The sequence below is a fragment of the Mesorhizobium sp. ORM8.1 genome, from assembly GCF_053005525.2.
This window is the reverse complement of the sequence record NZ_CM132600.1, coordinates 2,349,371-2,464,713: the sequence shown is the minus strand read 5'-3', so window position 1 is coordinate 2,464,713 and position 115,343 is coordinate 2,349,371. Positions and strand designations below refer to the sequence as shown.

The window sequence follows — 115,343 nt, the reverse complement described above, 5'->3', positions numbered from 1 at the left end:
GGAACGATCCCTTGGAATGCAATCACGAAGGCCATCGACGCCCGCACCAGAATCGTCACCTTATCCACGGTGACAATGGTCCCGGGATTCAAGACCGTAATGGAGCCCATCGCTGAGGCTTGTAAGCGGGTTGGTGCCTTTTTTCTGGCCGATGCGTCGCAATCTGTGGGTATTCTCGACACTAATGTCACTCGGCTTGGCGTAGACGGCTTGGTGGCATCAACATACAAGGGCTTGATGGGACTCTACGGGGCAGGATTTCTGTACTGCCGCCGAGAATGGGCGGATCGCCTAAGCCCTGCCTACCTCGCCCGCTACAGCGTCGATTTGGGGAACGCACCAGAATCGGCCCCTATATTCGATACGGTGAAGTTGTGTGCTGGCGCGCCCCGCTTCGAGATTGGACATTATAATTTTCCAGGCATACTAGCCGCCCACGCATCCATGGGCCAACTAATGGAAATCGGAACGCCAACAATTGAGCGATGCGTTACGTCCGTTACAAAGCGACTGGCCTCAGGCCTCCTCGAACTAGGACTGCCGGTTTGCGGCGGACCGCCAGGAGACCACACGGGCAGCATTGTTGCCCTTGAGGTCCTCCTGCGCCTAGTGGCTCTCCCCCATTGACAGCCGCATGAAGTCGCTTCATGAGCACCTGGTGAATAATCAAGTGATCGTCTCAGTGCGTAGGGGTATCCTGCGGTTGTCGCTCCATCTGTACAACACCGTAGATGAGGCCGATCAGGTCATCGACTTGACGAACAAGTGGCTCATAAAAAGCAAATAGTATCGAGACGACATTCATGTCGCCTCGAGCGTAACTGTCCGGGGTCTCGTGCGATAAGCTTCGCGCAGCGCCTGGGAACGTGTCTTAGGAATTCGGCCCCACAAGGCAAGTCCCGATCACCGGCCACCACATGGCATCTTCCGGTTCCAAACCAATCGCAGGCTCGTTTGCGTAGCAGCAAAATATATGCCGCATTACTGCACTGCGGCTGGGACTATCCGCGTAAGGCGTACGCGCCTCTACAGTGTTTCCTGATGTCGCGGTCCGGTCCCGTGTGCGGTACTGACGGGGTTTTCCCGATGATCAAGTTAGGATGTTGCAATGAGCGAGTGCCTCGCCCCCCAAGGGAGCACTCGCCCGCTCTGCTCAGGAGGTTTCGGAAATGGATATGACAACGAAACTCATCAGGCATGTTCTCGATTCTCGCTTAGAGACGATACCTGACGGCGCGCTTGAACGCGCTAAACTTTCCATCCTCGACACCATTGCGTGCGCGATTGGTGGATCGAACGATCCGATCGCGCGCAACGCCCGCCGACTGGGTGGGCTTTTCGGTGGCGAGCCAGAATGCACAGTGTGGATTTCCGGAGAGAAGGCTCCATCTGCCTTAGCGGCTCTTATCAACGCCACGACAGCCCGGGCCCTGGATTTTGACGAGACCTACGAGCTCTGCATCAATGGATGTCATGCCAGCGCCTATGACGTGCCACCGGCGTTGGCCCTTGCCGAACGTGACCCTTCTATAAGCGGAAGCGAACTACTGTCAGCCATCGCGACCGCTATGGATTTGCATATACGCCTAACTCTTAGCCTCACAAGCCAATCGATAGATACAGGTCGGGACAATATGGTCGCCGTATGGGGCACCACTGCGGTTAGCACCAAGTTGCTGCGGCTCGATGAAGAAAAAACTCGGAATGCGTTCGGGATTGCTTATGCGCATGCTGCCGGTGAAGCCCAAATGTACGCAGAATCTGCGCACAGTGTGTCGCTTCAGCAGGGACTTCGAGCTCGCTCCGGGATTGAGTCGGCTCTTGCGGCCATGGTCGGATTTACCGGTCCTCAGGATCCGTTCTTGGGGAAGTATGGGTTCTACAAGGCGTTCGAACCTGAACACGATTTCCATATGCTCACGGATGCCCTCGGATCCGAGTATGTAAACGCTTCGATTAGCTTTAAGCCTTGGCCGTCTTGCAGGGCTACACATCATGGGATTGACGGGCTGCTGGAACTGCGCCAGAAGCACAATTTTGCCGGGGACGACATTGTTTCTATTGAGCTTGGATTAAATCACCTGGCTGACCAATGTGTCGCCCAACCGCGAAACAAAAAGTGGGATCCAAAGGACCCTGTCGTGGCGCGCTTCAGTTTGCCTTACGTCGTTGCTGTCGCTGCACAATACGGAAGAGTCGGGATCGGGGACATGCTTCCAGAAGCATTTAGTGACACGGCGGTGCGTAGAGTCATGGCTGCCACAACGGTCAAAGTTGATCCGGAGATCGACCGCACTAACGGTCGGCATGGGAACTCGCCGACAATAGTAAAGGTGAAGCTAAGTGGCGGGAGAGAGCATGTCCTTCGTGTCGACAAACCCTTCGGACATCCGGAAAAACCCGCATCGCTTGTCGACGGAATGCGAAAGCTCAAGGACTGCGCAGAGATGTCAGCATATTCGTTTTCCGACAAGAAGCTGGAATTAATCGGGGAGTTCATCGACGAGCTTCATAAGCAGCCTACGTTGGCACCGCTATTCAAGCTGCTGGTTGGCGATAATTAGCACTCGGCGCGAGTGAACCGCAACGGTCTAGTTTTACAAATTAAGGGGGCGGTTTCATGTGCTCAGCTCAGTCAAAGCCCGCCGTCGGGTCGACTTCACACGACTTTGGGCTCTTCGTCAGCGAGCTCGACTTTGGAGCCTTGTCGTCCGCAGACGTCAGCACTCTCAAGTTGGCAGTAATGGATTGTCTCGGTGGCGCCATTGCGGGTGCGCGGGAGCCTGTAACGAAGATCGTTGTCGAGAAGCTCCTATCTCAGTACAGCGGCAACAAAGCGACAGTTCTCGGCCATTCGGTTCAAAGTTCAGCGCTGGGTGCAGCGCTCGCCAACGGCGTCATGGCGCACGCTTGCGATTTTGACGACTTCAGCGAACCGATGTGTGGCCACCCTTCAGCGCCCGCGCTTCCTGCGATTTTAGCAGCCGGCGAACTTGTACGAAGTTCAGGCCAAGATATCCTTCTCGCATACGCCGCCGCTATCGAAGTGATGGCAAAACTGGGCCGCGCTTCGGGCTATGAACTTTACCTGGCAGGTTGGCACGCAACCTCTGCTCTCGGGGTTTTTGGCGCTGCTGCCGGCGCCTCGAAGATTCTGGGCCTTGACCCCGAACGCACAGCTGCCGCTATTGGAATCGCCGCTTCCCGTGCTGCTGGTATACGCGTGAATATTGGGACCATGGTAAAGCCGATGCACTGTGGTTTCGCAGCAAGGGATGGGTTAGAGGCTTCGCTTTTAGCTGCCGCAGGAGCCACCGCAAGCCCGGACGCGCTTGCCGGCACAACAGGGTTTTTTAACACCTTCGTGTCAAAGCTGTTGCATTCGAAAGACTTGGCTTCACTTCTAGGCAACCCGCTTGATGTCCGACAGCCGGGTATTATCTTCAAGAAGTATCCTTCGTGCTTGGATACTCATTCGGCCATTGATGCCATTCTCGACCTGCGCGCCAACTACGAAATCCGACCCGAACACATTCACCAAGTTCGTTGTGTGCTCGCTCCAGGCGTCGGTGGCGACCTAAGCTACAGTGCTCCCAAGGCCCCTTTGGAGGGCAAGTTCAGCATGGAATTTTGTGCTGCGGTCGCTTTGGTGCACGGGCGCGTTTCTTTAGCTGAATTCGCGCAAGAAGTGGTCAGGGATCCGGTCATCCAGCGGCTGATCAGCATCTCAAGGCTTGACTACGATCCTGCCCTAACCAATCAAGATCCGAGAAGCGCCTGTGCCGCCGCACGCGTTGAGATCACTCTCCAAGATGGACGCGTCGTGCAGAAAACCGTACATCACATGCGAGGTCATCCAGATAATCCCATGGCGAAATCTGAGTTTGTGTCCAAATTCGAGGACTGTGCGAAAGGAGTGCTCAGCCCCGACCGCACAACTCGAGCGCTTGCGATGATCCAGCAGTTGGACCAATTGCCAGATGTGTCCCTCCTCATGTCGGAACTAGTCGCTGAGTGAGTAGGATGGGCAAGCCGAATGAGCTCGTTTTGGAGGAATACAATGATTGCGGAAGGAAATGTATCGGTTGGTGGTAGCCGAACGTCGTACTACGAGAGTGGGCTCGGTACCCCGCTTGTGTTGATACACGGTGCCGCTCCCTTTGTGGAGGCAAGGACGTCTTTCATGCCACAGTTAAATGGTCTATCGGACCGTTTTCGCGTTATTGCGTTGGATCAGCTTCATTTTGGTGGGACAGATTATCCCTCGGATCGTAAATATATAAATCGGATCGGTCGTGTGGATCACGTGATTGGTTTCATCGAGGCGCTTGGACTGAAAGAAGTTACCTTGGTCGGTCATTCCGAAGGGTCATTCGTCGCCGCGAGGATTGCGATCGTTCGACCCGATCTTGCTTCCAAGCTTGTATTAATGACCGCCAGCGCCTTATCACCGGCGTTAGGAGATGATCGCGATGAGGCTTGGATGCAGGCTTGCCGCCAGCAGTATGACGTCTCCCGGCCAATGCCGAGCGAAGAGGAATATATCACCGGCTGGCGCAAAGGCTACAGCGGCTGCCTGCAGGATATGGAAGACTTGGAGCGAGCGGCTTATCGCAGAGCTGCGATGCGTGGCCAGTACGAGATGTTCCAAAATGCGCCGGAGGGGGAAACCGCCCCCCACCTCTATGTCCAACTCCAGGAGAAATACATTTTTCCATATCTGGAGCGGATTCGGGCGCAGACAATGATTATCTGGTCGAAAGACGATCCGACAGTGCCGCCGGAACGCGGTTTGATGTTGGCAAAGCTGATCAAGAGCGCAGATTTTCACTTGTTGAGCAACGCTAGTCATGATGTCCATATCGACAGAAGCGATGCTGTCAACGGGTTAATCAAGCAGTGGCATGGACAGCATAGCAAATGCGGGTGATGTCGCGCAAAAACTAATTCGAGAGATGGGTGCTCCCCTCGGACCGGACAGGACGAACAAACTTATCGCACGCACAGCGTTTAACGTCAGGTAGTGCAGGAGTTCCGTAATGTCCGCTTCTGCCGGCGAGATGGCTCGCTCTACACTACGCGTCAGAGGGTTGCTCGGGCGGGCCGAGCCGATCCTCATCACAAGAGGACGAGCCGTGTCAGGAAGCATTTGTCGGAATCGATGTCGCAAAGCTTAGGAAGGGCATCGCGATTGCGAATGCCGAGCGGGAGAAAGAAGTTCGCTTCTTCGGCGAGGTCGACGCCTCGGATGAGAGCATGCGCCGAGTTATCCAGCGGATCGCCAACAGGTTCGATGGAGTCCATTTCTGCTACGAGACCAGCCCGATCGGCCATGGTCTTTATCGGCTGATCCGTTCGCTGCGTCACGAATGCACCGTAGTCGCTCCGTCGCTGACTCCGAGGAAGCCCAGTGATCGCGTGAAGACAAACCGCCGAGATGCCCTCGGACTGGCCAGGTTGCTGCGCGCTGGCGAACTGGCGGCGGTATGGGTTCCCGATGACCAGGAAGCCATGCAGGATCTCGTCCGCGCCCGGGCGGCCGCAGTTGAGACACTTCGGGTCCATCGGCCAGCATGTGAGCGCCTTCAGCTCAAGCATGGACGTATCTTTCAACGCAAAAAGGGCTGGACGATGGACGATGTGACGATGCGCTATCTCTGCTGGCTAGGCGCAGCAGCTCGATCATCCCGCACATCAGATCGCGATCCAGGAGATGGTCGAGGCGGTTAGCTCAAAGAGCAGGCCAAGCGGCTCTCGGCCCGGATCTCGCTCTCGATCTTGTAGAGCTCGCCGATGCGCTGGAGCGCCTCTGTCGCGATCGGCGCGGGTCCGGACTGAGCCAGTTCGTAGAAGCGGCGACGGACATGGGCCCAGCAGAAGGCCAGACTGACGGCATTACGCTCGGCCAGCGCCCGGTATCGTAAGCGCCTCGCCGATTGCCTATGGATTTGGGCTTGACGTTTTCCGGAATCGCCAGGGCATGAGTTCCTCGATCTGGCTCTGCGGATGGCCGTTGATGATGGCGTCGAGAGTTTCGGCGATGTAGGCGACGGGATTGACGTCGTTGAGCCTGCAGGTGGCCACGACGGATGAGAGCAGTGCCCAGTTTTCGGCCCCGACTTCATGGCCAGCAAACAGAGCATTTTTTCTGGTCAAGCATACTGGACGGATGGCGTTTTCGACTGGGTTGGTGTCGAGCTCGAGCCGGCCGTCGTCGAGGAAGCGGGTGAGCCCCTCCCAGTGAGCGAGCCCATAGCGGATGTCTTCGGCCAACCTGGAGCCGGAGGAGATCATCGACAGTTGCTTTTCGAACCATGGTTTCAGGGCGGCGATGATCGGCCTGGAATAATCTTGTCGAGCGGCAAGCCGGACTTGAGGCGATGCGCCGCGCACTGTTGCCTCGATGGCGTAGAGCGCTGCGATCTGGCGTATCGCCGCTTCGGCGATCGGGGACTTGGTGTTGCGCGCCAGCTTCACAAACCGTCGGCGCAGGTGGCTCCAGCAATGGACGAGCAGCCACGGTCCTTGCGGCCGTTCCAGGCGTGTCAGCCGGTCATAGCCCTCATAGGCGTCAACTTGCAGGAACTGTCCGCCGAAGCCTTGAAGGAAGCGTTCGGCATGCTCGCCGCCGCGCCCGGGCGCATAGTGGAACAGCACGATGGGTGGGCCTTGGCCACCATGGCCGCGGTCATCGGAGGCGATTGCCCAGAAGAAGCCCTTCTTGACCTTGCCGCGTCCGGGATCGAGCACCGGCGCGGTGGTCTCGTCCATGAACAGGCGATCCGCGCCGGCCAGATGCCTGCGCATGTGCTCGGCTATCGGCTTGAGATGGAAGCAGGCCCGGCCTGCCCAATTGCCCAGTGTGGCGCGATCCAGTTGGATGCCCTGGCGGGCGTAGATCTCGGCCTGCCGGTAGAACGGCAAATGATCACCGAACTTGGCGACGATGACCTGGGCGATCAGCGCCTCGGTCGGCAGGCCGCCGGGCACGATATGCTCGGGCGCATGCGCCTGCACGACCGCGCTCGAGCAGCGCCGGCAAGCGTATTTCGGGCGGCGCGTGACCAGCACGCGCAACTGCGCCGGGATCACGTCCAGCCGTTCGCTGACGTCCTCGCCGATCCTGGCCATCTCGCCGCAGCCGCACGGGCACAGCGTGCTCTTGGGCTCGATGATCCGTTCCACTCGCGGCAGATGAGCCGGCAAGTGACCACGGTTGCGCAGGCGTGAACCGGACGCGCCGTCCGAACGACCCTGGATGACCCGCTGCGCCTTTTCCTGCGCGGCATCGAGCACGCCCTGCGCGATCTCCACGTCTTCGAGCGGCAGGTGGTATTGATTGGGATGCAGCTTCTCGGACCTGGCGCCGAACTTCTCGTGATTGAGTTGACCGACGATGGTCTCCAGGCGACGCCGCGCCTCTTCGGCCTCAGCCAAGGCAGCCTGGTGCTCGGCCAGGGCCGCTTGCGTCTGGGCCAGGAGCGCCTTCAAACGCTCGTTCTCTTCCTGGAGAACCGTCAGATTCATGCGCTAAATCAAGCACATGAACACCGAGAACGCCATCGAAGACAACGCAGCTGAGTCACTGTGCCACACTCATCCGCCAAGCTGCGGACGCCGTGCCCGCTCGGGGCGAACCAGTCTCCAATCCAGCCCTTCGAACAAGGCCGCGAACATCGCCGGCGACATGCGCATCGGCGAACCTGCGGCCAAACGAACTTCGAACCCTCGAGCCGCTTGTGCACCAGCACCAGTCCGGTGCGATCCCAGACTAAAATCTTGATCCTGTCAGCCCTTTTGGCCCGAAAGGGGTCAGGGCGGCTCCGCCACATAATCTCACCCGACACATAAGAACGGATCGGCGCCCATTGTGTCGCGCACCAGCGCCGCCAAGCCCTCGGTCCCCTTGCGGAAGTCCACCGGCTTCGTCGCGACCATCACCTTGACCACACCCGTCGGCCCGATCACGACGGCGCCTTCAGCGCACGGATCACCGCCGCCACCGTCCCGGCGTCGGCGCCACGACCGACCCGCATGGCGACACCGTCAATCTCCAGTTCGATCACGCCGGCTTCTCGCGCGGCCTTCCGCTTCCGCGCCGATCTCGCGCGCTTCCCCGCCGGTTCGGGCTCCGGTGCCGCGACCACTGCTGGAACAAACAACGGCTCCGGTGCCGGCGCATTCTCAAACGGCACCCGCGCGGACCGGCGCCAGGCGAACAACTGCTGCGGGGACAATGCATATCGCCGGGCCACCGCGCTCACGGTCTCGCCAGCATCGTAGCTTTCCGCCACGATCCGCGCCTTCTCCTCCGGCAACCATCCGCGCCGCCGGCCGGCACCCGTGAACACCTCGAAACGTCGCGCCGGCTCAGAATCCTTGGACTTAAGCATAAGCTCTGAAATCGTCATGTGTCGAAGCCCTCAAAGGCTCCGAACATCGCTGCTCACGACCACGCGCGAAAGGTGGTGCCGGAACAGCGCTCACGCTTGAGCGTGGATCGAGGAGTTCGTTCCAGCCTGGTCGCTGGCGGGTCGGCGAGGGCTCGACGTCGTTCAGCTTGCATGTTTATGCCGGCCGCCGAACTATGCCGAGCGCCTCTTCTGATCGTGGCGGTATGAAGCGCTTTGCCCGCCATTTCGACCAAGAACCGGTCGTTGACACTCGGCATAGTTCCCATGTTCAAAGGGCGTTCAAGAACTCAAGAAGCCGGTCGTTTGGTCGAAATCGTTCGGCCTTTGCGCGTTCGTATGGCTTCAGCTTGGCAAGTGCGGGTCAGGATCAATGCGGTATGGGGCGATCTTGCCGAATTGGGCTCATAGCGCCGCGCCACTAGTCGTTGAGACCTCTCCAAGCATGGTTGCCCGCGAATTGGCCCGGCTCATCACCGAGTGCGGCCGGCCGAGGATGCTCGTCAGGCGACAACCTCCGAACGAGGAACGAGATGGAGGCCTGCAGTCAAGGTCACTCAGTTCGTCAGCATGCTCTCGGTGCGTGACGTTGGTCAAGATGTCGAAACGGCGACTTCCACCGGCAAGGGAAAAGGTCTCGTCCATAGCAAACAAAGGTACGCACGGTGGCGGCCCTCACCCTCCTCAACACGAGCCTCTGATCCAGGTGGAGGCCCGCACGGAATCTACAGGTCGTCGAACCAATGCCGGCATAGCGACAGATCGGACTCGCGTGAGGAGGTTTGGTGCAGGAGCCGTAAACCAGACGAAATTCAGGCACCCCGCGGTGCGTTGCAGCGTAACATGCGCGAAAAACGTTGTTTGCCGGCGTTATTAGGGGAGTATTTGCTCAAAGGCGACCGGCCGGCCGAATTACAATTCACGTTGTACATAGGGAACGAAAATTGAATCAGGCCGCAATGTCGGTGCTAAGATCGTGGAGGACTTGATGTCGCAGGAGTTGGAGTACCTCAGCCGCTGCGCTGCTGCGGGATGGTTGAGCCGACGTGAATTTCTCGGCCGTGCGACGGCGCTCGGCGTCTCAGCGGCGTTCGCGAGTTCGCTCCTGGCGAGCGCCGCGCGGGCCCAGGGGCCGATTCGGGGGCGCGCTCAAAGCCGGCCTCGGTGGCGGCCAAGCGACCGACAGTCTGGATCCGGCGGCCATTGGCAGCAACATCCCTATCGTGTTCAGCAAATGTTGGGGCGAGATGCTGCTCGAGATGACTCCCGACGGAGCCATTGAGTACCGGATCGCCGAGGAAATCGGCGCGTCAAAAGATGCGAAGACCTGGACGATGAAGATCCGCAGAGGCATCCAGTTCCACAATGGCAAGGAAGTGACTGCGCAGGATGTCGTCGCTACCCTCGGGCGGCATGCGGACAAGAAGTCGAAATCCGGCGCGCTCGGCGTCTTGAAAGGGCTTGAATCGTTCAAGGCTGATGGCGGCGAGGTCGTGATCACGCTCAAAGAGCCCAACGTCGATCTGCCCTACCTGTTGACAGACTATCACCTGATCATCCAGCCCAATGGCGGCAAGGATGATCCTGCCGCTGGCATCAGCGCCGGCCCTTACAAGGTCACCGTCAACGAGCCGGGTGTGCGGCACGGCGGCGAAAAATTCAAAGACTACTGGCAAGGCGACAAGCTCGGCCATGCCGATCAGGTCGAGATCATCGTCATCAATGACGCTACCGCGCGTATGGCTGCCCTGCAAGCCAACCAGGTCCACATGATCGATCAGGTCTCCCCGAAGGTCGTCGACCTTGTGAAGCGGGTGCCCGGTGTGACCATCCAGAACGTTTCGGGGCGTGGCTACAGTAACCTCAACATGTTCTGCGACACCGCGCCCTTCGACAACAACGATCTCAGAATGGCCCTCAAGCTCGCCATGAACCGCGAGGAAATGGTCGACAAGATTCTGCGAGGCTACGGGACAGTCGGCAACGACTTCCCGATCAATGCCTCCTACCAGCTCTTCCCCGAGGACATCGAGCAGCGCGCCTTCGACCCGGATAAGGCCAAGTTCCACTATCAGAAATCGGGCCACAGCGGGCCGATCCTGCTCAGGACGTCCGAGGCGGCGTTCCCTGGCGCCGTCGATGCTGCCCAACTGTTTCAGCAGAGCTGTGCCTTGGCGGGCATCACCATCGAGGTGAAGCGGGAGCCGAGCGACGGCTACGTCGCGAATGTCTGGAACAAGCAGCCCTTCGTGATGGGTAGTTGGAACGGTCGACCGACGCAGGACCAGATATACTCGACCGTCTATTCGTCGACAGCGCCCTGGAACGACACGCACTTTTTCAACGATAAGTTTGACAAGCTGCTCATCGAGGCGCGCGCCGAATTCGACCAGAGCAAGCGCAAGGATCTGTATCGCGAGATGGCCCTCATCGTTCGCGACGAGGGAGGCGTGATCGTGCCGATGTTCAGCCAATCGATCGACGTGACGGCGCCGGGGGTGAAGGGGTTCGTCAAGGACCCTGTGTTTGGCAGTATGGCTAAAGCATTAGAGCAATGCTGGCTCGAGGCGTGAGCGGAGTGCTTGTGGGCTCGCCTGTGCTGAGGTTGGTTGCGCAGCGTATTGCGCTGGGCATTCTCCTTCTCTTCGCGGTATCCGTTATGATCTTCGCGGGCACCCAGATCCTTCCAGGGGATGTAGCGCAGTCTATTCTTGGTCAGGCGGCAACGCCGGAGGCGCTCGCTAATCTGCGTCATGAGCTCGGCCTCAATGATCCGGCGATTCTGCGCTATTTCGAGTGGTTGGGTGGGATTTTGACCGGCGATCTCGGCAGGGCTCTAACGACGCGACAGGAGATCGCCGCGACACTGATTCCGCGGCTGTGGAACACGCTATTTCTCGCCTTCTGGGCGGCCGTGGTGTCGGTTCCGCTCGCCATCATGCTGGGGCTGCTGGCGGTGAGCCATCGCAATGGTCCAATCGACAAGCTGATTTCGGCGACCACGCTTGCCACGATATCGCTGCCTGAATTCTTCATCGGTTATATATTTATCCTATTCTTTTCCGTGAAGCTGCAGTGGTTCCCGTCGATCTCGACCGTCTATGGCGGTATGCCCTTTCTGGAAAAGCTAAAGGTGATCGTGCTGCCGGTCACCACTCTAGCTCTTGGGGTACTGGCGCATATGATGCGGATGACACGTGCCGCGATCCTGAACGTGATGCAGTCGGCCTATATAGAGACTGCCGAGCTCAAAGGCATTTCTGCCTTTAATGTTATCCGCAAACATGCTCTCCCGAACGCGGTTGCGCCCATCATCAATGTGGTCATGCTCAATTTAGCGTACCTGGTGGTCGGCGTCGTGGTGGTTGAGGTAGTTTTCGTCTATCCGGGCATGGGGCAATATTTGGTCGACCATGTTGCCAAGCGGGACGTGCCAGTGGTGCAGGCGGTCGGCCTGATCTTCGCTGCCGTCTACATCGGGCTTAACATCGTCGCGGACGTTGGCGCGATAATCGCCAACCCGCGACTTCGTCATCCGAAATAAGGAGGGGCTGGTGCTCGACCTCAAGCGCGTCCCGATCTCAGCCTGGATCGGGTTAGTTCTGACTAGCCTCTTTGTCTCCTGTGCGCTGTTTGCGCATTGGCTCGCCCCCTACGGCAATGGAGAGATCGCCGGCGACGTCTGGGAACCTATGTCATCTGCGCACTGGATGGGAACCGACAATCTCGGACGAGACCTGCTCTCACGCATGATTTATGGCGCACGCACAACTATCTTTATCGCCGGAATGGCTACCGCCCTGTCCTTCTCGCTCGGCGCTGTCCTCGGCTTTGCGGCGGCTGTCCTGGGCGGTTTGGTGGATATGATGGTGTCAGGCATTGTCGAGCTCCTAATGTCGATACCGACGCTAATATTCGGTCTAGTCGTTCTAGCAGTGCTGCCCGCGAACAACATGACCCTCATTCTGGTCATGGGGGTTCTGAGTTCGACCCGCGTCTACCGCCTCGCGCGGGCGGTAGCGGTCGATATCAACGCTATGGATTTCGTGGAGGCAGCTAAGCTGCGCGGTGAGGGTCTCGGCTGGATCATCTTTCGCGAGATTCTGCCCAACGCGCTGTCGCCGCTGGTGGCGGAACTCGGTTTAAGATTCGTCTTTTCCGTGCTGTTTCTATCTGCGCTGTCGTATCTAGGACTCGGTGTGCAGCCCCCAGAGGCTGATTGGGGTGGCATGGTGCAGGAGAACACCGACGGCATTGTCTTCGGAGTTCCTGCCGCCCTCGTCCCGGCTGCCATGATCGCGGCCCTGGCGATCTCCGTCAACCTTATCGCCGACTGGATGCTTACGCGCACCAGCAGCCTCAAGGGAGGGCGCGACTGATGGTCAAGTCTGAAACAAAGCCGCAGCGCGAAAGCGGGTTCCTGCTCGAAATCCGCAACCTCAAGCTTGAAGCGACGGTCTGTTCGCCGGGCGAGAAGGCACACAACGTGACCATCGTCAATGGCGTGTCGCTGGCCCTGAAGCGAGGCAAGGTGCTGGGACTTATCGGCGAATCCGGCGCCGGCAAGTCGACCATCGGCCTTTCCGCCATGGGTTACGGCCGTGGTGGCGTCCGGATCACCGGCGGCGAGGTCTTCCTCAACGGCCGCGACATTCTAAAGGCGGGCGTCCAGGATTTGCGCAGGGTACGCGGCAGAGCCGTCTGCTATGTCGCGCAGTCAGCTGCCGCTGCGTTCAACCCCGCGCACCGGCTCATGGACCAGGTTGTCGAAGCAGCGCTTCTGCATGGCGTTGCGAGCAAAGCCGAGGCGGAAAAGCGAGCGCTCGCTCTGTTCACGAAACTCGGTTTGCCCGATCCCAAAAACATCGGTTGCCGTTACCCACATCAAGTCTCTGGCGGTCAGTTGCAACGTGTCATGACGGCGATGGCCCTCTGCTCCGAACCCGATCTGATCGTATTCGACGAGCCGACCACGGCTCTCGACGTGACGACGCAGATCGACGTTCTAGCAGCCATCAAGGACGCGATCCGGGACACGAGGGTTGCAGCGCTCTATATCACGCACGATCTTGCCGTGGTGGCTCAAGTCTCCGACGAGATCATGGTGCTGCGTGATGGTAAGACGGTTGAGCACGGAGAAACACGACAGATTGTCGAAATGCCGCGCACGGACTACGCCAAAGCGCTGGTTTCGGTGCGCTCCATCGACCACAAGGAAAAAGGCCGACCGACAAATCGCTCCTCTCGGTGGAGCACGTCACGGCTGCCTACGGGGGTGGTACTGTGAAGATTTTGCAGGACGTCTCGGTCGAGGTATATCCCGGTCAGACGCTCGCTGTCGTAGGTGAGTCAGGCTCAGGAAAATCAACTCTTGCTCGCGTCATCACGGGTCTGCTGCCGCCGATCGCCGGAAGCATCACCTTCGCCTGCCGCACGCTCAAGCCCAAGCTTGCCGACCGATCCAAGGATGATCTTCGCGAACTGCAGATGATTTACCAGATGGCCGATGTGGCGATGAACCCGCGCCAGACGGTCGGAACTATAATCGGCCGGCCGCTCGAACTCTATTTTGGGATCCGTGGACGGGAGCGCGACGCCAGGGTCACCGAACTACTGGACGAGATTGAAATGGGTAAAGGCTTTATCGACCGGTATCCTGCGGAGCTTTCGGGCGGGCAGAAGCAGAGAGTCTGCATCGCGCGCGCGCTGGCAGCCAAGCCAAGGCTCATCATCTGCGACGAGGTGACGAGCGCCCTCGACCCGCTCGTGGCCGATGGTATGCTGAAGCTCTTGCTTCGCCTACAGAAGATCGAGGACGTGGCCTACTTGTTCATCACGCATGACCTCGCGACGGTGAAGGCTATTGCCGATTCGATCGCGGTGATGTATCGGGGCGGAGTCGTCCGCTACGGTCCCAAGACGCAAGTGCTGACGCCGCCATTCGATGCGTATACCGACCTCCTGCTATCGTCCGTGCCACAAATGGAGATCGGCTGGTTGGAGCACGCGATTAGCGGTCGCCGCATGGAAAGCGCCGGGCGCTAAGGGTTTGCTTGGGTGCCGGCATGAAATCTTCGATATTAATCACGTGCTGTGCAGTCGGTGCAGGCTGCTAACTCATTGGTGCCGACATTCCGCACGTGGCTCTTAATCGCCGTCGTCGCCGGCGCGATGCCGCCGCGGGTCAAGTAGCGCAGCGAACTCCTGGACGAAGTGGGGTCACGCACCCGATTTCGTCCCTCAGCTGGAGACTCTCGGGTCGCCTCCGATGACCTCGGAACCATGACGGCATATGTTCTCGGGCGGCACACAGGAAGTGATGGGCCGGCGACCGGGCTGTCCGTAGCCGCTGTTCTCAGGCCACGGCCTTGAGTGGCGCGGGGGCATAGGCCCAGGGCAGCAGGTCGTCGAGCTGGCTTTGCGGATGGCCTGCGACGATGCGGGTGATGACGTCGGCGAGGTAGGCGTATCGACGCCGTTGAGTTTCGCGGTTTCTACGAGCGAGGCGATGGTCGCCCAGTGCTCGCCACCGCCGTCGTCGGCACACCATTAAGGACCTGGTCCGCCGGGCGTCGGCAGCCGCATGACGATGAAGCTGTTCGCAAGACATTCATGCCTAGCCTCGTGCTACAAGGCCTCCTTTCGAAGTAAGCGACGCGGTCCGGCGCATCACCGACGCCGCTACGCCGGCCTCCGGAAGTGTTGCCGGGACTTGATAATGCTCTTCGCCGTGATAGCAACGTGGGGGACACGGCGAGCACAGCGGGCATACCCATGATCGATGTTACTCGTCGCCTTGGGGCAGGTGACCTCAGTAGCCAGCTCGGACTGTTCCTCCTTCAAACGCGAGCGGGTCGCGGCGGTACGTCGTCACGAACCACGCCTTCCACCCATTGAGAGCCTTGATCAGCCGTTCGGGCTCTTCTGTTAAGTGAAAACCACTAGTACACCTCGGTGGAAGTTTTGACGCATTGGTTAGGCGGTCAAGGGTTTGCCGGCCCAGGTCCATTTGAATGGCTTTGCCATGGTCTTGCTGAAGTAGTCGATGAAGCGCTCGATGCGGTCTTTGAGATCGGCGGTGGAGGTGAAGCTGGCGCGGCGCAGCAGCTTGCGCACCAGGATGGAGAACCAGATTTCGATCTGGTTGAGCCAGGAGGCGTGCCTGGGGGTGAAGTGGAAGGTGATGCGATGGCTCTGATCGCTGAGGAACGCCGCGCGGCTGGCCTTTCTTGCAAGGACGCCGTCGTGCCCTTTGCGGCCGAGCGTTGCTTCATCGATGCCGCACTGGCGCGCCACCAGCCGCACGACGCCTTCCGACCTGTGGGTGTCGAGATTGTCGCATACGATGCGCCAGCGCATGGCCGGGGCTTCCGTGCGCAACAGGCCATCGAGGAAGCTGACGAAGTCGGCTTCGGTGCGCGTGTTTGCGATCGAGCCGCCGACCATGCCGGTGACAACATCGAAGTGGGCGATCAGCGTTTGCGTGCCGTGGCGGACATATTCGAACTCGCATCGCTCGACCTTGCCCGGCTTGATCGGCAAGGAAGGGGCGATCCGTTCGAGCGCCTGGATGCCGGTCATCTCGTCGACCGACACCGTTTTCGTCGTCTTTTGGGCTGCGATGGCGCGGCGATAGACGCTGCACACATCGATGCATCTGGTTTCAAAGTCCGGATCGGGCTTGGCCGTGAGCCAAGGGCGAACCAGATGCGGCTTGAGGTCAGATTCTTTTTAAAAAGCGCCCCACCGACCGAGGCGAGATGGATGTGACGATGCCGCGTCGTACCGCCTCGCGCGCCAGATCGCTCGCGCTCCAGTGGCTGATCGGAACCGCGCCGTCCTCCGGCCTGTAGCGCGACAATCTGGGAGAGAAGCTCTACGTTGATTGTCGCGCCGCATCCGGCCGCTCGCACGCCAATGCGACAATGGCACAAGTCTGTTCCGCCGTAATGGTCGCCGGCGCTCCCGAGCGTGGCGCGTCTTGCAACCGTTCCGCGACCGCCTCGCCCGCGCCATGCGCAAGCCAGCGCGCTCGCCACAAGCTCACCCCTTTGCGCCACACGCCCAGCCGCTGTGCGGTCTCACAAACGCCGACGCCATCGGCTGCCAGCACGATCATCCGCGCCCGAAGCGCCAGTTGCTGGGGTGTCGAATGGCTGCGGATCAAGCGGTCCAGCTCGCTGCGCTCCTCGGCGCTGAGCGTGAGTGGGGCAGAATGGCGCGACATGGCGTGCTCCTCAGGCTGCGAATCACCCAAAGTGAATCACCAAATGCGCGCCGCCGGAACCCCAACGAGTCGTAACTTCAGCCGAGGTGTACTAGCTGATAGGGAGTTTCCATCGCATTAGGTCCATGATGGGGACTGCGCCGAGTGAGTGATAAAAGGCACTTCCAATCTCGTTTGACAGGAGTGTTTGCCACTGGATCTCTTGGCATCCGCTTCGACGGGCAAATTGCTCCAAAACTGTAAACATTGCTCTCCCAATGCCTGAACGCCGCAGTTCGGGTTGCAGGTAAATGCAGTCGAGATAAATGTGGGGTTTTACAGATCTTGTCCTGGCTCTGATCGAGGCGGTCATGTATCCTCTGAGCGTGTCATGACAACTACCTCCTTCGTCGCAAACCCAACCGAATAACTGGGCAGGTTCTCCAAAAAATACCGAATGCCAATGTGCACTCAAATCACATTCCGTGATCAACGCCCCTTCTAGAGCGGCGTGTTCATCACAAAGCCTGCGCATTTGAGAAAAGTCGTTTGGACCTACAGCTCTGATTTCCACAGGGTTCACCTTAAAGTAGGGAAATGTCCTTAGATATTATTCGAGAAGGCTTCCATTCTCCACGCCTATCCCGATCTCAACGGCCAGGGGCGTGGAATGAGATGACGTTGGACTTATAAAAGAAGATGGGCGCCCGAGGCCAAAATGTTTGGGAGGTCATCGCCGAACACAGCTTGCAAAAGCATGACTTTGATGAACCGGCGGGTTGTCACGTTTTACCTCGTCCGGGTGGCTCCGCTTACCGTTCCATTCCATCTTTGCCCACTGGCAGGCCTTAGTCCACAACGATCAACCGGCGATCAACATCGGCCAGCCGTTCACCGCCGCTTTCGGTGACAACGAATGACTCTGAGATCGCCGCGCCGAACTCAGCTAGCCTGACTCCTGACTGAAAATGGAAGCACATTCCGCCCTGTAAAACAGTCTTGTCGCCTGTGCGAATGCTAACCGTTCGTTCGCCCCATTCCGGAGGATAGTTGAGCCCGATCGAGTAGCCGGAGCGGCCTATTTTGCTATACCCATGGCGCGTAAGGATACGTTGCCATACGGCATTGAGCTCTTCGACTACTATTCCGGGCTTTGCCATTTCGAGTACAGCATTTCCACCTTCGACTATCACATCGGCGAGGCGCGAGACCCCTTCGGGTGGTTTCCCGATGTGAACCGTTCGACACAGCGGCGCACAATACCGGCGTCGCGTCGCGCCAAACTCCATGAGTACCAGGCCAGAAGTTGGCAAGGGCTCGTCCGTCCAACCAAGGTGCGGAGCGTTGGTCTGTTCGTTGGTCTGAATAAGAGGGGGAGCGCTAGCGTCTCCGTACTTCCCGTCTACACCGCGTGTCTGACAACTGTAAACCTCTGCTACAATGTCATGTTGAGGTACTCCAGGCTTTAAGGCTGCGATTGCGCTCTGCATTGTATGAGTTGCGAGTCGACCTGCCTCTCTCATATAAACGAGTTCAGCGTCAGACTTTATTAGTCTTGACCAATTCACCAATTCTCGGCTGTCGGAGAACTTTGCATTCGGGAGGCCTTTAACGAGATGTTGATGGGCGCGAGCTGTATAGTAGTGTGCGTTAAGCTCAACGCCAATGCGATCCGACCCCCACCCGCGCAAATTGATTAGCTCGCACAGATCATCGAACGGATGCAGTTCAGAATGTTGAAGACGGTGGTCGGAAAATGACTTTATATTTTCAGCGGGTAAGTCCGTGGTAATATGGGCAGAATTCACATCAATGAACCGCCCGAACCAGATTGGTGTGTCCCATTGAAGGTGCACTAAGACCGCTTGAGGCACGTAGAACGAGTATCCATCGTAGCCAGTAAGCCAGTACATATTCGCAGGATCTTGGCAGATTAGCAGATCCAATCCTGCTGTCTCCATGCGTTGCTTGACGTCTTGCACACGACGACGAAACTCAACGGGAGGGAAAGGTTTCTCGAATTTCATTTCGTGGTCGTCCTTCGCTAAGTTTTGATACGACCAGGCAACTTTCGCTGTCTGTTGTGCCTTCGTAGCACGCATCAAGCGGTCGTCCCCCACGAAAGCTGCCTGAGTGCCGCGGAAAACCTGCGTTTTTGCTCCTTTTGTGCACCGCATCCTCACACCCTCGCGCAAGTCTCCTTCACTCGGGATTGCGCCAGTCGTGTGCAGGGTTGTTCGCCAACATGCTCGACCACTGGAAGACTGGAGCGTGCCCCTTCGTTGCTGGTCGGAGGTGTCTCTTCAGGTGCGACAGCGGGACGATAGTTCCGCAGGTTCGGCATTGCAGTTAGCGTCAATTGGCTTGCGCAGGCGTGCGTTCTGGCCCGCTGCATCACCAAATTCAACCGCCGAAAGGCGACATTGAAAGCACTCTAACAGGTGCCGATGCGTACTTCGACATCATCAAGGACAGCCCGAATATCACCCTTACAACGCGCCTAGGCGATCAGCCCTTTGCCGAAGAATAAAGTGGACTGAAGGCGATGGTCTCGGGGCATTCGGAAATATCGCTGCGAATCTGTGCCAACCAGGGGCTTTTTGCCGGCAACCTGCGGACATCCGAGAAATACGCATCAAATCTGCGGCCGGCTCCTTTTAAATTAGCGGGCCAAGGGACGCTAGCGCTTCCGTCGATGAAGGTTTGTTCTGGTCACCATGTGCGCGTTCAGGCTCAAATTTAGCGTTAACGACAGGTCGACTTTTGCGTACCCATGGTATGTCGAATTTAACAGGTAGGCTTCGGTTCGCTGCATTGTGAATAAAGGGCGCCAATCAGACAAAATTTACAATTACTGCTTTGCATATCGGGAGATGACTAATGTCGAAAAAGTTACTGGGTCAAGCTTCCAACGTGTCGGATGAAACCGTAACGCTCCTACAGGAGCTCATAAAAATTGAGAGCATCAACCCGTTGTTGTCGCCTCAGGGAAGCGGAGAAAAAAGGGTTGCAGAGTTTCTTATGGCTTTTTGCAGCGAGCGAAATCTTCCATTTCAAATCCAGGAAGTCGTGGATGGCCGGGCAAATATTCTGACTTGGGTTCCGGGCAAGGATCCCTACAAGCGCATCCTTTTCCTCGCCCACATGGACACCGTTCCCGTGACCAAGTGGGATGGAGACCCATTCTCGGGAGAGCAAAGAGATGGGCGAATCTATGGTAGAGGTAGTTGCGACACTAAGGGGTCGCTTGCGGCTATGTTGATCGCGCTAAGCACGCTCGGCGATCGAAAACCCAACGCCACTATCGTCGTATCGGGGGGCATTGATGAAGAGGGGCGCAAAATTGGCGCTCGCGCTATTGCTCAGTCAGGTGTTTCTTATGACGCCGCGGTGTGTGGTGAACCAACCAAGTTAGAAGTTGTTGTGGCTCATACCGGTTCCGTGCGATGGCAAATCGAGGTTGAGGGCGTGGCGGCACATACCGCTAGGCCCCATCTCGGTGTCAATGCCATCACCAGTATGGCTAAGATAGTACTGGCTCTGGATGATTATCATCGGACCCTGGCGGCTCGTAGGCATCCATTGGTTGGTCCTCCACTGCTGACCGTCGGTCTTATCGAAGGAGGCATAGAATTAACTACTGTGCCGCCGTCATGCCGCATTTGGGTTGATCGACGCCTCGTACCTGGAGAGCAGCCGCAAGACGCGATACAAGAGGTAGAAGACATATTGGAAACTTTCCGCCAGGGTAAAGACAAGATAAAGGTGCGGTCGTTGCTGCCCGCCTTGGAGGATCCAGCTCCGCCCAGTTCCGAGTCGAGCAAAATCGCAGCGGTAGCAGCAGCGGCTTGTGCTGACGTGGCCGGGACTGGGGACCTCATTGGAGTTCCCGGCGGCACAGATGCAAGCCAACTATCGTTGGTCGGGATTCCGTGCATTGTCCTTGGACCCGGGAGCACCGACCAGGCACATACGGAAGGGGAGTTCGTTGAAATAGATCAGCTCATCAAGGCAGTCGAAATATATCGGAAGATTATGCTCAGCTACTGACGGTCTTGCGATCATGGTAGAAAGTAAAACTTACTATTTGTCCACATCACGGCAGATCAGTTGCGTTATGATATGATGTCGAGGCAGAATTGAAACGACTTGACGTGCTTGTGGAACGGACCATCGTCACAGAGCTGGTGGGAGAGAATCAAGAATTTTAGGACGCGGTAACTGCGACATCACACCGATGATGCTCAAATATAGCGACAACGAGCGGGAGCTTGCCAGTGCGCCATCTCGCAGGCCGCCGGTTGGCGTCCCGGCGGCAGAGCACTTTCCGACCGCAACGCCTATTTCATGGCGGTGATGGTTGTCGCCGACTTTCATGGAGCATAGTTTGTCCAGATAAAAGTATTCGCTGTCTGTCGCTACGAGCGATAGTCAAGCAATGGGCGTTACAACGACACGATTCAAGGCTTGGCAGGGGGCATCTTTCCCGACGCTCAGCTTCGAGCAGAACACGGCCGACCGTCTGCCCGGTTCGACGCAAACACCGACCTGATACGCGCAGGTGCGAGACGGTCGAGCTTCTTTGGGCTTATCAAAGGCGAAGGATTCACTTTCGAATTAAGCGTCTGCCGGATGTCGCTTCGGAGATTTTTCGCCTCTACATCCGGACGATGGACGTCACCGGCAGGCCAGGCTTGATTTCGCTATTCAATGCCGCGCGACCTCTCTATTCGGGCAGGCCACCCACTAGGAACTAACTGTCTAGTCCCGGGATTTGATGGAGAGGGTTGAGCCTGAACCTTTGTGGCTCGATCATCCATTGTTTGCAGATGGACTCGACGGGTGAGAGGCCTTTGAGGGTCCTTGAGGCGGCGACCGAAGTTGTAGGCTGCAATGAAGTCGGCGAGGTGGCCTCGGAGCTGATCGTGACTATCGTAGTGGAGCGTCTGACGGTGGCTTCCTTGATGGTGCGGTTCATCCATTCGACCTGTCCGTTGTCCGGTATGTGATCTGTGGTGCCCTTTGGAAACAACCGATCCGCAAACGTCTCAACCGCCCTGGTCCGGACAACGGCACGGATGAGACCGAATTTGAATCTTGATCACCGCCGATCAAGCGTATATTCAACCCAAGACGCAGGTTTTCTGCGCAGATGGCGGATTTGGAGTTGTCATCTATGGATTTGGATAAAGTTGATCGCAAACTTCTCAACGCCGTGCAGCGCAACAATCGCCTCACGACAGAAGAACTGGGCGAAATTGCCGGCCTGTCTGCCACCGCGTGTCAGCGGCGATTGAAGCGACTGCGTGAGTCCGGTGTAATCGAGGCTGATGTGGCCATAGTCTCGCCGAAAGCTGTTGGTCGGCCTTTGATCATGCTGACTTCAATTAGCCTTGAGCGCGATCGCGCGGACATAATTGACCGCTTCAAGCAGGCGGTCCGGCGCACGCCGGAAATCATGAGCGCATATTATGTGACGGGTGAAGCCGACTTCGTTCTTACAATTTCCGTTCGTGATATGGCCGAGTATGAAGAGTTTACTCGCCGTTTTTTTCACGAACATTCCGATATAAAGGGCTCCAAGACAATGGTGGTAATGGACCGAATTAAATCGTCCTTCGCTCTACCGATTGAAGACTAGATCACGATCGCCTGCGCAGGACAAAATTCTAAAACAACGAGTAGATGGCCTAAAATCGCCTACCTTCCCGAGCGTTAAGCAAAATACTGGTGGCGTCCGGCTGTTTGGCATTCCGGCGGGCGCTGGGCGGTCGACAGAGACGCGTCATGCTGAGTTCACCGTAGCGGCGGAAGATATCCGCCACTTCCGGCCCCGAGCGGGCCATCGGCGCGCTCAGAAGTATTGCGGCTTGGCGGGCGGCGGTAAGGTGGCCGCCGGACGAGGCAAGAGCTCGAAGGGGCTCGACGTGGCGCAGACCTTGTTGGTGGCAATCCGCAGGTAATGGGCGGTGGGCGCGAAGCTCCTGTGACCGAGCAGTCGTGAGTCATAATATGCATCCTCTTATCTCATTGAAACTCAAAGGCCTGCTGCGCGGGATTTGGTGTGACCGAAGCTGACGATCGTCTCCTGGCTGCAAACGCGGCCACGTCCTCGGCCATGATCACCCAGGGTGAACCCGTGCACACCTTGTCGGCCCTTGATGTCGCCGCGACGGATCATGCGCAGCGCCGTCATCTTGCAGGCGCCAATGATCTCGGCCGCGGCGTCGAGCGTGATCTCGCCGCGCTCGGCCCGTTCGCCGTCGCGGTAGACTGCGATGCCGTGGTGAAAGCGGAAACCGCGCACGCGCTGTTGCGTCCATCCGTCGCTGTAGCCGGTTGGCTTGCCGCATGAACTGGCCCCCATTTCGAAATTTCACTGGCAACTCGATGGCCTCGGCGGGCAGCCAGATATGCACCTGACGCACGCTTTGGAACTCGGCAAACTTCGAGAAGACGAGTTGCAGTGCATCCTGCACTCGCTGATCCGGGTTCTTCTCAATCCGGTTGCGCCCAACTTTTACATAGCCTGCTGCAACACCGAGGATCAGCGCGCCGCGCCGCGCTTTCTGCTTCAGCGCCTCCTGCGAGCGCTGGCGGAACAGCGAAAGCTCGAGCTCGCTCATCGTGCCTTTCATCCCCAGCAACAGCCGATCATTGGGATGGCGAGGATCGTAGATTCCGTCCCCGTCGACGATGATAGTCCCGACTAATCCACAGAACTCGATCAACGTGTGCCAGTCACGGCCGTTGCGCGCCAGACGCGACGCCTCGATCGCGAGCACGGCGCCCGCGCGCGCTTCGCAGATCGCCGCCAGCAGGCGCTCGAAGCGCGGGCGCGTGATTCCGCCGCCGGAGCGGCCGAAATCATCGTCGATGACCTCGACATCGGTCCAGCCGAGCTGATTGGCGCGATTGACGAGCCCATGTTGCCGGCGTTGGCTCTCGTGATTGTGCGTCAGCTGATCGGCCGTCGACTGTCGGATGTAGACGTACGCGCTGCGCGCAAGATGCTCAGTCATGACTTTGCTCATCGCCGGTCTCCGCGTTTGCCAGTGCCGTCGCGATCTCGCGCAGCAGGGCTTTCACCAGAGCCGCCAGATCGACCATCTGTGCGGCCGCCAACTCGACGGGGGACTCGTCCTCGTCGAACAGACTTGCCTGGAGTTCTTCGGATTGGCGGATCATTATCGGCCTCCTCCGTCTTTGATTCGGACTGGAGAAAGTTTAAAAGCGCATCAATCTCGGCGCGCAGGGACCGGAGGATATCGACAGAAAAACGGGGCTTCTCACCGAGCGCGTATTGGCCCGCAGCTTCGTGTGTCATCCACGCCGGGATGCAGGCGAGTGAGCTGTCGGGTTGCACGATGACCACCAGCTCAACGCCGCGGTACTCGAGCTGCCGCTTGATCAGCACGGTCTCGCCGCATCGGGGATGAAACCGGTAGTAGATCAGCCCTCCAAGCAGGTGTTCGTGGGCAATATGTCGCCGTTCCGAGCAGCAGTTGAATGGTGCGCACGTCGGCACCGGCCTCCAACAAATGGACGGCAAAGGCGTGTCGTAGGCTGTGCGGCGTGACCGGCTTGGACAAGCCGGAGAGGTCGTGCGCTTTCGCACACGCATGTCGCACCGCATCCCTGGTGATCGGCTCGCCGGCGCGGTCGCCGGGGAAGAGTCAGCGCGACAATCAAGTTGAGAGCGGCTTCTTATCCAGATCGTCGCGCTACAGAAGAGCCAGGCTACTGGCCGGCGTACCTTCCAGTAGCTGCGCAGGATCTCCAGGAGCTTGGGCGACAGCATCACGTAGCGGTCCTTCTGGCCTTTGCCCTGCTCGACACGGACGACCATTCTCTGGCTGTCGATGTCCGTGGGCTTCAGCTGATTCGCCTCCGAGATGGGCAACCCGGCAGCATAGCACGTGGTCAGGATCGAGTGATGTTTGATGTCGAGCACACAGCCGAGGAGTTGTTGAACTTCCTCGGGACCGAGGACGATCGGCAGCTTTTGCGGGTTTTTCGGAAGCGGCAGAACCTCTTCAGGTGCCCAGTCCCTTTCGAGCGTCACGCTGTAGAAAAAGCGCAGCGCCGCGATGGCGGTGTGGATCGAACCGGGCGCGAGCTTCTTCTCGTTGGTCAGATAGACCTGGTAGGTCCGAATGTCCTCGCGCCCGAGCAGGTCCGGCGACTTGCCGAAACAGCGAGCGAACAGCGATACCTGTTGCAGATACGAGAGCTGGGTGTTGAGCGCGAGGTTGCGCACCTGCATGTCCTCGCTCATGCGCTGGCGAAGTTGGGTCATGACGAGCTCCATTGTCCGATGGAATGGGCTGCAAGCAGCCACCCCATGCTCGCGCAGTTGGAGCTCCTTTTGCATGCATGACCGCCGCTACCGACGACGCAAGACCGCGCCCGTTGGTGCATCGCTTCCTTGCCGCTCCGCGACGCGGAGCGGGTTAGTCCAACGTGCATTATGCCGATGTCCGGATTAGGGACTGTCAGGAGTTCTGTGCGCGAGGCCATGATGATGAAAAGGAGAGAATCATCACATGGCTATCGAGAAGGAACTTCTTGACCAACTGCTTGCGGGTCGCGATCCGAATGAGGGTTTTCGCCAGAGACGGACTGCTCGACGATCTGAAGAAGGCGCTTTCTGAGCGGATTCTGAACGCTGAACTGGACGAGCACCTTGACGATGAAGGCGACGCCGGCAACGCCAATCGCCGCAACGGCCATTCGAAGAAGTCGGTTCTGACGGGCACGTCGAAGATGACGCTTTCGATCCCGCGCGATCGGGCCGGAACGTTCGATCCGAAGTTGATTGCCAAATACCAGCGCCGATTTCCGGACTTCGACGACAAGATCATCTCCATGTACGCGCGCGGCATGACGGTTCGCGAAATCCGCGGTCATCTCGAGGAGCTCTATGGCATCGAGGTGTCGCCGGACCTGATCTCGGCCATCACCGACGCCGTCCTGGACGAAGTGGCCGAATGGCAGAACAGGCCGCTCGACATCTGCTATCCACTGGTCTTCTTCGATGCCATCCGGGTCAAGATCAGGGACGAAGGCTTCGTTCGCAACAAAGCCATCTACATCGCGCTCGGCATCCTGCCCGATGGCACCAAGGACATACTCGGCATCTGGATCGAGCAGACCGAGGGCGCCAAGTTCTGGCTGCGCGTCATGAACGAACTGAAGAACCGTGGCGCCGGCGACATCCTGATCGCCGTCGTCGACGGGCTGAAGGGCTTCCCCGAGGCGATTAACGCCGTCTTCCCGCAGACCGTGGTCCAGACCTGTATCGTGCATCTGATCCGTCATTCGCTCGAGTTCGTGTCGTGGAAGGACCGCAAGCCCGTCGTACCGGCGCTGCGCGCGATCTACCGGGCCAAGGACGCGGAAGCCGGCCTGGCCGCGCTCGATTACGTTCCACGCCGGCTATTGGGGCCAGACATATCCGGCGATCACGCAGAACTGGCGGCGCAACTGGCAGCACGTTGTGCCGTTCTTCGCCTTCCCTGAAAGCGTGCGCCGCATCATCTACACCACGGATGAGACCGACAAGCGTGATTTCGGCTCTCCTGTGCGTTTCTTTGTTCGGCTTCAGGTGAGCTGTTTTTTCGCCCCCGCCTACAGGATTTCCCGTGCGAGCGTGTCGAGACGCAGTCAAGGCTGGCCGGTGCGATTGGCGCCACGGCCGGCTGCGAGGTTTCCAGGCCACGCCTTGATGGCGTCGAGCACGGCGCGATTCTGGAGCGGACCGAGGCGTCGGTCGTGCCGCCACATTTCCTTGTGCTATATTTGTCCGGCACGGACGACCACATGGCAAAGAGTGGTGCGAGAGGATGAGAGTGCCGCCACGCAGCCGTTATAGTCGTTCCTCGTTTGTGGCGTCCGTGCGCCGCTTCGGCCCTCGTGACCGCCAATGCCGAACCATCAGCTCGTAGGCACGTTCGGCATTCTCGGCCGCGGCTTTCTCGCTGTTTCGCAACTCCTTCACGTTGTAGGCGTAAGCCGAACCGCGGCGACCGACACCGCGCTCGCCTGGCGCACCAGCCTTGAGAGCGAGCTGCCTCTGCTTTGCCGCCACCAGCGCCGGGCGAGCCCAGAAGTAGTCCTGCTCCTTTGTCAGCAGATGCCAAATCAACACGGCGAGCTTGCGGGCGAGCGCCACGGCTGCGACCTGATAGCCGCGCTTGTTGCGGATGCGCAGGAAGAAAGCCCTGAGCGGTCCGGGCGCCTTCGCCGCCGCCCAGGTGGCCTCGACCAGCATGGCGCGGGCATGGGAGCGCCCATGTTTGCTGATCCGGCCATATTGCGCCAAGCCAAGACCGGATTGACGCACACGAGGATTGAGGCCGAAGTAGCTCACCAGCTTCTGCGGTTCGCGGAACCGCCGGATGTCGCCGACGGCGGCGATGATATACCACTCGCGACGATGGCGTTCACGCCGGTGATCGTCTGAAGCCGCCGGACTTGCACATCATCAACCGCTTCCCGGGCGATCTCCCGATCGAGGTCAGCCAGATCCTCGGCCAGGCGGTCGATCTCGCGGATGTGGCGAGCGATAGCGGCCCGCTCGTCGTCGGGAAGCACCTGCCGCTCGAGCCAGGCGCGACCCCGACGGTTGAACAGATCGGCATGCGGGCACTTCGGCACGAGATGCGCCTGCAGGATGCCATGCACCTCGTTCTTCACGCGCGTGCGTTGCCGCACGATCTGGTTGCGCCGCGCGACGAGGCGGCGAAGCCGCTCAGTCCGCTCATCGGGAACCCAGACCTCCGGCAGAAAGCCGCTGGCATGGAGCTGCGCCAGAACCCCGGCATCGATCTTGTCGGTCTTGATCCTGGCATGGGCGATCGCCTTCACCTGCATCGGGTTGGCGACAATCACCCGGCCGACATAGGGCGACAGAACCCGCACCACCGCCATGGCGTTGCCCGTAGCCTCGACGACAATCTCATCCGTCCTTCGCAAACTGCGGCCGAACCCTTCCAGTCCCGACCGGGTCATGTCGACCCTCCGTGATGGCGCAGTTGGCCATCTTCCCAAACCACCACCTCCGCAAAGGTGCGGTGGATGTCCATTCCAATCACGCGTCTCATCGGCTCCTCCTCAAACAGTCGGGAGCCGGCGGGCGACGCGACACCTACGGATCCGCGCTCTCGGCGCAACCGGGCAGGTCGCAGGGGCGGCCAGCTACTAACGCGAGCTCGCAGCTCATCGAATACATCGGCCTGCCCGCACTTGGCGTGCTCCCGGTGCCCCTGTCCCGGATGGTCGCACCATACGCCGAAAATCGATCATCTCCAGCGGGGATCGGATGGCACAGTCATGATCATACCGGTTACCAACGCCATCGAGGCGCTGAACTCGAAGCTGCGCCGCGCCGTTCGCACCAGGGGACACTTCCCCAGTGACGATGCGGCCATGAAGCTGCTATATCTTGTTTTGATCCACGCGACCGAGGACTGGAAACGACCGCCGCGCGAATGGTTCGAGGCCAGGACCCAGTTCGCCGTCGTGTTCGGCGAAAGGTTCGTCAGCCAATGACGAAACCGGCCTCGCGCACAGAATTCCTGACAGTCCCCCGGATTATGCCGGCCCCATCGCAGCGATCACCGCCTGCGAATCCGACATCCACCCCCAAGGTCGGCATAATCCGGACATCGGCATAATGCACATAGCAGCGCTGCCAGACGGCCTCCGGCAGCACTTCCTGGATCGCTGCCCTGAGCCCCGGATGATCATCGGAGACGACGAACTCGACGCCGGCGAGCCGCGCTGCTTGAGGCCGGCCACGAATTCGCGCCAGCTCGAATGGCTTTCCCTGTTGGCCAGCTCCACGCCCAGAACCTGGCGCCGGCCCTCCCAGTCCAGCCCGATCGCCACCAGCACCGCCTGGCTGGCGATCACGCCGGCCTCGCGAGCCCGCTCGTAGCGCGCGTCCAAAATGAGATAGGGGTAAGGTTCGGCAAGCCGCGCTCATAGAACGCCTTCAGCGCCTCATCCAGCCGCGCTGTTGCCTGGCTCACCGTCGAGGCCGAGAAGGAATCGCCGCACAACTCCTCGCTGCTCGCCTTGACCTTCCGGGTCGACGGCGCCGATACCCGTGCCCTCTCCGAGCGCGGATTCCATCGGGAACCGGCAGGCCCGATCCTGTGGAACGCCAGGACCGCGACCCGCGTCACAAAGCTTGCGCTCATAATAGCCGGACCGGTAACCAACCCGCTCCGCCGTCCGCTCGCCCTTCTCGGCCCCCCGATCGCCTCGATCATGTCGGCTTCCGAAGCCTCCTGCACGATAATCTGCAAAACTCTGCGGAAGCCGTCCTCATCCGACAACAGCAACGCTTTCAACTCGCTTCTGCTCCGTCTAACTTCTCGTTCGGTCATGGCACTTCCCCTTCCACGGGATGTGTAACCAGCGTGCCATAGCCGCCCCAAACCTCAGAGCAACGACCGCTATCTCTTCAGAACTTTTGCAGAACATTCAGGACACTATCTCTCCTTAGTTCGGGTTCGAATGGGCAACCTCCCGAAAGCTCATGGCCAAGCAGTCCAGATTGTGCTGGGTCATCAAGGCATCAAGAATGCCCTAGGAAGTTTCTCTGAGGCAAAGAGTCACCTCAGCCTGGATGCCGGGAAACGAGATCTTGAGCGTCTTTGCAGATCCGTTGTCAGCGCGCACGACAACCAGCCGCTCCAGCGAGAACAACACCCCGCTGCTGCAACCCGCTCCGGCACTCGGTAAGGGCACATCGCGCCGATTTTACATAAAAGTCTTGTTTTTAGTGATCTCATAACAACAACTTAACAACAAAGAACGGTTTTCCCGGTTAATAAGTGCTACGAATACTCCACGGCGTTTTACATGTTCCGAACAGAAAGCGGTCGCAAAATGATTTAGTTGCAAGAACTAACATCCAGATATTGCGGCAATCGTCTAACGATTTAAATTGAGGTATTTTGCGACCTTCAACGGCTGTCGTCTATTGATTGAAACGAATGCGAGATCCCAGCGTAATGTATAGTGCAGAAGTGGTCAGGAATTACATCGATGGTGAATGGCGGGATTGTTTTTCCCGAAGACGGATCGAGGTAGATGACCCATCAAATGCCGAAATTATCGCCGTCATAGCAGAAGCAGGCGCCAAAGAGGTCCAGCTCGCCGTTGCTGCAGCTCACCGCGTTTTTCGCGATCGCGTTCTAATCGACATGCATCCCTATGATCGTGGGTGCCTGTTGTTTCGCGTTGCCAATGCCATCGAGGAGCGCAGTGATCAGATCGCGGCCATTAACTGCACCGAAACGGGAAAAGCATTAGAGCTCGCCCAAGGCGAAGTTCATACCGCGGTCAAATACCTCAGGTACTACGGTGGACTGGCCGACAAGCTTGAGGGGCGTTCGATCCCCCGGGGGCCAACCTCCTCGATTTCACTGTCAAAAGTCCGTTCGGCGTATCTGCGCAGATCGTTCCTTGGAATGGTCCACTGGAATTGACGGCCCGGTCGCTCGCCTGCGCTATTGCAACCGGCAACTCGGTGGTAGTCAAGTCATCAGAGTTGGCGCCCCTGTGCGGAATTGAGATCGCACGTGCCTGCGAGGCCGCGGGCATGCCTGCCGGAGCGGTCAACGTGCTCGCTGGTTACGGCCAAACGGCAGGGCAAATGCTGATCGGTCATCCCGATGTTCGCCACATTGTCTTCACGGGCTCTATTATGACGGGGCGAAGGATCCTCAAGACGGCGGCGGAGCGGATCGTGCCCTGCATTATGGAACTCGGCGGCAAGTCGGCTGCGATTGTGTATTCCGATGCTGATCTCGATGCGGTTGTGGAAGCTGTGCGGATAGGAACCTTCACTAATGCCGGCCAGAACTGCAACGGCCTTACACGTCTGATTGTGGAGTATTCGGTTGCATCTGAACTGGAAGAAAGACTGAAGGCTCTCATCGAAGGGCTGTCTGTCGGTCCAGGGCGCGAGAACTGCGATATCACCCCGTTAATCTCCCACATGCAGCGACAGGGAGTCGAGCGAGCCTGCCGGATAGCCCACTCGCAGGGCGCACGACTTGTGATAGGCGGAACTGCACTTTCCCAGCGGAGCGGCTATTTCATGGCGGCCACGGTATTTGCTGATGTTGCTCGGGACAGCAGTCTCTTCCAGAAAGAGGTATTCGGTCCCGTTCTCGCTGTCACCACTTTCGATGATCCGTTTATGGCGACTGAACTTGCGAACGACACTGATCAAGGCCTGGCAGCCGGCGTGTTCACGCGGGATCTCGACCGCAGCCTTTGGACCGCGGATCGCCTTTGGGCGGGCCAAGTGTACGTTAACGGATGGTACGTCGGCGGAGTAGAAACTCCATTCGGTGGAGTAAAGCAATCCGGATACGGCAGAGAGAAAGGTCAAGAAGCACTTGACGGCTACACTCAAACAAGAAACTTCGGTATTCAGGTTTCGCCCCCGTTCTCCGGAAGGGCAGAAAGCAGAGGCCGGTAGAGTCGAACTTGTCCATTCCGACCAGCTCGAGGAGACTGGAGTTAACTTTCCGCAGGTCTGGTCTTTCGGATTGGCCTTGGCCGCCTCGTCTCGTTCAGCTTCGACCTCCCGAATCAACTCCAAGGCCAAGACGAGCCGGCGACGCAGACGGTCCAGCTCAGCCCGAAGATGGTGCGCCAATTCCTGGCGGTCGCCGGTCCGGACGGCTGCAAGATCACGATCCCATGAGTGCCGAGAAGGGCAGAGAAGGTCTCTTGTGTATCCCCGCGCGAACAGCAATGGTTAGATGCGGTTCTCCATGCGCAGCCTCTCCTGCACTAGCAGGCGGTTGAAGAAGTCTGACGTATTGCCTTGAGGATGGCCTCGTCGCCGTCGTGGTAGGCGAATGTGATCTCGATCAAGCCGTCGTCGAGCAATTCGGCATGGCCATCGCCTGTGACTTCATACATCTCATCACACCCTGCCCATGTGAAGTCAACGTCGAGGGGCTGTAGCTCAGATCGAGGCCGCGGCTTGCAGGGCGCCAAAGGCGATCTCACCGTGGTTGTCGGGTCCGATGGCGATGGTTGCGGATCCACCGAGGTTCAGGTAACCGCGATCCCACAGATCGGCTTCGATGATCCGCCAGCGGCCGATCAGTTGGCAGCCCGCGGGCGCGGTCATTTCGGCGCCGCCAAGAGCTTGGGCAGCCGCACCAGATTGTACGCGGCGGCCGCGAAGGTGAAGGCCCACCCAACGCGACGACGCGGCCTGGGACCATTCGGTGTTCTCCAAAAACCGTGACCGGCTGCTGGAGGGCGATATCGCGGCGAAGTTCCTGGCGGCCGTGCTGGTGCAGCCGAAAGTCAAGAAGCTCCTGTCCACGGATCACTTCTCGGTCGATGGCACGCTGATCGAGGCCTGGGCTTCGACGAAGTGGGTCAAGCCAAAGGGCGGGGCAAGGAGGTCAGGTTGTGCTTCATGGGACATGGGCTGATGGAGAACCGCCACGGCCTGCTGGTCAAGCCTGTCTGACGACGGACATGCCGAGCGGGTGGCGGCCATGCACATGATCGAACTTCGCGCCGACCGGCCACGGGCGATCACCCTCGGCGCCGACAAGGCCTATGACGCAGAGGACTTCGTCAACGAGTTCCGCTCGATGAAGGTGACAGTGTCCGGGTTCGGCGCAATCATCCATTGCGGGCGATCCTGGCGATAGTGACTGAAGCCCTGTCGACGCATCAAGATCCACCTAGCTGAACAGTTCGCCAGTTCGATCGTCGCCGCCGCGCACTCCTCACCTCCGAATCCCTTCGGAGCCAGTGAATCATCGCTGCGGTCCGGTGGCGAGAGCCTTTACAGCCTGCTAGGTGCTCGCGCTCGCAGTGAATGCGTTTGGCGTCCTCCTCATCTGGTGTGGGCACCCGCACCATGCTGCAGGCCTAACGGTCCCCTTGAAGGTAGGCTGCAAGCACGCGCAGCATGCCTCGCGCAATCGATGCTCGACAATCTAGGAGAGACGCGCTCTCACGTTGATTGCCGCGCCGCAGTTCTTGGCCCGAGGGGCACGCCGATTGACGAGACTGCTGGTTGGCTCGATCACATGAGGGGCGATGCTGTGCGTGGTCAAGAAATTGATGGAGCCAGAAGCCGTAACGCCCGGCCTCGAAGCAGCAAGAAAGTGCCGGTTCCGGGCAAGACACGGGTTTGCAATGATGAGAGAGACGACAGGAGAGCGGCCGTCTCGCGGCGCCGATCTTGTGAAACCACGGCGTATCCACTCCTGGCAAGCCGGCGGTAACAAGCCATGTCGATCGGCTGAGTTCCATCGCGATGAAGATGACGTTCTCGTGGTCAATTGTATCGAGGACATGTGGCTTCCTTCACAGGAGGTCGGATATCCGCCACTCTCGACGATCTCCGCCCTCATAGCCAAACCACACCTCGACGGGCTTGCCCTTCGGCAGATCGGCGAGGTGGGCGTCTAGCGTGGGCGGAAATTCTTTTGAACTCTTCCACGATCCAGGCATCCTGCGCCGGATGGCGCGGCCGCACGCTCATGTGCGAGAAGCCGAGTTCCTTCGGCAGCTTGCCCACGTAGCGCTCGCGATATGCGACGCCGAAAGGATCCGCGATAACGCGCTGCATATCGATGCGCCGCCAGCGTCCCTCGCCGTCAACCGCCAGGCCCGGTCCCGTCTCGACGATTTTGCGCCAGTTCGGCCTTCTCTTCCGGCGACAGGCGCGGCATGCGGCCGCCATACCAGGCATCCTTCAGTCCGTCAGGGCCATCCTCGTTGAAGCGATGCACCCAGTCCCGCAGCATCTGGCGGGCCATGCCGCCGATCCGTGCAGCATCTTCCCGGCTCTTCCGTCCATGAGCCCAGCCGGCGACAACAAGCTCCTGCTCTGGTTGGCGTCCTTCGCCGCCTTCGCCGGTCGCCGAAGCGCCACAGCCGAATAGTCCATCCGCATCTTCACCCCTGATCCCATCGTCCGAATCCTCCTCGCGACAAAGAATCACGGATCAGTCGAGGCGGGAACCCTAGAGAGTCAGCCCTCAGAGCCTTTGGTATAAAAGGCTCTCGATGAGATCCGGCGGAATGTAAGATGTCAGGCGGAATGGTTCTATGGCTGTGATCTTTCAACCGGGTGGTGCATCGGACCCCGACTGAGAAGATTGACGTTGTGGAGGGACCATGATTGCCACAGGAGGATGTCCACAAGAATGCCCGCATTAGACGGCACCGAGAGCGAATTGCAAGGCAGGTTGAGAGTGGCCAAACCCAGAAGGGCCTTTGCCGGAGCCGCAGGGCTTTCGCAAGCGAATCAATCGATATCATCTCCGAAGGCGTGAGCGGAACTTAGATGTCCACTCGGTCGGTCCGCTCGAGCGATAGTAGATTTGTGAGTGCGGCGATATCACTTCGCCCTGCTCTTTTCGATTAGAGCGATCGTAAACTGTCGAAGGACAATAGAACCGCCCGATTAGAAATGATTGTGAAATGAGTCGCCTTTCTGGTGAACTATGCAACAACCCAGCGTTCGGCCGGTGGCAGTTAGCTCATTAGGCTTGGCCGAGCGCCTGCCCAAGAACTAACCAGGCTAAGTGTTCTCAGGGAATTTCTTCCGCAGGAAAAATCGCCGGAATCCTTGTGGATAATTCGGTAATTGACCAAACGTCTCGTAACCGAGAGACCGATAGAATGCCGGAGCTTGAAACTCAAATGTGTTTAGCCACACTCCGACACATCTTCTACTAAGAGCCCAATCTTCTGCGGACCTTACTAATTGAGTGCCAATTTTCCGCCCCCGCAGTTCCTTGGGTACAAATAGGAATTCGATGTACAGCCAGTCATAGTAGCAGATTGCCCAGAGCCCACCTGTGGTTCGACCGCTCGCCGGGTCCTTGGTGAGCACTGCAAACGACCTAAGGTCGTAAACAGCGCCCATGCTTTCATTGTAATTGTCTAATGCATTCAAAATAGCTTGGCGATCGCAATCGTCAGGCTGCTCTCTTGTCTGAATAAGGCTATTCACAGTGAACCTCTGCTTCAAGATCTGCGTTGTAGTTTGGCTTTAGCTGTGTCGAAAGACGAGTGGATGTGCGGGATCGTTCCGAATGGAGCGGCGCTCCCGGTGACACTACTTGCGAGACAGAGATCCGACGCGAAAGCCCTTGAGCGGGTCGGCTGACTGAAAGGTCAGTAGACGCGCTCCGATGGGATGGCGATGACAAGCATTGCTGGCACCTCGGTCTCCCGCGGAAGTCGCGAGAATACTGGAACCACTCATCTATTCCCTTAGCAGGTGAAGGAATGTTCACGAGAGTCCCTTCTGAATCCGATTTGGATTCAGGGCGAATAGTATTCGGTTGCGTGAGCATTCACAGCTGCCGCCCGGACGCTACCGGCTGTCGACCCTGAGTCGATGCTTACACGTTCCCGCCAGGGGAACCGTTGCGAACCGCGAAGGTCTTCGTTCCATCTTGGCTGATCCCGACATCATAGAACATGCGGTCACGCACTGAATTGTTCTGATCGAACGTCAGCACACGCGGCTTGATCTCTGCGAGCTGATGCTCCCCAATGTATGCGGAGGAGCAAACGATGATCTTATCACCAATCTGGCAGGTGCGAGCAGCGGCTCCGTTCAGCACACAGCAACGAGACCCCCTTTCGCCGTAAATGACATACGTGCTGATCCGCGCGCCAGTGGCCGTATTCCATATATCAACGAACTCTAACGGGAGGATACCTGCCTCGCTGCAATGATCCGGATCGAGAGTTATCGAGCCATGATAATTCAGATCTGCTCCGGTAACAGTGATGCCGTGCAACTTAGAGCCCACGATTCTTATCATTCAGAGGTTTCCTTTTCCAATCAACGGCCGCGACGGAGACGATTGACCGCGCCGCGTGCTAAACGGCATTGCGCCTTCAACACAACAGTTGCAAACCTCGTGCCGATTTCAGCCAGTCGGGTGAGGTCAGAAAATTATATTCCAATTCAAACGCTTGGCCTCAGACGAGACAAGCTTAGTTTTGGAAGGCTGTCTGGAACCAGACAAGCGACACGGATATGGGATCTTCGTCACACGACGTCGTAGGCCAGAAGCAGACGTGAGCCATGGGGAGCGGTGTCGCTAACGCGGCCTCTTTGTCGCTTCACCTTCGCGGCCGCCGCGTACAATCTGGTGCGGCTGCCCAAGCTCTTGGCGGCGCCGAAATGACCGCGCCCGCAGGCTGCCAACTGATCGGCCGCTGGCGGATCATCGAAGCCGATCTGTGGGATCGCGGTTACCTGAACCTCGGTGGATCCGCAACCATCGCCATCGGACCCGACAACCACGGTGAGATCGCCTTTGGCGCCCTGCAAGCCGCGGCCTCGATCTGAGCTACAGCCCCTCGACGTTGACTTCACATGGGCAGGGTGTGATGAGATGTATGAAGTCACAGGCGATGGCCATGCCGAATTGCTCGACGACGGCTTGATCGAGATCACATTCGCCTACCACGACGGCGACGAGCGTCAGACTTCTTCAACCGCCTGCTAGGAGTAGTTCTATGACAACGCAGCGCGTTGAGGCGATCACGTCAGTCGAGCGACGTCGGCGCTGGTCTCGGGCGGAGAAGGAACGGCTGGTCGCTGCAACGCTGGACCCCGGGCCAGTGTTTCAGAGATCGCTCGGTCGGCCGGCATTCACGTGAGCCAGCTTTTCCGATGGCGCAAGGAGCTCTGCCGGATGCTCGCGCGCCATCCATCGCGCAATTCGTAGGTCGCTCGAGGCGTAGTATACTGCCGCCGGTGGTGCATGCCCACTGAAGGGCCGATCGTCCCGCACGTAAGTCCAGATGCGCCCGATCGTGCACTTGCTCTTCGCCAGGATGCGGATGGTGGTGTCGTCGCCATGGAGGCGCTCGGCCGCGAGCACATGGCGCTCGATCAGATGGAAGAGCGGCATGACGGCGAAGGTTCCGTGGCCGACCTGATCGGCCGGCGTCGACAGCGGCAGGTCGATCCCCTCGGCCTTGAAGCGCGTGCTCTGACGGTTGAGCGGAGTGTGCATGCCGAACTTGTCGAACAGGATCATCGCCAGCAGCTGCGGACCGATGAAGCCGCGTGGCGTGGCATGGAACGGCGCCGGCGGCTGGCTGATCTTCTCGCAATCGCAGCAGGTGAACTTTTCGCGAACCGTCTCGATCAGCTTGAAGCGGCGCGGGATCTCTTCCAGCGTCTCGGTCACGTCCTCGCCCAGCTTCGACAGCCGAGGCCCGCCGCAGCAGGCGCAGGTGGTGGGAGGCTCGATGACGACGCGCTCGCGCTCGATATTGTCTGGCCAGGTTTTACGCACTGGCCGCTTGCGCGTGAAGGAACGCACGCTCTGGGTCCTTGCCGCCGCAGCGGCCGCGGTAAGCTCGTCCTCGCTCGCCGCGGTCACGAGGTCTTCGAGTTGCAATTCCAACTGCTCGATCAGCCGCGCCGTGCGCCCGGAGCGCTGCTCGTACAGTTCGCGTTTCAGCTTTTCGATGCGCAGCTCGAGATGCGCAATCCGCATCTCGGTGTCGGACAGCATGGCTTGCGCCTTGGCCGCTTCGGCCTGCCAGTCGGAGGCCTCCGTCTGCGCCACGTCGCGCAGCCGTGCTTCGCGTTCAACCCGCAGCGCCGCCAGGGCACTCGCGAGGTCCGAAGGAAGATCATCCGGCGTCAACGTCATGAGGCCAGTGAATCAGATTTTGCCTGCAATCTCAAAATGTAAATGCTAGCCGACCCGCGTCGGCCGCCATGTCTCCTGAGGGTGATGGTAATCGATCCCGGACAGGAGATAGAGTTACTGCGCCGTCGGAATTGTAACGCTTCCATCTGCCAGAGATGGCAAGAGGTAGAGCCGCGCTCAACACGCTTGGTAACAGGAACGATTCTTGTCCATCATGCCGAATGATCGTCAGGAAAGCGCCTCTTTTACAGCGAAAGCAGAGAAATATGATCGCTCAGCGGATCCATCTCCAAGATCTCCTGCACGCGTAGAGCAAGGCTCGGAAAGCCGCAGCTCGTCACTGACGCCCTGATCATGGCGATCTGGCGCAGGGGCAAGCCTGACAGCCTGCTGCATCACTCAGACCAGGGATCGCAATACACGAGCGAGCAGTTCCAGCGGCTCATGGCCGATCACGGCATCACCTGCTCAATGAGCAGGTCGGGCAATGTCTGGGATAATGCTGCGATGGAGAGCTTCTTCTCGTCGCTTAAGACCGAGCGCACGGCGCGCAAGGTCTACAGGACGAGGGATGACGCCAGGGCGGATGTGTTCGATTACATCGAGCGCTTCTATAACCCTCGGCGAAGGCACTCGACCCTCGGCTATCTGAGCCCCGTCGAGTTCGAGGAACAAGCTATGCTAGCTTAACCTCGTGTCCGAAAAACCGGCAGCAGGCCAACCTTCGCCAAGCGACCCTCGCGATGCGCCTTGCGCCAGGCAAACAGCAGCGGATGGAAATCCCGTGAGGCCGCCCTGCCGCGGAGCCTGCCGCGGAGCCGAATAGCTCTCCTCGGCGATCCGCAGCTTCTCCTCCTCCGACAAGCGGCGCCGGCGGGCCAGTGCCAACAATCTCGAGCCGAGTGACTTGGCGGCAGTCAGTAGCGATATCCATACCTGCAGTCAGCTATACAATCCGTTCCGGCAAGGCGGCCGTCCTCGGACGCGTACGGAGAACGAACAGGCTGCCTCCATGGAACTCCTGGCAGAGGCTGCCACACGCCGGGTTAACCGTGGTTCGATCCCGGCGCATCTTCCTCGCGTGGAGATGGTGGTCGAAATCGATGACCATGTCTGGCCTTGCCGCCGCAACGGGCTGCACCGGATCGGCGAAGACGTAAGCGAGCGGCTCGACATCGTTCCGGCGCAGCTTCGCATGATCACTGCCGCCGGATAAACTCACATGAAGCGCTAATGCTCTAAGCTACTCGGGAGAAAACAGAAATGATACGCTTTTCCTCTCAGTCGCTTATTCGTCAGCGACGCTCGTTGGTCACGACTTCGCGCCCTTGGGCCGGGACAGCGCGGCAAAAGGCGTGTGATTTTGCCGTTCGCCAAGCATCGGTGTAATTGACCAGGAAATTAAATCGGCGGCACGCTTAAGTATCGCTTCTGTCTGGTCAAGCCTGGGCGAAACCGCGAGGATATGTCCGATGCAGTCTCGATAGTCGCCGTTTCTGACGATAGGAGATTTGGGTTGAACGTACAACTTCGCCCCAACGACACCCGAGACAGCGGCAGCCCGATCGACGCCGCCGATCCAATCGAGCGTGCCATCATTGTCGGCGATCAGAAATCGCGCGGCGGCAGTCTGTGACTGGCTTGGGCGTAAATCGCATTGCTTCCCGATCACAAGCTTGAGATGCTCCGTGATGAGATCAATACCGCAGGCCAGATGGATCAGCTGCGGCTCGAGCGCACCAGCAAGGCGGGGATTGACCTCGATGACGACGGGACCATGCTTTGCCCATCGGAGTTCTATGTTCGCCGGCCCCCAGCTAAGGCCCAACGCTTGCAAACACCTCAGGGAAACATCGGAAATACGTTCTTGCTGGTCAGCACTTATAGGAGCCGGACATTTCATATGGCGGAAAACGAAATGCGGTGGCGCGCCGAAGTCAGCGGCGACAATCCCAATTACCTGGTTTTCCAAGACCTCCACGCTAAAGAATGGGCCTTCTGCGAACTCTTCCATCAGGATCTTCGGCGAAGATCGCCATGCGTGTTGGCCGCTCAACAGATAGGTGAGATGTTGGTGTAGCTCATCGCGGTCGCGGCACAATCGGACGCCAATGCTGCCGCTGCCAACGGCTGGCTTGACTATAACCGGAAGCCCAATCTGCGCAGCCCAGCCTTCCGCCTCCGCTGCGTCCGCTACTAAGCGATAAGCAGGCACTGGAACGCCGAAGCGGGCGAGGAGCTGACGTTGAGTCAACTTATCGCACGATCGTTCGATAGACACGGGGTCCGGTCCCGGCAAATCGAAGTACCGGCAGAGTTTTGCGACCGTTGCAGAGACCGACTCGTCAAAATCCGCAAATCCAGAAATGCCGGCAATGTCATAGGTCGCACGTAGCTTCGAACATTGGCGGATTAGCGAATCGAGGTCATTTATATCGACACGGACGGAATCAACGTGTGCCGCCGCAACATACTCGTAGCAGCTTGGGTCTCCCGCCAAGACAATTGTATGAATGCCAAGGCGGTGAGCCGCTTGCACGTATGGCAGACCACTAGTCTTGTGACCTCCAAGCAGGATAAGTGCTCGTTTTACCATTAGCATTTCCTCCGTAGATGGCCTCGGACCAACTCGATCTCGTCTCTTACCGACCCCCATTTCCGCAGTTGATCGTACCAGCGCCAGCGATGTGCAGTTGCGAAGAATTCACGAATTTTTAGGACGTCCGTTTTACATTCTGTCCGTCTGTTTAGCGGCCCCTCGAGGTGATGTTCGTTAGCCATCGCGCGTACATTGGATTAAACTGGAAAGAGCCGGGCCAACGACAGTCGGAGGGGCTGCCTGCGGCTAGCGAGAACACACTGCTTCGGATGATCCGCCCCAATCGCGTTCGCGCTCCAGCTCGATCACCGCTGGGTGGCGGCCGGCACAGAAACGGCAACGGGGTTATCGGGAGCCACGACATAATCCGGCAAAGCCCGTTTCATGGGGGCTCAACCGGCGGCGCCCTTATAAACTAGGCTGGTCGCGACAGCGTACTGAAGCGCCATCGCCGCCACTGTGCCCCGGCGCGAATGCCGTGGCCAAGACCGGCACTGATCCTCTTCGCTCGGGCGACGACGCCGCTCGGCCATGTCAGATGGCTCACACTGTGCTGCAAACAACGTTCGTAGAACGACCATAAGAGCGCAGCTTCGCTACCCTGCCATGCTCGCGCATGGCGGGCCTTAGCCGCAGCCGCACCTTGCAGAGCGCGGCTAGCGCGAGCCTCGGCGGCCGCTCGCGCTCTCCTTTCATGTCTGGAACTGCGCTCGCAGGACGGCGAGGGCAACAGGCCGCACTTGTGATTGGAAACGAAGGGCCGCGGCTTTGAAGGTAACAAGGAAAACATTAAGAGATGGGCCGCCGGCGCAACAAGCGGCATCAACCCTCGGCCAAAATTCGCGGTGGGCGCGATCACGCGAACCTGTACATGGCTCCTGCGCGAAGGCCCAGCCTCTCTCCAGCAGAACAGCGGTTCCTTAAAGCTAGGGATCGGGAGCAAACCCGCTCCTGTTTTGCCGCAGTGAGACGCGGCAACGACGATGCCGACCGCAACCAAAGGATCGCTGATGTTGCGAAGAGGGAACAGCCTCATCTAGGTGCCACAGCAGCGCTCTGCGGCCTATTCTATCTCGATCATAGTAGCTTTCCTGCGGGGCTGGATGACGTCAAATCACATCAAGCCACGGCCGCCCTACTAAACGAATTTGCCGAACCAGTACGCTACCTGATGTTTTCCACCTCCGTCTATAGTACCGGGCGATCAAGAGTGCCGTGTGCGAATGGATGTTTGCACCCGCACGGAGAAGTCTTACCATGTCGTGGCGTCCCTCGAAGAGATGGTCTAGAGCGGCCGAAGGACGGGCGTTCCTCGTCCGTAATTGCTCTCAAAAAATGTGCGACCCTACGGTTCGATGATTCCTAGGTCGATCGCCCTAATAGCGGCGACTGTTCTATTTGTGCAATCCAGCTTGCGCATCGCATTCTTTATATGGAAATTAACGGTGTTTAGGGATACATTGAGAATAACTCCTGTTTCCCAGGAGGACTTACCGCGAGCAGCCCACTGTAGGCATTCCATTTCCCTTGGGGAAAGACCAGGAGCGTTCTTTGTATTCCCCATTTTACCCCACCTTTCCAAAAAATGTAAGGCAGCAAATTGCAAGTAGATAATTGTTATATTTTTAATTCTGTGGTGTGACTTCTGAGCAAAGCTCATCAGTGCAAAATCGGTATTGGGACCGTGCAATGGAATGGTAATGCCTGACTTCAGGCCGAACTTAGCCGCCTCATCCAGAACGCGCCGTTCGGCTTCAGTCGTGCCTGCATCGTTGTATATCTCGCTCCAGCGAAAGGCGCTTGCCCGCTTTCTACCGTTTTTGATAACGGGATCGATTTGATCATAGCCCATTTTAAAATAGCGCTCTTGCCATTCATGCGGATAATTGAGCATGATGGCCGGATCGCACCCGACGCGGTCTGAGGAACTGTTCCTAAATTCAGGAGCGCCGTAGGAGATCCAAGGGCAATCAAAACTCGACGAAAAGTCAGATAACAGGTCGAATAGCCGCTTGGGTTGAACAACGCCATCAGTTCGGTCGAGAAATCGGCCAAATTCGATCGCCAACCTCTCCATGCGGGACATGCGAAGTCGCGTCGATGAACCAGAAGAGAACTGGTCTGATCCTGGCGTCTTTCGGATTCGAGAGGCCGTAGCCATTTGGGGACGTTCCATGGTCTCTCTCCGCGACTATCTGCGCGAGGTCTTGCGATCTCTTCTTGCGAACCGGCCGGCGGATTCCTGCACTGTACGACTGCCGCACGGTGTATTGCCAAAGCTCTATCATACGAACTGCAACGGCCGGGTAATTTCGGGTTAAGTTCAAAGTTCACACACCCGCGGAAAATTTACAGCGGTGACAAAAATCTGTCGGCGGTAATTGGCCATGGACGGTTGGAATGTGTAGAGGATGAGGCTACTGAGGCGACTGACGCAGGAACAGCTTGCCGAGATTCCGGGTTTGCCGGTAGTACATCAGTGGCTTAGAGAAGGTGGACGAAACTCCAACGATCGTGACCTTGCTCTCTCCAATTTAATCCCATTTGAAGTTCGTTCTGGGCCATAGAGAGGACTAGCACATGAAACCCCTGCGCTGGAGAGCAGATCATCGGATTTAAAGGAACAAGGCCCCGGGGGTCGGTTGCCGATGGTGCCACTACCTGTCATTCAGCTTAGAGCCTTGGCCGTTTCTGTTACGCCGTAGCGCGCGGGTTGAGCGACGGTGGAGACGCGAGCCCTCGTTGAGGGCAAAGGGCTTCGGTCCGCTCGGGGAAGCTCAGTGTACGTGTCGGCGACCGCAGGTTCGGTGAAGGTGATCATGGATGAGTTCTGTCTCCCAGTTCGCGGCGCGGCAATGGCTTTGCGCTAGGGACTGCACGTGTTGTGCCAACTGGAAAAATTGTTTCAGAGCAATGCGATTGTCTTCTCGCGGCGTATCTCATGTCCGACATTGTCGACGATCCGACAATGACCGCTGCTTAGACGCATCGTCGGTGTGGTGTGCGAGCACGCACCTAGACCGGGATACTCAAGTAGTGAACGCACAGCGAACTTGGTTGGGACACAACACCTTCACTCCAAACAGCTTCACGTGCCCGGCTTTCATCCGCAGCCACCCAATGAGCTGGCACACCATCTGAGTGACGAAGGCGGCCGCGCGGCTTAATCGTCAGGCTCCGCCAGCGGAAAGACTCGGAAAACCGGGGAAAAGGGGATGGTGGACAGGTTCGTCACATTGCGGAGCGTCTGCCCGGGAAATCGGATAGTGTCCTGAACGTTCGAACGTTCTGCAAAAAGTTCTGAAGAAAGAGAAGCGCCGGCGAGCCCGCGCTGCTTGAGCCCGGCCACGAATGCGCGCCAGCTCGAATGGCTTTCCCGGTTGGCCAGCTCCACGTCCAGAACCTGGCGCCGGCCCTCCCAGTCCACCCCGATCGCCACCAGCACCGCCTGGCTGGCGATCACGCCGGCCTCGCGAGCCCGCTCGTAGCGCGCATCCAAAATGAGATACATAGCTTTCCTTGAGCGGCTGCTCAAAGAACGCCTTCAGCGCTTCCATCCAGCCGCACCGTCGCCGCGCTCACCGTCGCGGCCGAGAAGGCGTGACCGCACAGCTCCTCGGTGATCGCCTTCACCTTGCGCGTCGACACCCCCTTGCACATACATCTCGACCAGCGCCACAGCCCAGTCGGCTGAGTGGACGGTCATGGCACGTGGTGACGTTGCGATCCGCCGGTCCCGTGGGAAAAGGAAGTGCCATGACCAAGGGAGACAATAGTTTGCGTGGTTCGGAGTTGAAAGCTGTCAATACCGGGTGAAATTTCCCCAAAAGTGCCAAAGTAAAATTCCCCAATTACGCCGATCGCATCGAACGCCGCGGCGTGGCATCGCAGCACCGTCGGCAGATCCTGATGCATAGCAAAGCGCGCCCAGATGAGACGGCTATAGCCCAGCACCATAGAAAACAGCCAGACGATCCTGGGGGTTGCCGGCTCGTCGGTGAAGACGACATGGAATTGGGCGAAATCCACCTGGGCCTGTTCGCCGGGAGCTGTTTCGAACCGAACTTCAAAGCCGGGTTCTGAGGTCGGACGAACGTCTCTGAGAAAGTCCGTGACGGTAGTGTAGTCACCGGCGTACCCACGATCCTTCAGTTCTCGCAGGAGCCGCCGACCGCTAAGGCCGGGATAGGCAGCAACCCGTTCACGCAGATAGGCGGTGAATGGATCAATCACCGTCGCCCGCGGCTTTCTTGGTCCGTAGGCAGGGGCCTCAAGGCCACGCTCGATGTATCTGCGGATTGTCTTTCGATCGACGCCGGTCTGCCTGGCGATCGCTGACACCGACAGCCCCTGCCGGTGCATATCCAAGATCATGACTATCTCCCCGAGTTTGATCACCGCCATTCCCCTCTCGACCATCGAGAGCAGTATCGGTGATGACGTGCCGCCGGTCCTCCGGGGCGCGCCCCGGAGGACCGGCGGCAACGCTAAACTGGGGAAGATTCAAACGGCACTTCTGGGGAGTATTGATCCGGTATCGACAAAAGCACTGCTGCTGTCGGACGAGGACGGCTTTCGGCGGGTTTTGCAGAGTGTGGTGCGGGAGTTTCTGGAAGCCGAGATGACGGAGGCGCTGGGGGCTGAGAAAGGCGAGCGGACCGCGGAGCGGGTCGGCTACGGGTCCGGCTACTACGAACGCCGGCTTGTGACGCGGGTTGGCGTGCTGGAGCTGCGCGTCCCGCAGGATCGGGCGGGCCGGTTCTCGACGGAGCTGTTTGAGCTATATCAGCGCTCGGAGAAGGCATTGGTGGTCGAGTTCGTCGTCTCCGATGATCATCCGAGGCTCAGGGCAGCGATCCAGGAAGCGCTGCCCGGGCCGTCTGGCAGCGCTGCTATGTGCATTTACGACCGGCGCGATCTTGCCGAGGTCAAGCGTGATCTGGCGTAATGGATCGCCAAATTGCGGGCCACGTACCCAAGGCTGGTGATCTGGGTGGAAGACAACATCGAGGAGACGCTGAGCTTCTATCGGCTGCCGCTTGCCATCACAAGCACATGAAGTCGACGGATGACATCGACAAGCGTGATTTCGGCTCTCCTGTGCGTTTCTTTGTTCGGCTTCAGGTGAGCTGTTTTTTCGCCCCCGCCTACAGGATTTCCCGTGCGGGCGTGTCGAGACGCAGTCAAGGCTGGCCGGTGCGATGGCGCCACGGCCGGCTGCGAGGTTTCCAGGCCACGCCTTGATGGCGTCGAGCACGGCGCGATTCTGGAGCGGACCGAGGCGTCGGTCGTGCCGCCACATTTCCTTGTGCTATATTTGTCCGGCACGGACGACCACATGGCAAAGAGTGGTGCGAGAGGATGAGAGTGCCGCCACGCAGCCGTTATAGTCGTTCCTCGTTTGTGGCGTCCGTGCGCCGCTTCGGCCCTCGTGACCGCCAATGCCGAACCATCAGCTCGTAGGCACGTTCGGCATTCTCGGCCGCGGCTTTCTCGCTGTTTCGCAACTCCTTCACGTTGTAGGCGTAAGCCGAACCGCGGCGACCGACACCGCGCTCGCCTGGCGCACCAGCCTTGAGAGCGAGCTGCCTCTGCTTTGCCGCCACCAGCGCCGGGCGAGCCCAGAAGTAGTCCTGCTCCTTTGTCAGCAGATGCCAAATCAACACGGCGAGCTTGCGGGCGAGCGCCACGGCTGCGACCTGATAGCCGCGCTTGTTGCGGATGCGCAGGAAGAAAGCCCTGAGCGGTCCGGGCGCCTTCGCCGCCGCCCAGGTGGCCTCGACCAGCATGGCGCGGGCATGGGAGCGCCCATGTTTGCTGATCCGGCCATATTGCGCCAAGCCAAGACCGGATTGACGCACACGAGGATTGAGGCCGAAGTAGCTCACCAGCTTCTGCGGTTCGCGGAACCGCCGGATGTCGCCGACGGCGGCGATGATACCACTCGCGACGATGGCGTTCACGCCGGTGATCGTCTGAAGCCGCCGGACTTGCACATCATCAACCGCTTCCCGGGCGATCTCCCGATCGAGGTCAGCCAGATCCTCGGCCAGGCGGTCGATCTCGCGGATGTGGCGAGCGATAGCGGCCCGCTCGTCGTCGGGAAGCACCTGCCGCTCGAGCCAGGCGCGACCCCGACGGTTGAACAGATCGGCATGCGGGCACTTCGGCACGAGATGCGCCTGCAGGATGCCATGCACCTCGTTCTTCACGCGCGTGCGTTGCCGCACGATCTGGTTGCGCCGCGCGACGAGGCGGCGAAGCCGCTCAGTCCGCTCATCGGGAACCCAGACCTCCGGCAGAAAGCCGCTGGCATGGAGCTGCGCCAGAACCCCGGCATCGATCTTGTCGGTCTTGATCCTGGCATGGGCGATCGCCTTCACCTGCATCGGGTTGGCGACAATCACCCGGCCGACATAGGGCGACAGAACCCGCACCACCGCCATGGCGTTGCCCGTAGCCTCGACGACAATCTCATCCGTCCTTCGCAAACTGCGGCCGAACCCTTCCAGTCCCGACCGGGTCATGTCGACCCGTCCGTGATGGCGCAGTTGGCCATCTTCCCAAACCACCACCTCCGCAAAGGTGCGGTGGATGTCCATTCCAATCACGCGTCTCATCGGCTCCCTCTCCTCAAACAGTCGGGAGCCGGCGGGCGACGCGACACCTACGGATCCGCGCTCTCGGCGCAACCGGGCAGGTCGCAGGGGCGGCCAGCTACTAACGCGAGCTCGCAGCTCATCGAATACATCGGCCTGCCCGCACTTGGCGTGCTCCCGGTGCCCCTGTCCCGGATGGTCGCACCATACGCCGAAAATCGATCATCTCCAGCGGGGATCGGATGGCACAGTCATGATCATACCGGTTACACATGCTGGAGCGGCTCCGCAGAGCTGTCCGCGGCTGGTGCGGGCGCTGGCGGTCGAGATCCATGAGACCTGGCTCGAGGCGACCCGCTACCTCAACGTCGAACATCTGCGCGAGCACAAGAAGGAGAGCCTGAGGGCATTGGCCGCCTGAAGCGCAACTAAATCGGCTGAAACCGCGATCACGGCGCAAGGCCACATTCCATCTCGATAGCGCCCTGCGGAGCACGTTCGGCGCGAGCCCTACCAAGAGCTGATCGCGCGTCTGGCGGTTCGTTTTTTGGTTGGTCAGCTTCACCTGTGCAACTGTAAAGGCTGCCATGGCCTGAAGGTTCGACTTCAGTGACAGTGACGGGAAATTCCGGCGAGGAGGCCTTCGACGACCGAGCTCAATTGCACCGTAAGCTACGATAACTCTGCCGACGAACCAGGTGCCATCCACCGTCCGCGCAACCTCGTCCCGAAGAAGATCTGGATCGGGCGCAGGCGTCGATACCGCTCATTAAACTGATTCCACCGACCCGCTCAGGCGGCTCTCCCTATTACTGTACGGTTTTGACGGTCGGGTCGCTGGTGCGTACCTCTCCTGTCCTGAACAGTTCCAATGGTACACAGTCAGACGAAACGGTCGCATAGACGGCCCGCTGCTTTGGGCGCCGGTGTGCTTCGCGAGTGAAAATGAACTCGGACGGCTCACAGCCATGACTAGAGTTCTTCTGGCGGGCGCTGATCAAGCTGAGTGGCAAGATGAAAGATCCAACGACTACAGCGTTCGTCTGACGCTGCGCGGCTGGGCTTTGGGTTCCAGCGCCGCCATCCAGCAATCAGCGTGATCTTCTCGCTGTGCGCCAGCAGGCCAATGCTCCGTCTCGCGAATCCTTTCTGGACGTAATCGCGTGGCCAGCGACCTGTCGCGCTGGGGTGTTTTTGTTTCGCACATTCCTATGCGCCCAGTGTGGCCGTGTTCTGGTGTCCGCGCGGGTGCGTCCATCTGCTGCCGGTCGTCGCGCAACAGCTGTCTGAATGCTCGACGACATCGCCGTTCGACCTGGCAGCCTTGCCATGTCGTGCGGTGGTCCTACTGTCCCGGACAAGAGCCAACATGTTCTCCGCGGCAACAGGGAGCATACCTTCCGACTCGCAGTCGAGGGCGCGGATATCTTGCACCCTGTTAGCCTGAGTGCCGAGGCGATCTGGCCCGCGATGCTTTCGAAGCATCGGCTGAGGGCGCTGGAGTGGCTCAATGGTCTAGCAGGCTGTTGAAGAAGTATCCCGTTTGGCTTTGAGGATGGCTTCGTCGCCGTTGTGATAGGCGAATGTGATCTCGATCGAGCCGTCGTCGAGCAGTTCGGCGGAGCCGTCGCCGGTGACTTCATTCATCTCCTCGCAGCCACCCCATGCGAAGAAGACCATCGAGGGACTGTAGCGGAGATCGAGGCCGGCTTGCAGGGCGCCAAAGGCGATTTCGCCGTGATTGTCGGCTCCAATGGTAATGGTTGCGGGTCCGCCGAAGTCGAGGTACCCGCGATCCCACAGATCGGCCTCGATGATGCGCTAGTGGCCGATCAGTTGACAGCCTGCGGGCGCGGTCATGTCGGTGCCGCCATGAGTTTAGGCAGCCGCACCAGATTATAGGCGGCGGCAGCGAAGGTGACGGCCCATCCGACCCGGTCGCGGCCGCGCAAGTTGGTTTTCTCCTGCCCGGCGATCGTCTTGATCCAGCCGAACGCCTCCTCAATGCGCTTGCGGATACGCTGGCTGACGGCATAGCCGCCGTGCCGGGTCGTGCGCCCATCAATCGCCGAACTTCGCCCGTTCGTGTTCTGCGCCACATGCGGCGTCACCCTCATCGAACGCAACTCGTTGATGAAGTCCTCCGCGTCATAGGCCTTGTCGGCGCCAAGCGTGATCGCAGCCGACCGATCCGCACGAGGTTCGATCATATGGAGTGCCGCCACCCACTCGGCATGCCCGTCGGCAAACGTCAGGCAGGCGTCGACCAGAAGGCCATGGCGGTTCTCCATCAGCCCATGCCCGATGAAGCAGAGCTTCGTCTCCTTGCCTTTGCCCTTGCGGTAGAGCCTGGCGTCAGGATCGGTGGTCGAGCCATGGGTATCGTTCGACCGCTTCTGGCCATGGAAATCCGCTTCGGCGTTGCGCCCGCCGCCTTGAGCCGGCGGCTCGCCCGAGCCGTCTTTCGGCTTGACGCTCTTCATCGACGCCCAGGCCTCGATCAGCGTCCCGTCGACCGAGAAGTGATCCGTCGACAGAAGCCTCCTGACCTTGGGCTGCGCCAGCACCGCCGCCAGGAACTTTGCGGCGATGTCGCCTTCCAGCAGCCGGTCGCGGTTCTTGGAGAACACCGAATGGTTCCACGCCGCCTCGTCGACACCGATGCCGACGAACCAGCGGAACAGAAGATCGTATTCCAGCCGTTCCATCAACAGCCGCTCCGAGCGGATTGAATAGAACGCCTGCAGCAGCATCGCCCGCAGCAGCTTCTCCGGCGGGATCGATGGCCGTCCGATCGGCGAATACAGCGCCGCGAACTCCCGCTCCAGCGCCGACAGCGCCTCGCTCACAATCAGCCGGATTGCGCGCAACGGATGATCACGCCGTACCCGCGCTCCAAGGTCCACGTAGCTGAACAGTTCGCCTGTCTGTTCGTCTTCGCCCCGCACGATTCACTCCCACCTCTTCGTGGTCAGAGTGAATCACGAACCTGGGACCGTCGCGAGCCCTTTTTCAACAGCCTGCTAGGTGTGTGGTCCCGGAATGAGGGGGTGCGGATTGATCTTGAAGATTGATGGGTCCTTTGTCCATGCGTTGCAGATCACCTGATAGGGTGTTCGCCATCGTAGGGCGATGAGGTGTTTGACGAAATTATAGGCGGCAACGAAGGCCATGACATGGGCCTTGAGGTTCTCCAGATCGTTGTAGTGGTAAACCTTGACTGTGGCGTCCTTGATGGTTCGGCTCATCCGCTCGGCCGACTGTTGGTCCAGGGTGATAGGGTTTGGTTAGCCGATGTTCGATGTCGTTGACGATGCAGTCTTGCCGGTGCAGTCATGGAACTCGACGTAATTGAACTTCGACACGCGGTCGATCGCCAGGAACATGACCAGCTTGCCGTCGGCATGCCGCAGTTCGCAACTGTCGATATGCCGTCAGCGCCGCCATCTAGGCTGGGCGACATGCGCCTTGTCTATCGCTGCGCGTGTCTCCTCGACACCCGGTCGGGGAATTCTGTCAGCACTTCGCCGGTAGATGGATTGAGGACGTCAAATGTCGGTCCGTGAAACGGCGGCGCCGCCAGACCTACAGCGCGGGGCAATTGCCGGCCGATGCCCCGATCACCCGGCGCGCGGGTCGTCATACGCCGGGGTCTGTGCCCGCCCGACCTGCGGTTCCGAGCGGCTGGGCAGGGAACAGCGACGATGAATGCGAGGTGCTGGAATATGTGCCGTCACACTTCAAAGTCGTCGTGCATGTACGGCCGAAATTGAGCTGCCGGATTGCGAGACCATCACCCAGCAGGCGATGCCTAGCCTGACGATCGAGCCGGCAGGCCGGGCCAAGGGTTTATCGCCCATGTGCTGGTTTCCAGATATGCGACCCCTTTGAACCGACAGTCCGGCATCTACGCTCCCGAGGGCAAGAGCGGCCGGCTGTGGGTCATTGTGCGCGACGAAGGCACGGGGCTCGCCCAATCCGTCGGCGGCTTCCTATCGCTAGTCGCTTAACCGCAAGGGCAAGCACGCCCAAGACCGGAATCCGGCTTCCTTCACGCAGACGCCTATGCCGGCTTCGACAAACTCTATGAAAATGAACCGGATCCGATCATCGGTTGCCCGCGCGTGGAGTCGGTCGCGTGTTTGGGCCCATGCTTCGGGGATCGATGCGCTCGAACGCAAGGTCCGCCAGCTCATGTGGAGTGGATCTCAGCAGCGACAGATCAATCATCGTCACAGGCCTGCTTCATCAACCGGAGGCCAGCCCGCTAGTTGCGGATTCAGCGATAAACGCCGATTCCCTGCGCTGATGGAAGGTTAATCGCGCAAAGCGGTCCGGTGAAGCTGATATACTCACAAGTGACCGGCCTCGTCGGCTCGACATCAATAGAGCGACCCAGCATGCTTCGGATAACTTCGATCGCAAACGATAACCAAATCAGTTCTGCCGCCGCTGTCCTGTTGCCCAACGATCAGGGTGTTTGTGCGGCGCGCCCTGCCGGTGTACCTCCCCGCCGGCAGGGCGCCTTTTTTGACCGCTGGATTTGGGTGCCCCGCTGGATCTGCGTGATTGTAGCGCGTCCGCAATCGCAAGTTCGCGAAGGAGGTCATCTCCGGAGGGCACATCGAGCTTCGGTATTTCTACTACACCGTTGCAACCGCCCACAATCGCAGCTTCGGACCCGCGGCTTGCGCAGCCGGCGTCGCGGTCGCATGCACCTCGTTTCATATGATCGAAGGTCCGGGGAGTAGTCACTGCGGTGAATTTTCTCCAACGTCGAATATCTCAGGTGCGAGTCTTCTCGCCGTAGCTGCCAAGAAGCCAGAAAGTCCAAGATTTAATTGAAAACAGCCGCAGGAGAAAATGCAGCTCGTCTTCGAAACTTTGCTAGAACAGCTGTCGTTGAGCGTCGATGAAGTCGATTTCCACAACGCACTGGCCTGCGCCGCCGGCGCCTTCGACATTCCCGCGTTCGCCTATCTGTCTCTGGTGTCTGGTCGCGTCACAAAACCCAGGCTGATATCGAACTATCATAACGGGTGGACGTCGCACTACTTGCGCCACCAATATGAAAGGATCGACCCGGTCATAGAATGGGCAAGATGCAGCGAATGTTCCTTTCAGTGGGGACCGGGATTCGGCCATGCCAGCATTTCAACGCGACAGCGACAGCTTTTCGATGAGGCTGCCGAATTCGGCATCTGCTGTGGACTGACGATTCCACTTGTTGATCGCCGCGGCGGTGTCGCTGCGATGACCTTCGCGGCAGACAGGCTCGATCCGACCTTCCTGCGCGTCGCCGAGCAATATGAGCAGGCGCTCGAGATTATGGCGATGTGCTTTCACATTGGCGTTCGCCGCAAGCTTTCGGGTGGTCTGGCGGTGGATGGTGTTTCGCTGACGCCCCGTGAGTACGAATGCCTGAAATGGACGGCGAAGGGCAAGTCCGCCTGGGAGATCGGCTGTATCTTGGGAATCAAGGAGCGCACGGCCGCTTTCCATCTGGACAATGCCAAGAAGAAGCTCGGCGTGCGCACCAAAAATCAGGCGGTGACACTGCTGGCTTCCTCACGATCATCAATCCTCTGAGGAACAGAATCCCCCTTTGATCTACCTGTGCAAATGCACAGGCAATCGCGGCATGAAGGTTCGCCTCCAATGGCAGGGTCATACCTGCGAGGAGACCATCATGATTGAGCTTATTGCGCCCGGCTGGTACGGCGCCTTTGCCGACGAACTTCACGAAATGCACCCCCTGCATTACCGCGTCTTCAAGGAGCGGCTCGGCTGGAACGTGTGCACGACGGGCGGCTTCGATTCAATCCCCTGAAACCGCACTATCTCGTGTTGCGCGACTCCGCCGGTCGCGTCGGGGGCGGAGTACGCCTTCTGCCCTCGACGGGCCCGACGATGCTGCGAGATGTCTTTTCGAGGCTCTTGGAGGAGAGAACGGCATCCGAGGAACCGAGTGTATGGGAAAGCAGCCGTTTCGCCCTTGATCTTCCACCGGCTGCACCGAAGGGCAATCGGAGTATTGCTGTTGCGACCTATCAACTCCTCGCCGGCATGATCGAGTTCGGTTTGTCGCGGCAGCTCACCCATATCGTCACGGTTACGGATTTGCGCATCTGCGTCGCGTCGGATGGCCGCTGGCCCGGATAGGTCCGCCCCAGACAATCTGCACCACGCTCGCCGTTGCCGGCTTTTTAAATATCTCAGAGGAGAGCCTTGCTGCGGTCCACCGCAATGGCGGCCTTGGCGGTCCCGTGCTGTGGGCGCCGGTGCTCTGCACGGGCGCCTGATAGGTAATAAGACGCGACGCGGCTGGGCCTGGGAATTCCTGCGGCGCAATCCGGCCTTCCAGCGTGACTTGGGGCGTGCGCTTGAGCAGGCAGAATTTGCAGAAAGGCGCTTCGACATAGAAGTGGTGAGATCGTCGCTCGATCTGACGCAGTGGGGGCTCCTATTTCGCAAGCTCGTTGAGGCCCGATGCGAATGCGTTCTGGTGCTCCCGCCAATGCCCGCATGCCGGTCATTGCAGAAAAGGCATTGTCGCTTGAAACACTTTCGTTTGATCTCGCTGCTTATCATGTCGAGCGGCACTCGTGACAACGGCGGACGGTCGCCAGCATGTTATGCTGCGAAATGCTCACCGAGATTTACAACTGCTTGTGGAGGGCGCGGACGTTTTGCGCCCCGTTCGGCTTTCCCGTCGACGCGATCTGGCCCGCCGATCGGATGAGACAGCAGTCGAATGCGTTCATGCCTCAATGCTCTTCACGCGACCGGACAACTTCCCGACAGGCTGTTTCCGCTCGAAGCGCGCGCCAGTCGTCTGCGCTTTGTCCTCCAGGCGCTTGACGGCTCGCTAGGCGGTGCATCGCACCGTAAAATCGCAAGGGCCCTGTTGGGCCGGCAACGCGTCCAGGCCGACTGGACGGATCCGCGCAATCACGTTGCGGATCGCATCCGAGGTGCTGTTCGCCGCGGCCACATCCTCATGGATCGTGGCTATCGGGATTTCCTCGCCTGAAGGTGATTGGAATAGCCACCTGGAGCCGCTCAGCGCGCGAACAGTTCTTTGTATCCAGTGGTAACCATCCAGTTTGCCCGATCGAGATGGCTGCGAACCGCCATTCGAGCGCGCTCAGGCTCTCGCACCGGATCGATGCCGAGGACGAGCTGCGCCATCTCCTCTTCGCTGGCATCGTCGGCGGACGCGTCCAGGAGCCTCATATAGATCGTGAATAGCTCGTTGTCGTAAGCAGTCAGACGGTCCGACCACGGGACTTCGTCTTGAACTTTGGGTTTCATTGCGACCTCCTGCGGTTAGGGTTTGTCGTCAGTTGGGCTAATTATACCGAATAGGAACGATCGTTCCTAGAACCATAGTTCCGGTTCTGGTCCCTATCTCGCCATGGACCTCAAGGAGGTCATGGCGATCAACATGCGTCGCTTGCGCCATGATCAGGACCTGACGCAGGAAGAATTGGCTGCCCGCGCAGAGCTGAGCATGCGCTATGTGGGCTCGATCGAGCGTGCTCGGGTTTCCGCAAGTGTCAGTGTGCTTGGCCGGCTCGCAAAAGCGTTTGATGTTGATCCTTGTGAGTTGATTAGGCCGCCGCAGTAACAAAGGCGCCCCGGCCCATCCTGGATTGCCGCAATCGATTTTGATGGCGCGCAACCGGCCGCCAGTGAACTGAGCCCGCTCTCTTCGACATGGGTCTAGACCATTCGGCTTCGGTCCTTGGCGCGATAATCATCGTCAGCTCGCATCCGGAAAGTCGCGATCCCTAACAGCAGGTAGTTCGGACAAAGTCGACGCTCGTGCAAGTTGCTCTGGTTTGTAGAGTATACTCCGTGGTGAAATCCTCAACAAGAGGGTGGCCTCTCGACTATGGGAATCCGAGAGGTCTTTGCCCGCAATCTGCGTAGGCTTCGCGAGAAAAAGAAGCTGTCGCAGGAGGCGCTGGCACATGAAGCTGGTGTTGATCGAACCTACATCAGCGCTCTTGAGCGCAGTGTATATGCTGCTAGCATCGACATGGTCGAGAAGCTCGCTATGGTGCTGGAGGTTGAGCCGGCAACGATGCTCGATCCTCGATCTGAATAGACTTAAGCATCGTCTGACGCCGAGATCCCTTCGATCGCCCCGCCAACGCCGGCTGCTGGAACAGCTGATACCGGCGCGCAAGAACAAGGGCTTAACCTAGGCCAAGCTTGCCGAAGCGCTTCGCCGCCCGCAGTCTTTCGTGGCCAAGTATGAGGGCGGTGAACGTCGCATAGACCTCGACGTAGCGGAAGCGCTCGAAATCGAACCTTGCGAGGTTCTCGCACGTGTGCGTCGCTTGCGTGCCGACAGCTCGTGCTGTGCTTGGCTTGAGCGACCAACGTCATCAAAATTGCATCCCTGGATTGCTATCTTTGCGACCGCAAATCGCCGTCAATGGTACGCTCACCCACAACTTTCGAGTTCAGTGGCGGCAGAAATCTGGTGTCGTTTATGTTCCGCCGCCGAACAGCATTTGCGAAGAGCGCGAAATGACAAAGCCAGTAGGGCGGGGGTTCGGCTCTTCTATTTGGCGTCGTGCTTTGCGCGCATGCCGACCTGACTGTCTGCGAACTAGCGGCGATTCTCGATCTTCGTCGGGAGCGCGTCGCGCGACAGGTCCGGATGCTGGCCAGAGCCGACATTCTTTGCGGCAACGGACAACGTCCTTGGTCCTCTTATCATCTCAATGCAGTGGGCAGACGGAGGGTTGGTTCAATTCCTGGTCGATCTCCCGCCCCACGACGATGGGCATCATAAGCGGGACCTGGAGCGGCTCGAGGCGGTACAGACGCGTGGTCGAAGGGGACCGCTGCTCGATCGTGAAAGGATCTGCCTAGGTGGCAGTGCTGGAGGCGAACTCCTATCTCGTGGCTGACATTGCGCACATCAGCGGCCTGATTGCCGCCGGAGCATCCGATTCCTGTGGCTCGTTGCGACCGGCACATCTCACAAGTCGATCCCCGGCCCCCGTGGAGGCTTTATTCTGTCGAAGAATAAAATCGCTATCAGGCGCTCTTACTGCAATGTGAGCGTCGGCGGCAGCAGCCAAGCCTTGCCGACCTTGCCCAGCCCGCCGATCGCACCTTGGCCATCGATGTTGGCATAGGTGGGGCCGAGTATGAGTTCGGTGGCGATGTTGTCCGTGAAGAAATACGAAACATCGAGTTCCGGCGTTATCGTGTTCGAATACGAAAGACCGGAGCCGAGCACCGCATTGACGAAGCCCGAATCCCCGGTGATCACCCCCAACGCCCTCAGGCGGATCTGCGAGGGGCTGGGCGCTTCGGCAACTCCGTTCGTGCCTGCGGGACGTTCGCGGCTTGCCCAACATCTGCCGCGCCGGCCTGTCCCGCAACAATGAGAACGACAGCCGCTGTTAATGCCCGCGCCACCCCATTCGCGATCTCACCATGCTCTTCTCTCCTTGATCTTCAGAAATGACACACTTCCGCCTTGATTGAATACTGCTCGCATCAATCGAGTTTGACGGAGCGCTCATGCGCGATAGCCTCAGCATGTATCGTGCCAAATGAGAAAACCATTGCAAAACAACACGGTCACTCTGATAGCGCTGTGTCTCATGTGCGAGTTCGTCGGAGATCCGACAACCAGTGCAGTCATAGCCGCCGCGGGGAGCCGAATGCAGTCCCCAGTCGCCTCGGTTCTGGGACGGCAACGGGGCTGCACGTTTCAAAACCCTCGGAGATTTCAGCAGCTATCGCAGATTGGGACCCTGCACGCCCAGATCGACTTGCCCGCGTAGCAGCGGCAGTCGCCTATGGGACGCGGCCATCTGCAAACGCGATGGTATAGTCCGGAATATTATATTGGCGAACTGAACACCACGTCGCGAGCGGGGCGTCCATGGTGTCTGGTGCCGGGGCGAGACTTGGCACGCCGGTAGCGGCACCATCGCGACCTTCGCGCCGGGCGAACCGCATTTCGGGGGTGCGGGCAACGACCTTGGCTGGAGTCAGAAGATCTTCTACCTGCCCGAACGCCTTATCCGGCAAGTCCTTGAGGACAGCGGCCAGACCGAACCGGGAACGATCGACTTCAAAGAGCCCGTTCCAGGAGAATGCCCTCGTTGCGCAGGGACTCGGCGCGCTCTGGCGCCTGCTTGAACATGAGCATAGCTCGGCACTGGAGATCGAGGAACATCTGATCCGTTTCCTGCCCCGTGCCTTCGCGCAGGTCGGCAGGTCGCCCGTCGCCGAGCAAAAATTGGTGCCGCCGAGGTTCCGCGACGTGCGTGACTTCATCCATGCCCACTCGGACGAAGTCCTGCAGCTCGCCGCTCTCGCCGCCCTCGCCGGATGCTCCAAGCGACGCTGATCGATGGCTTCAAGGCGCATTTCGGGGTGCCCCCCACCCGTTACCTGATCCAGGTTCGCATTGACGAGGCGCGACGGCTGCTGAGGCGAGGTCAGCACGTCGCGGAGGTCGCCGTCGCGAAGGCCGCAATTGGCTCCGGCACAAAGCGTTGGGTATCGACATTCTCTGCATGGCTGTCCGTTGATCCGTGTCCGGATGAACGATGCAACATGCGCGCCAAAGGAAAGTCCCTTTAGATCAAGGCGATCGATCGAACCGGCTGTGTCGGACGCCCGACCTTAACGTCGCATATGCAACAGCTCGGACACCCCAAGATACATCGACCTTGGTTGTACCTCGGTACTAGACAAGAGTGGATCGTCGAGCCGACGGAAAAAGGGCGCACGGGCGCCCTTCATTCGCCTCGGCTGCGCGTAAGCCGCCTTCGCCGTCCTTTGTCAGAAACGGTAGGTGACACCTGCGCCTATCAGCCAGGGATCGAGCGGCGCTTTCCCAGTCAGCTTGTTGCCGGCCACGGTAACATCGAAGGCTGGCTTGAGGAAAAGCTTCTTCACGTCGAAGTTGACGCCCCAATGCTGGTCCACCATGTAGTCGAACCCGACCTGCAGTGCGGTGCCGAACGTGTTGTTGACCTTGAGATCATCGGCGCTGCCGGCTTGCTGATGATAGAAAATTGTATAGTTCACGCCCGCGCCAACATAGGGTTTGAAGGCCCCGAAATCGGTAAAATGGTACTGCAATGTCAGCGTCGGCGGCAGCAGCCAAACCTTGCCGATATTGCCCAGCCCAACGATCGAACCCTGGCCCGTGATATTGGCGTAGGTGGTGCCGAGGATAAGCTCAGCGGCGACGTTGTCCGTGAAGAAGTACGAGATGTCGAGTTCCGGCGTCGCGGTATTCGAATAGGAAAGACCGGAGCCGGGCACCGCATTAACGTAACCCGAATCCTCAGTAATAACACCCAAGGCGCGCAGGCGGATCTGCCACGGGCTAGCCCATTCCGGCACCCCGGCACCCTCGTCGGGGTCGCACGGGACCTCTGGAACGTCAGCCGCGGCCGCCTGCTGTCCAACCAGCATCAGGACGATCGCCGCTATAAGGCCCCGCGCCACGCTCAATCGCTTTGTTGCCATCGTATTCTCTCCTTGCTCTTCAGAAATATAGACCTTCTCGCTTGTAGTCCGGATGTGTTGGCCGAGGTCGACAGAGGTCAGGCGCATTTCGCGCAAGCAGTGGTCGCATTTGTACTTTTCTCGCAGCCATAGACTTTTACTCAATCACCGTCGTTTGCTCTTGTCTGGTTCCCCTCCGTTTATGACGGTATCGGCATGCCAGCCGATCGCGCTGCGAAGAAAATTGGTGCCAAGGCTGATGAATGCCGCTCGCTCGCGATTGTCCTTGCCGTAGCCGTGCCCACCGGTGCTGGGCTCGTAAAAGTAAGCGGGATAGCCAAGCGCTTGGAGTTTTGCGGCCATCTTACGCGCATGGCCGGGGTGGACGCGGTCGTCGCGTTTCATGGTGGCGAGCAGGATAGGCGGATACGGCTGTCCCGGCGTGGCAGTGTGATAGGCGGAGATTTCCTTCAGGAAAGCCCAATCGTCAGCCTTGTCGGGATCGCCATATTCCTCGATCCAGCTCGCGCCTGCCAGGAGCTTGGTGTACCGGCGCATGTCGAGAAGCGGAATCGTGCAGAACAGCGCGCCGAAATGCTCAGGATAGCGCGTTAGCATGTTGGCGATCAGAAGGCCGCCATTTGAGCCACCCTCCGCGGCGATCCGCCTCGACAGTGTAGTGCCCCTTCTGACCAAGTCGGCGGCAACGGCGGCGAAATCGTCATGGGCCAGACGCCTGCCTTCCCTGCGCCCGGCATCGTGCCAGCGGGTGCCGAACTCGCCGCCGCCGCGGATGTTCGCCACCACACAGGTGCCGCCGCGCTCGAGCCACAGCTTGCCGAGCGGGGAGTTGTAGTAGGGCAGGAGCGATATGCCGAACCCGCCATAGGCGGAAAGGTGAACCGGGGCATCTCCGTTCCCATCAGCCGGACCGACCTGCGTATAGGGGATCATCTCACCATCGATCGAGACTGCCTCATGGCGCGTGACCACCAGTCCGGATGGGTCGAAATTCTCCGGGCTGCGCTTCAGCATTACTGAAGCGCTGAGAGGCGGCGCGGCATTTAGATCGAATAGGAAAAGCTGCGGCGGCGTGATCGGATCCTGAGCGCAAACCAGAACCTCTCCATTGGTGTCGTGATCTGCTGCATCGAGTGACCAGAGGTGAACAGTCCCTTCGGCGGGCACTGTGTCTAGGGCTCGGCGTGTCCATTCCTGCGGGCCCGGGGTAAACACCTCGAATCTCGGAGCGAGGTTCGCCAGGTAGCCGATAATGAGCTTCCCGTCATTCCATAAGAATGACTGCAGACAGCGTCTCTCGGCTGGTTCAAATAGGGTACTGAAACGGCGCTCGCCGGTCAGAAAAGAGGAAAGCGACATGCCGATCAGCGCGTCGGCGCTATAGGTCGTCCCGGCAACCGTCCACGCTTTGCGCGGCTTTACCGCCAGCCAATCGCCAAAGTTATCCCACCGGGCGTCGTTCGGAAGGTCGATCTCAATCGTCGGCCCGCTTCTGTCGCCAATGCGTACCAGCTTCTCGAGCCAGCCCAACTGCTCGACGAACCACAGGCGCTCGCTCTCGGCGGTACGGTCAAGATGGCCAGACACACCCAAGCTTTCGGAGCCGGTCTCGAAGATTACCGGCGCGGTGAGGGGATCTGCGCCACGCTTCCACAGTCGCACGGTGCGTGCATAGCCGCAGCGCGTGGCCATACCATCACCAAGCGAACTGGAAAGCAGAAGCGTGTTGGGGTCGAGCCAATCAATGTCGCCCTTGGCCTCGGGCAGATCGAACCCGTCGGCGACAAAGCTTAGAGAGCTGAGGTCGAATTCGCGATGCGCGACTGCGTCGCCGCCGCCGCGCGACAGGCGCAGAAGGGCTCTTTCCCGTCCCTCCGGCTCGATCGACGCGCCGCCCCAGAGCCAGTCCTCTCCGTCGCTAGCAGCGAGGGCGTCGAGATCGAGCAGCAGCTCCCATCGGGGATCCGCCTCCATGTAGACAGAAAGGGTGGTCCGGCGCCACAGCCCGCGCGGATTTCCGCCATCTTGCCAGAAATTGTAGAGGTACTGACCGCGGCGCGTGACCAGGGGAATCCGGTCGGGGCGGTCGAAAATCGCTGTCAGCGCCGCTCGGTCTCGCTCAAACTGCGTTCCACCGAAGCACTTCAGGGTCCTGGCCGACTGGCCGTCCGTCCATGCAAGTGCCCGTTCGCCATCTACATCTTCAAGCCAAAGATGGGGGTCATCGTCGGGTGCATTCACCGTTGGCCGGAAATCGAATTCGGTCATGTCGCGGCAACCCGACGAGTGAAAGCGCTATAGTTTCGGTCTGCTCGGTAATGATCAGTGTTGGCGGGGGCGCCAGCATCTTCGAAAAGCGTGATCATCAGAGGGTTCTTCTCAGTTGGCGGCGCCAGAGTGCTCCTGGGCACAGGACTGCATCTGTCGTGCCAACTGTGAAATCGTTTCAAAACAATGCGATGACTCTAGTAGCGCTGTGTCGCATGTCCGACATCGTTGAGAATCCGACACGAGCACCCCGCAATCGCCGGATCAAGTTCCAGCGGCGAGTTCGGCTGCAAGGTGCAGACCCAAGCAGTCAAGCTCACAATGAACTTGGCTAGCAACATCTTCGCGCACCAGAACGCTTAATGCCTTCGGATCCAATTGGCAGACGGCACCGCAAGGCGATGGCCGCCCAGGCGGACCGAGAGCTTCTGTGGGCCTAGTCACCGGAGCGGTAAAAAATGGGAAATCCGAGGGCTTCGTTGGCCGACCTGATCGTTGGTCAAGCCCCTGCCACCAACCGCATCCGGCGCCATGCCCTGCGTGAGCACCACCTCAAAACAATTCGCCCACGTCGGTGTTCGTTTCTGCGGCCCTCTGAACAGTCGGCTTACCTGTACACCTATACAGGCTGCCACAGCCTGAAACTTGGCCTCCAATGGCGGGAACTTCCCCCAGGAGACCTCGCATGACTGAGCTTACACCGCCCGCGCTACGACGACCTGCGCACCATCAACGTGAAACCCACCGCCGCGGGACGCGGTCTTCAAGGAACGTCAGGAATGCGGCGCAGGAACCAGCCACTGTCGGCGAGCCAACTCACTTGGCCTGCTCGGGCCGTGCTGGCTGCGCTGGTTCGATCATGTCGCCGCTATTTGCCGGCGTGTTCGGCCCCGAACGGTGCCGACCGCACACGCTTCGACGAAACGCATTCAGCGAGGTCTGGTGGCCGCAGCGCCGGTGCTTTGCCAACCGGCATGATGTTTCGACCTACCTTTGGGCGGGCAGGGGAGCACAATAATGCCTGCAGTCCTCGTGAAGGGCGCCGATGAGGCTGATTGGCGCGATGAAAGTTCATACGATTACACCTCAGCTCTGACGCCGCGCGAATGGGCCTGGGAGTTCTTACGCCGCAATCCAGCATTCCAGGCTGATGTGAGCGCTGCAAGCCAGCAGGCAAGTACTTTGTCCTTGCGACCTTTTCTCGACGTGGTCGTGTCGGCCGGCGACCTGTCACGCTGGGGTGTTCTGTTTCGCCGAGTATTGTGTGCGCAATTCGGTCGTATTCTGGTCTCCGTTATGGTGCGCTCATGTGCTGCCGGTCTTTGCAGAGCAGCAGTCCGCGTGTTCGGCGACAGCGCCGTTCCAGCTCTCGGCATTGCCGTGCCGTGCGACAGTCCTGCTGGCGCCCGACAATGGCCAGCATGTTTTTCTTCGCAACGCGCAGCATGCGCTCCAGCTTGCGGTGTCTGGCGGGGATATCTTGCACCCCGTTTGCCTCCGTACTGACGCCATCTGGCCCGCGACGCTTTCGAAGCACCGCCTGAGGGCGCTCGAGTGCCTCAATGCTCTGAATCTGGGTCAACAGCTCCCTGACCGCTTATTCCTGCCCGAAAAACGGGGTCCCCGTTTGACCTTCGTACTTCGTGCGTTGGACGGCTCACTTGCTGGGGCCTCACATCGCGAGCTCGCCGAAGCGCTGATTGGCCAACGGCGCGTCTATGCAGACTGGAGGGATCCTCGCGATCATCTGCGCGACCGCATTCGCCGCGCCGTCTCTCGTGGCCGCGCCCTTATGCATGGAGGGTACAGGGATTTCCTTCTTTGAGAAGTGACGGTCCGCCCTGTACATCAGCCGGCGAGCAGTTCGGAGCTAGAACCGGTCACCCCAGTTCGCCCGGTCGACTTGGCGGGGCAAGGCCTTAGGTGCGCTCTGGTTCAGGCGTCAGTCGATGCCGAGAGGCCCGTTCGACATTGTTCCATAGGTGACAATGTTGAGTACGCAACGGAGAAAAAAGCTGTCGCGTCGGGTATTTTAAAACGCTTTTTGCCTTGGCACGATACATGCACGCCCAGCAAAATGCGCGGACTGAGTGGTTCCCCCCGCCACGAAGGTCGCGGACTTACGCCACCTCCCAAGGCGTACCCGGCCCGGCAGCGAGCTCAGTCTCCTGCCGGGCATGCGTGTTCGGACGAACTCGCGCTAGAACTTACAATTTGAGACGCATTTCGGGTCCGGCTATGCGGCTGACATCTGTAAGCTAGTCGAGCACGGCGGACTTGCCGCTGCGTCTGCGACGGTTACGCAAACGAAGGGCAAGGCCCCAAAACAACCAGATCTTCGAGCGCGTCGTTGTGGCTCCAAGTTCCGGCAGCGACTATTTCGGCCATCGCCAACTCGAGGACCGCCTTTCAAGTAATGCGGAAAGGCTCACTCGCAGCATAGTCTTAGCATTTCATAGCTGATCCCATCGTCGTCAGCACATGCTGCTCAACGGTGAGCGCGGCAGGCAGAACCTGTGGAAAGACAGGTTCCGCGCGTCGCTAGGCCGCTCGGCACGCGCGGTGCTTGAACCCATTAAAACGTACTTGCGCCAGCCGGATTGCCACTCCCGTTCAAAGTTGTTTCGAAGCGCCTCGATGCGGCACGCTACGCAGCCCCCGAGCCTCTGTTCGCGGCAATGGCGTTCCGCCGGGCCTTGGGCTAGGTGCCCGTCGTTCGACCAATTTGTCGGCTTGTCACTTCTTTTGCGGCCAGCTCTCCTCCGGATTGCCCAGCTTGATGGCCCGGAACGGGGAGGGAGCACGTTGAGACTTGGTGTCGGGTCCCTTCGGCGTGTTGGTTCAGATGATCTGGCCCACATCGGCAAGGCAATCGACCACGTAGTCTGGTTTGAATGGAAACCGCTCTATGTCAGCCAGTTTGGTCACCCCAGTAAGCACAAGGGCTGTTTTCAGGCCCGATTCCAGCCCGGCGAGCACGTCGGTGTCCATGCGGTCACCGACCATGATGGTATCGACAGCTCGCACTCCCAATCGGTCGAGCGCGTTGCGCATCATGAACGGGTTAGGCTTCCCTACGAAATAGGGCTGACGGCCGGTGGCCTTCTCGATTAGTGCCGCGACTGCCCCGCACGCGGGATGGGAGCCCCGCTCGGTCGGGCCAGTCGCATCCGGATTGGTGGCCAGAAAGCGCGCGCCCTTCGCCACAAGCTCGGCGCCAATTGCGATCTGCTCATAGTGGTACGAAACGGTGTCCCCGAGGACCACGAATTCGGGGGCGAACTCCGTTATCCGGCAGCCTGTCTGCCGCAGGGCCTCGACCAGACCATGGTCGCCGATGACATAGGCAGATGATCCATGCTTTTGAAGTTCCATGAACCGCGCCGTGGCGAGCGCCGATGTGTAGATGTGCTCTGGATGCACGGCGAACCCAACTGCTCTAAGACGTTCGGCATGATCTTCGGGCGTGAAGCGGGAGTTATTGGTGAAGATCTGAAACGGCTCACCCCGGGCGACTAGCCCGGCGACATAGCCGACCGAGCCAGCAATCGGTTGGCCGCCGCGGACCAGGACCCCGTCCATGTCGAGCAGATGCGCTGTAATCATTCGATATCAACCCTCAATGTCTTTCGTGCATGCACGGCCTGGGCACGGCTTATGTCACTGTATCTTCTCCAGGCGAGAATGCCGGCGACTGTACCGATTGAGAGCGATGCGCGAAGGGCGCTCAGTTGGCCGTGCGGCAATAAGGAGGTTGCGGCGTAAACGAGTCGGTGGCACCGATCGCCGTGCGGACGCCCGCTCCGTGGGCTTGATGACATTCGCTCTCGTCAGCGCAGCTGATGGACAATCGCGCCTCTAGTTCCAGTAATCCACCAGCCTGGCGAGACGTGCCGCGCCTGGATAAGGAGAGCAATCTACCGTCCGCCATCGACCCATTTCCTCGCGTTGGGGGGTTAACCTAGCTGGGCATGTAGATGCCCGCAGGCCGGGGCACGGCAATGACCCGAAGCCATCCGCAACAAGGCATCCTAAGCGCCCGATCATCCCTTCGGTTGATTCTGCGCCCGAGATGACCATCCCGTAGAAATCAGATGCCGCCCATGCAGAGGTATTTCATTTCGAGGTAGTCTTCGAGCCCGTGGCGGGAACCCTCTCGCCCGATGCCGGACTGCTTGATGCCGCCAAAGGGCGCCGCTTCCGAAGACATACGGCCCGTGTTGATGCCAACCATGCCGTATTCCAATGCCTCGGCAACCCGCCAGACATGCTTCAGATTGGAGGCATAGAAATAGGCGGCAAGGCCGTAGATTGTGTCGTTGGCCTGACGCACTACCTGATCCGCATCGTGGAAGCGAATGATCGGGGCCAGCGGCCCGAAAGTCTCCTCTTGCGCAACCGCCATGCTGCTGGAAATTTCAGTGAGGACTGTCGGTTTGAAGAAGGTCCCATCCTTGCCAATACGTTCGCCCCCGCATCGAATTGTCCCACCCTTAGCAACGGCATCTGCGATGTGGGACTCTATCTTGGCCAAAGCATGCACGTCGATGAGCGGTCCGACGTCCACTGCCGGAGCGAAGCCGTCGCCGACCGACAAGGACCGGGCTTTCTCCACGAACTTTTCGACGAACTCATCGTGAATGCTCGATTGGACGTAAAGCCGGTTCGCTGAGACGCAAGTCTGGCCGGCGTTGCGGAACTTCGCCTGGATCGCGCCGTCCACCGCAGCGTCGATGTCGGCGTCGTCGAAAACGATGAAAGGCGCGTTGCCGCCGAGTTCGAGACTGACCTTCTTGATCTGGTCCGAGCACTGGCGCATGAGCAGCCGGCCAACCTCGGTCGAGCCTGTGAAGCTGATCTTTCGAACCTTGGGGTTAGAGCAAAGTTCGCGTCCGACGTCATCACCTTCAGATGCATAAACCAGGTTGAGGACGCCATGGGGAAAGCCGGCTTGGTGCGCGAGCGCGAACATTGCGCCTGCCACGAGCGGCGTCTGTTCAGCAGGCTTAAGCACGATCGCGCAGCCCGCCGCCAGCGCCGGCGAGATCTTTCGCGCCACCATCGACGCCGGGAAATTCCAAGGCGTAATCGTGCCGACCACACCGATGGGCTGCTTGATCACCAGCATGCGACGGTCTGTCGACGGCGCGGGGATCGTCTCGCCATAGATGCGATTGGCCTCTTCGGCGTACCATTGCAGATACGCGGCCGCGTGCGAAACCTCCGACTTTGCTTCGGTTATCGGCTTGCCCATCTCAGCAGTCAGTATCGCGGCAAGATCGTCGGTGTGATCAATGATAAGCTGATGCCATCGCCACAAAGCGTCACTGCGTTCTCGGGCGGTCAGCCCTGCCCATCCTGGCTGCGCTAGGTAGGCCTTGTGGATCGCAGCGCGCGTTTCTTCCACACCCATGTCGGGAAGCACCGCCAGCACTTCGCCGCTCGATGGATTGATGACTTCGAATGTGCGCTCGCTAACCGGCGTGCCAAGCCCTGGCAAGCGATCAATGGCGTCAAACAGGTCCGGGGATTTCAAGTGACGGATCATCGGCAGGCACAGGGGCAATACCGTATTCCTCTCAACCGCTGCGGATTTGTATGTCGATAGGGTGTCGGTGTGTACTGCGCAGCTGCCGCTTCTTAATAGGGCGTCGGCCACCCGGCTGGTAGACCATTGCACTCAGCTTGAAGCGAGAATTTTGAAATGTGCTGGTCGACGACTTGTGGTCTCACCAGGTGCAGCCTGAAAATTGGACGTCGGCTGCCCGCGCGGCTAGCACTGCGGATCACGATCAGAGTCCTCGGCCAAGCCCAAGGTGCTGACTTTGTGAAGATCACCGAACAAAAACTGGGGAGGGAGCATCCTGTCCAAAAAAGCTGCTTTGTACGCTTCTTGCAAGCTTCTCATCGGCAGCTTTTCAGCGCGTTTTGAGCTCGTGTGGACAGCGGCGATCGCACCTGAGTAAAGTCGCGACTCCGAACAGAAGTTGGCGCCATCACGCTTGTGCGAAGAGAGCCCAGCAGGCCATCGTCACATGACCTTGAACGCGAGAGTGAAGCGGCTGTAGTCGACAAGCACCCATAAAAGACCCAAACGAAACGAACTGCTATGGCTGTCGGAAACGCCGGCGGGCTCCGCCAACACCAACGGCAAGGTGCGCTTGGGCCAGAGCAGCTGACGATCCCCTGAAAACAGCACTCCTGATCGGGGCCGCGGAGATCGGGGCCGCGGAGTCTCGTGTCCAGCGTTCGGGGTGTATACTGGCACTTCCGCGGCTGCCCTCTGACCGATGTTGTCATTGCAGCCAGGGGACCTTCGCGGGCGTAAGCGCTGGCGCTCCTTGGACCACCTTATTTTCCTCTGAGGCGCTCCTCGATCTCCCGACCAGTTCCAAAGTGAACAGAGATCCGAACTTTCGTTTTACGGGAAAGTTGGATGCCCTTGCTCGCCAACTGCTGTTTACGCAGTTCGAAGACGATTAGCGCGGACCTCGGTAGAGAGCAGACTGCTGGTCGTCACGGGAAATCAGCCAGCCCCAGGCCAATGCCCATAATGGCGGGCTCGGCCGAAAGCAGCCTCTTCGCCGCCGCCCTGACTTGGTCGATAGTCACTTGTTCGATGAGGGCCTGGCGGCGCTGAATGAAGTCTATGCCGAGCTTATCAATTTGCAACGCGAGAAGCGTGGCTGAAATCGATCTGGAGGAACCCAGATTGTGGATAGCGTAGGCGCCGATCAGATGTTTCTTGCTCGCATCGAGCTCGGCCGCTGTTGGGCCCGTGTCCACCAACTCCTTGATCACCTGTCTTATCAGGCCGAGCGTCTCGGCCGCCCTGTCCGGGCGCGTCGAAGTGGTCACCACAAGCATGTTGGAATGTTGGTAGTTTTCCAAGCTAGAGGAGACACCGTAAGCAAGCCCACGCTTTTCGCGCACTTCCCGGAACAGCCGTGAGGTAAATGGCGAGCCACCCAGTATTTCGTTTATCAGCTGCGCGGCATAGAATTCAGGGTCGCTGCGCGCGATGCCGGGAAAGGCCAGCTGGAGCGAAGTCTGGGGCAGGGCGTATGCGACCAAAGTCAATCGGCCGAGCTTCGGGGTGACATCAGCTACCGGCGAAAGAACCTGATTGGCGGCCAAATCGCCAAACAACTCGTCGAGCCTTGCACGCAGGGACTTGGCATCTATGTCGCCCACGACCGCGACGTGCAGGCCGCCGCGGGCGAAAGCGGCCTTGTGGAAGGCACTTAGATCGGTGGGCGTTATGCGGGCGAGGCTTTCCTTAGTGCCCTCAGGCGGCCTCGAATACGGGTGTGTGCCGTAGATACTGCGCCGCCATTCATCCACCCCGATCGCGTGAGGTTCGCGCTCGTTGGCGATGATGCCGGAGACAAGCTGAGCGCGAACCAGGTCCAAGCGTTCCTGATCGAAGCGGGGCATGTTCAACGCGAGCCCGACGAGATCGAAAGCGGCGTCCCGACGCAGGGAAAGCATGCGCACCGAGCCATAGATGCCGTCAGGCCGCGCGCGGAAGCTCATCTCAGCGCCGGCATCACCGAGCCGCTCCTGAAAGGCGTCGCCGCCATAAGGGCCTGCACCCTCGTCGAACAAGCCAGTCATCAAATTGGCAAGCCCCTCCTCACCGGCCGGGTCCTGGCTGGTGCCGCCGTCAAACACGAACTGGAGCGTGATGATCGGCAGCGTATGATCTTCCACCAGCCAGGCGGTGATCCCCTTTTCCGATTTCACGTCCTGGATGTTCAGGGCAGCACGAGCGGTAAGCGCCGGCATGGTGAGGAACAACATAGCAAGGCAAAGCACAGCCAGGGAGGAGGCGAGGCGCTTCCGTTCTCCAAAAGGAGAGAGCAATACTTGTGAAATGGCGCGGCGGCGTGGGTTCGTCATCACATCAATTTTCCTTGGGCAGAAGATAGCCGGTGGTCGAATGGTCGGACACGAGGTAGCGGGCGGCAGCGGCCTTGACCTGATCGGCCGTGACCTTGCGGATGCGGTCCGGCCATTCCTCGACGTCTTGCACGTTGCCGCCTGTGGCAAGCGTGGCGCCATACATGTTTGCGAGGGAGCCCTGCTCGTCACGGGCGAAGATGAACGAGCGGATATAGCGGTTTTTCGTCTGCTCCAGTTCGTCGCTGGTGACGCCGTTCCTCGCGATACGCGCTATCTCGGCGTCGATGGTGGCCTCGACATCCGCAAGCTCGGCGTCGCCGCGCAGCCAGCCTCGGATGCTGAAGCTGCCAGCATCCAGCATGGTGCCCTCGAAATCTGCGTAGGCCGCCGCGGCTACGCCCCGCTTGACAACGAGTTGCTGGTAAAGCCGGCTGCTTTTGCCACCGGCGAGAATCTGTGCCAGTAGGTCGAGCGCCTCGGCTTCGCTGGGCTTGGCGGTGCGATAGGACGGCACCACCCAATATCTGGAGAAGATGGGGACCGAAACCCGGGCATCGCTTAGCGTCAATGTACGCCTGGTGTTCTGCACCGGCTCAGACGGGCGTTCGCGTGGCGGCAGATCTGGCCCACGCGGAACCGTGCCATAGGTCTTCTCGGCCAGCGCCTTCACGGCCTCGGGCTCGACGTCGCCTGCCACCACCAGCACGGCGTTGTTCGGCGCGTAATTGTCATAAAACGCCACGGCGTCATCGCGGTCCAGCTTTTCGATCTCGTGCATCCAGCCGATCACCGGAATCCGGTAGGGTTGGCTCTGCCACAGCGTCGTGACGACCTCCTCATCAAGAAGCGCCTGCGGACTGTTGTCGACCCTCGAGCGACGCTCGTCGCGGACCACGTCGCGCTCGGTTTTGATGACGTTGTCCGTGAGGGTGAGATTGCGCATGCGGTCAGCCTCGAAGCTCATCATCTGCTCCACTGCCGAGGGCGGCACTCTTTCGTAGAAGGCAGTAAAATCGTAATAGGTGAAGGCGTTGAGCGAGCCCCCGATCTCGGACACCGCGCGGTCCAACTCGCCGGGGCCGTGATTGGCCGTCCCTTTGAACATGAGATGCTCGAGAAAATGCGCGATGCCGGATTTGCCCGCAGGCTCGTCGGCGCTGCCGACCTTGTACCACACCATATGGGTGACGATGGGCGCGCGGTGGTCGGGTATGACGACCACCTCCATGCCGTTCTCGAGCAGGAAGTTCGCTGCCTTGATGGCATTGGCGGCCGCCGGGATTGGCGCGGTCGTCAGAAATGCCAGGGCGGTCGCAAAAGTGCCCTCCGCAGCCAGGCAGACGGTGGCTTCGGTTGTTGTGACCGGGCGATAGACAAGGTTGGCGGGGAAGTGAGTTGTCCCTCAATTTGAAAGTGCTGAGTCCCAGTCGCCCCCACTGGGAGAAGGTGGATCCGTGGGCAGCGCCGCTCCAGACGAGCGCTCAGAATGTCGCTAGGCCCGGCTCGCATGTCAGTTTTGAGTAGATCGGCGAAAGGTAGGGCTGCAGTTTTCTGTGTGGGGATCATGGGACGACTCTCCTGCGCATTTGCATGACCGCGCAGGAACCGTGCCGGATAAGAAAGCCGTTTCGGCGAGGCGTTATAATGGCCTCTGTGTTGCGTACCAGACATTGTCCGACGTCTGACACTGCCGGATGGGAGCGCTTGCCGTTTAAAGAGATGACTAGGTGAGATACCCTTAGGACAGCGGCGAACATGGTGGCGTTAGCGCGCGCCCGTAGTTCCTGGTCGTTAGGGTACTCTTGTTCACATCGGCCGATTGCAGGTCCCCTGAAAGGACTCCAAAGCAGCGATAGGCGCGGTTCTGGAATTGCAGAAGCCTCGCAGAACTTGTGGTTCCCATTCTGAGCTCAGCGCGAGAGACGCCTCCGCGACGGCGGTCAGGAGAGGGAGCTTGCGAGCCGATTTGCGATTTGACCGGGGGCTTTTGCTGTTTTCGCTTTTGCTGCCCCTGAAATCTCGGATATGAAGCGTCCCTGGCTTATAGTCAGCCTACATTGAATAGTTACAAAGGAACACGCTATGGCGACTGGAACGGTGAAGTGGTTCAACAGCACCAAGGGATTCGGTTTTATCCAGCCTGACAACGGGGGTCAGGACGTTTTCGTCCACATTTCCGCTGTGGAACGAGCGGGCCTTTCGACCCTCAATGAGGGCCAGAAGATCAACTACGAAGTCGAACAGGACCGCCGTACCGGCAAGTCTTCCGCAGGCAGTCTCAGCAAAGCTGGCTGACCTTTTTCTGCTTCTGCCCGGCAAGAGCCGGGCAGACGTGCCCATTGACCGGGCCATAGGAGCGGGCAAGAACACGGATGTCCCGACGAGGGCGGCGGATTGCGGGAAGCTGCTAATTTCTACTGAAACAATTCGCAAAAAGGCGGGCGGGTTCGAGCTTCTGATTTCTGTAGCACATGCATGTCTAGCCGCCGACGCAGCTCCGCGCATGGAACGAATTTCAAGCTGCGACTTCTGCGGATCCACTCGCTAACCGATGAATCCAGCTCGTGGTGCCTTCGCGTTCCGATCTGTTGGACCTGGTCATCTCCACGGGATAGCCGCCCACCGATGGTGATGATATTTCCTCCCATGAGGTGGACTGAAAGATCGGCATTTCACGGAAGGCGAGCCAGGTCCCCCAATGGCGCGTTGGCGCTTCCAAACTCAGGAGCAAAGAGACCTGGCAGGCTGAAAGTCGACTAGTGGCCGCCAGCAAGAAAACAGCAGGAGGCGCGAGTTGCACGGCACCGAATGTGGCAAGGAGGCCCAGATCTCCGAAACCAAAAAGGGTCGCAAGACCAAACGGCACAGGCAGCAAAGCCGTTGGCCAAACAGATAATGCCAGGGATGGCCACAGCCGAGCCTCGAATTTGCAACCGGAAATATTTCGGTCATTAACCCAGTGCGTGTGATTTCATGAAGAGGGTCTCACGCTTATCGATCGAGCTTGGCGGGAAATGAACGAGCAATTCAGCCAGCCTCCAGCGATCGACACCTCCGGGATCAACAGGGCAGGGTACATTGGCCCTGAGGGGACCTGGACCCATCAAGCTTCGCTTGACCTCTTTGGTGACCAAGTTGAACTCGTCCCGTTCAGCGACGGATTGTGCGAAGCCTATGAGAATGGCTGCGTCGACGTTGCATGCGTCCCAGCCACGACCTCTCTGGTTGGAACCACTCCCTACCTCGACCAAGTCCTGCGCTTGAGGTCCCCCAAGATCATAGCCGAGTACCCGAAAGTGCTGAGCTACAGCCTCATGGCCAGCAAGGTTGCGAATTTCTCGACCATCGCTAAGGTGGTGGGCCACCCGGTGGCCTTGCAGGAGGTGGCCGGCTGGCTCGACAAGAACATGGCCAATCTCGAGCGAGAGAGCCGTACGGGAGCGACATCTTTCGTCGCGAAGCAAAATTCTCCCTCGATAGCGGCAATTGGTCCTGCGCTTGGCGCCAAGCTGTACAATCTGCAAATATTGCGAACGGGAATTGAAGAAGGGCTGCATAATGTTACGCGGTGGTGGGTGCTCGGGCGCAGAACCCCTGCGCCGACAGGATCTGATCGGACGACACTTCACCTCCGAGTTTCAGAGCAAAATCTCAGCTCTGTCCTGAACAAGTTTTCGGAGGACGATTTAGCCGTTCTCAACGTCTATCAGCGTCCGACTTGCGAGCGGCTAGACACCCATCAGTATATCATCGATGTCGCTGGACACGTTTTGACACACCCGGCGCTGGCTGCGTTGGGGGAGATTGATGGCCTGAGAATTCTGGGGTCCTACCCACGTGGCTATTAGCTATGGCCAAGCTAGAATAGTGTTGATCAGGGTCTGCTGCATCGATCCTGATGGGATGTACGTGATGCCGCGGTATGGACGAGATCATCGCCCAGACTTCCGTTCCCGCCCATTTCATGGTCCGTACGGGGGTATTCATAGGCACAGATGTCGACCGGCCAGGCATCTCGCAAAACCAGTCACCGTTGTAAGACTGTGACGCTTATAGGAGTGCGCTTGGCCATTCGGGAAAGTCAAGCACTCAATCGCGAAGGGGCGCGGTGACCGGGCCCGCGGCCGCTTTACGAGCCGGCCGTTTGGAACGAGCTTATCGCTTCAGCCCCCTCACACTACTTGACTGTGGATATGGGATAGCCCGGTCGAGAAAAGCATCGAACGCGGCAGCAACAGCGCGAACCACGAAGCGATGCTCCTGCCGCACCCGGATGGAACCGGTTTTCGGTGTCCACTATCCCATCCTCGGCCAGCTTCGCCAGGCGTTCAGCAGCCGAATCGAGAAGGCGAGTTGGATCGAATCCATGGGCCGCACAGATTGCCGGCACATCGGCCTGCAAATCGCACATCAGCCGTTCTATGATCTCGGCTCGCACGCGGTCTTCGGCTGTCAGCCGGTAGCCTTTTGACGTTGCCAGACGGCCAGCCGCTATGTGCCGGCTGTAGGATTCACGTGTCACCTCGTTCTGGACGTACCCCTCGCCAACCCGCCCGATAGAGGACGCCCCGAAACCGATCAGGGTTTTGCAGGTGTCGGCCGAGTAACCCAGCGAATTACGCCGCAGCCGACCGCTAGTTTGCGCCAGCGTAAGTTCGTCGTCCGGCAAGGCGAAATGGTCGAGGCCGATCTCACGGTAGCCGGCCGAAACCAGCGTCTCTGCCACGGCAGCAGCCTGTTCGGCGCGGGCGCCACTGTCAGGCAAGGCGGTGTTCTCGATCAGGCGCTGATTCCTTATCAGCGATGGAATGTGCGCGTAGGCGAACACGGCAAGCCGGTTGGGACGCAGGGCGACAGTCGCCGCCGCAGTCTGGACGCAGGACTCTACCGTCTGGTTCGGGAGACCGAAAATGAGATCGACGTTGATGCCGCTTACTCCATGCCGGCGCAGTTCTTCGACGGCCGCGGCAGTCTGCGCCTCGCTCTGGACGCGGTTTATCGCCTTTTTGAACAATCGGATCAAAGCTCTGCACCCCGAGACTCGCGCGGCTCACATTGGCTGCTCCCATCGCTTCGGCGATCTCGGCCGTGAAGGTGCGCGGGTCAATTTCGACGGCGATCCTAGCTGGTTTTGTGAAGGCGAAGCAGCGGCGCAGGAGTTCGATCATTGCCAAGAACTCCGCTGCCCCGATCAGGGTCGGGGTTCCACCGCCGAAATGCACGTCATTTACGACAAGCCCATTCTGCACTTGCTGCGAGACCAAACGGATCTCGTCACGCAGAACGGCCATATAATTGACGATCGGCCCCTGATTGCGGGCAATCCTGGTCAGGAAGCCGCAATACCAGCAGATCGATCTGCAGAACGGAATGTGGAGATAGAGCGACACCGGATCGTCAGCCGGCAGACCTCTTAGCCATTCCTCATAGCTTTCGGCCCCGACGCTGGCGGTGAACTCCGGCGCCGTCGGATAGATGGTGTACCAAGGCAGGAGAGCCTCGCGATATTCTCGGATAGAGGTCTGCAACGGTTTCCGTCCCAAGCTGAAAAGTTGGTCCTTTTACCGCTGCGGTCTCCTGTGTCTCTGCGCTATGTCAATTCCATTCCGCTTCGCGGCGTGTCATCACGCCGAGTAAGGGAAAAGGCGGGATTTGATCCCGCCTTTCGATGTTTCGCTCGCATCATGCTGATCGAGCTGCCACCCCACGGGTCTGGATGGAGGAAGTCACGCTGGTACCTTCTTTCTAGACCGCTTCTCGGGCGCCGAGACTTCAGGCTCTTTCGGTTTGCGCCCAAGTCCCATTGTCTTGGCCAGGGCAGAGCGTGCGGCCGCGTAGTTCGGCGCGACCATGGGGTAATCCGCCGGCAAGCCCCATTTGGCGCGATATTGATCAGGAGTCAGCCCGAAATGGGTCGACAGATGCCGCTTTAGCGATTTGAACTTCTTGCCGTCCTCAAGGGAGATAATGTAGTCCGGCGTCACCGATTTTCTGATCGGGACGGCCGGCGTCAACGCCGTCGGCTCTTGTGCCGAAACGCGACCGGCCGCCGTGCGTTTCAAAGCTTCGTGCACTTGGCCGATCAGGGCAGACAGCTCCCCCACCGGAACGGGATTGTTGGAAACATAGGCTGAGACAACATCCGCGGTAAGGTCGATGAGGTTGTTGCCGTTTTCGAAGTCTTCTTCTGGCATGAAACTCTCCAGTGGATTGGTCTGCGGAGCGTGGCCTTCTAGTGGTGATTTCCGATGAACGCAACAAATCTCGCGACAGGATTGTTCGTTGCTCGTCCAACATCGAGGTCTATAGCGGCAGTTTCAGGCTGTCGCGACCCTGATCTCCTCGGAAATCGCCGTCCATAAGCGCCCGGTATCCGCCGTTCAGTCGCGATCTTGTCGGTTTGAGTTGCGAGAGGACAATGCAGAAAATTTGTAAGCACCATGAGCGGTGCACTTGATGGGGCAGACAACCCTGCGCGTATGAAACAGGTCGGCGTTGCGCCAGCATTGGGCGACAGGCAACAGAACCGGCCAAACCCTCAGCGAACAAACAGCGATTGCGCGCCCGCCACTGTTGGTATCGGCCGCCGGCGATAAATCGCAGTCACTGTTCCGCCGCTCGATTGGCTTGGTCGACAGGCACCATTCCCTTGATCCACTGATCTAGCGCAGGGCGTTCGCAGGCCGCATGTGGACAATGGTTTCCGTGCACATCGTAAGGACTCCATCTATGAAAATTCTATTGCCTGCGGTGGCTGTTGCGCTTGTGGCTGCCACAGCTTTTGCTGAGCAGTCCCTTCCGCCAGACCTCAGAGAAACGGCACTGGCCATCTTCAAGCCTTTGCCATCCATACCGGCAATCACCAACAACCCGAGCACGCCAGAGAGGATTGCCCTCGGCAAGGCGCTGTACTTCGATACACGCCTCTCGTCCTCAGGCGTTTTCTCCTGCAACTCGTGCCACAACCTGGCCACCGGCGGTGACGACAATCGTGAAACGTCGATTGGCCATGGTTGGCAGAAGGGGCAGCGCAACGCGCCGACGGTGTTTAACTCCGTTTTCAACAAATCGCAGTTTTGGGACGGTCGCGCCGAAGACCTGAAAGCTCAGGCCAAAGGGCCGATACAGGCCGGTGCCGAGATGGCCAACACATCGCACCAAGTGGTCGAGACGCTCAAATCGATGCCGCAATATGTGGAGTGGTTCCAGTCAGCTTTCCCGGGGGAGGCCGAACCCATCACCCTCGACAACGCAGCCAATGCACTCGCAGATTTCGAGACGACACTGGTCACGCCGGCCCCCTTCGACGCCTACCTCAATGGCGATGACACCGCCATCGATCTCAAAGCGAAACAGGGCCTGGCCCTTTTTATGGAAAAGGGCTGCTCGTCCTGCCATTCCGGTGTTAATATCGGTGGAGACGGCTATTATCCATTCGGCGTGGTTGAGAAGCCTGGCGCCGACATTCTGCCGGAGAACGACAAGGGACGATTTGTCGTCACCAATGTACCGGAGGATTCCTATGTTTTCCGCGTGCCATCGCTGCGCAACGTAGCAATCACCGCGCCATACTTTCATTCGGGCAAGGTCTGGGACCTGAGCGAGGCGGTCGCCATCATGGCCACCACCCAGCTTGGCCAAGAGCTAGCGCAAATCGAAATCGATCGGATCGTTGCCTACCTTCATTCGGTGACCGGAAAGCCACCGGAGATCACATATCCCATCTTACCAACTGAAACGCGCACAACGCCTCGACCTTGATCCTAGGCATTGGTAAAACAGGCGATCGCGTCGAGGCCAGTGACATTCCTTGACCGATCTGGCGAATTGCCACAGGCGCCGCCGTCCGATTGGGCCGTGATAAGTCGCGGCACGATTGAGCGTCGCACGTGGGTGGCAGGCCATTGCTTGTACCAGCCATGCTCCCGCACGGAGATCTCCGGCAGGCCAGCATGCTGCCCCGTCAGCACCTTAGTGAGGTTACGCCGACAGTCGCCCTACCAATCCATTACCACCTTGCCCGAGCTGCCGCTGCGCATCGCGTCGAAGCCTAGTTGAAAATCGTCGATGCCGATGCGGTGCGTGATCAGTCCGCTCACATCGAGCGGGCCTTGGACCAGGGCGATCATCTTGTACCAGGTCTCGAACATCTCGCGGCCGTAGATGCCCTTGAGATGCAGCATCTTGAAGATGACCTTGTTCCAGTCGATCTCGAAGCCGGTCGGCGCAATCCCGAGAATGGCGATCTTGCCGCCATTGTTCATGGTGTCGATCATGTCGCGGAAGGCGGGGGCGGCGCCCGACATTTCGAGGCCGACGTCAAAACCCTCGGTCATGCCGAGCACCGGCATGACGTCGCGCAGCTTTTCCTTCGACGCATCGACGACATGCTGGACGCCGAGCTTCTTGGCCAGCGCCAGCCGCACCGGATTGATGTCGGTGATCACCACTTTTCGCGCACCGACGCATTGCGCTACCAGCGCGCCCATGATGCCGATCGGCCCGGCGCCGGTGACCAGCACATCTTCACCGACGAGGTCGAAAGACAAAGCGGTGTGGACGGCATTGCCCAGGGGATCGAAGATCGCGGCGACCTCATCGGGCACATCGTCGGGGATGGGCACCACATTGTGCTGCGGGATCGCCAGATACTCGCCGAAGGCGCCTGGACGGTTGACGCCGACGCCGAGCGTGTTGCGGCACAGATGGCCCCTGCCCGCACGGCAATTGCGGCAATGGCCGCAGACGATGTGGCCTTCGCCCGACACCCGCTGGCCGACTTTGTATTCGGTGACCGCCGCGCCGAAATCGGCAATGGTGCCGACGAACTCATGGCCGGTGACCATCGGCACCGGCACGGTCTTCTGCGCCCACTGGTCCCAATTGTAGATGTGCACGTCAGTGCCGCAGATCGCGGTCTTCCTGATCTTGATCAGCACATCGTTAGGGCCGATCTCCGGCACCGGCACTTCTTCCATCCAGATGCCCGGCTCGGCCTTGGCCTTCACCAGTGCCTTCATCATGTTCGACATCAGATGCTCCTTACACCTTGGTTTGATTCCACTCCTCGCCTCTCCTCCGGTAGCTCGCACAACGGAAAGGCGGCTGGGAGAGCACAGCTGAGATCTTTGGACCGATCGTGATGTTGGCGGCTGGTGTCGAAGCAACACTCTACCGCGAGTCGTGCGCGTGAAAACCCAGTTCGAACCCCAGCGGAAGCGAAGCAAGCGCCACGCCAGATGCAGCGAAGTTTCAACTCATGGGACGAATAAAGGGTCGCAGCTTCGGCTCGGGGCCATGGCTATGTTGTCGATTGTCAGCAACATGCCACGCAGTCAATCGACACGATGCTCTCGATGGTCGATCTCACCGCGATATCTCAATAGTGCGGACGCACAGGCGGCATCCGCAAACGTGTGCCCCTCGGTGAAGGGTCTGTTGACCGCTGGCTGTGTCAGAACCAGAAGCTCATGGACGAAGCCGCCTTGTCGACCTCGTGATCTAGATCATCCGTCCTCTGACCAGAAGCGGCTTCCCAGATCCTGCCCTGCGGGCTCAGTCGTCCAGCGGGGCCTTCGGCTAGACGACGAGGGCGGGGCCCCACTCGTGCCTACCGACTTGCGCGCGACTTTTCGATGGCGTCCTTTCTGCCTCAAATTATCCGCGAAGCCAGCTGGTCACATGTTTGCCGTCACAGGGACCCAGCGGCCTGCGTCTGGACATTCTCCCGCAGCGCGCGTGCTGCAGCGACCATGTTGATGAGGGCAGGGCGGACCTCCTCCCATTTCCTTGTTTTGAGACCACAGTCTGGATTGACCCATAGTTGGCTGTCCGACAGTCGCTCGCGGGCAAGTTGGGCAAGGTGCAAAATCTCGCCGATTTCCGGGACACTTGGTGAGTGAATATCGTAGACCCCGGGGCCGATTTCGTTCGGATATTTGGACTTGGTGAAGGCGTCTAGCAGTTCCATTTTGGAGCGCGACGTCTCGATCGAAATTACGTCCGCGTCCAGTTCAGCGATGGAATCGATGATCTCATTGAACTCCGAATAGCACATGTGCGTGTGAAGTTGGGTCGCGTCCTCTACACCCGTCGAAGCGATCCGGAAGCATTCGACAGCCCAGCCGAGATAATGTTTCCAATCCGACTTCCGCAGGGGCAAGCCTTCGCGAAAGGCGGCCTCATCGATCTGGATCACCCTTGCGCCAGCTCTTTCCAGGTCGGCCACTTCATCGCGGATGGCGAGCGCGATCTGGCAGCAGGCCTCGGCGCGGGGTACGTCGTCGCGAACAAAAGACCAGTTGAGGATCGTCACTGGGCCGGTGAGCATGCCCTTCACCGGCTTTTTCGTCAGCGACTGGGCAAATTGCCACCAGGAAACCGTCATCGGATTGGGCCGTGATACGTCGCCGAAGATGATGGGAGGGCGCACAAGCCGGGAGCCGTAACTTTGCACCCAGCCATGCTGGGTGAAGGCGAGGCCGGACAGCTGCTCCCCGAAATGCTGCACCATGTCGTTTCGTTCGAACTCGCCGTGCACCAGCACGTCCAACCCGATCTCCTCCTGCCAACGGACCGCCGCCTCCGTCTCCTTCTTCAGGAAGGCCTGGTAGTCGATATAGCTCAGTCGGCCCTTGGCATGTGCGGAGCGCGCCCTGCGCACCTCGGGCGTCTGCGGGAAGGACCCGATGGTCGTCGTGGGGAACGGCGGCAGCCCGAGCGTGTCAGCCTGGACTCTCGAGCGCTTGGCAAATGCGCTCTTTCGTTGCTTCATGGCGCCGTCAATGCTGCTTACGCGCCCGTGGACGAGCGGATCATGGACCTTTCCCGACATTGCGCGCGCAGCGGCCGCCTCTTCAGAAGCCTTCAGCGCGCCCGCTACGGCCTCTCTGCCTTCGGACAAGGCTTGGGCCAGTACGAGCAGCTCTTCGGTCTTCTGGGCGGCGAATGCCAGCCACGAACCGACGTCCACGTCGAGCGCGGTCTCCATCCGAAGGTCGATCGGCACATGAAGCATCGAGCACGAAGGCGCAATCTCGACGCGGTCCAGCGGCCAGCCGGCAACGATCGGCTTGATGCGGTCGAGAATGGCAGTCAGGTTCGCGCGCCAGACATTGCGGCCGTCGATCAAGCCAAGTGAGAGCACCAGATCCTTCGGTGCGAGCCGACCAACCGTATCCAACTGCTCGGGAGCGCGCACGAGGTCGAGATGTAGGCCCGCCAGGCGCAGTGAAAGCGCGGTATCGAGATTGTCTCCCAGCGGCCCGAAATAGGTGGCCAGCATAATTTTCAACTCGGGCGCGGCTTTCGACAGCTGCCCGTAGGTGAATTCGAAGGCAGCTCGTTCGTTCGGGTTAAGGTCGAGCACAAGCGCCGGCTCATCAATCTGCACCCAGTCGGCCCCCGAGAGCTCCAGCCTGCGCAGGAGTTGCTCGTAGACGGGCAGCAGCCGCGGTAGGAGCGCTATGGGATTGAAACCGTGGTCGGGAGACTTCGCCAGGTTGAGGAAGGTGACCGGTCCAAGGATAACCGGGCGTGTATGGATGCCGAGCCCTTTTGCCTCCAGAAAGTGATCGACTGGTTTCGTCGACGAGAGGGCGAATGTTTGATCCTCGCCCAGCTCCGGCACGATGTAGTGGTAGTTCGTGTCGAACCATTTGGTCATTTCCATCGCGGTTACGCGCTGCCCCTGAACCGCACGCTCGTGACTGGCGTGTCCGCAACCCGCGGCATCGCCTTGCGTCCCGCGCGCCATCGCGAAGTAGATGTCGAGCGGGACCTCGCCGCCCGTCCAGCCGTAACGAGCTGGCACGGCGCCGAGCATTGCTGCGGTGTCGAGCACATGGTCATACAGTGAGAAATCGTTCGACGGGATTTTCGACACGCCGCGGTCGTGCTGCTCGCTCCAACTGGCTGCACGGAGCGCCTTTGCCGTCGCCAGAAGGTTGTCAGCAGACGATTTTCCGGACCAGTAGCTTTCAAGCGCGAATTTCAGTTCTCGCCGGCGACCGATACGCGGCACGCCAAGCGTTGCTATGGGAACTTGTTGGGAGACATTCATTCCATACCCCGATGGTTGGGGGCGGGGACAAGGGAGGCGCTAGCAGGCCGGCATCAACGCCGAGCTACCGCGGCCACCAGACACCCCGCCCATGGACGTTGTTCACCGTGGCAGGTCTCCTGGCTCGCGGGTCACAGCCTCTGCCCCGTCTTCCCGGGGCAGTTCGCCCCAGTGACATTGTTGGGTTGGCTCGCCGCTTACAGTTGCGGGGGCAGCGCCGGCATTGCACCGGCTTCCCTCTTAGCTCCGCTACGGCAACGCCTTGCGGAGAACCACGACATGCAGACAATCGCAGCAGGTCGCTCTGCTGTCAATGTCGCATAAAGAAATGTTTATGTGTTTATGTGAAATCGTCGTTTACGGCGTGTTCTCAAGTCGCAGGTCGCGGTAGAGCTGAGCCATTTGCGCCGTGCGCCGGTGGTGCCTCGCTGCTCGGGCAATCTGCCGGTCACACGATCCCGGCTTAAACGAGTTTCGCCAAAACTGGGCGTGCTGGCCAGCATGATCGGCCGGCAGTACCGGCCCGAGGTGCGACAACGTTCCTGAGCCTGCAAAATTGAAATTTGGAGAAAACCGCCATCCTTCACGGACGGGCACGCGACATTTCGATTTAGACGCGCTTGTCTTAACAGCCCTGCAGCAAGTGCGGTGGGCAGCACCTTGTCGAAATGCCGCCTACAACAACCCGGCTTGCTCGGCCTCGCGGCGCAGATTCTGTCTTGGCCTCGGGCCGATCTGCTGGATCACCAGTCCGGCCGCCAGCGAGCCAAGGTCACCGCAGGTCTTGAGGTCGCGACCTTGCGTGTAGCCATGCAGGAAGCCGGCGGCGTAGAGATCGCCGGCGCCGGTCGTGTCGACCAGCTCCTTGATGGCGGTAGCCTGGATGACCACGGTCTCGTCGCCGCGCACGATGACCGAGCCTTTTTCAGACCGCGTGACGGCGGCGATCTTGCAGTCCTTGCAGATCTGCGCCAGCGCCTCGTCGAAGGACGATGTCTGGTAGAGCGACTTGATCTCGTGGCTGTTGGCAAAGACGATGTCGACCGTCCCCGAGCGCATCAGGTCGAGGAATTCGCCCCGGTAGCGGTCGACGCAGAACGAATCCGACAGCGTCATCGACACTTCGCGGCCTGCCGCGTGCGCCAGTTTCGCCGTCTGCCGGATCGCTTCCTTGGCTCGCGGCGGATCCCAGAGATAACCTTCGAAATAGGTGACCCTGGCGCCCGACGCCTTGTCGGCCTCGACGTCCTCCGGGCCGAGCTCGACGCAGGCGCCGAGATAGGTGTTCATCGAGCGCTCGCCGTCGGGTGTGACGAAGATCATCGAGCGGGCCGTCGGCGGCTCGCACTTGAGCGGTTTGGTGTCGAAGGCGACGCCCTGGGCATGGATGTCGTGCGCATAGATCTCGCCCAGCGCATCGTTGGAGACCTTGCCGAAGAAGGCGGCGCGGCCGCCGAAGGAGGCAACGCCGGCCGCCGTGTTGCCGGCGCTGCCGCCGGAGGCCTCGATCGCCGGGCCCATGCGGCTGTAGAGCAGTTCGGCGCGTTGTGTGTGGATGAGGTTCATCGCGCCCTTGATGATGCCGTTGGTCTCGAGGAATGCCTCGTCGCACTGGGCGATGATGTCGACAATGGCATTGCCGATGCAAAGCACGTCATATTTCGACATCAGTGTCTCCGCCAAAAACCCGAGCCGGCTTCTTGCCATGCAGGCCCGGGGTGTTTCTTCCGAGTGTGGAATGGGTCGTCCTATGCCGAAAGCATCCAATACCGACGCATCAAGCAGCTGCCGGTCCTGCCTCACGCGACAGGTCGTCAGCTCTGTCCGTCTTTTCCCAGGTGAACTCCGGCTCTTCGCGGCCGAAATGTCCGTATGTCGCGGTCTTGCGATAAATCGGCCGCAGGAGATCCAGCGTCTTGATGATGCCTTTCGGCCGGAGATCGAAAAGCTCAAGGACCGCGCGTTCGATCTTTTTTTCATCAATCTTTGCGGTTCCGAATGTATTGACGAGGACTGAGACCGGTGCGGCCACACCGATCGCATAAGCAAGCTGAACCTCGCAGACCTCCGCGAGTCCGCTGGCAACGACGTTCTTTGCGACGTACCGCGCCGCATAGGCGGCCGACCGATCAACCTTGGACGGGTCCTTGCCCGAAAAGGCACCACCGCCGTGACGCCCCATGCCGCCGTAGGAATCGACGATGATCTTGCGGCCGGTGAGCCCACAATCGCCGCGCGGCCCACCGACCACGAACCGGCCTGTTGGATTGACCAGGAACCTTATCCCCGTCGTATCCAAGTCGTGGGGCAAGACCGGCCTTATGATCTCCTCAATGACGCCTTCGCGGACCGTGGCTTGTGAGACCTCCTCGTCATGCTGCGTCGACAGGACTATGGTATCAATCGCTACCGGGCGCAAACCCTCATACCGGACGGACACCTGAGATTTAACGTCTGGGCGAAGCCACCCAAGGCGTCCGGCTTGGCGCACCTCCGCCTGTCTTTTTGTCAAATCGTGAGCAAGTTGGATTGGCAAAGGCATTAATGTTTCGGTCTCATTGCACGCGTACCCGAACATGTGTCCCTGATCCCCAGCTCCCTGCTCGAGATCCTGCCCTCGTCCCTCGTCGACGCCCTGGCTGATGTCGGGCGACTGCTCGGTCAAAGCCAAGATCACGGCGCAACGCCGGCCCGTCAAAGCCGACCGCATCGTCGTCATATCCAATGTCCAGAATGATATCGCGGGCAACTTGGCTGTAGTCGATCTGCGCGTGGCTGGTGATCTCGCCAGCCAAAACGACCATCCCTGACTTAACCAAGGCTTCACAAGCAACGCGAGCCTTAGGATCCTCACGAAGGATCGCGTCGAGGACGCCATCTGAGATATTGTCGGCCATCTTGTCGGGATGTCCTGCGCCGACGGATTCGGAAGAGAACACGAATTGTCTGGTCATGGAATGTCCTCGCTTCAAACGTTGGAATTAGATGTGACAGTTGATCCGGCCGTCTTACCTGTCGGAGATGCCAGGCACGTCGAACGCAGCGCAGAAGTCGGCAACGTCTCTGCGCACGCGGGCATGGACGTCCGAATCCTCGGGCCGGCTGCAAACCAGGTCGATGAAAGCGGCAATCTGCACCATTTCCGGCTCGCGCATGCCGACAGACGTCACTGCTGGCGTGCCTAACCGAATGCCGCTGGCAAGCGCGGGATGGCGCCGGTCGCCCGGCACCATGTTGAAATTCGTGATGATACCTGCTTGCGACAAGCGCTCGGCATAGGCTTTCCCGGACAGCGGCCGGTCCCGTAGATCAAGGATCAGCATGTGATTGTCAGTGCCCCCCGTGACGAGTTCATAACCTCGCTCCAGAAGCGCCTGGGCCAGAGCCTTGGCGTTGTTGACGATCTGCTGACCGTACACACGGAAGGACGGATTCCCTGCTTCGTGCAGAGCGACAGCCAGCGCGGCGATCGTATTCATGTGCGGTCCGCCCTGCAGGAGAGGGAACACGGCACGGTCTATGCGTTTGGCCAGATTGTGTTTGCTCTTGGAATGATAGAGCGCCTGATAGCGGTCTTCGTTCCTTGACAAGATGAAGCCACCCCGGGGGCCGCGGATCGATTTGTGGGAGGTGCTGGTGACCACATCGCAATGGCCAACGGGATTCGGATGCACTCCTGCGACAACGAGGCCGCTGATGTGGGCAATGTCGGCCACCAGGTAGGCGTTCACCTCCGAAGCAATTTCGGCCATTGCCGCGTAGTCAAAGATCCGCGGATAGGCAGTTCCGCCGACCCAAATGAGCTTCGGTCGTTCCCGCTTGGCCGTCTCACGCAAGCGGTCATGGTCAATCTGGTGCGTCTTTTCGTGCAGCCCGTACGGAACTCGCTGATAGTCAGTGCCGGAGAAGTTGACGGCCCAACCGTGAGTCAGATGCCCGCCCTCGGGGAGGGTCAAGCCCATCATCTTGTCTCCCGGACACAACAGCGCTCGACAGACAGCCTGATTGGCCGGGGAGCCGGAATAGGGCTGCACGTTGGCGTGTTCACAGCCGAATAGTGCCTTCAATCGATCGATGGCGAGGTTCTCAACCTCATCGACGATCTCGTTTCCGGCGTAATAGCGTGCGCCAGGATATCCCTCGGCATACTTGTTGGTGAAAATAGACCCGGTCGCTTCCAGCACCGCGGAGGACGCGAAGTTCTCGGAGGCGATAAGTTTGAGGGTCGTCCGCTCCTGGCGCTCCTGTCTTAAAAGCAGCTCGTGAACGCGAGAATCTGCGACAGCCAGGTGAGGCCACTCGCAAGTGCCAAGCTCCGCGATCCCTCCGCCAGTCGAATTGTTCATATCAGCTTCGCGCTCCATTGGGACTAAGTTTCAGGACAAGCAGTCGGCCACCTTGGACCGCGCCCCCTGTATCGCCTCCAGGCGCTGTAGGTCTTGTCTGTGATGGCCATCGCCGTGGGGCAGGAGATCAACCAACAATTGAACCAAGCCGCCGTCCGAGCCTCCTGCTTCGAGGTGGTACGAAGGCCAGGGGCGCTGTTCGTTGCCGAGAAGAAAGCCGGCTCTGGCGAGCTGGCGGACATGTGCGACCACGTGCTCGCGAGACAGACTCAGAACTTCTGCTAGCTCGCAGACGGTTAGGTCCGCATGCGCACAAAGTCCTAGGATTCGAAGTCGATCAAGATGAGCCGCAGCCTTTAGGCGCATGACCAGTGTCATCATCGGTCGGCACTCGTTGTATTGACTTCGTCCATTTGGCGTCCTCCCACTCCTTCAGAGGCAATCTTGCCGTCCCGACGAGGTCAATACGCTCGACCGCATAGATCGTTTGCGATACATCTCCTCGACCAAGGCAAATGCTCCTGCCGGCTCTGCTGTGGTCGGGCCACGGCGCCACGATCTCGACCCGGCTCAAATGATTGGCTCAACGTACATATTCTCAGCGGTTTAGAGTGCTAAAAGTCCGCGATTTTCTTTGAAGGATCTGTTGCGACACGTGCACACCGGCTAGGACGCGCCCCAGCACAACGGCGGCTGCGCGGTAAGCCGGCTTGCGAAGATGCGGCGATGTTTCGCGACGGTGCTGGACCAATTCGTGCGGGAAGTCGATTTCGACGAATCGACCTATAGCTGGTATCGAAGGGTGCGACGCCGCCAAGCCGCGTGCTGTTGACGACGATGCGCGAGATCGAGCGGAATCGGCCCGACGCTCGCTTCACTCGACGATTTTCTGGCACTGGACGCACCGGACTATCTCATCGGCGACCCCGAGGTGGAGCAGGCGCACTCTGTGCCGGGATCCGAGGCCGATGGTGCCTACGACGAGGAAGAAGAGGATCGGCCGAGGCCTTCATGCGCTGGTCGCGCGCGATGGGCAGGGACGCTCAGCATCGACGGAGATGAAGCTCCGATTTCTATCCCGATGGACCACCTCCCAAGGAAAGCGATATCCTGCTCGAAGTCGCCGCCGTCCACGGCGAGCTCAAAGCATGGCTGCGGCGCAAGGCTCACTGCGGCTGACGATTGGCTTCCATTGATTCTCAACAAGTGATACAAATCCTCGGACTGTAACCCATTAGTGCCGAGATTTCGTATCAATGCCCGAGCCCGCTCCCCAGCGCCAAATCGCCCACGCACTTCTGACAGTGCGCGGAATCTCGCGTCTCGCGGAGCTGCGCAAAGCCGGCGTAACAGCGGCCACGATGAGCCGCATGGAACGGGATGGGGAGGTGCTCCGGCTCGCACGCGGTCTCTACCAGCTCTCCAATGCGCCGCTCGACGCCAATCATAGCCTAGCCGAGGCTGCCAAGCGCATACCCAAAGGCGTTGTCTGCCTTGTGTCAGCCTTGGCATTCCATCAGCTGACCGATCAGCTTCCGAGACAGGTATGGCTGGCCATCGGCCCAGAAAGACTGGGCTCCCAAACCCGACGGCACACCCATTCGCATCGTGCGTTTTACCGAAAGTCTGCTCAACGACAGCGTCGAAACTCATGTTGTCGAGGGCGTGACCGTAAAGGTCTTTGGGATTGTCAAAACGATCGCGGACTGTTTCCGATATCGCAACAAGATCGGCCTGTCGGTGGCGATCGAGGGCCTCCAGGAAGCGCTTCGCCAGCGCAAGGCCACGCCCGGCGAAATTGCCAGGCAGGCCGAGCCTGGCGGTGTCGCCACGGTCATCCGGCCGTATATCGAAGCGCTGACTGCCAATGGCTAAAGAGATCAAGAACATCGGCGCCTCGGTGCGCGCACGTCTGCTGCAACTCGCCAAGATAAGTGGCCAGAGCTTCGACCTGATTCTGACCCGCTTCGCCCTCGAGCGGTTGCTTTTCCGGCTTAGCCAGTCACCCCACACCGACCGCTTCGTGCTGAAGGCGCGATGCTGATGATGAGCTGGTTCGATGATCCGCACCGCGGCACCCGCGACCTTGACCTGCTGGGTTTTGGCGATCCGAGCGCGGAGCCGATGCTGGCGACGTTTCGGGAGGTCCTGGCGCAGGACGCTGGCGATGGCGTCGACTTCGACGCTGACGCACTCCGGGTCGACCGCATTCGCGAGGAGCTGCAGTATGGTGGGCTCAGGCTGCGGACGACGGCCTCGATCAGCGGCGCCCGGGTCAGCGTGACGATCGACATCGGCTTTGGCGATGCGCTGGAGCCTGGCGCCGAAGAGCTGGACTATCCTTCCATGTTCGACTTCCCATGCCCCGGCTGCGGGCTTATGCGCGGGAAACCGTCATTGCCGAGAAATTTCAGGCGATGGTGGCTCTGGGGCGGGCGAATAGCAGGATGAAGGACTTCTACGACATCTGGATTCTCAGCCGGTCCTTCCTTCGACGACGACAGGTTGCCACGAGCGATCGCCGCCACCTTCGCGCGGCGCGGAACGGCGATACCTCAAGACCTGCCCGATGCGCTGACGCCGGCCTTTGCCGAGGATGCGCAAAAGCAGCTACAGTGGCGCGCGTTTGTTGGAGAAGTCGCTCACGATCCGGGTGATCTTGGGAACGTCATTAGAGATGTAGCTGCATTCCTCATGCCCCAGGCAGCCTCAGCAGCGAGCTTGGGCCAATGAGCAGCTTGATATCCACTGTCGGGTTGTGGGGAGCGGACGAGGCGGTCGCGCTGAGAGATATGCCCCATCAGCATCCGATCGAGCCTCACTTCTCTGCTCGAGAGCGTGTATCGAGTCTAACGTTCAGGCCAGTCTCCGCACCCGCGGCTTCGACGGTGGGGCCGCCGGCAGTCCTCGTCACGTTGAACGCGCGGCGATGGTTTACCAGGGCTTCATATTCCGCGTACTCACCGTGTCTCATCGCCGCCCCTTTTTCGTCGAAGACTATTCCATTCGCGCACGGTCGGCCATTCCGGCCGGCCGTGACCCACAGGCTTGTCGACGGCGCCGAATGCAAGTGCGGGACGGATTGTCTTGGGAGGTCAAAATCCGTCCCGCGCCGGCCCCCGGCCGAATTGAGATTTAACGTCCAGGCCGATCGATCACCTGGTACAGCAGGTCTTGGCATCGGTCGGCGCGAGTTTGCCCATCGGGGTCACGCCGGCAATCATCGACGACACGGATTCGGTGCCCGGAGGCGAGACGACCAGCTGGCGAAAACGGTTCCAGTCGAAGTTTGTGCCCGGATCGGTCCGGCGGCCGGATCGAGCGCGGCATGAGAAACGATGGTCTTGAGGTTCGGGTACTTCGCCCAGCAATAGCGGACAATTCTCGCCGTCACTTCGACCTGCCAGCTTGAGAACGGATCCGCCACCTGGGTGTTGACGACTTCAATGCCAAGGCTCCAGTGGTTGACGCGCAAGGCGCCGCCATTGACCCGCGGGTGGCTCTTGTCGTTTCTCACATGCCAGGCCGCCCGCGCCTCCGGCGCACACGCCCAGACAATATTTCCGTGCTGGCTTTCGTTCTCGTCGGGAACCAGCCAGTGGAAGCTGGCCGTGCCGGCCTGCATCGCCGACCTTATCAGGGTGCGGAGGCCCACTTCCTCGAAATCCGTCCTACCAGCGTCTATCTCGCCGGTCACGCGGACGGCATCGAGGACACGGCGGCAGGCAAAGCACTGGCGGAGTGGGCTGCGGACTTGAATAGCGATGTGGCTGACCTGTGGGGCTTCCTCGCCTCACTCGACTATGCCAGCGTCTAGGCGTTGCTCGCGCATTGCGCCTCGCTCACCGTTAATGCCGTAAAGCAGCCTTGGGAGCGCAAGCCCCACGCCCACGCGACAGCGGACAGGCTGGCAACAGCGGTCAACCTCGACATGACCCCGCATTGGAGGCCGACCGCTCGGACCTATCTCGGGGCGTCACCAAGGCACATATTCTCGACGCTGTGCGCGAAGCTGCCAGCGAAGAGGCGGCAGACAAGCTGGCCGACCTGAAAAAGCAGCCAATGGCGGAAGCCGCCGAGCAGTTGCTCGCCGGAACTGGATGGCTACCTGCGGTCTTGCGGATCTAGGAACGTGCGGTGTTCGCTGAGCGGCAAGACGAGGAAGGTGCGGACGCCAGATCGGCGGACGTTGCTAAACCGGAGCGGGAAGCCCCCGACCCGGACACGACGAACGCTGCGCTCGCCGACAGCAGCGCCATGGCCGAAGGGGGCGAACCCTTCAACATCGCCGCCGAGTAAGCGCGACGGCCGGAGCCGCCGCGCGGTTCCGGCCAGCCTTCTGTTGGAGAATTTCCCGGCCGCGCTATTGGCGCGGCCGGGGACCTCGACCTAAGAACAGCAGCAATGAGAAGCTGATGATCTTGGCATGAGACACCATCGGCCCAACACGACGCCGCGTTACCATCAGACGAGATGTATCGTCACTAAATGATCAGCCGTTCACCGAGTCTTTGAGAGCCTTTGCCGGCTGGAAGACGATCTTTTTCGAAGCGGCGATCTTGATCGTGGCGCCAGTCGACGGATTGCGGCCATCACGTGCTGGTTTGTTCTGTACCTTGAACTTGCCGAAGCCATTGAGGCTGATTTCCTCACCCTTGGCAGCGGCTTCCGCTATGCCCTTCAACACATCCTCGACCACGGATTTCGCTTGGTTTTTCGACAGGCCGTGCGCGTCTGCAAGGCGCTCGGCAATATCGATCGTGTTTACAGCCATCGTTTCCATCCCTGAGTTGGTTCAACGATTGGCCTTATGGCACAGGCAATTCCACACTGTCATCGCGTCAATGAACGGAATCCGGTGCAAACCAACGTTCGAACCGGGAATTTCCGCCACTCTTATCGCGAAAGTCACGCAGAGCATCACCTCGGCATCAGACTCCGGCGTGGGAGCCACCCTTTCCCAGAAATGCCTCTTCTCTCCCGGATTGGCCCGACAGGAGCAGGTGTAGGATATTTGACGGAAGATCATGCGTCTCCATCGCAACCTTCACAGCGACTCTCCTGTGACATCAGGAGCGCGTCGTTCGGCGTTCCTTCGTCTGCTCCTCGAACACTTCCCGCGCAGCACGACGAGCAAGCAGGCGAACCAGCTCAACCAGACGCGGGTCCGGACCGTTCCCGCGGCGCAAGAGCGTCAATTCCGGCTCGTTGAGCCGAAGCGCACTCCTTTGCTTTGGGCGGTTACCAGAGTTCATCGTTGCGCCGTTCGGTAGATCGGCTTTAAAATTGGTATGAACAGAAATATAAGCAACTGCAATCAGGGGGGAATATTCGGCGGCATTAGGCGCATCCTTGGCGGTGCAGGCGAAATTTGGCGTAGCGAAGCGCGTCATAGAAGACGGAACATACTGACGTTGCTCCGGCCCGCCCAAATTGTCAGGAACTCGCCCTTCCATCCTGTCCTCACTTGTCGGCGCTACATATCTGGACTATATATCCAGATATAGCATGGAGTGGATAGCCATGGGTAATGCCGCACAGAAAAGAGCCACGCAGAATTATCGCACGCGCCTGACGCAGCGAGGTCTCACTCGCTTCGAGATCATGGCGCTTGAATCCGACCGCGAACTGATCCGCACGCTTGCGCGTCGCCTGGCTGAAGAAGGCCCGGAAGCGGAGCACGTCCGCTCGGCAGTCAAGACAGCCGTCGGCGGCAAACCGCCGAAGCCCGGAAATATCCTGACCGCTCTGCGGCGCTCGCCCCTTGTTGGCGCCGAACTCGACCTTTCCCGTCCCCGTGAAGAGGGGCGCAAAGTCGATCTGTGACGCGCTATCTTCTCGACACCAACATCATCAGCAACATCGTAAAGCTAAGGCCGTCGGAATCGCTTCTGGCCTGGATGGGCGAGCAGCGCGACGAGAATCTGTTTATTGCCTCGCTGACAATCGCCGAAATTCGGCGCGGTATTCTGGAAAAGCCGCGAGGCAAGAAGCGTGACAGCCTCGACGCCTGGTTCGCGGGGCCAGAGGGGCCGCAGGCGTTGTTTGCCGGGCGTATCCTGTCCTTCGACGATAAAGCCGGTCTGGTCTGGGCGCGACTCATGGCGGAGGGGAAGCTGGCTGGCCGCCCCCGCAGTGGTCTCGACATGATCATTGCGGCTGTTGCAGGCGCAAATGACTGCGTCGTTGTAACGGACAACGAAAAAGACTTCGTGGGTCTCCAGATCATAAATCCGCTGCGCGGCGGCTTGGAGGGGGAGAATAGAATAATGACGGCTGCGCCGCCTGTACCTATCGAGTATCAGCTCATTGGCTTGACTGACGACGGCAACGCCGGCGATCTTCTGCTTGGGCTCGACCAGAAACAAGGCCGCGTTCGCCTCCAAGCTCTGATCTCCGAATGGTTGCGGATGGAAAACCTCGTCGTTCTGACGGGTTCCGGCACGTCGGTTTCGGCGGGCGGCAAGACGATGGCGAACCTTGAAACCGCCGTCTTTGCGACAATTGAGGCTCTTGCCGATGTGCCGGCTTCTATCGGCCTCATCATCAAGGCACGGCAGGATGCCGTTTCTCTGGCCGATCTTTTGAATGAGCCGACGCTGGGGTTCGAGGCTTGGCTGTCCTTTGTCGCTAACGCCCTTGTCGTTGGACAGTCGAAGGACGCGCCATTCTCCGGTGTCTCTTGGCCGGGCACGCCAGCACCGAGCCTGGACGATCTCAAGTGGTTCGTTGATCGTCTGCGTATGTCGATTTTCGCTGAATGCGCGCTGTCCTTGCCCGATACGGCCAAAGCGAAGTCGGCAAGCGAGATCGCTCCGCAGCTTGCGTTTCTTTCCAAGCTCGTGGCGCGCGACAGCAATCTCGGCCGAACTCACCTTTTCACGTTGAACTATGATACCCTCCTCGAGCAGGCTCTTGAGCTTCTTGGTATCCAGTATTTCGATGGATTCACCGGCCGTGCCGCTGCCCGCTTCGATCCCTCAGTTTACGGGCTCGATATCTATTATCCGGGCGAGGTTGCCGAAGGTCGCGTAAGGCGCTTCGACAAGTTCTTGCACTTCTACAAGCTACATGGCTCCATTCACTGGTTTGAGCAGGACGGCGAGATGCGTGCGCGGCATCCCTATCTTGCCCCGTTCAGAACGTATGCCGGTCTGAAAGCGGACGAGAAGGCGGCCGCACTCGTCGATTTGGCAGGCGGCACGCCATCGGTCGGAATTCTGCCGACGGCCAACAAGTTCGCGCAGACCCTGACGATGCCTTACGCGCACCTCTTCCGGTCCTTTCAGGTTCGTCTCGGTATCCCGCAGACCTTCCTGCTCGTTCTCGGCTACGGCTTCGGTGACGATCATGTCAGCCGTATCGTTGAAAACGCGCTCATGAATCCGTCATTGGTGATGCTGGTCATTGAGCCTAATCCAGCAAGCCCCGTCATCGAGCGGGTGCGCCGCTACAAGGATCTCGGCAAACGCGCTTTCGTGCTAGCCCCAACCGACGCCGCCTTTGCTGCTGCCAAGTTCAAGCACGCCACCTTTGACGATTTCGCGCGTTCGGTAATGCCCGACGTGCAATGGCTGGACGATTTCCTGCGCCTGCGGCGTTTCGAGAAGCAGATTGCTTCCTCCACGACGCCGACCGAACCTGATCCGGTGGTGTAGGATGGATAATCCACGTCTTGTCGGCCACATCGTTTCAGTTCAAGGCTTCCGGGTGAAGGTGGAATTGCTGCCCGAGACCCGTTCGGCGTTGCGGGCGACCCTCGATGGGGTGCAGGTAGCGATCGCCATCAATGCTTATCTCACCTTCTCGCTGGGCGCGGGCGAAACCGTCATCGGCATCATCACCGACCTCGAGGCGCGGGAAAGTTTCGACCCTTCCAGCGGAGATGATCTCAGTCTGGAACTTATGAAGCCACGTCGGATTGCCAGTGTGCAGTTGTTGGGCACCATCGAGCACGCCGATGATGAGCCGTCTTTCAGTGCTGGCATATCCGTTCTGCCGACGTTGGATACAGCGGCAGAAATCGGATCGCCCGACATCCTGCGTGCGATATTTGAGATCCCACCCCGTCGCAACAGGCCGGAAGGCTACGATGCCAAGGATTTCGACTACGACCTGAAAATCGGTTTTCCGACCGGCCAGGCGCGCAATGTCGTGCGAGCGTCCTACAATGACCTGTTCTCCAGGCCGTTGGCGATCGTTGGAAACACGGGCTCAGGGAAATCCTTCTCAGTGACGAGCCTTATCCAGAAGGCAATGAAGGCACTGGATGCTGCTGCCCAGGAGCCGCACATCTTCATTCTCGACATCAATGGTGAATACGCCAAAGCCTTTCCCACCGCCGTAGCAGAGACACGCCTGCCGGATCGCATCTATCTCAATGGCAAGGAGTTCAGCCTCCCGCTCTGGTTCCTGAACGCGGAAGAGATCTGCGCATGGCTGAGCGCATCGGAACAGACGCAGGAACCCGTACTGAAAGACTGGTGGGCGATTGCCAAGGGTGGCAACGCTACGGCTGCCGCCAGCCTCGGTTCGCTTCAGAATGCGATGAGCGGGCTCGATCAGCTCCTCAGCGAACTGACGAAAGTGAAGAGGAAGTTCGCCGGTTCTTACTGCGATGCCATCGTCGGCCATCTGGCTGACACCGACATCGACACTGCGGTCTTCGAGGCCCTTTTCACGGCTCATCGCAGTGTCGATCAGTACAATCAGGACGTGATGGGCAATCAGGCTGCGATTGCTGCCGCAGCGGAGAAGCTCAAAGACGCCATACGGATCAAGATTGTCGGCGGGAGCGATACGGCGGAGGCAGGCGCACGCACAGCAGATTCACCGATCCCGATTGCACGTTCGACACTGACCGATCCGTCTCTCATCAATCGCGCGGTGTCGAAGGAAGACACGTTCAGGGTGGACGCCCATTTGACGACGCTGAAGCTGCGTTTGAGAACCCGCCTCGATGACAAGCGGTGGCGCGCATTCCTGAACTATGAGGACGCTGGCACCGCGATCGCCAATCTATCCACCTGGTTCGCTCGCATCGGTTTGGGCGCTGCCACAGGTCCGAAGGTGTCTGTTCTCGACCTCTCGATGCTCAGCAACGAAGTGCTTCCCTATGCCTGCGCCGTCATCGGGCGCGTGCTCCTGGAGGCCCGGGAACGCTTGCCCGCCGCGTCACGCTACAAGCACCCATGGGTACTCGTCCTGGAAGAGGCGCACAATTACGCCCGGCCAGCTCGTGCCGACGAGGATCGCGGTCATCGTCTGGCGCGGCTGACCTATGAGCGCATCGCAAAGGAAGGGCGCAAGTTCGGACTGTCGCTCATCATCGCCAGCCAACGCCCGAGCGAGATCAGCCAGACCATTATTAGCCAGTGCGCCAATTTCATCAGCCACCGTCTGCAAAACCCGGACGACATCGACCATTTCCGCCGGATCATCCCGATGCAGGCGCGGCGTCTGCTCGACCAGGTGACAATATTGTCGTCAGGCGAGGCGATCGTTTTTGGAAGCGCATTCCATATCCCGACGCGCGTCCAGTTCGATCGGCCAGAGCCCGGCCCATACAGCCAGACAGCAGCGCCGTACCATGAATGGTCGAAGGAAAAAACTCCATTTCCTCTGGGCACGATGATCGACGCTTGGGGAGCATAGAGGGGAGCCGCCCGCCTTAGTCTTCGAGGCCTATACGGTGCTCTCTCCGGCCTCCGGTGCATCGCCGCTAGCTCTCGAACCCCTCCGAACCCCTCCTTGGGCGACCATCGCCTCGTCTCGATTTTTCGCGGGCGAAAAGGGTCGCCCACCAAGGCCAGGCCATCGCGGAACAGCGCGTAATTATAGTCAGAGCCGTCGGCACGCCGGCCTCGGCTGTCCTCGCGAATACCGAACCCGGCTTGATCAAAGCTGGGCAGGTCGAGTCGTTCGGGACGATCGTCACCACCGGCTCGGATAATACCGGTGATGCTATCGAGGAACTCCCTGCAGGCAGTCTCCTCCATGACGAACCACAACGGACTCGCCCAGCAAACCGCGAACGATAGTGCCTCCAATGGCAAGCCGTCGCCAATTCGGATCGCCCCAGAGCTCATCGTGCCACCAATAGGGGCGTAGAGCCGGCCAGATCGAGAAAGCGTGCCAATGTACCAACGGCGGGCATAAGGAAATCGGACAAAGGTGACTGGTCCGGATTCCACGGGAAACTCGCCAGCCGTATTGATCCAATCGATCCAGTTGACGACGGGGCTCATGCCCATCAGCAGGAAGTTCGACCGGTGCGTCGCCAGCGCCATTTGCGTTGTCACACCGCGGCCAACAGCGGGCTGGCTCGCAGGCGGCGGAGCCTTTTTCCTTGGTTTCGGAATCCTCGTTTCAGCTACGCTCAGAAAGGCGCCAGACGTGCCCGGCTTCGAGCCAAAGGCTACGGAATAGCCGTGGATGATGTGGCCGAAGGGTGACCCCACATTCGCATCGGGTTTCACCTGCCTTCCATATTTGCGCTTTGCTTGCGCGGCGACAGTTTTTGCCGTGGCGTTGGCGGCGAATGAACCGTGGGCTTCAGCCAGCACGATACCGCGGCCGTCAACGTTCCCGCCATCGTAAAGAAAATCCGCATGCGGATCGAGCGCGCTGGACAGGCAGGCCGCGTTCGCGCGCCAGACATATCCCAAGGCGTTCAAATAGAGATCGGTTATCCCAGCTCCGCAGCGCGCGGTGAACAGCGTCCGTTCGGTGTCGGCGAGGTCCGCAAAGTCATCCGTGAGTTCGAACGTCGGCGTGTGCGAGATCAAGCATTACAGTTGAGCGAGTGCGCTCTTCTGAAGGCCCGCCAGCAGTTGCGGTCGAGCCTGACGTGTCGTCGCCGTTCTGGCGACCGCCGCCGCCAGCGCCACGGGAGAGAACGTCAGGGTCGACGCAACCTGAGGCGCAAAGTAAACGGGCACAAACAGGCGCGTCACCTTGCCGTGCAGACCGTTCGCCCACCGCAGGAACTGGTCGATAGTCGCCGCATCGAATTCAGTTTGGCGAGCCCATTCAGTTCGAATTGCGTAGTTTGCCGCTATTTCAGCCGCCGTGGCGCATCGCACGATTGCGGCGGAAGGCTCATCCCTCAGGTGGAGCCCGGACAACTTATTCCACTGCGATTGCAGTTTTTCGAGATCGGAACGCTCGCTATAAGGCTTCTTGGATCTCTTCCTGTGGGTCTCGTCAACCGCTTTTGTCATATTCCTCCCGTTCTTCTTAGTAACAATGGGCTTCCGCTAATGTCATTGATGCCAAACTCTCCCATGGCACTAAATACCAAGACTCATGCGATCAACAGTCTAACGACTTTGGCGCGTCTAGGAAGACAGTAGTCGCATCGAATGCTGGCTCATGCTGTTAGAGTCCTCATGAATCGCGAACACAGAATGAGCATGATCATGCCCTGTCCACAGGGGGAAAGCCTTCCTCCCTGGCGGGGCCACGGTCGCCGGCGCACCCCTTCTGTGGGGAGACCCCGCAACGCCCGGCCGCGATCCGAACGGGTCATCTCGGCATTGACGGAGAAATAGCAGCCGAGCATCGCCGAGCGTCGAGCCTCGCTTTTGCTTCCGGTGAACCAGTGAAGTACGACGGTGCCGCGATCATGTGGGAGATATTGTTCGTGCAGGTGCCGCCGCTACCCACCTTGAAAAACGACTCGTATCAGGATTCACTAAGGCTCGGGTATTCAGGCTCCGCGCTTCCGACGCGACCAAGCTCTGAAGCCGCACCTCGAAGATAATAGGTTTTCCTTTGCCGGATGGAGGCGCTCAGAAACCCAACGCTTTGGCCAGCATCGGTTCAAGAACCAGATCCGGCCGACCTCCCTTTTCGCGAAGCTCCATTGCCCTGATGATCTTCGTGCCTTCATGGCTGTGCTTCCAGTCCCGAGACGCTTCGGACGCGACGACGAGGTAGTCGGTCTGGCCGCAGACGGTTTCCTTCCAATCACCGCCGCGTTCGCAAATCATCTCAGCGATTACCTTTCGCGGACCGATGTAGAATTTTCCCGTGAGGACGAACATCCGGCTCGGAATCACGAACTGGCTTGCATCCTCCAAGGCGCCGTCAATGACACCGACATTGCCGAAGGTAGGCAGCCCCGTGTCTGTCGCGCTGTCGCCTACAAGACGGGCAATCCACCCGCAGATGTCTTCTGCCTCCTCGGCGGTTATGCGACCGTCAGCAATAGACCTTCTGGCAGTTTCTCCGAGAGACGCCACGCGGCTGTCTCTCTGCAGGACCACACTCGAGTCCAACCTGGATAGCAGTTTTTCGACCTCTGCGGGCGTGATGGAGTTGTCGCAGGCGATACCGGCACAGAACCCGTAGAACTCGTTGACTTCGTCCTTGTCGTCAGCGGCGACAAACTCCCGTGAGCGTATGCCGATTATTGTTTCAAGGACGGCGTAGATCTCTTCGGGCGCGTTACCCCACATGTCCAGATCGCGGATGAGCTCGCAAGCATCGTCGTCGTGAAGAACGGACAGGAACTGCTCAGCTTCGACCCTGAGTGGCGGCATCTCCGCGCGCTCGACCCGGTCGCTGGCCATCACGCCCTTCAAGAACCCGAGCCAGTACCCCAACGCCTTGCGGTGATTTGCCTGCGCATGGATTCTACCGAGCGCGGCCCCTTCGTGTTCGAGTTTACCGCTCCTTCCGCGGAACACTTCAACCATTGTCGCCCCCTCGACTTTTGGTTTCGATTGTAGCAGACATCAGAACACTCATCTATCCGCCGACCAGGCAAAGCGTGGCAAAACCGGAAGGCTTATCCCGTTAGCTCCTTGCTTTCGACATGGTAGGGCCAGGTTGCCACCCCCAGCAACGGCGTTTCGCCCGAGCGGCCGACCAAAGAAGACGCCCTGGACTCACCAAGGATCAGGCCGCCTGAACCCGCTCCGCCTCCGACGCGCTCTGTCCCTCGCGCAGCCGTGCTCGTCCTCAAGGACGCTCCGCTCAAGCCCTTGCGGACTGCGCGCGCCTGCGCAGGGCGGGACGCGCGACGGCGGCTCCGGAGATCAGGCTTGGTTCCAGACCGCTTCGTGCGGGGAGCTAAAGCTCGAAGACCGCCTTTGGCCTACTGTGCCGAGACCGTTCTGTCCCCGGCGCTGCCGTGCTCAACGATGTCACCTTTAATTGCATCTGCCGAATTCTCGCGTATCCTGCGGCTGCGCATGTGAGCACAAGGTGGCGCCTGGCGCTTCGACGAGCCACCCCAGCAAGAACCAGCGTCGGCATGGCGACCGAAAATGCTGAGGCAAGAGACCGCCACTCCAGAAGGAAACGTTCGTCATGGATTCCCATGCCGTTATTGCGTCCCTGCCAGTCGCCGGGGCCGACCGTACTGTCCTTATCGAGGCCGCCAACACCGCGTTCGAAAGGGTCATTGAGCGCATTGAGCCGGCCAACGAGAAGCTGACTCGCACCCTTTGGGACGCCGAGTCCTATATCGATAATGAAATCACCGCAGACATGTTGCCGATTTCACGAGACGAGGCTGCGTACCTCGTCGACGTGTTCCTGGTGCATCATGTCATTGGATTAGCTGTCGCAGCAGACGAGGAGGCCGCTGAATCCCGGCCGTGAACCTCCCCGGAGGCAGCTGGATCTGCATGCTGCAATCTCGCGGGCAGTGCGATCAATGCAGTGACCTTTGCCGCCACCTCTTCAAGGGTGGCGGTGAGGCGGTTTATCTGCGAGGCGGTGGCGGCCAGTTCCGGGCCGTAGCGGGTGACGGGATATTCCCGGTTCTGGCTAAGGGACTGGAGATGCTTTGCCGTCTTCGCGCGAAGGCGCGGGCCCGCCTCCAGGGCGTGCCCCGAGCGTCTCGACAGGTCGTGCTGCAGTTTGCGGATCTGATTGGGATTGTGCCCACGATGGAGCAAAAGCGCGGTCAGGTAGAGTTCGATCGCATGGATCGCCGCCAATCTGAACGGCGCTCTGGTGAGCGGCTTGCCGGGTCGTCCGAGCTCAAGGAGGTGGTTTGCCGCCTTGCGGTATTCCTCTGCCAGCTCGTGAATTTGCTGTGGCGACGCTAGCTCGCCGGGATATTTGGGTTCTTCGACAGTCATATAGCGCAACGTAAAGATGTTGACTTCCTGTGCCTATATTCTGCGCGAAAACAAATGGAGTTTCTTGCTGAGTGAGCGGGGCCACTACACGCGTAGGAAGGCGGGGCGGCCCGTTCTGGCACTGCGGCGGCCAGGCGAGAAACGGCTGACGGGAAGGCGCTACAGCAGGCCGGATCCGCTCATCTCGCCGATCCTGACGTTGCCTCCCGTCCGGCGGCCGGCCACCGCATTGGCTGCCGAGTAGCCGCGCGATGGAGTGGCCGTTCCGACAGCCCTCTCCCTAGACTTAGACTACTACGGAGACGGCGCCGCCACTTCGTCCTCCATGTCGAGCGATTTTTCGACTGCCTCCGGATTCCGGGCGATGGTCCAAAGGAGAGTATTCGCCGCTGCATCCGGTTCCGAGCGACCTTGCTCCCAGTTTCGAAGCGTCGCCAGATCGAGGCCATACCTCACGGAGAACGCCTCCTGGGACAGCTTGGTGCGATCCCGAACTTCGCGAACGCTTATCGGCCGCGGCGCATGAACCTTCGCGATCACTCCTGCGGACGAGAGTTCGTCCTTAAGTGCCCGCAGGTCGTCGACGCAAGGAACAGTCACGAACGCCTTGCCGTGATCGACCATCTCCGTGAGGACCGCATGGGCCGTCCTCAGCGGCAGCTGTCTCCTGACGAGAACCCGAGCAGCCTCAGGAGTATTCGCGCCGTGTAGAAAGCTGAGGCTCAGCCGGATGGGAGAGCCTGACGACACCCGGACGACGTCCCGGGTTCGCACCCGTTGTCCGAACCGCTCCATGAACTTCGATGTAGTCGACATTAAGCTTCTCCGCGATCACTCGACCGAGCTTGCGCAATTTGGACCAACCCCATTGGACCTGGGCATCGCCTCCGATATGCAGGTCACGGACAACCAGATGGTTGCTGCCCATTTCCACGTCCCCCAATAGCTGAAGCACGCCATCGGGCGTGACGACATCAAAGAGGAGGCATGGGTCCTCCGAAATGTCAGCGTCCACAATGAGTTCGATATCATCGGGCTGCACACGCGATCCCTACGCAAATTGCTTACAGAAAGTATGTCAGGTGCTGGCGAGGGTCAAGGCCTCACCGATTTCCGAATTGGCGCAATGCTGGCAACACCCGAATCGTGCAAGCGCAGGCACGTACGAGAATTATTTCACCGTATCGCGGCAAGCAAAAAGGGCACGCCCAGGTGCCGGAAACAGAAAAAACGCCCGTATGGCTGCACGTCGACCTGATGCGTGCCGCAGGCCAAATATCTAGGAACCGCCTCGTCGCCGGACCTCAGCCCTGTACCAGGCCGGGCGTGCTCAGGATCACGTGACGGACCGCCTCATGGTAACGGACATAACCGGTGCAACGACAAATGTGCAGCGCAAGCGCCTGCTCGATCGTGCGTTCGACATCCGCCCTGCGGACCGGCTTCTCTTTGAGACGCTCAACCAGCACGGTTGCACCGGTGACAAAACCCGGCGTGCAATAGCCGCACTGGAACGAAAAACGTTCGATGAAGGCCTGCTGAATCGCGGAGAGCCGGACGACGTCGCCATTCGCGTCGCGTTTGGCATGCGCTTCGATGGTGCGGACGGACTTGCCCTCGAAGAAATGCGCTCCGGTGATGCAGCTGCGGATCTCGCGGGAACTTCCTTCCGGCCCATCGAGAATGATCGCGCAGGCGTGGCAGATGCCTTCCCCGCAGCCAAGCCGCGAGCCTGTGAGGTTGAGATGTTCGTGCAGGAAGTCGATCATCATCAGATCGTCGGGTACGTCGACAGGACCGACCTTGCGATTGTTGACGGTCATCGAAAGTGGTCGCGTGGCGACGGTCACGGCAGGGCCTCCAAAATCCTCTCTGGCGTGATCGGCGTCTGGTAAAAACGCTTGCCGATGGCATGGTTGACGGCATTGACGATCGCCGGAACGATCGCGATCATCACAACCTCGGCCATTCCCTTTGGTGGGTCGACTTCGGAAAGCGGCGCCAACACCTCCGATGTCTGTGTCCAGACCGCGACATCCCTGGCATGCGGCAGGCGATACCGGTTCCAGTTCCACGTCCCGTCACCGGGACCGTCCTCATAGAGCGGCAATTCCTCGAGCAAGGCGTGGCCGACGCCCATAGCAAGGCCGCCTTGGAGCTGACCCGAGACGAGTTCCGGCACGATTTGAGTGCCGCATTCGAGGATGGAATGATGCGAAAGGAGCTTCACGTCGCCCGAGGCGGTGTCCACTGCGACTTCGGCGATCGTCGCCATGCCCGTGTAACAGGTGCCGGCTGCGTTCTGGCGCTGTACCGGCGGATAGAAGACCTGGCGCCGGTCGAGAAAATGGAAGCCGCCGCAGGTCATCAGCGCTTTCAAACCAGCTGGCGCGCTTTGGCCGTAGCAGACCGAAAGCGCGTCGACCGGCAAGCGGACGGCACCGACGTTCGGCACATCGAACACCGCCTCGGCCCATTGCCCGCGATTGAAGACATGGACGCTGACCCCCCTGACCAGGCCGAGCCTGTGCGCCGCCGCTGCGAGTTGTTCCAGTGCGAGCGGCTCCATCCCTCCAGCCGTCAATTTGCCATCTGCTATTCGCACGTCCGCCATGTCAATATCGGGCGGCCCCGCCCGCCCGCCGCCCGGTCCACTCGACCAAAGCGCGACCGCAGCCGGCCAGAGCGACAGGCGCAGCAGCGCGCGCGCCGCCATCCGCGTGGCGTGGCCGACGAAATAGGCGCTGTTTGAGGCGCTCATCGGTGAAATGAACGAGGGTGTCCAGCGCGGGTTGCGTGCCAGTGCGTCCTCCCGGTCCTGCGGCGTCGTATAGGGCTCCTCGGTGGAGGCGAGAGGCATCTCGGGCCAGTCGACGATCCCGAAGGCATAGTCGTGGGGCGCCCGGCCGATGATGTCGGCGACCATCACCGCCTGCGAGGTGGCCAGGCCCGTGCCGATATCATTGCCGTTCTGGCGCATGGTGAGCCGGCCGGACGGATCGAATGACAGCGTGGTCACAGCGGCCTCGGCTCCGGTGCCGTAATCCTTCTGCACCTGCGCGAAACCGATGCCATAGCGCTTACCCGGATTGGCGGTATCGAACGCCGCCTTGTTTGCAGCGCGATCCTTCCACAAGCGGTGGGCACGGGCCCGCTTAAGGATCTCCTCGGTCCTTAGCGCCTCGCCGGGAATGGCGCCCTGCGAGTTCTTCATGCCGGTCTTGAACGCGTTCTTGAGGCGAAGTTCGATAGGATCGATGCCGAGCAGCTCGGCCGCCTCATCGACCATCATCTCGGTCGCGGCCATGGTCTGCAGCGTTCCGTATCCGCGCGTCGAGCCAGCATCGACAGCGCGCGAAGCGCGGACCTCGACCGAGAAATCGCTCTTCGGCAGATAATAGATGCTCTGCGCCGCGCTGGCCCCGACCTTGCCAATGTCGGGCGAGAAGTTGCGCCGCCCTCCGGCATTCGTGCGATATTTGCCTTTCATGATGCGGAAGGCGTGCGTGGAGCGATCCACGACAAGCGTGTTCTCCATCCAGAAGGCATGGCGCTTCAATCCCATCTGGAACTGCTCGAAGCGGTCGTTGGCAAGACGCACCGGGCGCCCCTCGCCATAGAGGCCTGCCAGGATAGCGTAGTAGGGAAAGATGGAATGATCCTTGGTGCCGTATCCGACCGTGTCAGCGATTGAAAGCTCGAGCGCCTTCACCGCGAACCGCGATTTCGACAGCATTTCCAACGTCGAGGTCGCCACCTCATAAGGCGATTGGGTCGCGATGAGTGCGTGCAGGGTCGAACTGCCCCGCTCGAACCAGGCATTGCCATTGTCGGCTTCCATCGCGCTGGCGTCCGTCGACTGCGAGAAATAGCTTCGCTTCAGGACCAACGCGTCATCGCCGGCAGCCGTGATCTCACGCTCGATCTCGCCGGCCGCCCACATGGCGCGGGCCTCCGCATCGCTGCTCTGATCCGGCTTCGGCCAGACGACCTGATCGCGCTCGAAACTGCCGTAGATGGTGGTGCCTTCGAGCGGAGCGGTGCCATCCGATGTTGCGCCGCCGATGCGCACGAACCGGCTGGCGCCGTAATGGGGTGGCGTCTCGTATCCGCCGAGCGCGCCCCAGCGCACGATGCCCTTGCCGAAACGGACCAGCCGCTTGGCCGCGTCGAACCGCGCGAAATCCTTGTAGATCAAGAGCGCGACCGGCTGACCGATCAGGCGCGGAACGCGTCCCTTCGGCACCAGGAACATGTCGCCATAGAAGCCGGGAGCCGTCGTTTCCGGCGGCGCAAGACCATCCCGCGCAAGGTCTTCGCCGACTATCAACCGGTCGGGCCTGAGGTCTTCGCCCAGCAGTGAGAGGTCCAGCCCGTCGAACGGGGCGTCGGCCCGGGTGCCGCGCATCAGGAAGGCGTGGCTCTGTTGCTGCGGCCAGCCCGCTATGTCACGGGCGCGAAAATCGCGGGTGAAGGTCTTGTCCCCGGTGACCTTGGCCACGGCGTCCATCCGAAAGCGCGGGCGACCGTCCGGTCCGATCCAATTTGGCGGGCGGCCGGGCGAATCGACAATGGGCGCAGCCGATGCGGGCCGGCCCAGAAAACCGATCTTGACCGCGATCCCCGCGCCAGCCGCCGCTGCGATGAACTGGCGCCGCGAAACCCTGCCGCTCATGGGTTCTCGCCCAGCGTCAGCCGACCCCACACCCGGCCGGCTCGCCTCACCTGTATAGTCGCGGCTCGGGGCCGTTCCGCCATTCCGGCATCGCTGGCAACGGAACGGCCTTGCCCGGCCATCAAAATCGCGGGCGTCTCTAACGCCGCAAGATTGAAGCGCATGACTTCTGCTTCGGATCCGCATGTCCTGACTGAACTGTCCTCTGTTGAGCCTTCAGAAGGAGATGGCCGAACTCCTCGCAACCGAGCCGCGCCTGCTGGATTGGATTGTGATCGCCCGGCGTCCCGCCGAATTGACGTTGCGAGTTTTTCCCTTCCTGAATCCGGCCACTTTGACCGGGCGACTATTTTCACAGCCAGGATAGCCTCCCATCTGCACAGCTCCCGCCAGACCCAGCAGCGCTAGGCGCTTTCGGAAACGTCCAGTCACGTTTTCAACGCGCGTGTTGGAAACGGTGAATCTGCGACACATTTCCGCCACGGTTTGGCCGCGCCGAAGCCACAGTTTCCCACGACATAGCCGGCGTTGCCCTAGACGGTTCGGTCCGGCACCGGCTCAACAAGCCCCCCCGCCCTAGGGTCAGTGCCGGATCGAACCACCCTCTTCTTGAGGGACTCAGGTGCGAGCCTGAATGTGCTCAGCAGAAGTAAGCTGGTCCACTTCATGGCGAGGCGGTCTCCCGATCGCACAGGGCTGCAAACACCTGCACAGCAATAATGGTTTGCGGCGCGCGTCGGCTTGAGGCGACTTAGGCCAGCTCTACGATGCCTTAGTGTGGGAGACTCATTCAAAGTAGCAAACTGACGCTAGTCACCAAGCAAGCCTGCATGCCGGTCGCCGCGGTCGATGCTCCCACGTAGTTGGTGCCCTCAATCGTGCCTGATGATCCAACAATCTCGTCGATGATGCAGTGATCCTGGTAGATCTGGATCCTGCAGATCGGCTCCCTGTTCCCATAGGTCACGGCCGAGACAACGTTGGACCGCATCCCAGATTTTCCCACGCTTTCCATGTTGCTCTCCGCGTCGGTCGCCAGCCCAGGATGTGAAATGCTGCTTTGCAGGATCAATCTCTAGCGAGATCAGGCCAGCGCCCATCTGCTCCAACCTCTGGCAGTCAGACAAAGTCGACGCGTGGCTACGCAATGTATCCCTCTCATGTTCATCCCTGCGATCCCTCTCCTTGTATCGCGGATCCATGCAGCGTTTGAGGATCATCTGTCGCACTAAGTGTGCCAGGAGAAAAAGCCTTCAACTAAACGGTTGTGGGCAGCCCATGCGATCCGAACCCCCGACATTGTTGCACAGCCGACACTGACGTCCTGGCTGGCCTAGGGCGTGGGACCTTCAGTTGCGACCACGAGCCCAGAGCCGGCTCGGCGACGAGGCGAGGGCCATCGGCAAAAATAGTCACAAGCACCGTGTTGCACATGCACCCTGGAGAATACTTGATGGCGGTCGGATTCACTCCGTCTGGCGTGACAGTTAGCGTATCGTTTGCCTTCGCATCGCGCAGAAGTGTGCGTGCTGAGAGCGTAATAGCGCCCCGATCGCGACGGCAACCTGAAAAACTCCTTGAGCCTTGATAGGGCGCTCAATTCGAGCTTGTGCCCAAGAACAGGCATGGGGTCGGCCAGGATGGCTGCGTGCGCGAGTCATGCCATCGCGTCTGCGCTTCGGCGCCACTTGAACCCTCCTTTATTCCCTTGCACCCGATCGAGTAGACCATGCACAATTGGCCCCAGACTGCAGCTGAAGAAACTGACCGTCTTTGCGGATTGAAGTTTTCCTGAGTCCTGCACCGTCGTGTGGCGGGGAAGGAGAGGGGATGTTGCAGCCAAAGCAAGTAATGTGGTGCGCCTGCATCAATGCGGTTGGAGCGCAAGGCTGCGTGGCCATTGCAGCCAGGTCATGTTGCTGCGGAGCCGGCGCTGAATAGGCCGCCCGTTCCGGGGTGACTGCGCCAGGCGACCTCCCGTTGAGAAAACCCCTGGCACAAAGGCGTTGAAGATGTCGCGAACGTCCAGCTGACGGTTGGCTCGCCAGCGGCTGGGGCTGACGACCGCTGCACTCATAGAGAACAGGGGTGCGTCGAGGACGGGACGGCGTTGCGCGGTGCCGTGCTGCCCGCCAGCCCGATTTTTTCCCGCCTGTCTCTTGCTCCTCGCCTGCGTCGGCTCCGTCGAGTGATTGCCACGCGCCTGCTGCAGGAAGGCCTTGATGGTGGCATGGCACAGTGATGCTGTTGGCGCGGCGCCGCGCAAACGGTCAGGTCGCGATTGATTTCCGTGCCAGGCAAGCACGAGAGCTCGGCCGCGGCTGATCAGCCGGATTGGGCGATGGTCGTCATCGAAACCATCGAGCATGCACCCTGCGCTTAAACGAGAAGCTGCTGCGTGAGACATCATGCTGGGCTATTGCAAGGACCAGAAGGAGGAGGCGACAGAATCGGCGAGGGCGTGCCATTCATGCGCTTAGGCAGAAGTCACTCACGGCATTTGATGCCAGCCTCGTCATCTTGGCTGGGACGGGACCGGAACCTTCTGCCAGACTACAACTGTAACACCATATCGGTTCAGCAGGTCAGGCTTGGGTGATAACCTCATTGCGTAGAATAATGACTTTGGAGTACCCAGCAATGGATCGCGATAACAAACGGGCACGCGCAGCTGCAAGTTCATCCCAAGCCAGGGAACCCAGTACCATCCTGTCCCTTCCAGACGGGCCATTAAGCCAGGTCGCAGAACGGCTGGTAACCGCTAACCCGCGCGATACAGCGCGAAATCTTGCAGGATTCAAAGACCTCGGGAGGCAAGCCCGAACAGCCATTCGGGGCACTCAACCGGGGCAAGAAACTGAACTCGCAAAATTTGAAAAGCGGGCCAATCAGCTCGGACGATCAGCGGTCGAGCTGACCTGGAAGCTGACATCCGAATTGGGGTACAGGCCGGATGACGTCGCATTGGAGCAAGTCAGAGCCGTCAGCAACATAGCCAACTACCTAACGCCACATATGCAAGATGCTGTTGTCAATCGCATTGGCAACATGGAGCCGGCTTCGCAAGCTCTCGGAGCTCTTAACGTTGCGCCAAACTTCGGTAAGTTCAATAAGCAAAGCCAATCTCGCATTCTTGATCAAGCCATTGAATTGGCTTCTGATCCGGATGGCAACAACCGGATGGTGGCACACAATGCTATTATGCAGGCGTATCACCAGATGGATCCAAATCAACAGGCCCAAGCTCACGCAGTTCCCGGCCTGGCACCCATCTTGCGGCAAATGCCTCAGCAACAGCATGCAGAGGAACGGCATGCGGATCTGGACGCCCACATAGCCGGTCTTGAGGCTGCAGTCCATGCGACAGGCACGCAAATCTCCCATGAACAGCTGCAGCAGGGTGGTTTAATTGGGCAGGCCATAAACCGCAACTACAGTCACGCCCGAGCGGACCTACTGGAGTCCACCAGAAACAGGGATCGCGCTGGCCGTTGAGGTCTCGGCCACGGTACAGGGCGCTTTCTCTCCCGAATTCCGTTCACGGTCTGGCCGTTTCCAAGTCGCTGGCCGTTGACGCACCTAACTTGTGTAACTTTAAAAAACCACGTCTGCCGGGTGGTGCGATGAAACCATTGCACCACCCGCCTCGGCATCGATCTGTCGAGCGGCGACATCGCGCGACGTCGGTTCGGTGTTTGAAGCACGCGTAGCATTAGCTGCGGCTAATCCGGCAATGGAACAATGCCTTCAACCAAAACGACGACCCCCAACATAGCCGTTAGCATCGCCTGCTCGCTCGCCGTGGGCTTCTGTGCGGCAAGTCTGTACGCAACCTTCCGCCAGGGCGGTGGCGGCGAGGCTTTGATGGCGTTTGATGTGCGTGCCTTTTGGTTTGAGACGCCCTTCTATCTGGGTTTCGCAACCCCCGTTTTCTATCGGGGCGCGGCTATCGTGCTCTCGACATCCGCGGTCGTCTTGCTGGTTCAGCAGATCGTATTGCGCCGCAAGCTCGAACACCACGGGACGGCTCGTTGGGCTCGAGTGGACGAAATGCGACGCACCGGTTATCTGCGACGATACCGTGGCGTGACAGGACCGGTATTTGGGAAGACGAGTGGCCCTTTCTGGCCTGGTTACTACCTGACCAATGGCGAGCAGCCTCACAGCCTCATCGTTGCACCGACCCGCGCTGGCAAGGGCGTCGGCATAGTCATTCCAACGCTACTTACATTCAAAGGCTCAGTGATAGCTCTGGACGTCAAGGGGGAGCTCTTTGAGCTCACCTCGAGGGCGCGCAAAGCCGCAGGCGACGACGTGTTCAAATTCGCGCCGCTGGATTCGGAGCGGCGCACAAACTGCTACAATCCGCTGTTGGATCTTATAGCGCTGCCTCCACAGCTCCAATTCACCGAAGCCCGCCGCTTGGCCGCAAACCTGATTACGGCCAAGGGGGAGGGCGCGCAAGGTTTCGTCAGCGGCGCGCGAGATATCTTTGTCGCGGGGATCCTTGCCTGCATCGAGCGGGGCACGCCGACAATCGGCGCCGTCTATGATCTCTTCGCCCAGCCGGGGGAGAAGTTTAAGCTCTTTGCGCAACTCGCTATGGAGACGCGAAACAAAGAGGCTCAACGCATCTTCGACGACATGGCCGGGAACGACACGAAAATCCTGACCTCCTACACGTCAGTGCTCGGCGATGGCGGGCTCAATCTGTGGGCGGATCCCGCTGTAAAGGCCGCCACAAGTCGCTCGGACTTTTCGGTCTATGATCTTCGCCGTCGCAGAACGTGCATCTATCTTTGCGTTGGTCCGAACGACCTTGAGGTGATCGCGCCTCTGATACGCTTGTTTTTTCAGCAAATCGTTTCAATCCTGCAGCGGTCGCTGCCCCGTCGGGATGAAAAGCATGAGGTTCTCTTCCTGCTCGATGAGTTCAAACACTTGGGTAAGCTGGAAGCGATCGAGACCGCAATTACAACTATCGCGGGCTACAAGGGGCGTTTCATGCTCATCATCCAAAGCCTTTCGGCACTGACGGGGGCTTATGGAGAGGCTGGCAAGCAGAATTTTCTAAGCAATACCGGCCTGCAAGTGTTCATGGCCACGGCCGATGATGAGACACCAAACTACATTTCCAAGGCCATCGGTGAATACACGTTTGAAGCCAAATCGATTTCGTACAGCCAGGCGCGAACATTCGACTGGAACATTCAGAATTCGCATCAAGGTGCACCGCTGTTGCGTCCCGAACAGGTTCGGCTGCTCGATGACGACTACGAGATCGTTCTCATCAAAGGTCTGCCACCATTGAAATTGAGGAAGGTGCGATATTTTTCGGACCGCATTCTGAAACGCATCTTTGAAGGCCAGACAGGCGCCCTCCCGGAGCCGGCACCGTTGACGGAAGCAGAGGAGGAACTCTCCACAGACTTTCGACTCGATGAGCCGCTGCGTGGATTGGCGCAGGAATTTAACGATACCGTTTGATGTGAGGCTACTGTGGACCCGCGAAAAAATCCATCCCGTGTAACAGCTTTGTCGCAGGACGCAGGCTTGGAAGAGAGGCAACCGGGCGAGGCCCGGAGAATGAGCGTGGAGCAGCAAGTGGCCGAGGCGTTCCGGCCGCTGTTCGATGATCGAGCCGACGAGGCGCACAATGAAGGGGCCGTTCTGCGAGTGGAACAGGGGCTCCGCGACCTGCTTCAGCAAGAGCAGAATGATCAAGCCGCTCAGCCAATCGTAGCTGCCAGCCAACAGCAGATGCGGTCCTTGCCGGCGCTTGACCACGGCAACCAACGGCCACGGTGGGTCATCGTCAACAGTGAACATTCCACAGCCCTGTGGCCAGCGGAGAGGCTGGCGGCCCTGAATACGCGGCAAGCCGTCGCCATTCAGCAGCAGCCGAGCCAAATCGGCCAATCAGGCGGCCGCGTGCCGATGCGGCCTCCCATGCATCAGTGGGGTGAATTGCCATTGGCGGGGGTACCCGTTCAAGGGACAAGGGCCGAACACATCCGAACGCTGCATGCTGAGGCCGCGCCCTCCGCAAGGTTTGAAGCGCCCCTCGCTGCGATCGAGCACTCCATCAACGTTTCATTGTCCCTCCCCAAAGGCTTCTCCTCCGGCACTCAACACGTCCCAGACGGGATGCTCTCTTTCCCGGACCGCCATGGCCCCTTGCCGGATGCGGACACGGCCCGACAATTGGGCTTTGAGCAGCACGTGGCCGAGCCGCGCCGAGCCGATCCGGCTCCTGTCGCCAGTGTCGCCCGTGAGGACCGCCTTCCCCATGTGTCCGACGAACACCGGGATATTATCGATAAGGCGATCGCCCAGGCCGAGGCTCGCCAACACCAAAAGTCGTCGACGCTCTCATCATACAGGTCTGGGCTTCTCCGATTGGCGAATGATCTCGGCGAGCGCGGCCAAGCGAATGATCTAAAAAATCACCAATCCCTGGTCGATCACCTCGCTACCTTCTTTCCGGAAGACACTCATATAAAGACGGCATTGAACATCCTGCGTGCGTATCATGAGCCGGGCTATTCAGCGGCTGGCCGGTGGCCAGTGACGGTGCCTTCAAAGGCAGACGAGCACCTCTTGGAACAACTGGCCAGTACCAGTGGGTTGGTTCCAAGAAGCCTTAATCACTATAGTCTTAGTGTTCGCAGATTTTCCGCGGCGCTTGAACGTCGGGGCCAGACGATCTCTGGGCTGGATCACGATTCACGGACTGAACTCGCCAAGAGCTTGTTTCCAGAGGACCGCTATCTCCGCTTGGCGCTGCGACGGCTTCGCCTGTCAGACGAGATTGCCGAGGCACGCCCCTCTCGTCGAGCCGACGAGGCGCCAACAAATGCAGGGGCCGTTCTGCGACTGGAACAGGGCAATCGCGATGCGCTTCAGCGAGGGCAGAATGATCAAGCTGTCCCCTCAGTCGTAGCTGCCAGCCAACAGCAGATCCGACCCTTGCCGGATGCGCTTGATCAGGGCACCCACCGACCTCCCCAGTGGGTCGTCCCCAACAATGAACATTCCACAGCCCTGTGGCCAGCGGAGAGGCTGGCGGCCCAGAATACGCCGCAAGCCGTCACCATTCAGCAGCAGCCGAGCGAAATCGGCAATTCAGGCGGCCGCGTGCCGATGCAGCCCCCGCAGCGGTTGGGTGAATTGCCATTGGCTGGGGTACCGGTTCAACGCGCAGGGGCCGAACCCATCAGAAGCACGCAGCAGGCCGCGCCCACCGCGAGGTTTGACGCGCCCTCCGCTGCGGTCGGGCCCTCCATAAACGTCTCATTCACCCTCCCCAAAGGCTTCTCCCATGGGACTCAACGCGTCCCAGGCGCGATGCTCTCTTTCCTGGACAGCCATGGCCCCTTGCCGGATGCGGGCCAGGCCTGGCAAGTGGGCCTTGAGCAGCAAGTGGCCGCGCCGCGCCGAGCCGGTCCGGCTCCTGCCGCGCGTCGCGTACGTCGCGGACGTCACCCCAGCCATCGCCATGTGTCCGACGAACACTGGAACGTTATTGATAAGGCGATCGCCCAGGCGGCGGGTTCTCAGCAACATTATAGCGAGAATACGCTGCGAACATACACGTCTGCGCTTCGCCGATTGGCGAATGATCTCGGCGAGCGCGGCCAAGCGAATGATCTAACAAATCACCAATCCCTGGTCGATCACCTCGCTACCTTCTTTCCGGATTACCCTGATATGAAGACGGCGTTGAACGTCCTGCGTGCATATCATGACCCGGGCTATTCAGTTCCTGGCCGGCCAGTGCCGGTGCCCGCAAAAGCAGACGCGCACCTCTTGGAAAAAGCGGCCGGTGACAGCGCGTTGGGCTTAGGCACCCGTGATAAATATGTTCTTGCCCTTCGCAGATTTTCTGAGGCGCTTGACAGCCAGGGTCAGACGATCACTGGGCTGGATCACGATTGGCGCGCGGAAATCGCCAAGAGCGTGTATCCAGACGACCGTAATCTCCGCTACGCACTGAAACGGCTTCGCAAAGCGGACTCGGACGGGATTGCCGAGGCGCACCAGTCGCTGTTGGATGATCGAGCCGACGAGGCGCCAACCAGTGAAGGGGCCGTTCTGCGAGTGGAACAGGGGCTCCGCGACGCGCTTCAGCAAGGGCAGAATGATCAAGTCGCCTCGTCTCTCTTCACGAACCCAGGGATGCCCGCTGGACGGGATAACCTCAACACCAGCATGTCGGACGCTTTTGCAAGCTTTGGGCACGCCGGAGTTCAGGCCGCCGCCCCGCCAGTCCTAGCTGCCAGCCAACAGCAGATTCGGCCCTTGCCGGATGCGCTTGACCAGGGCGCCCACCGGCCGCCCCAGTGGGTCATTACCAACAATGAACATTCCACAGCGCTGGTGCGGCCACCGGAGGGGCAGACGGCCCTGAATACGCCGCAAGCCGTCGCCTTCCAGCAGCAGCCGAGCGAAATCGGCAATTCAGGCGGCCGGATGCCCATGCAGCCCCCATGCACCAGTTGGGTGAATTGTCGTTGGCTGGGGTACCCGTTCCAGGCACAGAGGCTGAACACATCAGAAGGATGCAGCAGGCGGCGCCCTCCGCAAGGTCTGAGGCGCCCCTCGCTGCTATGGAGGACTTTATCGACCTTTCGTTCGCCGTGCCCAAAGGCTTCTCCCATGGGACCCAACGCGTCCCAGAGGCGATGCTTCCTTTGCTGAATCACCATGGCCTCTTGCCGGATGCCGACAAGCCGGAATGGAACTTCGATATTAAAGGTCACGGCTACACCGCCCTGACGCCGCAGGGGGCAACGCCGTTTGGCTCCTCCATCGCGGTGCGATGAGGGACACTGCAGCAGCAGTACCGGCAAGGGTTCCAGGACCCGCCTTGCCAGCGACGCAGTCAGACACCTATCGCGGTGTTCCGTTGGTCGATCTGACCACCTCCTCCGATGCACACATCGCAGCCCTTCCGTCAGGCTCGTTCAACCTCCCCGAAGGGGCGGTGCTCGGCCCCGACCTGCTGGGTGACGCCCATATCAGCAGGGATTACCAGTTGCTGGCGCAGAGCCTGCAGATGCACGACCCGGCGCTGGCCGCCCGAACGCGGCTTGTGGATTCCTTGGTCTCCCAGCAGCTGCGCCGTCTCGACCGGGACCCGGAACCTATATTGCTGTCCATCTATCATCAAAACGACGCCGCAGCCGACTTCGTGTTCCTGCCTGTGAACAGTGGCGATCCCATGGCTACGGCGGAGAATGATGGACGAAACGAGCATTGGTCTCTGCTGCTCGTCGATCGCAGCGACCCGGATAGAGCGGTCGCCTATCACTACGACTCCATCCGTCGTCTCGATGGACGCCCATACAATGACGCGCCTGCACGAGAGCTCGCAGCAAGACTGGACGTGATCACCGTGGTGACACCCGCCATGGCCCTGCAGAACAACGGTGTTGACTGCGGCGTGTTCGTGGTGGACGGCACGCGCGCGCTGGTTGAGAGATTGGCGAACCAAGACTTGCCAGACCGGCAGCGGCCGCTGCACCTCGACGCCCTCATCGCCGATCGGCAGGCGCTGCAAAACCGACTGTGGCAGGGGCGCTTGCCGCACGAGCTTGCAAGCCCCGCGGAAGCTTTTGGAGCAGCCGGATCGCAGGTGCAACACGCCGTGTTGCAAGAGCAGCAAGCCCGACAAGTCGCGCCAGCGCCGTTTGAACGGCACGTGAGCAGGACGCGCCAGGCCCAGGCTGAGCTGACGAGTCAACTTGACAGGAGCAACCGCGTGAACAGCGGGGGCGTCATCATAAACAATGAACACTACACAGCGCTATTGAGACCGGCGAAGAGGCAGAGGACTGAAAATCCGCAAACCCTCGCCATGGGGCGGCAAGCGAGCGAAGCAAACACGTCGTCCATCAGGCAAGACCCCGATCAAGCCCGAGCGGACCTCATGGCTTCCTCCAGAAGCAGAGAGCGTTCCGACGCGGGGCGTTGAGCTCGATGGCCGGGATGAACCACATCAGCTCTTTTGGCGGGAGAGGCTGATGCGATCGAGACCGGTAACTCTCGCCGCAAGTGAACAGGCTGGCACCGTGAAGGCGATTTAGGCCTGGAACGCACGATCGCCAGCCCGGGGCGGCGCAGAGGCGATCGCGACCTCAATAAGATCGAGGACGATCTCCGCGGCCGATCGGCCGATCAACGCCGTGCGACGGTCAGGAAAACAGCCGGGCTATGGTCTCGGATCTTGAACCTCGGCTGCGCGAAAGTTCGGCCTGATCGGTCCGAAGCCAAGCTCGCCCAGGCGATACACGCTCTCAAATTGGGTCTCTCGCGCTTCGTTGACGACGGGTCGCATCGAAATCGACAGCAACACCGTCGAGCGCTCAATCCGTGCGGTCGCGCTCAAACGCAATTATGCTCAGACCCGGATTATGCGCAGTTTGTGTGCGCGACGTTCGGGATGCGAGCGGATGCCGGGCATCCCGCAGCAGGCCGGGCGACCGTAGGTTTACATAATCCTGATCTCCTCTGCGCGCCAACCGTAGAGGAGATCGTCATGAACCAAATCAATCTGCAGCCGGCGCCCCGTCAGTGGCTTGAGAACAGCCCGTTGGGGCCATTCTCGGAGCGCTATCTTGAGCACCTGGGCCGTGCCTGCTATGCGCCCAGCACCGCACGTGTTTATCTGTGCTGCATTGCCCATTTCGCCCACTGGATCTCGGCCGAACGGCTCGCGTTAGAGTCCATAGGCGAAGCCGCGCGAGTTCGGTTTATCAGCGAGCATCTTCCCGTCTGTGACTGCCCTTATCCGGCCCGTCGCTTGCCGCACGAACTCAGGGCGGCCATCACGCATTTGCTTGCAGTGCTGCGTGCCGAAGGCGCCATTCCCGCAGCTACCGCACACATCACACATAGCGGGGAATTGGCGGCATTCCGGGCCTACATGCGCGATGTCGGCGGGTTAGCCGTCAGCACACGAGCGAGGCGCGAGCGGATTCTTCGAGGCTTTCTTGAGGAACAGTTTCCGGAAGGGGAGATCTCTATCGCCGGCCTTGAGCCGGCGCGTGTGAGACGCTTCATCCTCGGCGAACTGCAGGGCTGGACGACCGCCACCATTCGCATTGTTGGGGGTGCGATCAGCTGCTATCTCCGGTTTCGGCAGATGATGGGCGACAACGTTCAGCATCTACTCGGCGCAATCCCTCGCGTTGCATGCTGGCGGCTGAGCAGCTTGCCGGATGTGCTTTCCGACACGCAGATTGAGATTCTGCTCGCTTCATTCGATAAGGATTTCCCGTCGCGCCGGAGGGCCTACGCCATGGTCCGGTGCCTGACCGATCTTGGGCTCCGAACCAGTGAGGTTGTGCAACTGCAGCTCGGCGATATCGATTGGCGGCAGGGTACGATCCGCATTTCCCGGTCAAAGGGCCGGCGTTTCGACGTCCTTCCCTTGCCGCCCGAGACGGGTGACGCGATCGCTGCGTATCTGAGGCATGAACGTCCACCGAGCACGAACCGCGCAATATTCGTCCGCCACGTCGCGCCCTACGACCTGCCGATCCAAAAAGACGTTGTAAGGCGCGCCGGTTTCGCCGCCTACAAACGTTGCGGCTGGTCTCAGACACGCGTTCATATCCTCCGGCACAGCGTCGCCAGCCGCATGCTGAACGCTGGTGTGCCCATGAAGCAGATCGCCGACATCCTGCGCCATCGGAGCATCGACACCTCCATGATCTACACGAAGGTCGACCTTCAGCGGCTCGCGGCGGTCGCTATGCCGTGGCCGGGGAGTGTGGCATGAGCCGGTCGCTGACCATGCAGGCGCGGATCGACGCCTATCTTGTGGAGCGACGTCACCTTGGATTCTCGCTCGAGACCTCTGGCATAATGCTGCGGTCGTTCGCTCGCTTCGCCGATCTGTCCGGCCATCGTGGCCCGCTGACGACGACGCTCGTGGTCGCTTGGGTTCAA

The 115,343-nt window shown here is 59.7% G+C and carries 80 protein-coding genes, 34 pseudogenes and 1 riboswitch (2 of these 115 running past the window's edge); of the genes and pseudogenes, 51 read left to right on the top strand and 63 right to left on the bottom strand.

The genetic code is table 11. The features are described 5' to 3' along the window. The 5 genes and pseudogenes from ACVDG8_RS12650 to ACVDG8_RS12630 form a co-directional block, all read left to right on the top strand. A protein-coding gene (locus ACVDG8_RS12650; protein ID WP_455707723.1) for an aminotransferase class V-fold PLP-dependent enzyme crosses the window boundary here: on the top strand, nucleotides 1-627 show its 3' portion. 126 nt of this gene lie to the left of the window's left edge; 627 of the gene's 753 nt are visible here — the last part of the coding sequence; the start codon falls outside the window, past its left edge; it ends in the stop codon at nucleotides 625-627. Nucleotides 628-1,169: 542 nt separating this feature from the next. Continuing rightward, complete coding sequence (locus ACVDG8_RS12645) at nucleotides 1,170-2,564, top strand: MmgE/PrpD family protein (protein ID WP_447254988.1); 1,395 nt, start codon at nucleotides 1,170-1,172, stop codon at nucleotides 2,562-2,564. A gap of 140 nt (nucleotides 2,565-2,704) precedes the next feature. After that, nucleotides 2,705-4,018, top strand: a complete 1,314-nt coding sequence (locus tag ACVDG8_RS12640) for an MmgE/PrpD family protein (protein ID WP_455707722.1) — start codon at nucleotides 2,705-2,707, stop codon at nucleotides 4,016-4,018. A 165-nt stretch (nucleotides 4,019-4,183) separates the two neighbouring features. Next, complete coding sequence (locus ACVDG8_RS12635; protein ID WP_455707721.1) at nucleotides 4,184-4,930, top strand: alpha/beta fold hydrolase; 747 nt, start codon at nucleotides 4,184-4,186, stop codon at nucleotides 4,928-4,930. A gap of 227 nt (nucleotides 4,931-5,157) precedes the next feature. Then, nucleotides 5,158-5,728: pseudogene (locus ACVDG8_RS12630) on the top strand (IS110 family transposase); the annotation flags it as partial. Between the two features lie 22 nt (nucleotides 5,729-5,750). Here the strand turns inward: ACVDG8_RS12630 and ACVDG8_RS12625 are convergent. From ACVDG8_RS12625 to tnpA, 5 genes and pseudogenes are all read right to left on the bottom strand, one after another. Continuing rightward, nucleotides 5,751-5,918: pseudogene (locus ACVDG8_RS12625) on the bottom strand (IS66 family transposase); the annotation flags it as partial. 22 nt (nucleotides 5,919-5,940) lie between these two features. After that, nucleotides 5,941-7,527, bottom strand: a complete 1,587-nt coding sequence (gene tnpC / locus ACVDG8_RS12620; RefSeq protein ID WP_447254985.1) for an IS66 family transposase — start codon at nucleotides 7,525-7,527, stop codon at nucleotides 5,941-5,943. Nucleotides 7,528-7,535: 8 nt separating this feature from the next. Continuing rightward, the gene (tnpB, locus tag ACVDG8_RS12615; RefSeq protein WP_447254984.1) at nucleotides 7,536-7,832 is read right to left on the bottom strand and encodes an IS66 family insertion sequence element accessory protein TnpB; all 297 of its coding nucleotides are present in this window, start codon (nucleotides 7,830-7,832) and stop codon (nucleotides 7,536-7,538) included. 4 nt (nucleotides 7,833-7,836) lie between these two features. Further along, a complete protein-coding gene (gene tnpB, locus ACVDG8_RS12610) occupies nucleotides 7,837-7,968 on the bottom strand; it encodes an IS66 family insertion sequence element accessory protein TnpB (RefSeq protein WP_447254983.1) in 132 nt (43 codons plus the stop codon). Further along, on the bottom strand, nucleotides 7,965-8,411 hold the full coding sequence (tnpA, locus tag ACVDG8_RS12605) for an IS66-like element accessory protein TnpA (protein ID WP_447254982.1): 447 nt from the start codon (nucleotides 8,409-8,411) through the stop codon (nucleotides 7,965-7,967). The genes tnpB (ACVDG8_RS12610) and tnpA overlap by 4 nt, the downstream gene beginning before the upstream one ends. 988 nt (nucleotides 8,412-9,399) lie before the next feature. On the opposite strand from tnpA, the pseudogene ACVDG8_RS12600 reads away from it, so the two are divergent. The 4 genes and pseudogenes from ACVDG8_RS12600 to ACVDG8_RS12585 all read left to right on the top strand — a co-directional run bounded on the left by ACVDG8_RS12600 (nucleotide 9,400) and on the right by ACVDG8_RS12585 (nucleotide 14,456). Further along, nucleotides 9,400-10,984, top strand: a pseudogene (locus ACVDG8_RS12600) (ABC transporter substrate-binding protein). An 11-nt stretch (nucleotides 10,985-10,995) separates the two neighbouring features. Next, a complete protein-coding gene (locus ACVDG8_RS12595; protein WP_447257319.1) occupies nucleotides 10,996-11,955 on the top strand; it encodes an ABC transporter permease in 960 nt (319 codons plus the stop codon). Between the two features lie 10 nt (nucleotides 11,956-11,965). Next, on the top strand, nucleotides 11,966-12,790 hold the full coding sequence (locus ACVDG8_RS12590) for an ABC transporter permease (protein ID WP_447254981.1): 825 nt from the start codon (nucleotides 11,966-11,968) through the stop codon (nucleotides 12,788-12,790). Beyond that, nucleotides 12,790-14,456, top strand: a pseudogene (locus ACVDG8_RS12585) (ABC transporter ATP-binding protein). The gene ACVDG8_RS12590 and the pseudogene ACVDG8_RS12585 overlap by 1 nt, the downstream one beginning before the upstream one ends. Nucleotides 14,457-14,766: 310 nt before the next feature. Here ACVDG8_RS12585 and ACVDG8_RS12580 read toward each other — a convergent pair. The 5 genes and pseudogenes from ACVDG8_RS12580 to ACVDG8_RS12560 form a co-directional block, all read right to left on the bottom strand. Then, nucleotides 14,767-14,960, bottom strand: a pseudogene (locus tag ACVDG8_RS12580) (transposase domain-containing protein); the annotation flags it as partial. 426 nt (nucleotides 14,961-15,386) lie between these two features. Then, complete coding sequence (locus tag ACVDG8_RS12575; RefSeq protein WP_447254979.1) at nucleotides 15,387-16,058, bottom strand: transposase; 672 nt, start codon at nucleotides 16,056-16,058, stop codon at nucleotides 15,387-15,389. Between the two features lie 229 nt (nucleotides 16,059-16,287). After that, nucleotides 16,288-16,638, bottom strand: coding sequence for a helix-turn-helix domain-containing protein (locus ACVDG8_RS12570; RefSeq protein WP_447254978.1), 351 nt, complete (start codon nucleotides 16,636-16,638; stop codon nucleotides 16,288-16,290). A gap of 91 nt (nucleotides 16,639-16,729) precedes the next feature. Next, nucleotides 16,730-17,152: an N-acetyltransferase family protein gene (locus tag ACVDG8_RS12565; RefSeq protein WP_447257318.1), complete on the bottom strand. Its 423-nt coding sequence runs from the start codon at nucleotides 17,150-17,152 to the stop codon at nucleotides 16,730-16,732. A 313-nt stretch (nucleotides 17,153-17,465) separates the two neighbouring features. Then, on the bottom strand, nucleotides 17,466-18,644 hold the full coding sequence (locus tag ACVDG8_RS12560; protein WP_447254977.1) for a M24 family metallopeptidase: 1,179 nt from the start codon (nucleotides 18,642-18,644) through the stop codon (nucleotides 17,466-17,468). An 853-nt stretch (nucleotides 18,645-19,497) separates the two neighbouring features. Between ACVDG8_RS12560 and ACVDG8_RS12555 the strand changes: the two genes are divergently transcribed. Beyond that, entirely contained in the window at nucleotides 19,498-20,667 is a 1,170-nt protein-coding gene (locus tag ACVDG8_RS12555) for a M20 family metallopeptidase (RefSeq protein WP_447254976.1), read from the top strand. A 703-nt stretch (nucleotides 20,668-21,370) separates the two neighbouring features. Here ACVDG8_RS12555 and ACVDG8_RS12550 read toward each other — a convergent pair. Next, nucleotides 21,371-21,613 (bottom strand): annotated as a pseudogene (locus tag ACVDG8_RS12550) (IS3 family transposase); the annotation flags it as partial. 180 nt (nucleotides 21,614-21,793) lie between these two features. Here ACVDG8_RS12550 and ACVDG8_RS12545 point away from each other — a divergent pair. After that, on the top strand, nucleotides 21,794-22,258 hold the full coding sequence (locus tag ACVDG8_RS12545; RefSeq protein ID WP_447254975.1) for an Lrp/AsnC family transcriptional regulator: 465 nt from the start codon (nucleotides 21,794-21,796) through the stop codon (nucleotides 22,256-22,258). A 213-nt stretch (nucleotides 22,259-22,471) separates the two neighbouring features. On the opposite strand, the pseudogene ACVDG8_RS12540 reads toward ACVDG8_RS12545, so the two are convergent. The 4 genes and pseudogenes from ACVDG8_RS12540 to ACVDG8_RS12525 all read right to left on the bottom strand — a co-directional run. Continuing rightward, nucleotides 22,472-22,615: pseudogene (locus tag ACVDG8_RS12540) on the bottom strand (integrase); the annotation flags it as partial. Nucleotides 22,616-22,739: 124 nt separating this feature from the next. Then, the gene (locus ACVDG8_RS12535; RefSeq protein ID WP_455707720.1) at nucleotides 22,740-23,651 is read right to left on the bottom strand and encodes a recombinase family protein; all 912 of its coding nucleotides are present in this window, start codon (nucleotides 23,649-23,651) and stop codon (nucleotides 22,740-22,742) included. Further along, nucleotides 23,632-23,805 (bottom strand): hypothetical protein, encoded by a 174-nt coding sequence (locus ACVDG8_RS12530; RefSeq protein ID WP_455707719.1) that lies wholly within the window; start codon nucleotides 23,803-23,805, stop codon nucleotides 23,632-23,634. The genes ACVDG8_RS12535 and ACVDG8_RS12530 overlap by 20 nt, the downstream gene beginning before the upstream one ends. Before the next feature lie 305 nt (nucleotides 23,806-24,110). Continuing rightward, a pseudogene (locus ACVDG8_RS12525) lies at nucleotides 24,111-24,916 on the bottom strand (site-specific integrase); the annotation flags it as partial. A gap of 247 nt (nucleotides 24,917-25,163) precedes the next feature. Between ACVDG8_RS12525 and ACVDG8_RS12520 the strand changes: the two are divergent. After that, nucleotides 25,164-26,170: pseudogene (locus ACVDG8_RS12520) on the top strand (IS256 family transposase); the annotation flags it as partial. 315 nt (nucleotides 26,171-26,485) lie between these two features. Here the strand turns inward: ACVDG8_RS12520 and ACVDG8_RS12515 are convergent. Beyond that, a pseudogene (locus ACVDG8_RS12515) lies at nucleotides 26,486-27,704 on the bottom strand (IS110 family RNA-guided transposase). A gap of 250 nt (nucleotides 27,705-27,954) precedes the next feature. On the opposite strand from ACVDG8_RS12515, the pseudogene ACVDG8_RS12510 reads away from it, so the two are divergent. Further along, a pseudogene (locus ACVDG8_RS12510) lies at nucleotides 27,955-28,170 on the top strand (transposase); the annotation flags it as partial. Between the two features lie 121 nt (nucleotides 28,171-28,291). On the opposite strand, the pseudogene ACVDG8_RS12505 reads toward ACVDG8_RS12510, so the two are convergent. Next, a pseudogene (locus ACVDG8_RS12505) lies at nucleotides 28,292-29,012 on the bottom strand (IS256 family transposase); the annotation flags it as partial. 630 nt (nucleotides 29,013-29,642) lie between these two features. Here ACVDG8_RS12505 and ACVDG8_RS12500 point away from each other — a divergent pair. Together ACVDG8_RS12500 and ACVDG8_RS12495 are read left to right on the top strand one after the other, a co-directional pair. Next, nucleotides 29,643-30,119 carry an aldehyde dehydrogenase family protein gene (locus ACVDG8_RS12500; RefSeq protein WP_455707718.1) on the top strand — a complete coding sequence of 159 codons (477 nt, stop codon included), beginning with the start codon at nucleotides 29,643-29,645 and terminating at the stop codon, nucleotides 30,117-30,119. Next, a complete protein-coding gene (locus ACVDG8_RS12495; protein ID WP_455707829.1) occupies nucleotides 30,089-31,120 on the top strand; it encodes an aldehyde dehydrogenase family protein in 1,032 nt (343 codons plus the stop codon). The genes ACVDG8_RS12500 and ACVDG8_RS12495 overlap by 31 nt, the downstream gene beginning before the upstream one ends. Nucleotides 31,121-31,180: 60 nt before the next feature. On the opposite strand, the pseudogene ACVDG8_RS12490 reads toward ACVDG8_RS12495, so the two are convergent. From ACVDG8_RS12490 to ACVDG8_RS12475, 4 genes and pseudogenes are all read right to left on the bottom strand, one after another. Then, nucleotides 31,181-31,441: pseudogene (locus ACVDG8_RS12490) on the bottom strand (IS110 family transposase); the annotation flags it as partial. Next, complete coding sequence (locus ACVDG8_RS12485; protein WP_447254969.1) at nucleotides 31,438-31,569, bottom strand: hypothetical protein; 132 nt, start codon at nucleotides 31,567-31,569, stop codon at nucleotides 31,438-31,440. The pseudogene ACVDG8_RS12490 and the gene ACVDG8_RS12485, both read right to left, overlap by 4 nt. Before the next feature lie 46 nt (nucleotides 31,570-31,615). After that, a complete protein-coding gene (locus ACVDG8_RS12480; protein ID WP_447254965.1) occupies nucleotides 31,616-31,783 on the bottom strand; it encodes a hypothetical protein in 168 nt (55 codons plus the stop codon). Then, nucleotides 31,780-31,899 (bottom strand): annotated as a pseudogene (locus tag ACVDG8_RS12475) (IS5/IS1182 family transposase); the annotation flags it as partial. The pseudogene ACVDG8_RS12475 and the gene ACVDG8_RS12480, both read right to left, overlap by 4 nt. On the opposite strand from ACVDG8_RS12475, the pseudogene ACVDG8_RS12470 reads away from it, so the two are divergent. Then, a pseudogene (locus tag ACVDG8_RS12470) lies at nucleotides 31,860-32,273 on the top strand (IS5/IS1182 family transposase); the annotation flags it as partial. The pseudogenes ACVDG8_RS12475 and ACVDG8_RS12470 overlap by 40 nt on opposite strands. Nucleotides 32,274-32,469: 196 nt before the next feature. Here ACVDG8_RS12470 and ACVDG8_RS12465 read toward each other — a convergent pair. The 5 genes and pseudogenes from ACVDG8_RS12465 to panD form a co-directional block, all read right to left on the bottom strand. Further along, nucleotides 32,470-32,784: pseudogene (locus tag ACVDG8_RS12465) on the bottom strand (hypothetical protein); the annotation flags it as partial. Nucleotides 32,785-33,028: 244 nt separating this feature from the next. Continuing rightward, nucleotides 33,029-33,250, bottom strand: coding sequence for a helix-turn-helix domain-containing protein (locus tag ACVDG8_RS12460; protein WP_455707717.1), 222 nt, complete (start codon nucleotides 33,248-33,250; stop codon nucleotides 33,029-33,031). Between the two features lie 28 nt (nucleotides 33,251-33,278). After that, nucleotides 33,279-33,440 (bottom strand): helix-turn-helix domain-containing protein, encoded by a 162-nt coding sequence (locus tag ACVDG8_RS12455; RefSeq protein WP_455707716.1) that lies wholly within the window; start codon nucleotides 33,438-33,440, stop codon nucleotides 33,279-33,281. Between the two features lie 767 nt (nucleotides 33,441-34,207). After that, nucleotides 34,208-34,555, bottom strand: coding sequence for a GNAT family N-acetyltransferase (locus ACVDG8_RS12450; protein ID WP_447257317.1), 348 nt, complete (start codon nucleotides 34,553-34,555; stop codon nucleotides 34,208-34,210). A 481-nt stretch (nucleotides 34,556-35,036) separates the two neighbouring features. Beyond that, the gene (gene panD / locus ACVDG8_RS12445; RefSeq protein WP_447254966.1) at nucleotides 35,037-35,465 is read right to left on the bottom strand and encodes an aspartate 1-decarboxylase; all 429 of its coding nucleotides are present in this window, start codon (nucleotides 35,463-35,465) and stop codon (nucleotides 35,037-35,039) included. 365 nt (nucleotides 35,466-35,830) lie between these two features. On the opposite strand from panD, the gene ACVDG8_RS12440 reads away from it, so the two are divergent. Together ACVDG8_RS12440 and ACVDG8_RS12435 are read left to right on the top strand one after the other, a co-directional pair. After that, complete coding sequence (locus ACVDG8_RS12440; protein ID WP_447254965.1) at nucleotides 35,831-35,998, top strand: hypothetical protein; 168 nt, start codon at nucleotides 35,831-35,833, stop codon at nucleotides 35,996-35,998. Nucleotides 35,999-36,218: 220 nt separating this feature from the next. Then, nucleotides 36,219-36,380, top strand: coding sequence for a transposase (locus ACVDG8_RS12435; protein ID WP_447257316.1), 162 nt, complete (start codon nucleotides 36,219-36,221; stop codon nucleotides 36,378-36,380). Here the strand turns inward: ACVDG8_RS12435 and ACVDG8_RS12430 are convergent. Continuing rightward, nucleotides 36,330-37,319, bottom strand: a pseudogene (locus tag ACVDG8_RS12430) (IS66 family transposase); the annotation flags it as partial. The gene ACVDG8_RS12435 and the pseudogene ACVDG8_RS12430 overlap by 51 nt on opposite strands. A gap of 330 nt (nucleotides 37,320-37,649) precedes the next feature. On the opposite strand from ACVDG8_RS12430, the pseudogene ACVDG8_RS12425 reads away from it, so the two are divergent. Further along, nucleotides 37,650-38,009: pseudogene (locus tag ACVDG8_RS12425) on the top strand (IS3 family transposase); the annotation flags it as partial. Between the two features lie 349 nt (nucleotides 38,010-38,358). Beyond that, nucleotides 38,359-38,520: pseudogene (locus ACVDG8_RS12420) on the top strand (IS66 family transposase zinc-finger binding domain-containing protein); the annotation flags it as partial. Nucleotides 38,521-38,631: 111 nt separating this feature from the next. Here the strand turns inward: ACVDG8_RS12420 and ACVDG8_RS12415 are convergent. The 4 genes and pseudogenes from ACVDG8_RS12415 to istA all read right to left on the bottom strand — a co-directional run. Next, nucleotides 38,632-39,915 (bottom strand): ATP-grasp domain-containing protein, encoded by a 1,284-nt coding sequence (locus ACVDG8_RS12415; protein ID WP_447254964.1) that lies wholly within the window; start codon nucleotides 39,913-39,915, stop codon nucleotides 38,632-38,634. Nucleotides 39,916-41,263: 1,348 nt separating this feature from the next. Further along, nucleotides 41,264-42,004 (bottom strand): LuxR family transcriptional regulator, encoded by a 741-nt coding sequence (locus ACVDG8_RS12410; RefSeq protein ID WP_447254963.1) that lies wholly within the window; start codon nucleotides 42,002-42,004, stop codon nucleotides 41,264-41,266. A gap of 1,221 nt (nucleotides 42,005-43,225) precedes the next feature. After that, nucleotides 43,226-43,678, bottom strand: a pseudogene (locus tag ACVDG8_RS12405) (transposase); the annotation flags it as partial. Between the two features lie 83 nt (nucleotides 43,679-43,761). After that, a pseudogene (gene istA / locus ACVDG8_RS12400) lies at nucleotides 43,762-44,316 on the bottom strand (IS21 family transposase); the annotation flags it as partial. 118 nt (nucleotides 44,317-44,434) lie between these two features. Here istA and ACVDG8_RS12395 point away from each other — a divergent pair. Beyond that, a pseudogene (locus ACVDG8_RS12395) lies at nucleotides 44,435-44,976 on the top strand (transposase); the annotation flags it as partial. A gap of 326 nt (nucleotides 44,977-45,302) precedes the next feature. Here the strand turns inward: ACVDG8_RS12395 and ACVDG8_RS12390 are convergent. Then, a complete protein-coding gene (locus tag ACVDG8_RS12390) occupies nucleotides 45,303-46,520 on the bottom strand; it encodes an IS110 family RNA-guided transposase (RefSeq protein WP_455707828.1) in 1,218 nt (405 codons plus the stop codon). Between the two features lie 286 nt (nucleotides 46,521-46,806). Between ACVDG8_RS12390 and ACVDG8_RS12385 the strand changes: the two are divergent. Beyond that, nucleotides 46,807-46,938, top strand: a pseudogene (locus ACVDG8_RS12385) (IS256 family transposase); the annotation flags it as partial. A gap of 1,094 nt (nucleotides 46,939-48,032) precedes the next feature. On the opposite strand, the gene ACVDG8_RS12380 reads toward ACVDG8_RS12385, so the two are convergent. From ACVDG8_RS12380 to ACVDG8_RS12370, 3 genes and pseudogenes are all read right to left on the bottom strand, one after another. Further along, on the bottom strand, nucleotides 48,033-48,164 hold the full coding sequence (locus ACVDG8_RS12380; protein WP_447254962.1) for a hypothetical protein: 132 nt from the start codon (nucleotides 48,162-48,164) through the stop codon (nucleotides 48,033-48,035). Nucleotides 48,165-48,373: 209 nt separating this feature from the next. Then, nucleotides 48,374-49,465, bottom strand: a complete 1,092-nt coding sequence (locus ACVDG8_RS12375; RefSeq protein ID WP_455707715.1) for an IS5 family transposase — start codon at nucleotides 49,463-49,465, stop codon at nucleotides 48,374-48,376. 75 nt (nucleotides 49,466-49,540) lie between these two features. Continuing rightward, nucleotides 49,541-49,948: pseudogene (locus tag ACVDG8_RS12370) on the bottom strand (integrase core domain-containing protein); the annotation flags it as partial. A gap of 53 nt (nucleotides 49,949-50,001) precedes the next feature. On the opposite strand from ACVDG8_RS12370, the gene ACVDG8_RS12365 reads away from it, so the two are divergent. The 5 genes and pseudogenes from ACVDG8_RS12365 (at nucleotide 50,002) to ACVDG8_RS12345 (ending at nucleotide 53,550) form a co-directional block, all read left to right on the top strand. Next, nucleotides 50,002-50,337, top strand: a complete 336-nt coding sequence (locus tag ACVDG8_RS12365) for an IS66 family transposase zinc-finger binding domain-containing protein (protein WP_447254961.1) — start codon at nucleotides 50,002-50,004, stop codon at nucleotides 50,335-50,337. Nucleotides 50,338-51,380: 1,043 nt separating this feature from the next. Further along, nucleotides 51,381-52,106 (top strand): autoinducer binding domain-containing protein, encoded by a 726-nt coding sequence (locus ACVDG8_RS12360; protein ID WP_447254960.1) that lies wholly within the window; start codon nucleotides 51,381-51,383, stop codon nucleotides 52,104-52,106. 100 nt (nucleotides 52,107-52,206) lie between these two features. After that, nucleotides 52,207-52,819, top strand: a pseudogene (locus tag ACVDG8_RS12355) (acyl-homoserine-lactone synthase). After that, nucleotides 52,789-53,259: a transcriptional regulator domain-containing protein gene (locus ACVDG8_RS12350; protein WP_447254959.1), complete on the top strand. Its 471-nt coding sequence runs from the start codon at nucleotides 52,789-52,791 to the stop codon at nucleotides 53,257-53,259. Before ACVDG8_RS12355 ends, ACVDG8_RS12350 begins: the two are co-directional and overlap by 31 nt. 12 nt (nucleotides 53,260-53,271) lie before the next feature. After that, nucleotides 53,272-53,550 (top strand): DNA -binding domain-containing protein, encoded by a 279-nt coding sequence (locus tag ACVDG8_RS12345; RefSeq protein WP_447254958.1) that lies wholly within the window; start codon nucleotides 53,272-53,274, stop codon nucleotides 53,548-53,550. Nucleotides 53,551-53,579: 29 nt separating this feature from the next. Here the strand turns inward: ACVDG8_RS12345 and ACVDG8_RS12340 are convergent, their stop codons facing one another. Then, a complete protein-coding gene (locus ACVDG8_RS12340; protein ID WP_447254957.1) occupies nucleotides 53,580-53,831 on the bottom strand; it encodes a DNA -binding domain-containing protein in 252 nt (83 codons plus the stop codon). A gap of 103 nt (nucleotides 53,832-53,934) precedes the next feature. On the opposite strand from ACVDG8_RS12340, the gene ACVDG8_RS12335 reads away from it, so the two are divergent. Further along, the gene (locus ACVDG8_RS12335) at nucleotides 53,935-54,147 is read left to right on the top strand and encodes a helix-turn-helix domain-containing protein (protein WP_447254956.1); all 213 of its coding nucleotides are present in this window, start codon (nucleotides 53,935-53,937) and stop codon (nucleotides 54,145-54,147) included. A 267-nt stretch (nucleotides 54,148-54,414) separates the two neighbouring features. Further along, on the top strand, nucleotides 54,415-54,630 hold the full coding sequence (locus tag ACVDG8_RS12330; RefSeq protein WP_447254955.1) for a helix-turn-helix domain-containing protein: 216 nt from the start codon (nucleotides 54,415-54,417) through the stop codon (nucleotides 54,628-54,630). A gap of 957 nt (nucleotides 54,631-55,587) precedes the next feature. Here ACVDG8_RS12330 and ACVDG8_RS12325 read toward each other — a convergent pair. After that, a pseudogene (locus tag ACVDG8_RS12325) lies at nucleotides 55,588-55,860 on the bottom strand (OmpW/AlkL family protein); the annotation flags it as partial. Nucleotides 55,861-56,480: 620 nt separating this feature from the next. Here ACVDG8_RS12325 and ACVDG8_RS12320 point away from each other — a divergent pair. After that, nucleotides 56,481-56,693 carry an AraC family ligand binding domain-containing protein gene (locus ACVDG8_RS12320; protein ID WP_455707827.1) on the top strand — a complete coding sequence of 71 codons (213 nt, stop codon included), beginning with the start codon at nucleotides 56,481-56,483 and terminating at the stop codon, nucleotides 56,691-56,693. Here the strand turns inward: ACVDG8_RS12320 and ACVDG8_RS12315 are convergent. The 3 genes from ACVDG8_RS12315 to ACVDG8_RS12305 all read right to left on the bottom strand — a co-directional run bounded on the left by ACVDG8_RS12315 (nucleotide 56,626) and on the right by ACVDG8_RS12305 (nucleotide 60,305). Then, entirely contained in the window at nucleotides 56,626-56,835 is a 210-nt protein-coding gene (locus ACVDG8_RS12315; protein ID WP_447254954.1) for a hypothetical protein, read from the bottom strand. The two genes, ACVDG8_RS12320 and ACVDG8_RS12315, sit on opposite strands and share 68 nt — an antisense overlap. A 506-nt stretch (nucleotides 56,836-57,341) precedes the next feature. Next, a complete protein-coding gene (locus ACVDG8_RS12310) occupies nucleotides 57,342-58,037 on the bottom strand; it encodes an OmpW/AlkL family protein (protein WP_447254953.1) in 696 nt (231 codons plus the stop codon). A 144-nt stretch (nucleotides 58,038-58,181) separates the two neighbouring features. Continuing rightward, the gene (locus ACVDG8_RS12305; RefSeq protein ID WP_447254952.1) at nucleotides 58,182-60,305 is read right to left on the bottom strand and encodes a prolyl oligopeptidase family serine peptidase; all 2,124 of its coding nucleotides are present in this window, start codon (nucleotides 60,303-60,305) and stop codon (nucleotides 58,182-58,184) included. Between the two features lie 1,017 nt (nucleotides 60,306-61,322). Between ACVDG8_RS12305 and ACVDG8_RS12300 the strand changes: the two genes are divergently transcribed. Together ACVDG8_RS12300 and ACVDG8_RS12295 are read left to right on the top strand one after the other, a co-directional pair. Further along, nucleotides 61,323-61,811 carry a transcriptional regulator domain-containing protein gene (locus tag ACVDG8_RS12300; protein ID WP_447254951.1) on the top strand — a complete coding sequence of 163 codons (489 nt, stop codon included), beginning with the start codon at nucleotides 61,323-61,325 and terminating at the stop codon, nucleotides 61,809-61,811. Further along, nucleotides 61,768-62,130, top strand: coding sequence for a DUF2285 domain-containing protein (locus ACVDG8_RS12295; protein ID WP_447254950.1), 363 nt, complete (start codon nucleotides 61,768-61,770; stop codon nucleotides 62,128-62,130). Before ACVDG8_RS12300 ends, ACVDG8_RS12295 begins: the two co-directional genes overlap by 44 nt. Before the next feature lie 1,016 nt (nucleotides 62,131-63,146). On the opposite strand, the gene ACVDG8_RS12290 is transcribed toward ACVDG8_RS12295, so the two are convergent. The 4 genes from ACVDG8_RS12290 to ACVDG8_RS12275 all read right to left on the bottom strand — a co-directional run bounded on the left by ACVDG8_RS12290 (nucleotide 63,147) and on the right by ACVDG8_RS12275 (nucleotide 69,438). Next, nucleotides 63,147-63,911 (bottom strand): HAD-IIA family hydrolase, encoded by a 765-nt coding sequence (locus ACVDG8_RS12290; RefSeq protein ID WP_447254949.1) that lies wholly within the window; start codon nucleotides 63,909-63,911, stop codon nucleotides 63,147-63,149. Between the two features lie 484 nt (nucleotides 63,912-64,395). Beyond that, entirely contained in the window at nucleotides 64,396-65,871 is a 1,476-nt protein-coding gene (locus ACVDG8_RS12285; protein WP_447254948.1) for an NAD-dependent succinate-semialdehyde dehydrogenase, read from the bottom strand. Between the two features lie 950 nt (nucleotides 65,872-66,821). After that, nucleotides 66,822-68,207, bottom strand: a complete 1,386-nt coding sequence (locus tag ACVDG8_RS12280) for a M16 family metallopeptidase (protein WP_447254947.1) — start codon at nucleotides 68,205-68,207, stop codon at nucleotides 66,822-66,824. Between the two features lie 4 nt (nucleotides 68,208-68,211). Then, a complete protein-coding gene (locus ACVDG8_RS12275) occupies nucleotides 68,212-69,438 on the bottom strand; it encodes a M16 family metallopeptidase (protein ID WP_455707714.1) in 1,227 nt (408 codons plus the stop codon). An 854-nt stretch (nucleotides 69,439-70,292) separates the two neighbouring features. On the opposite strand from ACVDG8_RS12275, the gene ACVDG8_RS12270 reads away from it, so the two are divergent. Continuing rightward, nucleotides 70,293-70,505, top strand: coding sequence for a cold-shock protein (locus ACVDG8_RS12270; protein ID WP_008874821.1), 213 nt, complete (start codon nucleotides 70,293-70,295; stop codon nucleotides 70,503-70,505). A gap of 719 nt (nucleotides 70,506-71,224) precedes the next feature. Further along, complete coding sequence (locus ACVDG8_RS12265) at nucleotides 71,225-72,058, top strand: prephenate dehydratase (protein ID WP_447254945.1); 834 nt, start codon at nucleotides 71,225-71,227, stop codon at nucleotides 72,056-72,058. A gap of 307 nt (nucleotides 72,059-72,365) precedes the next feature. Here the strand turns inward: ACVDG8_RS12265 and hemN are convergent. Then, nucleotides 72,366-73,738 (bottom strand): annotated as a pseudogene (hemN, locus tag ACVDG8_RS12260) (oxygen-independent coproporphyrinogen III oxidase). A gap of 198 nt (nucleotides 73,739-73,936) precedes the next feature. After that, nucleotides 73,937-74,404, bottom strand: a complete 468-nt coding sequence (locus ACVDG8_RS12255) for a MucR family transcriptional regulator (RefSeq protein WP_447254944.1) — start codon at nucleotides 74,402-74,404, stop codon at nucleotides 73,937-73,939. Between the two features lie 535 nt (nucleotides 74,405-74,939). Between ACVDG8_RS12255 and ACVDG8_RS12250 the strand changes: the two genes are divergently transcribed. Beyond that, nucleotides 74,940-75,971: a cytochrome-c peroxidase gene (locus ACVDG8_RS12250; protein WP_447254943.1), complete on the top strand. Its 1,032-nt coding sequence runs from the start codon at nucleotides 74,940-74,942 to the stop codon at nucleotides 75,969-75,971. 236 nt (nucleotides 75,972-76,207) lie between these two features. On the opposite strand, the gene tdh is transcribed toward ACVDG8_RS12250, so the two are convergent. The 5 genes and pseudogenes from tdh to ACVDG8_RS12225 all read right to left on the bottom strand — a co-directional run bounded on the left by tdh (nucleotide 76,208) and on the right by ACVDG8_RS12225 (nucleotide 84,617). After that, complete coding sequence (gene tdh, locus ACVDG8_RS12245; RefSeq protein ID WP_447254942.1) at nucleotides 76,208-77,242, bottom strand: L-threonine 3-dehydrogenase; 1,035 nt, start codon at nucleotides 77,240-77,242, stop codon at nucleotides 76,208-76,210. 659 nt (nucleotides 77,243-77,901) lie between these two features. After that, a complete protein-coding gene (gene metE, locus ACVDG8_RS12240) occupies nucleotides 77,902-80,247 on the bottom strand; it encodes a 5-methyltetrahydropteroyltriglutamate--homocysteine S-methyltransferase (protein WP_447257315.1) in 2,346 nt (781 codons plus the stop codon). Between the two features lie 116 nt (nucleotides 80,248-80,363). Next, nucleotides 80,364-80,563, bottom strand: a riboswitch (cobalamin riboswitch). Nucleotides 80,564-80,946: 383 nt separating this feature from the next. Beyond that, nucleotides 80,947-81,939 carry an adenosine kinase gene (locus ACVDG8_RS12235; RefSeq protein ID WP_455707713.1) on the bottom strand — a complete coding sequence of 331 codons (993 nt, stop codon included), beginning with the start codon at nucleotides 81,937-81,939 and terminating at the stop codon, nucleotides 80,947-80,949. 109 nt (nucleotides 81,940-82,048) lie between these two features. Continuing rightward, a pseudogene (metK, locus tag ACVDG8_RS12230) lies at nucleotides 82,049-83,225 on the bottom strand (methionine adenosyltransferase). A gap of 54 nt (nucleotides 83,226-83,279) precedes the next feature. Continuing rightward, on the bottom strand, nucleotides 83,280-84,617 hold the full coding sequence (locus tag ACVDG8_RS12225) for a serine hydroxymethyltransferase (protein ID WP_447257314.1): 1,338 nt from the start codon (nucleotides 84,615-84,617) through the stop codon (nucleotides 83,280-83,282). 93 nt (nucleotides 84,618-84,710) lie between these two features. On the opposite strand from ACVDG8_RS12225, the gene ACVDG8_RS12220 reads away from it, so the two are divergent. The 3 genes and pseudogenes from ACVDG8_RS12220 (at nucleotide 84,711) to ACVDG8_RS12210 (ending at nucleotide 87,350) form a co-directional block, all read left to right on the top strand. Further along, entirely contained in the window at nucleotides 84,711-84,902 is a 192-nt protein-coding gene (locus tag ACVDG8_RS12220) for a hypothetical protein (RefSeq protein ID WP_455707712.1), read from the top strand. 971 nt (nucleotides 84,903-85,873) lie between these two features. Continuing rightward, nucleotides 85,874-86,492 (top strand): annotated as a pseudogene (locus ACVDG8_RS12215) (type IV toxin-antitoxin system AbiEi family antitoxin domain-containing protein). Continuing rightward, nucleotides 86,485-87,350, top strand: a pseudogene (locus ACVDG8_RS12210) (nucleotidyl transferase AbiEii/AbiGii toxin family protein). Before ACVDG8_RS12215 ends, ACVDG8_RS12210 begins: the two co-directional pseudogenes overlap by 8 nt. 487 nt (nucleotides 87,351-87,837) lie before the next feature. Here ACVDG8_RS12210 and ACVDG8_RS12205 read toward each other — a convergent pair. Next, nucleotides 87,838-88,242 (bottom strand): N-acetylmuramoyl-L-alanine amidase, encoded by a 405-nt coding sequence (locus ACVDG8_RS12205; protein ID WP_447254939.1) that lies wholly within the window; start codon nucleotides 88,240-88,242, stop codon nucleotides 87,838-87,840. A gap of 9 nt (nucleotides 88,243-88,251) precedes the next feature. Between ACVDG8_RS12205 and ACVDG8_RS12200 the strand changes: the two are divergent. Together ACVDG8_RS12200 and ACVDG8_RS12195 are read left to right on the top strand one after the other, a co-directional pair. Then, a pseudogene (locus ACVDG8_RS12200) lies at nucleotides 88,252-88,739 on the top strand (chromosome partitioning protein ParB); the annotation flags it as partial. Nucleotides 88,740-88,754: 15 nt separating this feature from the next. Continuing rightward, the gene (locus ACVDG8_RS12195) at nucleotides 88,755-88,916 is read left to right on the top strand and encodes a hypothetical protein (RefSeq protein ID WP_447254938.1); all 162 of its coding nucleotides are present in this window, start codon (nucleotides 88,755-88,757) and stop codon (nucleotides 88,914-88,916) included. A 193-nt stretch (nucleotides 88,917-89,109) separates the two neighbouring features. Here ACVDG8_RS12195 and ACVDG8_RS12190 read toward each other — a convergent pair whose 3' ends face one another. Further along, nucleotides 89,110-89,400 (bottom strand): HU family DNA-binding protein, encoded by a 291-nt coding sequence (locus ACVDG8_RS12190; protein ID WP_447254937.1) that lies wholly within the window; start codon nucleotides 89,398-89,400, stop codon nucleotides 89,110-89,112. A 286-nt stretch (nucleotides 89,401-89,686) separates the two neighbouring features. After that, nucleotides 89,687-90,073, bottom strand: a complete 387-nt coding sequence (locus tag ACVDG8_RS12185; protein ID WP_447254936.1) for a hypothetical protein — start codon at nucleotides 90,071-90,073, stop codon at nucleotides 89,687-89,689. 67 nt (nucleotides 90,074-90,140) lie between these two features. Here ACVDG8_RS12185 and ACVDG8_RS12180 point away from each other — a divergent pair, with 67 nt between their 5' ends. The 4 genes and pseudogenes from ACVDG8_RS12180 (at nucleotide 90,141) to ACVDG8_RS12165 (ending at nucleotide 94,271) form a co-directional block, all read left to right on the top strand. Then, nucleotides 90,141-90,443 (top strand): hypothetical protein, encoded by a 303-nt coding sequence (locus ACVDG8_RS12180; protein ID WP_132662451.1) that lies wholly within the window; start codon nucleotides 90,141-90,143, stop codon nucleotides 90,441-90,443. Then, nucleotides 90,440-90,868 (top strand): annotated as a pseudogene (locus tag ACVDG8_RS12175) (PIN domain-containing protein); the annotation flags it as partial. The gene ACVDG8_RS12180 and the pseudogene ACVDG8_RS12175, both read left to right, overlap by 4 nt. An 18-nt stretch (nucleotides 90,869-90,886) precedes the next feature. Next, complete coding sequence (locus tag ACVDG8_RS12170; protein WP_447254934.1) at nucleotides 90,887-92,275, top strand: SIR2 family protein; 1,389 nt, start codon at nucleotides 90,887-90,889, stop codon at nucleotides 92,273-92,275. 1 nt (nucleotide 92,276) lies between these two features. After that, on the top strand, nucleotides 92,277-94,271 hold the full coding sequence (locus tag ACVDG8_RS12165; protein ID WP_447254933.1) for an ATP-binding protein: 1,995 nt from the start codon (nucleotides 92,277-92,279) through the stop codon (nucleotides 94,269-94,271). Between the two features lie 1,136 nt (nucleotides 94,272-95,407). Here ACVDG8_RS12165 and ACVDG8_RS12160 read toward each other — a convergent pair. The 3 genes from ACVDG8_RS12160 to ACVDG8_RS12150 form a co-directional block, all read right to left on the bottom strand. Beyond that, nucleotides 95,408-95,839, bottom strand: a complete 432-nt coding sequence (locus tag ACVDG8_RS12160; RefSeq protein WP_447254932.1) for a hypothetical protein — start codon at nucleotides 95,837-95,839, stop codon at nucleotides 95,408-95,410. Nucleotides 95,840-95,988: 149 nt separating this feature from the next. Continuing rightward, complete coding sequence (locus ACVDG8_RS12155; protein ID WP_447257313.1) at nucleotides 95,989-96,267, bottom strand: TatD family hydrolase; 279 nt, start codon at nucleotides 96,265-96,267, stop codon at nucleotides 95,989-95,991. Between the two features lie 142 nt (nucleotides 96,268-96,409). Then, complete coding sequence (locus ACVDG8_RS12150; RefSeq protein ID WP_455707711.1) at nucleotides 96,410-97,318, bottom strand: hypothetical protein; 909 nt, start codon at nucleotides 97,316-97,318, stop codon at nucleotides 96,410-96,412. A 616-nt stretch (nucleotides 97,319-97,934) separates the two neighbouring features. Between ACVDG8_RS12150 and ACVDG8_RS12145 the strand changes: the two genes are divergently transcribed. Beyond that, a complete protein-coding gene (locus ACVDG8_RS12145; protein WP_447254930.1) occupies nucleotides 97,935-98,228 on the top strand; it encodes a hypothetical protein in 294 nt (97 codons plus the stop codon). On the opposite strand, the gene ACVDG8_RS12140 is transcribed toward ACVDG8_RS12145, so the two are convergent. From ACVDG8_RS12140 to ACVDG8_RS12115, 6 genes are all read right to left on the bottom strand, one after another. Beyond that, nucleotides 98,171-98,713 (bottom strand): hypothetical protein, encoded by a 543-nt coding sequence (locus ACVDG8_RS12140; RefSeq protein ID WP_455707710.1) that lies wholly within the window; start codon nucleotides 98,711-98,713, stop codon nucleotides 98,171-98,173. The genes ACVDG8_RS12145 and ACVDG8_RS12140 overlap by 58 nt on opposite strands. A 294-nt stretch (nucleotides 98,714-99,007) precedes the next feature. After that, on the bottom strand, nucleotides 99,008-99,337 hold the full coding sequence (locus tag ACVDG8_RS12135) for a helix-turn-helix domain-containing protein (RefSeq protein WP_065010979.1): 330 nt from the start codon (nucleotides 99,335-99,337) through the stop codon (nucleotides 99,008-99,010). A 64-nt stretch (nucleotides 99,338-99,401) separates the two neighbouring features. Beyond that, a complete protein-coding gene (locus ACVDG8_RS12130; RefSeq protein ID WP_447254928.1) occupies nucleotides 99,402-99,755 on the bottom strand; it encodes a hypothetical protein in 354 nt (117 codons plus the stop codon). 262 nt (nucleotides 99,756-100,017) lie between these two features. Next, a complete protein-coding gene (locus ACVDG8_RS12125; protein ID WP_447257312.1) occupies nucleotides 100,018-100,536 on the bottom strand; it encodes a (2Fe-2S)-binding protein in 519 nt (172 codons plus the stop codon). Nucleotides 100,537-100,559: 23 nt separating this feature from the next. Next, nucleotides 100,560-103,388: a xanthine dehydrogenase family protein molybdopterin-binding subunit gene (locus ACVDG8_RS12120; RefSeq protein WP_447254927.1), complete on the bottom strand. Its 2,829-nt coding sequence runs from the start codon at nucleotides 103,386-103,388 to the stop codon at nucleotides 100,560-100,562. Nucleotides 103,389-105,255: 1,867 nt separating this feature from the next. Beyond that, complete coding sequence (locus ACVDG8_RS12115; protein ID WP_447254926.1) at nucleotides 105,256-105,756, bottom strand: hypothetical protein; 501 nt, start codon at nucleotides 105,754-105,756, stop codon at nucleotides 105,256-105,258. A 272-nt stretch (nucleotides 105,757-106,028) separates the two neighbouring features. Between ACVDG8_RS12115 and ACVDG8_RS12110 the strand changes: the two genes are divergently transcribed. The 6 genes and pseudogenes from ACVDG8_RS12110 to ACVDG8_RS12085 form a co-directional block, all read left to right on the top strand. After that, on the top strand, nucleotides 106,029-106,883 hold the full coding sequence (locus tag ACVDG8_RS12110) for a hypothetical protein (RefSeq protein ID WP_447254925.1): 855 nt from the start codon (nucleotides 106,029-106,031) through the stop codon (nucleotides 106,881-106,883). A gap of 246 nt (nucleotides 106,884-107,129) precedes the next feature. Beyond that, nucleotides 107,130-108,875 carry a type IV secretion system ATPase VirD4 gene (virD4, locus tag ACVDG8_RS12105; RefSeq protein WP_447254924.1) on the top strand — a complete coding sequence of 582 codons (1,746 nt, stop codon included), beginning with the start codon at nucleotides 107,130-107,132 and terminating at the stop codon, nucleotides 108,873-108,875. A gap of 99 nt (nucleotides 108,876-108,974) precedes the next feature. Beyond that, a pseudogene (locus ACVDG8_RS12100) lies at nucleotides 108,975-113,364 on the top strand (Ulp1 family isopeptidase). Between the two features lie 330 nt (nucleotides 113,365-113,694). Further along, nucleotides 113,695-113,791, top strand: a pseudogene (locus ACVDG8_RS12095) (IS66 family transposase); the annotation flags it as partial. 137 nt (nucleotides 113,792-113,928) lie between these two features. Further along, nucleotides 113,929-115,173: a site-specific integrase gene (locus tag ACVDG8_RS12090; RefSeq protein ID WP_447254923.1), complete on the top strand. Its 1,245-nt coding sequence runs from the start codon at nucleotides 113,929-113,931 to the stop codon at nucleotides 115,171-115,173. Next, nucleotides 115,170-115,343, top strand: the 5' portion of a protein-coding gene (locus tag ACVDG8_RS12085; protein WP_447254922.1) for a tyrosine-type recombinase/integrase. 666 nt of this gene lie beyond the right edge of the window; only the first 174 of its 840 coding nucleotides appear in the window; the start codon lies at nucleotides 115,170-115,172; the stop codon falls past the right edge of the window. The genes ACVDG8_RS12090 and ACVDG8_RS12085 overlap by 4 nt, the downstream gene beginning before the upstream one ends.

Coding starts and splice junctions, on each gene's coding strand:
- ACVDG8_RS12090 (WP_447254923.1), top strand. CDS start 113,929: ATGAACCAAATCAATCTGCAGCCGGCGCCCCGTCAGTGGCTTGAGAAC.
- ACVDG8_RS12180 (WP_132662451.1), top strand. CDS start 90,141: ATGGGTAATGCCGCACAGAAAAGAGCCACGCAGAATTATCGCACGCGC.
- ACVDG8_RS12460 (WP_455707717.1), bottom strand. CDS start 33,250: ATGCAGCGCGTTATCGCGGATCCTTTCGGCGTCGCATATCGCGAGCGC.
- ACVDG8_RS12225 (WP_447257314.1), bottom strand. CDS start 84,617: ATGAACAATTCGACTGGCGGAGGGATCGCGGAGCTTGGCACTTGCGAG.
- ACVDG8_RS12535 (WP_455707720.1), bottom strand. CDS start 23,651: ATGAGCAAAGTCATGACTGAGCATCTTGCGCGCAGCGCGTACGTCTAC.
- ACVDG8_RS12170 (WP_447254934.1), top strand. CDS start 90,887: ATGACGGCTGCGCCGCCTGTACCTATCGAGTATCAGCTCATTGGCTTG.
- ACVDG8_RS12440 (WP_447254965.1), top strand. CDS start 35,831: ATGACCGCGCCCGCAGGCTGCCAACTGATCGGCCGCTGGCGGATCATC.
- ACVDG8_RS12410 (WP_447254963.1), bottom strand. CDS start 42,004: ATGTCCCGCATGGAGAGGTTGGCGATCGAATTTGGCCGATTTCTCGAC.
- ACVDG8_RS12555 (WP_447254976.1), top strand. CDS start 19,498: ATGTCGAAAAAGTTACTGGGTCAAGCTTCCAACGTGTCGGATGAAACC.
- tnpA (WP_447254982.1), bottom strand. CDS start 8,411: ATGACGATTTCAGAGCTTATGCTTAAGTCCAAGGATTCTGAGCCGGCG.
- ACVDG8_RS12120 (WP_447254927.1), bottom strand. CDS start 103,388: ATGAGCGGCAGGGTTTCGCGGCGCCAGTTCATCGCAGCGGCGGCTGGC.
- ACVDG8_RS12265 (WP_447254945.1), top strand. CDS start 71,225: ATGAACGAGCAATTCAGCCAGCCTCCAGCGATCGACACCTCCGGGATC.
- ACVDG8_RS12340 (WP_447254957.1), bottom strand. CDS start 53,831: ATGAAACCCAAAGTTCAAGACGAAGTCCCGTGGTCGGACCGTCTGACT.
- ACVDG8_RS12125 (WP_447257312.1), bottom strand. CDS start 100,536: ATGACCGTCAACAATCGCAAGGTCGGTCCTGTCGACGTACCCGACGAT.
- ACVDG8_RS12315 (WP_447254954.1), bottom strand. CDS start 56,835: ATGGATGAAGTCACGCACGTCGCGGAACCTCGGCGGCACCAATTTTTG.
- ACVDG8_RS12450 (WP_447257317.1), bottom strand. CDS start 34,555: ATGGGCGCTGTTTACGACCTTAGGTCGTTTGCAGTGCTCACCAAGGAC.
- ACVDG8_RS12160 (WP_447254932.1), bottom strand. CDS start 95,839: ATGACAAAAGCGGTTGACGAGACCCACAGGAAGAGATCCAAGAAGCCT.
- ACVDG8_RS12500 (WP_455707718.1), top strand. CDS start 29,643: ATGTATAGTGCAGAAGTGGTCAGGAATTACATCGATGGTGAATGGCGG.
- ACVDG8_RS12190 (WP_447254937.1), bottom strand. CDS start 89,400: ATGGAAACGATGGCTGTAAACACGATCGATATTGCCGAGCGCCTTGCA.
- ACVDG8_RS12205 (WP_447254939.1), bottom strand. CDS start 88,242: ATGCAGGCCGGCACGGCCAGCTTCCACTGGCTGGTTCCCGACGAGAAC.
- ACVDG8_RS12310 (WP_447254953.1), bottom strand. CDS start 58,037: ATGGCAACAAAGCGATTGAGCGTGGCGCGGGGCCTTATAGCGGCGATC.
- ACVDG8_RS12455 (WP_455707716.1), bottom strand. CDS start 33,440: ATGGCCCGCCAGATGCTGCGGGACTGGGTGCATCGCTTCAACGAGGAT.
- ACVDG8_RS12360 (WP_447254960.1), top strand. CDS start 51,381: ATGCAGCTCGTCTTCGAAACTTTGCTAGAACAGCTGTCGTTGAGCGTC.
- panD (WP_447254966.1), bottom strand. CDS start 35,465: ATGATAAGAATCGTGGGCTCTAAGTTGCACGGCATCACTGTTACCGGA.
- ACVDG8_RS12345 (WP_447254958.1), top strand. CDS start 53,272: ATGCGTTCATGCCTCAATGCTCTTCACGCGACCGGACAACTTCCCGAC.
- ACVDG8_RS12110 (WP_447254925.1), top strand. CDS start 106,029: ATGGATCGCGATAACAAACGGGCACGCGCAGCTGCAAGTTCATCCCAA.
- ACVDG8_RS12645 (WP_447254988.1), top strand. CDS start 1,170: ATGGATATGACAACGAAACTCATCAGGCATGTTCTCGATTCTCGCTTA.
- ACVDG8_RS12135 (WP_065010979.1), bottom strand. CDS start 99,337: ATGGTCGATCACGGCAAGGCGTTCGTGACTGTTCCTTGCGTCGACGAC.
- ACVDG8_RS12480 (WP_447254965.1), bottom strand. CDS start 31,783: ATGACCGCGCCCGCGGGCTGCCAACTGATCGGCCGCTGGCGGATCATC.
- ACVDG8_RS12485 (WP_447254969.1), bottom strand. CDS start 31,569: ATGTATGAAGTCACAGGCGATGGCCATGCCGAATTGCTCGACGACGGC.
- ACVDG8_RS12145 (WP_447254930.1), top strand. CDS start 97,935: ATGGATTCCCATGCCGTTATTGCGTCCCTGCCAGTCGCCGGGGCCGAC.
- ACVDG8_RS12380 (WP_447254962.1), bottom strand. CDS start 48,164: ATGAATGAAGTCACCGGCGACGGCTCCGCCGAACTGCTCGACGACGGC.
- ACVDG8_RS12235 (WP_455707713.1), bottom strand. CDS start 81,939: ATGTCGAAATATGACGTGCTTTGCATCGGCAATGCCATTGTCGACATC.
- ACVDG8_RS12570 (WP_447254978.1), bottom strand. CDS start 16,638: ATGTCGCGCCATTCTGCCCCACTCACGCTCAGCGCCGAGGAGCGCAGC.
- ACVDG8_RS12335 (WP_447254956.1), top strand. CDS start 53,935: ATGGACCTCAAGGAGGTCATGGCGATCAACATGCGTCGCTTGCGCCAT.
- ACVDG8_RS12415 (WP_447254964.1), bottom strand. CDS start 39,915: ATGGTAAAACGAGCACTTATCCTGCTTGGAGGTCACAAGACTAGTGGT.
- virD4 (WP_447254924.1), top strand. CDS start 107,130: ATGCCTTCAACCAAAACGACGACCCCCAACATAGCCGTTAGCATCGCC.
- tdh (WP_447254942.1), bottom strand. CDS start 77,242: ATGTCGAACATGATGAAGGCACTGGTGAAGGCCAAGGCCGAGCCGGGC.
- ACVDG8_RS12115 (WP_447254926.1), bottom strand. CDS start 105,756: ATGCTCGATGGTTTCGATGACGACCATCGCCCAATCCGGCTGATCAGC.
- ACVDG8_RS12140 (WP_455707710.1), bottom strand. CDS start 98,713: ATGACTGTCGAAGAACCCAAATATCCCGGCGAGCTAGCGTCGCCACAG.
- ACVDG8_RS12635 (WP_455707721.1), top strand. CDS start 4,184: ATGCCACAGTTAAATGGTCTATCGGACCGTTTTCGCGTTATTGCGTTG.
- ACVDG8_RS12185 (WP_447254936.1), bottom strand. CDS start 90,073: ATGGAAGGGCGAGTTCCTGACAATTTGGGCGGGCCGGAGCAACGTCAG.
- ACVDG8_RS12250 (WP_447254943.1), top strand. CDS start 74,940: ATGAAAATTCTATTGCCTGCGGTGGCTGTTGCGCTTGTGGCTGCCACA.
- tnpB (WP_447254984.1), bottom strand. CDS start 7,832: ATGTGGCGGAGCCGCCCTGACCCCTTTCGGGCCAAAAGGGCTGACAGG.
- ACVDG8_RS12330 (WP_447254955.1), top strand. CDS start 54,415: ATGGGAATCCGAGAGGTCTTTGCCCGCAATCTGCGTAGGCTTCGCGAG.
- tnpC (WP_447254985.1), bottom strand. CDS start 7,527: ATGAATCTGACGGTTCTCCAGGAAGAGAACGAGCGTTTGAAGGCGCTC.
- ACVDG8_RS12560 (WP_447254977.1), bottom strand. CDS start 18,644: ATGAAATTCGAGAAACCTTTCCCTCCCGTTGAGTTTCGTCGTCGTGTG.
- ACVDG8_RS12165 (WP_447254933.1), top strand. CDS start 92,277: ATGGATAATCCACGTCTTGTCGGCCACATCGTTTCAGTTCAAGGCTTC.
- ACVDG8_RS12565 (WP_447257318.1), bottom strand. CDS start 17,152: ATGCGCAGGCTTTGTGATGAACACGCCGCTCTAGAAGGGGCGTTGATC.
- ACVDG8_RS12300 (WP_447254951.1), top strand. CDS start 61,323: ATGCCTGCAGTCCTCGTGAAGGGCGCCGATGAGGCTGATTGGCGCGAT.
- ACVDG8_RS12255 (WP_447254944.1), bottom strand. CDS start 74,404: ATGCCAGAAGAAGACTTCGAAAACGGCAACAACCTCATCGACCTTACC.
- ACVDG8_RS12270 (WP_008874821.1), top strand. CDS start 70,293: ATGGCGACTGGAACGGTGAAGTGGTTCAACAGCACCAAGGGATTCGGT.
- ACVDG8_RS12290 (WP_447254949.1), bottom strand. CDS start 63,911: ATGATTACAGCGCATCTGCTCGACATGGACGGGGTCCTGGTCCGCGGC.
- ACVDG8_RS12530 (WP_455707719.1), bottom strand. CDS start 23,805: ATGATCCGCCAATCCGAAGAACTCCAGGCAAGTCTGTTCGACGAGGAC.
- ACVDG8_RS12305 (WP_447254952.1), bottom strand. CDS start 60,305: ATGACCGAATTCGATTTCCGGCCAACGGTGAATGCACCCGACGATGAC.
- ACVDG8_RS12150 (WP_455707711.1), bottom strand. CDS start 97,318: ATGGTTGAAGTGTTCCGCGGAAGGAGCGGTAAACTCGAACACGAAGGG.
- ACVDG8_RS12280 (WP_447254947.1), bottom strand. CDS start 68,207: ATGACGAACCCACGCCGCCGCGCCATTTCACAAGTATTGCTCTCTCCT.
- ACVDG8_RS12545 (WP_447254975.1), top strand. CDS start 21,794: ATGGATTTGGATAAAGTTGATCGCAAACTTCTCAACGCCGTGCAGCGC.
- ACVDG8_RS12275 (WP_455707714.1), bottom strand. CDS start 69,438: ATGGAGGTGGTCGTCATACCCGACCACCGCGCGCCCATCGTCACCCAT.
- ACVDG8_RS12390 (WP_455707828.1), bottom strand. CDS start 46,520: ATGGACATCCACCGCACCTTTGCGGAGGTGGTGGTTTGGGAAGATGGC.